Origin of the sequence: Paenibacillus sp. Soil766 (genome assembly GCF_001428105.1) — a bacterium.
Taxonomy (GTDB): domain Bacteria; phylum Bacillota; class Bacilli; order Paenibacillales; family NBRC-103111; genus Paenibacillus_E.
Genome location: NZ_LMSJ01000045.1, coordinates 173,015 through 288,357 on the forward strand (window position 1 = coordinate 173,015; position 115,343 = coordinate 288,357).

Annotated in this window: 102 protein-coding genes, 1 other RNA gene and 1 other annotated feature (2 of these 104 running past the window's edge); of the genes, 91 read left to right on the plus strand and 12 right to left on the minus strand. The window is 44.7% G+C overall.

Features of this window, described 5'->3' with window-relative positions; translation table 11 throughout:
* Positions 1 to 483, plus strand: the 3' portion of a protein-coding gene (gene deoC / locus ASG89_RS28120; RefSeq protein ID WP_056609763.1) for a deoxyribose-phosphate aldolase. It extends 198 nt beyond the left edge of the window; only the last 483 of its 681 coding nucleotides appear in the window; its start codon lies off the left edge, out of view; its stop codon occupies positions 481 to 483.
* On the opposite strand, the gene ASG89_RS28125 is transcribed toward deoC, so the two are convergent.
* Positions 446 to 1,477 (minus strand): Na/Pi cotransporter family protein, encoded by a 1,032-nt coding sequence (locus ASG89_RS28125; RefSeq protein ID WP_057314560.1) that lies wholly within the window; start codon positions 1,475 to 1,477, stop codon positions 446 to 448. The genes deoC and ASG89_RS28125 overlap by 38 nt on opposite strands.
* A gap of 119 nt (positions 1,478 to 1,596) precedes the next feature.
* Here ASG89_RS28125 and ASG89_RS28130 point away from each other — a divergent pair, with 119 nt between their 5' ends.
* The 6 genes from ASG89_RS28130 (at position 1,597) to ASG89_RS28155 (ending at position 17,754) form a co-directional block, all read left to right on the plus strand.
* Positions 1,597 to 2,970, plus strand: a complete 1,374-nt coding sequence (locus ASG89_RS28130) for a class I SAM-dependent rRNA methyltransferase (RefSeq protein WP_057314562.1) — start codon at positions 1,597 to 1,599, stop codon at positions 2,968 to 2,970.
* Positions 2,971 to 4,127: 1,157 nt separating this feature from the next.
* Complete coding sequence (addB, locus tag ASG89_RS28135; protein WP_057314564.1) at positions 4,128 to 7,658, plus strand: helicase-exonuclease AddAB subunit AddB; 3,531 nt, start codon at positions 4,128 to 4,130, stop codon at positions 7,656 to 7,658.
* Between the two features lie 21 nt (positions 7,659 to 7,679).
* Positions 7,680 to 11,633 (plus strand): helicase-exonuclease AddAB subunit AddA, encoded by a 3,954-nt coding sequence (gene addA / locus ASG89_RS28140; protein WP_057314566.1) that lies wholly within the window; start codon positions 7,680 to 7,682, stop codon positions 11,631 to 11,633.
* Positions 11,634 to 11,678: 45 nt separating this feature from the next.
* Positions 11,679 to 12,860: an exonuclease SbcCD subunit D gene (locus ASG89_RS28145; RefSeq protein WP_057314567.1), complete on the plus strand. Its 1,182-nt coding sequence runs from the start codon at positions 11,679 to 11,681 to the stop codon at positions 12,858 to 12,860.
* A 114-nt stretch (positions 12,861 to 12,974) separates the two neighbouring features.
* Entirely contained in the window at positions 12,975 to 16,457 is a 3,483-nt protein-coding gene (locus tag ASG89_RS28150) for an AAA family ATPase (RefSeq protein WP_057314568.1), read from the plus strand.
* Between the two features lie 193 nt (positions 16,458 to 16,650).
* On the plus strand, positions 16,651 to 17,754 hold the full coding sequence (locus tag ASG89_RS28155; RefSeq protein ID WP_235549960.1) for a S1 family peptidase: 1,104 nt from the start codon (positions 16,651 to 16,653) through the stop codon (positions 17,752 to 17,754).
* 151 nt (positions 17,755 to 17,905) lie between these two features.
* Here the strand turns inward: ASG89_RS28155 and ASG89_RS28160 are convergent, their stop codons facing one another.
* Entirely contained in the window at positions 17,906 to 19,162 is a 1,257-nt protein-coding gene (locus ASG89_RS28160; protein WP_082593661.1) for a CapA family protein, read from the minus strand.
* Between the two features lie 227 nt (positions 19,163 to 19,389).
* Here ASG89_RS28160 and ASG89_RS28165 point away from each other — a divergent pair, with 227 nt between their 5' ends.
* The gene (locus ASG89_RS28165) at positions 19,390 to 21,327 is read left to right on the plus strand and encodes a stalk domain-containing protein (protein WP_235549961.1); all 1,938 of its coding nucleotides are present in this window, start codon (positions 19,390 to 19,392) and stop codon (positions 21,325 to 21,327) included.
* A 128-nt stretch (positions 21,328 to 21,455) separates the two neighbouring features.
* On the opposite strand, the gene ASG89_RS28170 is transcribed toward ASG89_RS28165, so the two are convergent.
* A complete protein-coding gene (locus ASG89_RS28170; protein ID WP_057314573.1) occupies positions 21,456 to 23,378 on the minus strand; it encodes an FAD-dependent oxidoreductase in 1,923 nt (640 codons plus the stop codon).
* Between the two features lie 190 nt (positions 23,379 to 23,568).
* Between ASG89_RS28170 and rsgA the strand changes: the two genes are divergently transcribed.
* The 25 genes from rsgA (at position 23,569) to rnpB (ending at position 44,628) form a co-directional block, all read left to right on the plus strand.
* Complete coding sequence (gene rsgA / locus ASG89_RS28175) at positions 23,569 to 24,633, plus strand: ribosome small subunit-dependent GTPase A (RefSeq protein WP_057314575.1); 1,065 nt, start codon at positions 23,569 to 23,571, stop codon at positions 24,631 to 24,633.
* A 90-nt stretch (positions 24,634 to 24,723) separates the two neighbouring features.
* Complete coding sequence (locus ASG89_RS28180) at positions 24,724 to 25,074, plus strand: histidine triad nucleotide-binding protein (protein WP_057314577.1); 351 nt, start codon at positions 24,724 to 24,726, stop codon at positions 25,072 to 25,074.
* A gap of 114 nt (positions 25,075 to 25,188) precedes the next feature.
* Positions 25,189 to 25,362 carry a 30S ribosomal protein S21 gene (gene rpsU / locus ASG89_RS28185; RefSeq protein ID WP_028558020.1) on the plus strand — a complete coding sequence of 58 codons (174 nt, stop codon included), beginning with the start codon at positions 25,189 to 25,191 and terminating at the stop codon, positions 25,360 to 25,362.
* Between the two features lie 8 nt (positions 25,363 to 25,370).
* Positions 25,371 to 25,814 (plus strand): GatB/YqeY domain-containing protein, encoded by a 444-nt coding sequence (locus ASG89_RS28190; protein ID WP_057314579.1) that lies wholly within the window; start codon positions 25,371 to 25,373, stop codon positions 25,812 to 25,814.
* Between the two features lie 159 nt (positions 25,815 to 25,973).
* Positions 25,974 to 26,639 (plus strand): NfeD family protein, encoded by a 666-nt coding sequence (locus ASG89_RS28195; RefSeq protein ID WP_057314581.1) that lies wholly within the window; start codon positions 25,974 to 25,976, stop codon positions 26,637 to 26,639.
* A 14-nt stretch (positions 26,640 to 26,653) separates the two neighbouring features.
* Positions 26,654 to 27,643 carry a flotillin-like protein FloA gene (gene floA / locus ASG89_RS28200; protein WP_321166537.1) on the plus strand — a complete coding sequence of 330 codons (990 nt, stop codon included), beginning with the start codon at positions 26,654 to 26,656 and terminating at the stop codon, positions 27,641 to 27,643.
* 3 nt (positions 27,644 to 27,646) lie between these two features.
* The gene (locus tag ASG89_RS28205) at positions 27,647 to 28,135 is read left to right on the plus strand and encodes a hypothetical protein (RefSeq protein ID WP_157276846.1); all 489 of its coding nucleotides are present in this window, start codon (positions 27,647 to 27,649) and stop codon (positions 28,133 to 28,135) included.
* Between the two features lie 177 nt (positions 28,136 to 28,312).
* Positions 28,313 to 28,591, plus strand: a complete 279-nt coding sequence (gene yqfC / locus ASG89_RS28210) for a sporulation protein YqfC (protein WP_056609736.1) — start codon at positions 28,313 to 28,315, stop codon at positions 28,589 to 28,591.
* 37 nt (positions 28,592 to 28,628) lie between these two features.
* Positions 28,629 to 29,822, plus strand: a complete 1,194-nt coding sequence (yqfD, locus tag ASG89_RS28215) for a sporulation protein YqfD (RefSeq protein ID WP_057314584.1) — start codon at positions 28,629 to 28,631, stop codon at positions 29,820 to 29,822.
* A gap of 7 nt (positions 29,823 to 29,829) precedes the next feature.
* A complete protein-coding gene (locus ASG89_RS28220) occupies positions 29,830 to 30,795 on the plus strand; it encodes a PhoH family protein (RefSeq protein ID WP_057314586.1) in 966 nt (321 codons plus the stop codon).
* Positions 30,796 to 30,834: 39 nt separating this feature from the next.
* On the plus strand, positions 30,835 to 33,063 hold the full coding sequence (locus ASG89_RS28225; RefSeq protein ID WP_057314588.1) for an HD family phosphohydrolase: 2,229 nt from the start codon (positions 30,835 to 30,837) through the stop codon (positions 33,061 to 33,063).
* A gap of 19 nt (positions 33,064 to 33,082) precedes the next feature.
* Positions 33,083 to 33,622 (plus strand): rRNA maturation RNase YbeY, encoded by a 540-nt coding sequence (ybeY, locus tag ASG89_RS28230; protein WP_057314590.1) that lies wholly within the window; start codon positions 33,083 to 33,085, stop codon positions 33,620 to 33,622.
* Positions 33,622 to 34,326 carry a diacylglycerol kinase gene (locus tag ASG89_RS28235; protein ID WP_057314593.1) on the plus strand — a complete coding sequence of 235 codons (705 nt, stop codon included), beginning with the start codon at positions 33,622 to 33,624 and terminating at the stop codon, positions 34,324 to 34,326. Before ybeY ends, ASG89_RS28235 begins: the two co-directional genes overlap by 1 nt.
* Before the next feature lie 40 nt (positions 34,327 to 34,366).
* The gene (gene cdd, locus ASG89_RS28240; protein WP_057314594.1) at positions 34,367 to 34,780 is read left to right on the plus strand and encodes a cytidine deaminase; all 414 of its coding nucleotides are present in this window, start codon (positions 34,367 to 34,369) and stop codon (positions 34,778 to 34,780) included.
* A 6-nt stretch (positions 34,781 to 34,786) separates the two neighbouring features.
* Positions 34,787 to 35,686 (plus strand): GTPase Era, encoded by a 900-nt coding sequence (gene era / locus ASG89_RS28245; RefSeq protein ID WP_056609724.1) that lies wholly within the window; start codon positions 34,787 to 34,789, stop codon positions 35,684 to 35,686.
* A gap of 92 nt (positions 35,687 to 35,778) precedes the next feature.
* Positions 35,779 to 35,931, plus strand: coding sequence for a YqzL family protein (locus ASG89_RS35890; RefSeq protein ID WP_082593664.1), 153 nt, complete (start codon positions 35,779 to 35,781; stop codon positions 35,929 to 35,931).
* Between the two features lie 46 nt (positions 35,932 to 35,977).
* Positions 35,978 to 36,727 (plus strand): DNA repair protein RecO, encoded by a 750-nt coding sequence (gene recO, locus ASG89_RS28250; protein WP_057314596.1) that lies wholly within the window; start codon positions 35,978 to 35,980, stop codon positions 36,725 to 36,727.
* A 177-nt stretch (positions 36,728 to 36,904) separates the two neighbouring features.
* Positions 36,905 to 37,717: a pyruvate, water dikinase regulatory protein gene (locus ASG89_RS28255; protein ID WP_057314597.1), complete on the plus strand. Its 813-nt coding sequence runs from the start codon at positions 36,905 to 36,907 to the stop codon at positions 37,715 to 37,717.
* 91 nt (positions 37,718 to 37,808) lie between these two features.
* Positions 37,809 to 38,273: a YaiI/YqxD family protein gene (locus ASG89_RS28260; RefSeq protein WP_082593666.1), complete on the plus strand. Its 465-nt coding sequence runs from the start codon at positions 37,809 to 37,811 to the stop codon at positions 38,271 to 38,273.
* A 48-nt stretch (positions 38,274 to 38,321) separates the two neighbouring features.
* The gene (gene dnaG / locus ASG89_RS28265) at positions 38,322 to 40,169 is read left to right on the plus strand and encodes a DNA primase (RefSeq protein ID WP_057314599.1); all 1,848 of its coding nucleotides are present in this window, start codon (positions 38,322 to 38,324) and stop codon (positions 40,167 to 40,169) included.
* 37 nt (positions 40,170 to 40,206) lie between these two features.
* A complete protein-coding gene (gene rpoD, locus ASG89_RS28270; RefSeq protein WP_028558036.1) occupies positions 40,207 to 41,322 on the plus strand; it encodes an RNA polymerase sigma factor RpoD in 1,116 nt (371 codons plus the stop codon).
* Positions 41,323 to 41,532: 210 nt separating this feature from the next.
* On the plus strand, positions 41,533 to 42,273 hold the full coding sequence (locus ASG89_RS28275; protein ID WP_235549963.1) for a hypothetical protein: 741 nt from the start codon (positions 41,533 to 41,535) through the stop codon (positions 42,271 to 42,273).
* 3 nt (positions 42,274 to 42,276) lie between these two features.
* Complete coding sequence (locus ASG89_RS28280) at positions 42,277 to 43,041, plus strand: tRNA (adenine(22)-N(1))-methyltransferase (RefSeq protein ID WP_057314603.1); 765 nt, start codon at positions 42,277 to 42,279, stop codon at positions 43,039 to 43,041.
* On the plus strand, positions 43,017 to 44,126 hold the full coding sequence (locus tag ASG89_RS28285; protein WP_057314605.1) for a Nif3-like dinuclear metal center hexameric protein: 1,110 nt from the start codon (positions 43,017 to 43,019) through the stop codon (positions 44,124 to 44,126). The genes ASG89_RS28280 and ASG89_RS28285 overlap by 25 nt, the downstream gene beginning before the upstream one ends.
* A gap of 87 nt (positions 44,127 to 44,213) precedes the next feature.
* An RNA gene (rnpB, locus tag ASG89_RS29165) (RNase P RNA component class A) lies at positions 44,214 to 44,628 on the plus strand.
* 117 nt (positions 44,629 to 44,745) lie between these two features.
* Here rnpB and ASG89_RS28290 read toward each other — a convergent pair.
* Positions 44,746 to 46,665, minus strand: a complete 1,920-nt coding sequence (locus ASG89_RS28290) for a S8 family peptidase (RefSeq protein WP_057314607.1) — start codon at positions 46,663 to 46,665, stop codon at positions 44,746 to 44,748.
* Between the two features lie 177 nt (positions 46,666 to 46,842).
* Between ASG89_RS28290 and ASG89_RS28295 the strand changes: the two genes are divergently transcribed.
* From ASG89_RS28295 to ASG89_RS28335, 9 genes are all read left to right on the plus strand, one after another.
* Positions 46,843 to 47,343, plus strand: a complete 501-nt coding sequence (locus ASG89_RS28295; RefSeq protein ID WP_028558040.1) for a YpuI family protein — start codon at positions 46,843 to 46,845, stop codon at positions 47,341 to 47,343.
* A 73-nt stretch (positions 47,344 to 47,416) separates the two neighbouring features.
* A complete protein-coding gene (locus ASG89_RS28300) occupies positions 47,417 to 48,511 on the plus strand; it encodes a glycoside hydrolase family 15 protein (RefSeq protein ID WP_057314608.1) in 1,095 nt (364 codons plus the stop codon).
* A gap of 15 nt (positions 48,512 to 48,526) precedes the next feature.
* Positions 48,527 to 48,778 (plus strand): DUF1540 domain-containing protein, encoded by a 252-nt coding sequence (locus tag ASG89_RS28305; RefSeq protein WP_414813298.1) that lies wholly within the window; start codon positions 48,527 to 48,529, stop codon positions 48,776 to 48,778.
* A 22-nt stretch (positions 48,779 to 48,800) separates the two neighbouring features.
* Complete coding sequence (locus tag ASG89_RS28310) at positions 48,801 to 49,202, plus strand: hypothetical protein (protein ID WP_057314611.1); 402 nt, start codon at positions 48,801 to 48,803, stop codon at positions 49,200 to 49,202.
* 340 nt (positions 49,203 to 49,542) lie between these two features.
* Positions 49,543 to 50,835: a hemolysin family protein gene (locus ASG89_RS28315; protein ID WP_057314845.1), complete on the plus strand. Its 1,293-nt coding sequence runs from the start codon at positions 49,543 to 49,545 to the stop codon at positions 50,833 to 50,835.
* Between the two features lie 87 nt (positions 50,836 to 50,922).
* Positions 50,923 to 51,669, plus strand: coding sequence for a lytic transglycosylase domain-containing protein (locus ASG89_RS28320; protein WP_235549964.1), 747 nt, complete (start codon positions 50,923 to 50,925; stop codon positions 51,667 to 51,669).
* 165 nt (positions 51,670 to 51,834) lie between these two features.
* Entirely contained in the window at positions 51,835 to 53,013 is a 1,179-nt protein-coding gene (locus tag ASG89_RS28325) for a cysteine desulfurase family protein (protein ID WP_057314614.1), read from the plus strand.
* Positions 53,010 to 54,218: a tRNA uracil 4-sulfurtransferase ThiI gene (gene thiI / locus ASG89_RS28330; RefSeq protein ID WP_057314615.1), complete on the plus strand. Its 1,209-nt coding sequence runs from the start codon at positions 53,010 to 53,012 to the stop codon at positions 54,216 to 54,218. The genes ASG89_RS28325 and thiI overlap by 4 nt, the downstream gene beginning before the upstream one ends.
* Positions 54,219 to 54,290: 72 nt before the next feature.
* A complete protein-coding gene (locus ASG89_RS28335; protein ID WP_057314616.1) occupies positions 54,291 to 54,971 on the plus strand; it encodes a TerC family protein in 681 nt (226 codons plus the stop codon).
* A 23-nt stretch (positions 54,972 to 54,994) separates the two neighbouring features.
* Here ASG89_RS28335 and ASG89_RS28340 read toward each other — a convergent pair whose 3' ends face one another.
* Positions 54,995 to 56,221 carry an MFS transporter gene (locus tag ASG89_RS28340; RefSeq protein ID WP_063868190.1) on the minus strand — a complete coding sequence of 409 codons (1,227 nt, stop codon included), beginning with the start codon at positions 56,219 to 56,221 and terminating at the stop codon, positions 54,995 to 54,997.
* Positions 56,222 to 56,502: 281 nt separating this feature from the next.
* On the opposite strand from ASG89_RS28340, the gene ASG89_RS28345 reads away from it, so the two are divergent.
* The 6 genes from ASG89_RS28345 to ASG89_RS36790 all read left to right on the plus strand — a co-directional run bounded on the left by ASG89_RS28345 (position 56,503) and on the right by ASG89_RS36790 (position 60,396).
* The gene (locus ASG89_RS28345; RefSeq protein ID WP_235549965.1) at positions 56,503 to 56,901 is read left to right on the plus strand and encodes a hypothetical protein; all 399 of its coding nucleotides are present in this window, start codon (positions 56,503 to 56,505) and stop codon (positions 56,899 to 56,901) included.
* Between the two features lie 164 nt (positions 56,902 to 57,065).
* A complete protein-coding gene (gene typA, locus ASG89_RS28350) occupies positions 57,066 to 58,907 on the plus strand; it encodes a translational GTPase TypA (RefSeq protein WP_057314620.1) in 1,842 nt (613 codons plus the stop codon).
* Between the two features lie 146 nt (positions 58,908 to 59,053).
* A complete protein-coding gene (locus tag ASG89_RS28355) occupies positions 59,054 to 59,329 on the plus strand; it encodes a YlaH-like family protein (RefSeq protein ID WP_057314847.1) in 276 nt (91 codons plus the stop codon).
* Between the two features lie 21 nt (positions 59,330 to 59,350).
* Positions 59,351 to 59,788, plus strand: a complete 438-nt coding sequence (locus ASG89_RS28360; RefSeq protein WP_057314621.1) for a hypothetical protein — start codon at positions 59,351 to 59,353, stop codon at positions 59,786 to 59,788.
* Position 59,789: 1 nt separating this feature from the next.
* On the plus strand, positions 59,790 to 60,071 hold the full coding sequence (locus tag ASG89_RS28365) for a hypothetical protein (protein ID WP_057314622.1): 282 nt from the start codon (positions 59,790 to 59,792) through the stop codon (positions 60,069 to 60,071).
* 181 nt (positions 60,072 to 60,252) lie between these two features.
* Positions 60,253 to 60,396, plus strand: coding sequence for a hypothetical protein (locus ASG89_RS36790; protein WP_157276848.1), 144 nt, complete (start codon positions 60,253 to 60,255; stop codon positions 60,394 to 60,396).
* A gap of 40 nt (positions 60,397 to 60,436) precedes the next feature.
* On the opposite strand, the gene ASG89_RS28370 is transcribed toward ASG89_RS36790, so the two are convergent.
* Entirely contained in the window at positions 60,437 to 60,985 is a 549-nt protein-coding gene (locus tag ASG89_RS28370) for a YhcN/YlaJ family sporulation lipoprotein (RefSeq protein ID WP_057314623.1), read from the minus strand.
* Between the two features lie 113 nt (positions 60,986 to 61,098).
* Here ASG89_RS28370 and ASG89_RS28375 point away from each other — a divergent pair, with 113 nt between their 5' ends.
* Positions 61,099 to 62,430, plus strand: coding sequence for a PhoH family protein (locus tag ASG89_RS28375; protein ID WP_056609685.1), 1,332 nt, complete (start codon positions 61,099 to 61,101; stop codon positions 62,428 to 62,430).
* Positions 62,431 to 62,474: 44 nt separating this feature from the next.
* On the opposite strand, the gene ASG89_RS28380 is transcribed toward ASG89_RS28375, so the two are convergent.
* From ASG89_RS28380 to ASG89_RS28390, 3 genes are all read right to left on the minus strand, one after another.
* Positions 62,475 to 62,963 carry a hypothetical protein gene (locus ASG89_RS28380; protein ID WP_057314624.1) on the minus strand — a complete coding sequence of 163 codons (489 nt, stop codon included), beginning with the start codon at positions 62,961 to 62,963 and terminating at the stop codon, positions 62,475 to 62,477.
* A 41-nt stretch (positions 62,964 to 63,004) separates the two neighbouring features.
* A complete protein-coding gene (locus ASG89_RS28385) occupies positions 63,005 to 64,102 on the minus strand; it encodes a hypothetical protein (protein WP_057314626.1) in 1,098 nt (365 codons plus the stop codon).
* Positions 64,103 to 64,202: 100 nt separating this feature from the next.
* Positions 64,203 to 65,171 carry a hypothetical protein gene (locus tag ASG89_RS28390; RefSeq protein WP_057314627.1) on the minus strand — a complete coding sequence of 323 codons (969 nt, stop codon included), beginning with the start codon at positions 65,169 to 65,171 and terminating at the stop codon, positions 64,203 to 64,205.
* A 90-nt stretch (positions 65,172 to 65,261) separates the two neighbouring features.
* Between ASG89_RS28390 and ASG89_RS28395 the strand changes: the two genes are divergently transcribed.
* Positions 65,262 to 66,392: a class I SAM-dependent methyltransferase gene (locus tag ASG89_RS28395; RefSeq protein WP_057314629.1), complete on the plus strand. Its 1,131-nt coding sequence runs from the start codon at positions 65,262 to 65,264 to the stop codon at positions 66,390 to 66,392.
* 32 nt (positions 66,393 to 66,424) lie between these two features.
* On the opposite strand, the gene ASG89_RS28400 is transcribed toward ASG89_RS28395, so the two are convergent.
* The gene (locus ASG89_RS28400) at positions 66,425 to 66,655 is read right to left on the minus strand and encodes a DUF2626 domain-containing protein (RefSeq protein ID WP_028558057.1); all 231 of its coding nucleotides are present in this window, start codon (positions 66,653 to 66,655) and stop codon (positions 66,425 to 66,427) included.
* Between the two features lie 356 nt (positions 66,656 to 67,011).
* On the opposite strand from ASG89_RS28400, the gene ASG89_RS28405 reads away from it, so the two are divergent.
* From ASG89_RS28405 to ileS, 38 genes are all read left to right on the plus strand, one after another.
* Positions 67,012 to 67,665, plus strand: coding sequence for an RsfA family transcriptional regulator (locus ASG89_RS28405; protein WP_057314631.1), 654 nt, complete (start codon positions 67,012 to 67,014; stop codon positions 67,663 to 67,665).
* 101 nt (positions 67,666 to 67,766) lie between these two features.
* On the plus strand, positions 67,767 to 68,723 hold the full coding sequence (locus tag ASG89_RS28410; RefSeq protein ID WP_057314633.1) for a ketopantoate reductase family protein: 957 nt from the start codon (positions 67,767 to 67,769) through the stop codon (positions 68,721 to 68,723).
* 55 nt (positions 68,724 to 68,778) lie between these two features.
* Positions 68,779 to 69,138: a DUF3397 family protein gene (locus ASG89_RS28415; RefSeq protein ID WP_057314850.1), complete on the plus strand. Its 360-nt coding sequence runs from the start codon at positions 68,779 to 68,781 to the stop codon at positions 69,136 to 69,138.
* 388 nt (positions 69,139 to 69,526) lie between these two features.
* Positions 69,527 to 71,212: a peptide ABC transporter substrate-binding protein gene (locus ASG89_RS28420; protein ID WP_057314634.1), complete on the plus strand. Its 1,686-nt coding sequence runs from the start codon at positions 69,527 to 69,529 to the stop codon at positions 71,210 to 71,212.
* Between the two features lie 98 nt (positions 71,213 to 71,310).
* On the plus strand, positions 71,311 to 72,243 hold the full coding sequence (locus ASG89_RS28425) for an ABC transporter permease (RefSeq protein WP_057314635.1): 933 nt from the start codon (positions 71,311 to 71,313) through the stop codon (positions 72,241 to 72,243).
* A gap of 4 nt (positions 72,244 to 72,247) precedes the next feature.
* Positions 72,248 to 73,180 (plus strand): ABC transporter permease, encoded by a 933-nt coding sequence (locus tag ASG89_RS28430; RefSeq protein WP_057314637.1) that lies wholly within the window; start codon positions 72,248 to 72,250, stop codon positions 73,178 to 73,180.
* 13 nt (positions 73,181 to 73,193) lie between these two features.
* Positions 73,194 to 74,231: an ABC transporter ATP-binding protein gene (locus ASG89_RS28435; RefSeq protein WP_057314638.1), complete on the plus strand. Its 1,038-nt coding sequence runs from the start codon at positions 73,194 to 73,196 to the stop codon at positions 74,229 to 74,231.
* The gene (locus ASG89_RS28440) at positions 74,224 to 75,198 is read left to right on the plus strand and encodes an ABC transporter ATP-binding protein (protein ID WP_057314639.1); all 975 of its coding nucleotides are present in this window, start codon (positions 74,224 to 74,226) and stop codon (positions 75,196 to 75,198) included. Before ASG89_RS28435 ends, ASG89_RS28440 begins: the two co-directional genes overlap by 8 nt.
* Before the next feature lie 162 nt (positions 75,199 to 75,360).
* Positions 75,361 to 76,989 carry a bacillithiol biosynthesis cysteine-adding enzyme BshC gene (bshC, locus tag ASG89_RS28445; RefSeq protein ID WP_235549966.1) on the plus strand — a complete coding sequence of 543 codons (1,629 nt, stop codon included), beginning with the start codon at positions 75,361 to 75,363 and terminating at the stop codon, positions 76,987 to 76,989.
* Positions 76,990 to 77,000: 11 nt separating this feature from the next.
* Entirely contained in the window at positions 77,001 to 78,263 is a 1,263-nt protein-coding gene (locus tag ASG89_RS28450; RefSeq protein WP_057314643.1) for an adenosylhomocysteinase, read from the plus strand.
* Between the two features lie 579 nt (positions 78,264 to 78,842).
* Positions 78,843 to 79,925 carry a DUF4349 domain-containing protein gene (locus tag ASG89_RS28455; RefSeq protein ID WP_057314644.1) on the plus strand — a complete coding sequence of 361 codons (1,083 nt, stop codon included), beginning with the start codon at positions 78,843 to 78,845 and terminating at the stop codon, positions 79,923 to 79,925.
* 126 nt (positions 79,926 to 80,051) lie between these two features.
* On the plus strand, positions 80,052 to 80,489 hold the full coding sequence (mraZ, locus tag ASG89_RS28460) for a division/cell wall cluster transcriptional repressor MraZ (protein WP_056612672.1): 438 nt from the start codon (positions 80,052 to 80,054) through the stop codon (positions 80,487 to 80,489).
* A gap of 69 nt (positions 80,490 to 80,558) precedes the next feature.
* Positions 80,559 to 81,509: a 16S rRNA (cytosine(1402)-N(4))-methyltransferase RsmH gene (gene rsmH, locus ASG89_RS28465; protein ID WP_057314646.1), complete on the plus strand. Its 951-nt coding sequence runs from the start codon at positions 80,559 to 80,561 to the stop codon at positions 81,507 to 81,509.
* An 18-nt stretch (positions 81,510 to 81,527) separates the two neighbouring features.
* Complete coding sequence (locus ASG89_RS28470; protein WP_057314647.1) at positions 81,528 to 81,989, plus strand: septum formation initiator family protein; 462 nt, start codon at positions 81,528 to 81,530, stop codon at positions 81,987 to 81,989.
* An 84-nt stretch (positions 81,990 to 82,073) separates the two neighbouring features.
* Positions 82,074 to 84,299, plus strand: a complete 2,226-nt coding sequence (locus ASG89_RS28475; RefSeq protein ID WP_063868194.1) for a penicillin-binding transpeptidase domain-containing protein — start codon at positions 82,074 to 82,076, stop codon at positions 84,297 to 84,299.
* 86 nt (positions 84,300 to 84,385) lie between these two features.
* Positions 84,386 to 86,314, plus strand: coding sequence for a stage V sporulation protein D (locus tag ASG89_RS28480; RefSeq protein WP_057314648.1), 1,929 nt, complete (start codon positions 84,386 to 84,388; stop codon positions 86,312 to 86,314).
* Between the two features lie 112 nt (positions 86,315 to 86,426).
* On the plus strand, positions 86,427 to 87,917 hold the full coding sequence (locus ASG89_RS28485; RefSeq protein ID WP_057314650.1) for a UDP-N-acetylmuramoyl-L-alanyl-D-glutamate--2,6-diaminopimelate ligase: 1,491 nt from the start codon (positions 86,427 to 86,429) through the stop codon (positions 87,915 to 87,917).
* Entirely contained in the window at positions 87,914 to 89,296 is a 1,383-nt protein-coding gene (locus tag ASG89_RS28490) for a UDP-N-acetylmuramoyl-tripeptide--D-alanyl-D-alanine ligase (RefSeq protein ID WP_057314651.1), read from the plus strand. Before ASG89_RS28485 ends, ASG89_RS28490 begins: the two co-directional genes overlap by 4 nt.
* An 84-nt stretch (positions 89,297 to 89,380) precedes the next feature.
* Positions 89,381 to 90,316 (plus strand): phospho-N-acetylmuramoyl-pentapeptide-transferase, encoded by a 936-nt coding sequence (mraY, locus tag ASG89_RS28495; protein WP_057314852.1) that lies wholly within the window; start codon positions 89,381 to 89,383, stop codon positions 90,314 to 90,316.
* Between the two features lie 3 nt (positions 90,317 to 90,319).
* Positions 90,320 to 91,714 (plus strand): UDP-N-acetylmuramoyl-L-alanine--D-glutamate ligase, encoded by a 1,395-nt coding sequence (gene murD / locus ASG89_RS28500; RefSeq protein WP_057314653.1) that lies wholly within the window; start codon positions 90,320 to 90,322, stop codon positions 91,712 to 91,714.
* A 99-nt stretch (positions 91,715 to 91,813) separates the two neighbouring features.
* Positions 91,814 to 92,911 (plus strand): stage V sporulation protein E, encoded by a 1,098-nt coding sequence (spoVE, locus tag ASG89_RS28505; protein ID WP_057314654.1) that lies wholly within the window; start codon positions 91,814 to 91,816, stop codon positions 92,909 to 92,911.
* A 7-nt stretch (positions 92,912 to 92,918) separates the two neighbouring features.
* The gene (locus tag ASG89_RS28510) at positions 92,919 to 93,989 is read left to right on the plus strand and encodes an undecaprenyldiphospho-muramoylpentapeptide beta-N-acetylglucosaminyltransferase (RefSeq protein ID WP_057314655.1); all 1,071 of its coding nucleotides are present in this window, start codon (positions 92,919 to 92,921) and stop codon (positions 93,987 to 93,989) included.
* Between the two features lie 212 nt (positions 93,990 to 94,201).
* Entirely contained in the window at positions 94,202 to 95,107 is a 906-nt protein-coding gene (gene murB, locus ASG89_RS28515; protein WP_057314657.1) for a UDP-N-acetylmuramate dehydrogenase, read from the plus strand.
* Positions 95,108 to 95,122: 15 nt separating this feature from the next.
* Entirely contained in the window at positions 95,123 to 96,391 is a 1,269-nt protein-coding gene (gene murA / locus ASG89_RS28520) for a UDP-N-acetylglucosamine 1-carboxyvinyltransferase (RefSeq protein WP_057314658.1), read from the plus strand.
* A gap of 96 nt (positions 96,392 to 96,487) precedes the next feature.
* A complete protein-coding gene (locus ASG89_RS28525; protein WP_063868196.1) occupies positions 96,488 to 97,312 on the plus strand; it encodes an FtsQ-type POTRA domain-containing protein in 825 nt (274 codons plus the stop codon).
* 299 nt (positions 97,313 to 97,611) lie between these two features.
* A complete protein-coding gene (ftsA, locus tag ASG89_RS28530; protein WP_057314659.1) occupies positions 97,612 to 98,856 on the plus strand; it encodes a cell division protein FtsA in 1,245 nt (414 codons plus the stop codon).
* A gap of 31 nt (positions 98,857 to 98,887) precedes the next feature.
* Positions 98,888 to 100,012 carry a cell division protein FtsZ gene (gene ftsZ, locus ASG89_RS28535; protein WP_056612645.1) on the plus strand — a complete coding sequence of 375 codons (1,125 nt, stop codon included), beginning with the start codon at positions 98,888 to 98,890 and terminating at the stop codon, positions 100,010 to 100,012.
* Positions 100,013 to 100,245: 233 nt separating this feature from the next.
* Positions 100,246 to 101,169, plus strand: a complete 924-nt coding sequence (spoIIGA, locus tag ASG89_RS28540) for a sigma-E processing peptidase SpoIIGA (RefSeq protein WP_057314661.1) — start codon at positions 100,246 to 100,248, stop codon at positions 101,167 to 101,169.
* A gap of 149 nt (positions 101,170 to 101,318) precedes the next feature.
* Entirely contained in the window at positions 101,319 to 102,041 is a 723-nt protein-coding gene (sigE, locus tag ASG89_RS28545; protein ID WP_056612642.1) for an RNA polymerase sporulation sigma factor SigE, read from the plus strand.
* 160 nt (positions 102,042 to 102,201) lie between these two features.
* Complete coding sequence (sigG, locus tag ASG89_RS28550; protein ID WP_056612640.1) at positions 102,202 to 102,984, plus strand: RNA polymerase sporulation sigma factor SigG; 783 nt, start codon at positions 102,202 to 102,204, stop codon at positions 102,982 to 102,984.
* A gap of 141 nt (positions 102,985 to 103,125) precedes the next feature.
* Positions 103,126 to 103,425, plus strand: coding sequence for a YlmC/YmxH family sporulation protein (locus ASG89_RS28555; RefSeq protein ID WP_057314662.1), 300 nt, complete (start codon positions 103,126 to 103,128; stop codon positions 103,423 to 103,425).
* Between the two features lie 113 nt (positions 103,426 to 103,538).
* Entirely contained in the window at positions 103,539 to 104,399 is an 861-nt protein-coding gene (pgeF, locus tag ASG89_RS28560) for a peptidoglycan editing factor PgeF (RefSeq protein WP_057314665.1), read from the plus strand.
* 43 nt (positions 104,400 to 104,442) lie between these two features.
* Complete coding sequence (locus ASG89_RS28565; RefSeq protein ID WP_057314666.1) at positions 104,443 to 105,129, plus strand: YggS family pyridoxal phosphate-dependent enzyme; 687 nt, start codon at positions 104,443 to 104,445, stop codon at positions 105,127 to 105,129.
* Between the two features lie 54 nt (positions 105,130 to 105,183).
* Positions 105,184 to 105,606 carry a cell division protein SepF gene (locus ASG89_RS28570; RefSeq protein ID WP_056612633.1) on the plus strand — a complete coding sequence of 141 codons (423 nt, stop codon included), beginning with the start codon at positions 105,184 to 105,186 and terminating at the stop codon, positions 105,604 to 105,606.
* A gap of 40 nt (positions 105,607 to 105,646) precedes the next feature.
* Positions 105,647 to 105,919 (plus strand): YggT family protein, encoded by a 273-nt coding sequence (locus ASG89_RS28575; protein WP_157276850.1) that lies wholly within the window; start codon positions 105,647 to 105,649, stop codon positions 105,917 to 105,919.
* Positions 105,920 to 105,921: 2 nt separating this feature from the next.
* Complete coding sequence (locus tag ASG89_RS28580; RefSeq protein ID WP_057314667.1) at positions 105,922 to 106,704, plus strand: RNA-binding protein; 783 nt, start codon at positions 105,922 to 105,924, stop codon at positions 106,702 to 106,704.
* A gap of 151 nt (positions 106,705 to 106,855) precedes the next feature.
* The gene (locus tag ASG89_RS28585) at positions 106,856 to 107,332 is read left to right on the plus strand and encodes a DivIVA domain-containing protein (protein WP_057314668.1); all 477 of its coding nucleotides are present in this window, start codon (positions 106,856 to 106,858) and stop codon (positions 107,330 to 107,332) included.
* A 72-nt stretch (positions 107,333 to 107,404) separates the two neighbouring features.
* Positions 107,405 to 107,652, plus strand: a binding site (T-box leader).
* Positions 107,653 to 107,717: 65 nt separating this feature from the next.
* The gene (gene ileS / locus ASG89_RS28590) at positions 107,718 to 110,486 is read left to right on the plus strand and encodes an isoleucine--tRNA ligase (RefSeq protein ID WP_057314670.1); all 2,769 of its coding nucleotides are present in this window, start codon (positions 107,718 to 107,720) and stop codon (positions 110,484 to 110,486) included.
* A 70-nt stretch (positions 110,487 to 110,556) separates the two neighbouring features.
* Here the strand turns inward: ileS and ASG89_RS28595 are convergent, their stop codons facing one another.
* The gene (locus ASG89_RS28595) at positions 110,557 to 111,294 is read right to left on the minus strand and encodes a molecular chaperone DnaK (RefSeq protein WP_057314671.1); all 738 of its coding nucleotides are present in this window, start codon (positions 111,292 to 111,294) and stop codon (positions 110,557 to 110,559) included.
* Between the two features lie 139 nt (positions 111,295 to 111,433).
* Between ASG89_RS28595 and lspA the strand changes: the two genes are divergently transcribed.
* Genes lspA through ASG89_RS28610 form a run of 3 tightly spaced genes read left to right on the plus strand, consistent with a single transcriptional unit; the run spans position 111,434 to position 114,066 of the window.
* Complete coding sequence (gene lspA, locus ASG89_RS28600) at positions 111,434 to 111,952, plus strand: signal peptidase II (protein ID WP_057314853.1); 519 nt, start codon at positions 111,434 to 111,436, stop codon at positions 111,950 to 111,952.
* Entirely contained in the window at positions 111,927 to 112,877 is a 951-nt protein-coding gene (locus ASG89_RS28605; RefSeq protein ID WP_057314673.1) for an RluA family pseudouridine synthase, read from the plus strand. Before lspA ends, ASG89_RS28605 begins: the two co-directional genes overlap by 26 nt.
* Before the next feature lie 34 nt (positions 112,878 to 112,911).
* On the plus strand, positions 112,912 to 114,066 hold the full coding sequence (locus ASG89_RS28610; RefSeq protein WP_057314855.1) for an aminotransferase A: 1,155 nt from the start codon (positions 112,912 to 112,914) through the stop codon (positions 114,064 to 114,066).
* A 193-nt stretch (positions 114,067 to 114,259) separates the two neighbouring features.
* Here the strand turns inward: ASG89_RS28610 and ASG89_RS28615 are convergent, their stop codons facing one another.
* Positions 114,260 to 115,343: the 3' portion of an N-acetyldiaminopimelate deacetylase gene (locus ASG89_RS28615; protein ID WP_057314674.1), read on the minus strand. The gene runs 38 nt beyond the window's last position; only the last 1,084 of its 1,122 coding nucleotides appear in the window; the start codon falls outside the window, past its right edge — the gene reads right to left on this strand; it ends in the stop codon at positions 114,260 to 114,262.

Sequence of the window (115,343 nt, forward strand, 5' to 3'; positions counted from 1 at the left end):
GGCTTCCCACTTGGTGCGAGCTTGAGTGAAGTAAAAGCATTCGAAGCGGCTAAAGCTGTTGAAAACGGTGCTGCTGAAATCGATACCGTTTTACCGATTGGGTTGCTTTTGGAAGGGCAATTGGATGCAGTTCGTTCGGACATTAAGCAAGTCGTAGATGCGGTAAAAGGGAAAGCTATCGTCAAGGTAATCATGGAAACCGGGTTCCTGAATGATGAGCAAAAAGCAACAGCTTGCCGTCTTTCCGAAGAAGCGGGTGCTCATTTTGTGAAAACATCGACTGGCTTTGGCCCTGGTGGAGCGACGGTAGAAGATGTTCGTTTGATGCGTCAAAATGTGTCCAACACGATTGGCGTAAAAGCATCTGGCGGTGTTCGCGACGTTGAGACGGCGATAGCGATGATTGAAGCGGGAGCAACGAGATTAGGGACTAGTTCCGGTGTAGCTATTGTGAACGGAACTCAAGGCGCTTCCACATACTAAGATAGCAGAGAGGCAACGCAATAAGGGAACCTACAATGTTGAAAATGGTTTGAGACCTTGCGATTTGCGATGCTGCATCATTAGCTAATATTGTGGATAGTGTGACGAGCAAGTGGATGAACGGGTAAAAGAGGATGGCGCCTCCGACATTCAGCAGCACATGTGACCAGGCTACATATCGCCCGGCGCGTGAGCTGCTCATGCCGGCGATCAGTGCAGTGACACAGGTGCCGACATTGGCACCAATGGTAATGGCAACCCCGAGCTCGACGGGGATAGCCCCTGTGGCGGCCAGGCTCATCGCCATCGCAATGACGGCTGCGCTGCTATGCACGAGCGCGGTCACTGCAGCGCCTGCGAGGATGCCCCAGAGCAGGCTCGTCTGTGCCTGGTGCACGAACCAGGCGAAAAGACCGCGGGACTGCAGCGCAGGCCCGATGGTTTGCATGATCTCGATGCCGAGCAGCACGAGAGAGAAGCCAGCCGCCGCGAGCGAGCCGTAGCGGACGCTGCGCAGCCATTGGCGGCCGCCGACATGCGAGGCGGCCTGAGGTAGTGCCGCGCCTGCTTGCGCGGCGTGGGAGCGGGGGCCGCTTGCCTGAGGCAGCGGCCCGGCCAGCCAGCTCGCCAGCCAAACGCTGGCGCTGGCGATTAGAATCGGCACGCCGATGCCGCCCAAGCTGAGCCCGATCAGCTCGGTGGTGAGGCACGTGCCGATATTCGTGCCGAGAATCACGCCTAGTGTTCTCGGGAAGGACAGGATGCCAGCGCCGACGAGGCCGATGGCGATGACAGTGATGGCGGTGCTGCTCTGCAGCGCCGCGGTGAGCACGGTGCCGGTGATTAGGCCGCGCACTGGTGTTCGAGTAAACCGCTCCAGCCACAGCTGGAGGCGGGGGCCTGCCCAGGTTTGAAGCGAGGTTTCCATTAGCTTCATTCCGAGCAGAAATAAGATAAAGCCTGTAGCAACAGGCAATATAATAGCATGAATCATGAGAGGATCTCCTTTTCGTGAGCGTACGACGTTTTCAACCAATATATGTGACCGTAAAGACAAGCATGACAAGCCAGATGGTATAAGTGAACGGTTTCACGCAAAGGAAGGCTAAAACAATGGCAGCAGTAGTATTACATAAGAAACGCAAACCCCGCGTAGAGCAAGGACATCCGTGGGTGTATAAGAGTGAAATCGAGCGCACGGATGGAGACATTGTACCTGGACAGCTTGTATCCGTTCAGAATCACCTCGGCAAATATCTAGCAACGGGCTATTACAACGAATCTTCGCAGCTTACGGTACGTATTGTATCGTATAGCCAGATTGAGGCGATGACGACAGAGTTTTTCGTCGAAAGATTCACACGTTGTTTCCTACATCGCCAGCGCTTTGTGAAAGGAGCGCAGTCTTATCGTCTGGTATATGGAGAAGCTGATTTCCTGCCTGGACTTATTGTTGATAAATTCGAGAACACATTGGTTGTTCAGCTTTTGACCTTGGGCATGGACCTCTGCCGTGATCATATCGTTGAAGCTCTGGTACAAGTGATGAAACCAGTCGGGATTTATGAGCGAAGTGACGTATCCATTCGTGAACTGGAAGGTCTGAAGCAGACGAAGGGACTTCTGTATGGCGATTATGCGAAGCATGTTGATATTTTAGAAAATGGCCTTCGTATTCGCGTTGATATTGAGGAAGGTCAGAAGACAGGTTACTTCTTCGACCAACGTGAGAATCGCGCGGCAATCGCTCCATTGATGACTGGCTGGGGTCACCGCAGTGGCATCCATTTGACGGAAATTGAAGAGAATGGCGTAACGCAAATGCTCCCAGTGAACGCAAATGGTAAAGTAGTGACGTTTCCTCTGTGGGATGGCGCTTCAGTGCTGGAATGCTTCTCACATACGGGAAGCTTCACGCTTAACGCATGTCAATTCGGAGCCAAGAAAGTAACGTGCCTCGATATCTCCGAGCATGCGATTGAAAGTGCACGTACGAACGTTGCGTTGAATGGCTTCGAGGATCGCGTCGAATTCGTCGTGGCAGATGCCTTCGAGTACTTGCGTACGCAAGTGAAAGGCTTGGATGAGCGCAAGCTTCGCGCAGTTGCTGGTGCAGCGGGTCAAACTAAGATAGACACATCGAAACCTGTAGGCACGGGTGGGCGTACTTGGGACGTCGTCATTCTCGATCCGCCTGCCTTCGCCAAGACCAAAAGTGCGGTAGAAGGAGCTTGCCGCGGCTATAAAGACATCAATTTGCATGGAATGAAACTTGTGAATGAAGGTGGCTATCTCGTCACAGCAAGCTGTTCGTATCACATGCATCCTGAGCTGTTCCTTGAAACGATTCATGCAGCAGCAACCGATGCAGGTAAGCTGTTACGCCTAATTGAGTTCCGTGGGGCAGGGATGGATCACCCGCGTATTCTAGGTGTAGATGAAGGACATTATTTGAAGTTTGCGATTTTTGAAGTGCGCAGCAAATAAAATGATTTAAGTAAGCGAAGCCGGTTAATGTGGCTTTGCTTTTTTGTTGTGTTTGCGGGTGTTGGTGGAGGGGGCTAGGAGGCAGGAACCGGAAATGACTAACTCGTGTTAGGCCGACAGGTATCTCTGCAAGTCGAAAAAATCSAGTWGYRGRAGARAAWCGGAGTGGTTCCAGCTCTGCAAGTCGAAAAAATCGAGTTGCAGGAGTGAATTGGCGTGGTACCAGCTCTGTAAGTCGAAAAAATCGAGTTACGGGAGAGGATTGGCGTGATTCCAGCTCTGTAAGTCGAAATAATCGAGTTGCAGGAGAGAATCGGCGACATTCCAGCTCTKCAAGTCGAAAAAATCGAGTTACGGGTGAGGATCGGCGTGATTCCAGCTCTGTAAGTCGAAAAAATCGAGTTGCAGGAGAGAATCGGAGTGATTCCAGCTCTGTAAGTCGAAAAAATCGAGTTGCAGGAGAGAAACGGAGTGGTTCCAGCTCTGCAAGTCGAAAAAATCGAGTTGCAGGAGTGAATTGGCGTGGTACCTCTGTAAGTCGAAAAAATCGAGTTGCAGGAGAGAAACGGAGTGGTTCCAGCTCTGCAAGTCGAAAAAATCGAGTTGCAGGAGTGAATTGGCGTGGTATCAGCTCTGTAAGTCGAAAAAATCGAGTTGCAGGAGAGAAACGGAGTGGTTCCAGCTCTGCAAGTCGAAAAAATCGAGTTGTAGGAGTGAATTGGCGTGGTACCAGCTCTGTAAGTCGAAAAAATCGAGTTATGGGAGAGGATTGGCGTGATTCCAGCTCTGTAAGTCGAAAAAATCGAGTTACAGGAGAGAATCGGACTAGGGGTCTTTCTACAAATAATCTTCGATTTAGTTCGGAGTTGTCGGACTCATGCAACTATCGGCGTCACGAGAAAGTTGTATTGAGTTATGAAAGGAGTGTATTAGATAGTTTTCATAGCCTATTACTTTTTGTTTTTTGCTTTCCATGCTATACTGATAGAATGTACGTTCGTATATTGATTTTCGACTGAACTCCTTAGATCCCCTCATATCCCCCTCCATCATCTACCACGCCGACTCATCACTAGAATTATGATAGAATAGAGAGATAGAATACGAGAATTGCTTATGAAGCAAGCTTTCCGACGGAAAGTGTTAGGAGGCCTTGAATGTCCATTCGATTCGTTATTGGTAGAGCCGGAAGCGGCAAGAGTGAACGTTGTCTAACTGAAATGAAGCAACAGCTGGTATCGGCGCCTGAAGGCGATCCGTTGATTTTGCTTGTCCCTGAACAAGCTACATTTCAAGCTGAGCACGCGTTGGTTTCGGATCCAAGTATTCGCGGAATGATCCGCGCGCAAGTCTTAAGTTTCCACCGATTAGCATGGCGTGTTATGCAAGAAGAAGGCGGGACAGCGCGTCTGCCGATTGATGATACAGGCAAGAAATTGCTGTTAACGAGCATTTTACATAAATACAAGGATAAACTTCGACTCTTTGGTCATTCTGCTGAGCAAATGGGCTTTGTAGATCGATTGAATCAGCTTTTTACGGAAATGAAACGCTATTGCGTGACGGCTGAACAGCTAGAAACGCATGAAAATAAACGAGTAACTAACCTTGGTGAACATGGTTTGCTGAGGGACAAAATGCATGATATTCAACTGGTGTACCGCCAATTTGAGACCGAGCTTGCGAGGCAGTATTTGGACGGCGAAGATTACTTGACGCTGCTCGCAGAGCAAGTTCAGAACTCGGCTTATTTGCGTTCAGCATCAGTCTGGATTGATGGATTTCATGGCTTTACACCTCAGGAATTCAAGGTGCTTGGTGCATTATTTGCTGCTTGTAAGCAAGTGACGATTACGCTATGTCTGGATCGCGAACTCCAGACGGGGGATAGCCCGGATGAATTGGATTTATTTCACCCCACAGCTACGACGATGGTACGTTTGCAAGATATGATCTGGCAGCTTGGACTTGATGCGGCTGAAGTTCTTCATCTCGCTCCTGAGCGTTCGCCTCGATATGAGGATAGTCCTGCACTTGCCTATTTGGAGCAGAATTTTGACCGTCGAATCGGTGGCAGAGCGCCTAAATATAAGCCTTTACCTGGAGAGAAGATTGCCGATCAACTCGTTATTAGGGAAGCTGTTCATCGTCGTGCAGAAGTTGAGGGTGCAGTGCGTGACATGCTTCAGCTAGTTCGAGAACAGGGTGTGCGTTGGCGTGAAATGGCAATCATGGTGCGGAACATGGAAGGATATCAAGATCTGTTAAACATGGTATTAACAGATTATGAGATCCCACACTTTTTCGATCAGAAGCGTTCGGTGCTTCATCACCCGCTCGTGGAATTCATTCGCTCTGCGCTGGAAGTTATCCAGCATAATTGGCATTATGATGCCGTATTCCGTTGTATCAAAACGGATTTATTGCTGCCTACAAGTGCAACATCTCAAAGGACTGAGCTAGATAAATTAGAGAATTATGTGCTTGCATTTGGGATTCAAGGTTATAGATGGACGGATGGCAAGCCATGGACGTATAAATTTCGTGCCAATTTGGAGCAAGCAGAAGATGGGGTAAATGAACAATCCGCGGAGCTTCAAGCGCTAAATACGAGCAAATCGTGGGTCGTTGGTCCATTGCTAGCGTTATCCAATCGCCTTTCACAAGCACGTACCGTCAAAGCTCAAGTCGAAGCGGTTTATGAGTTATTGGTAACCATTCAAGCACCAGAGAAATTAGAAACCTGGACGCAGCAAGCAACACTTAATGGAATGCCAGAAAAGGCACGTGAGCACGGTCAAATGTGGAACAGTGTCATGGATATGCTTGATCAATTAGTGGAAACCATGGGAGATGATGAACTTTCCTTAGAGCTGTTTAACGGCCTGATTGAAACTGGCATGGAAAGCATGAAGCTGGGGTTAGTTCCACCATCGATGGATCAATTACTGATCGGAAGTATGGATCGAACTCGCTCAAGCGGGATTCGGTATGCGTATATTCTAGGTGTAAATGACGGGGTTATTCCTGCACAGATGGCTGAAAAAGGTGTGCTCACAGAAGCAGAACGCAGTGTTCTCATGGACTCCTTATTACCAATGGCGGATGGAAGCCGTCGGAAGCTGTTGGATGAGCAATTTATCGTCTACACATCGTTGACTGTACCAGGCAAGCGACTCTGGATGAGTTATCCGCTAGCAGATGAAGAAGGGAAATCATTGTTGCCTTCAGAGCTGATCAGACAGATGCGACAGCTGTTTCCAGGTACAGAAGAACCGCTGCTTCTTGCAGAACCTTCAGCGGAAGCCCCTGAAAGTGAGCAAGCTGCCTATCTGTCGCATCCAACACAAGCGATCTCTTATTTGGCGGTTCGTATGAAGCATTGGATGCTTGGTGGCCGAATGTCAGAACTATGGTGGGATGCATACAATTGGTACGCTGAACAACCCGCTTGGGGGATGAAATTACAATCGCTGGTACAGGCGTTGCAATATACGAACAAAGAGAAGGGGCTTTCCACCTCTACTAGTAAATTGTTATACGGGCAGCACTTACGTGCCAGCGTTTCACGAATGGAGAAGTATGTGGCTTGTCCGTTCTCGCATTTCATTTCTCATGGACTAAGGCTGCAAGAGCGTCGCGTCTATCGCCTAGATGCTCCGGATATCGGACAATTGTTCCACGCAGCATTGAATCAATTCGTTCAGAAGCTGCAGCAGGATCAGCTGGATTGGGGGTCACTTTCCGCCGAACAATGTATGGAGAGGTCTGCACAAGTTGTGGACGAGCTCGCACCGAGACTTCAAGGTGAAATTCTCTTGAGTTCAAGCCGCTATGCGTATATAGCTAGAAAACTAAAGCAAGTGGTTGGCAGGGCAACGGTTATTCTCGGCGAACATGCCAAGCATGGTCAATTTCAACCACTCGGGCTGGAAATTGATTTTGGACCTGGCAAGGATCTGCCATCGTTAACATTTGAATTGGAAAATGGCTGTACAATGGAGATTATCGGCCGAATCGACCGTGTGGATCGAGCGGATGGCGAGCAAGGTGTGCTTTTACGAGTGATTGACTATAAATCCAGTCAAACAGCCTTGCAACTTTCAGAAGTGTACTATGGATTATCCCTACAGATGTTGACTTACTTGGACGTTATCCTTACACATGCGGAGACATGGCTTGGTGCCCAAGCAAAACCTGCAGGTGTGCTTTATTTCCATGTGCATAATCCGATGTTGCAGCAGAAAAATGCGCTTGATTCGGCCTCCGTCGAGAAGGAGCTGCGTAAACGTTTCAAAATGAAGGGTTTAATTACAGCTGATGCTGAGGTGGCTGGATTGATGGATGATGAGCTCATCCACAGTTCGGGGCATTCACAACTTATTCCTGTTGCCCTAAAGAAAGATGGGAGTTTTTACTCAACTTCATCAGTAGCGACGGACGAGCAGTGGGATACGCTCCGGACCTATGTACGCAAACAAGTGAAACGAATTGGTACAAACATTACAGATGGTCATGTTGATATTGCTCCTTATCGGTTAGGGAAAAAATCAGCCTGCCAGCATTGCTCGTATACGGCGATTTGTCAAATAGACCCCCTATTCGAAGGGAATGAAATTCAAGTCTTTCGTCCACGTGCGAAGGATCAAGTATGGACGGAGTTGACTGCGCTGGTAGGCCAGTCGTGATCATAGAAAGGAGCGTGCAAGGTGACGCAACAGCAAGAATCTAAACCTATCGGAAGTACATGGACGGATGATCAATGGGATGCGATTACCCTCAAAGGTCAGAATATGTTGGTCGCGGCTGCTGCAGGCTCTGGTAAAACAGCCGTACTCGTAGAACGTATCATTCGACGGATCTCTAATGAGTGGGAACCAATCGATGTAGACCGATTACTCGTTGCTACCTTTACGAAGGCTGCAGCTTCCGAAATGAAGCATCGGATTCGAGAAGCACTTGAGAAAGAATTAATGAAACAACCTCATTCCCAGCATCTGCGAAAGCAGCTCGCACTAATGGGGAAAGCGTCCATTACTACGTTGCACTCCTTTTGTTTGGAAGTTGTACAACGGTATTTTAGTCTCATCAAATTAGACCCTGGCTTTCGGATAGCGAATGAAACAGAAGCTGATTTACTCCGTCAGGACTTGCTAGGCGAGATGCTTGAAGAATATTATGCCGCAAGTGATGAGAACAGTGCCTTCTGGAAATTGGTTGACTCATTCAGTGGCGAACGTAATGATAATGCGATTATGCAACTCATTCAAAAGCTATACGATGTATCTCGCAGTCATCCTTGGCCAGAGCATTGGTTAAGAGGAACAGCTTCCATGTTTGGGTCGCCAGCACATCAAGTGAATGTGGCTCAGTCAGCGGCGATAGTTGAAGAAGCTTTGCCTTATGTTGCTGCGGCATCAGCACCTGTGGATTATTCACTATGGGAGCAAAGTCTTATTGGTGATCTTTCCCTCGAATTAGAGGGGGCAGCAGACTTGTTAGGGCAAGCCATCCATATCGCAGAATCCCCGGGAGGGCCTGCTCCGTATTTAGATAATTTGCGCGACGATTTACTGCTCGTTCAGAATTTACTGGAAACAACGACATATCCCTGGTCTGTCTTATATCTTGGTTTTCAAACGGTCGAGTTCGGCAAGCTAAAAGCTTGCAAAGGCGATGATTATGATAAAGGGCTGCAAGAAGAAGTCAAAGAGCTGCGAAACAAGGCAAAGGATCAAATTAACAAATTAAAAGAAGAGTTGTTCGGCCGGACACCAGAGCAGTTTCATCAAGAAATTGCAGATATGGCTCCTTTACTACACGTTCTTGTCGATCTCATCGTTGATTTTGGCAGGCGCTATCAAGAGGCTAAAGCAGAGAAGGGTCTAATAGACTTTGCCGATTTGGAGCATTACTGCTTGCAAATTCTAAGTGCGCCTGGTTCCATGCCTGGTGAATTGTATCCTTCAGAAGCAGCGCAAGCATATCGGAAGCAATTTGCTGAAGTGCTCCTTGATGAATACCAGGATACGAATCGTGTCCAAGAAGCCATTGTTGAGCTGATTTCAACAGCAAAGCCCGGGAATCGGTTTATGGTTGGCGATGTGAAACAAAGTATTTATCGGTTTCGACTAGCAGAGCCAGGTCTATTTTTAGAAAAATACAAAGCGTATCGCTCCAACAAAGATGAAGTGACAGATCGTGAAATGAACGGTGGAAGAATTGACTTAGCGAGAAATTTCCGAAGTCGTCTTCAAGTTGTCGACGCGGTTAACTTTATTTTCAAACAAATGATGAATGAAACTGTCGGTGAAATTGCTTACGATGAGCGTGCAGAACTGGTATATGGAGCTGGATATCCGCCTTCGGTATCAGATTGTTCAGTTGAAATGCTGATTATAGACCGTGCGAAAGATGGAGCCGACAAAACAGAGACTCATATGGAAGAATCGGATGAAAATGGGGACGAAACAAACGTCGATGGCGCTGAAAGCGGAGCTGATCCTGCCTTGGAAGCGGAAGAGCTGGAAACCGCACAACTGGAAGCACGTACCATTGCTCGTCAAATTAGGGGCTTGTTAGGTGTTGAGAATCAAGAATCTTTTCAAGTGTTTGACAAAAGAACGGGCGGCAATCGTCCGGCAACCTACAGGGATATCGTGATTTTATTGCGAGCAACCCAAGCGTGGTCTCCCATTATAATCGACGAGCTGAAGAAACAGGGAATACCTGCTTATGCCGAGCTCAGTACTGGATATTTCTCGGCAACAGAAGTCGAGACGATGCTCTCCTTGTTGAAGGTTATCGACAATCCATATCAGGACGTACCACTGGCTGCTGTATTGCGATCACCTATAGTGGGGCTGACAGCTGAACATTTAGCACAAATTCGAGTTGCGGATAAATCTGTAGCTTTCTATGAGTCTGTACTGCGTACAGTCCAGCAAAAATCACTTGATGAGAATGACGAGTTGTCCATTAAATTGACAAAATTTCTTGAACAATTAGAACAATGGCGAAATGACGCCAGGCAGGGTTCTCTTGCTGACTTGATCTGGCGTATTTTTAGACAAACCGGCTATTATGATTTCGCTGGCGGTTTGCCTGGCGGCATGCAAAGACAAGCCAATTTAAGAGCGCTATATGATAGAGCTAGACAATACGAGAGTACATCGTTACGTGGATTATTCCGTTTTTTACGGTTTATTGAGCGGATGAAAGAAAGTGGAGGCGATCTTGGAACCGCGCGTGCGCTGGGTGAACAGGAAGACGTCGTACGAATTATGTCCATTCATAAGAGTAAAGGTTTGGAATTTCCAGTGGTATTCGTGGCTGGAATGGCGAAAATGTTTAATCAACGTGATTTGAATGAAGCATTCTTATTGCACAAAGAGCTTGGTTTTGGACCGCGATTTGTAGATACGACACTTCGTGTTAGTTATCCGACTTTACCTTCACTTGCCATAAAAAAGAGGCTGAAACTAGAACTTCTAGCTGAAGAAATGCGTGTCCTTTATGTAGCACTTACGAGAGCGCGCGAGAAATTGTACCTGCTGGGAACTGTGAAATCTCTCGATAAGCTTCTGCGAGGTTGGGGACGTCACCTATCCAGAGAGGCTTGGTACTTGCCTGACTTTGAGTTGGCTAAAGCGAAAAGCTATCTGGATTGGGTCGGACCGGCATTGCTTCGTCATCCTGATGCTGCTTTGTGGCGAGAAAGACTTGGCATTAGCGATGTGTCTTCTGATGTACGCTTGCTGCGTGATACCTCGCAATGGAAACTGTCTGTGATTACGCCTGAAAGCTTGCAGCAGATGGATGTACTTGAAAATACGACTTTTGAGCCAGAACGAGATCGTTTGATGGCGATTCAGCAACGAGAGGTTGTCTCTACTTCGGGAAAATGGAAAGATGCTTTAGGAGAGCGTCTATCCTGGCGATATGATTTCCCAGATGCACCTAAACATTTCGCCAAAACGACAGTTTCGGAGATGAAACGATTATCTGAGGTCAACCGAATTGCCGATGAGTTGGAGTCACCGACCTCTGTCGAAACTTCATCTATTCTGGGGCAAGCGTCAGTAACCAATAAATCAGCTGCTTCGATTTGGCGTAGACCGAGATTTATGGAAGAGAAGAAGCTAACGGCTGCAGAGAAAGGGACTGTTGTTCATGCTGTCATGCAAAATATGTCTCTATCGGAATTGCCTACAGAGGCAAGTATCCAATCGACACTCCAGGAGATGTTGGACAAACAAACAATGACGCAAGACCAGCGTGATGTGGTAGATATTCCTGTTATCCTGAAGTTTTTTGAGACGTCGGTTGGCAAACGAATGATCCAGTCACGTCATATACAGCGAGAGGTTCCCTTTAGCTATGGGCTCCCTGCGGATGAGGTTTATTCCGAGACGGATTCATCAACGCTTGGTGAGACGGTGCTCATTCAAGGGGTAATTGACTGTCTATTTGAAGATGAACTGGGACTCGTTCTAGTAGATTATAAAACAGATGCTGTTAGAGGAAGCACAGAATCAGAACTTCAGCTTCGGTATGAGAAGCAAATAGGGTTGTATGCACGAGCTGTAGAACATATCTGGAAACGTCCGATACACGGGAAGTTTCTCTATTTCTTTGATGGAGCTAAGTTGGTAGAAATGTAGTCATAGAAAATGAAAGCCGGCCTAGGGGTAGGAAGGAGATGTGACATGCGAATTTTGCACACAGCAGATTGGCATTTTGGGCGAGCCTTAGAAGGACGAAGCCGAATGGATGAGCAGATTGCTTTTATGGATGAACTCGTGCGCATCGTGGAAGATCAAGTCATTGATCTGGTGTTGATTGCAGGAGATATATATGACAGCGTGAATCCTCCTGCTGCAGCGGAGCAGTTGTTTTATGAGGGCATTGCCAGATTAGCGGATGGCGGGAAAAGACATGTGGTGATTATTTCAGGCAATCATGATCATCCGGATCGGCTTGCAGCTTCTGGCCCGTTAGCAGCAACACAAGGAATTACTTTAGTAGGTTTACCAATACAAGAAATTCAGTCGATTGGAATCGCACGTACAGGTGAACTTGCACGACTAATCACGTTGCCGTATCCATCGGAATCACGTTTGAAGGAGTTGTTGTCCGAGGTTGCGGAGGAAGAAGTGCTGCGCAGCAAATATTCGGAGCGGGTTGGGGCACTCATTCGTAAACAGGCAGTTTTCTTTGAAGCTAGCACAGTGAATTTAATTATGAGTCATTTGTATGTTCTAGGAGGGCATGAAACGGAATCTGAACGACCAATTCAGGTTGGCGGCGCTTATACGGTTGATACAACGGCTTTGACAGCGGGTGCGCAATACGTTGCGCTAGGTCACTTGCACCGCCCACAAAATGTGAAAGCCGCATCACCCATTCGATATAGTGGATCGCCGCTAGCCTACAGCTTCTCGGAAGCGGGTCAAGCCAAATCAGTTACGATACTTGATCTTGCCCCAGGGCAGGAAGCAGAACCAAAGGAGATTTTCTTGACCTCAGGTCGTCCACTGGTGAGCTGGAAGGCGAAAGAAGGCATTGGACAGGTTCATCAATGGTTAGATGAGCAACGCGATAGCACGGCATGGATTGATTTGGAGATTACGATGACATCTGCTATGTCCATAGAACAAATTCAATCGTTGCGTAAAGCGTATGAGGGATTCATTCACATTCGCCCCATTTATCCGGAAATGGAAGTTGTACGTTCGGCGATGCCGAGAGCTGCTTTTTCGATGGAAGAACATTTCACGCGCTTCTACGCACGCCAAACGGGAGGCGCACAACCTGAGCCTGCGTTAGTTCAATTATTTTTGGAGTTGCTGCAAGAGAAAGATCTTGGGGATACCACTGGCGGCGAGTAATTGAGCAGGGGCGTATGGATGGATAGAAACACGTGAGAAGATAGTAAACAAATTGTTTTCCCCAACAAATACTTGTGGATAACTTTGCGATGTGAAGGAAAGGAGGAAGGTCCAATGCGTCCAATTCAGTTACAAATGTCTGGATTGCAAAGCTATCGAGAGCTGCAAACGATTGATTTTAGCCAACTCGTAGATGCAGGTGTGTTTGGTATATTTGGTCCAACGGGCAGCGGGAAATCGTCGATCTTAGATGCGATAACACTATCCCTCTATGGCAAAGTAGAAAGGGCAAGCGGTGGCACGCAAGCGATTATGAATCATGCAGAACAAACGCTGTTCGTTTCTTTTACATTCGAACTGACTAACGCATCGAGCACAGCGCGCTACCGAGTCGAGCGGCAGTTCAAGCGCGGTGCTGAAATGTCCATCAATGGAACGATTTCACGTCTATTACATATACGCGATAACGAAACTATTGTGTTGGCGGATAAGGCAGGCGAAGTCAATCTCCAGGTCCAGAACATTCTCGGCCTGTCGATGCAGGATTTTACAAGAGCAGTCGTACTCCCGCAAGGGAAGTTTGCTGAGTTTCTGACTTTGACAGGTAAAGATCGTAGGCAAATGCTGCAAAGGCTTTTCCATCTTGAAACTTATGGAGATCAATTAAGTGCAAAGGTCAGCTCTAAAGTAAAGGAAACGGAGAGTAGTGTTAAGCAGCTTGCTGCCGAGCAGATGGGCTTGGGTGATGCGACCGCAACTGCTTTGGAGGAGGCGAATAGAAGACTTCTTGAAACGGAACAAGAAGCTGTTCGAAGTCGACTTCATTTGGAGCAGCAAGAGAAGGCATACGAAGAAAACAAACAAGTCTATCAATGGATAAAGGAATCGGAAGGTCTTGAACATGAGCAGCGGAAGCATCATGAACAGGAAGGGTTTATTGCAGAAAAAGAACAGATCCTGAAGCTGGCCGAACAAGCCGACCGGGTGATTCCGTTCTTGGATCAGCATCGATTAGCTGTTAAAGATGTGTCGTCAAGTCAAGAACTTCTTGAAACGGCAAGGTTATCCTTGGCGAACTGGGAAACTGATTTTCAGCAAGCAATGCTTGCTTTTGACAAAGCAGGGCAGGATTTAGTCGAGCAGGAAGGGCCCTTATTGCTGCGTCTAGATCAATTGGAACAAGCACTTGTGATTGGGCAGGAGCTTGAACAAGTGCAGTCGCAAATTCAAACGGCACAAACACAAGAAGCTGAAGTGAAAACAGCATTATTGCGTATACAAGCGGACATGTCTAAAGCGAATGAAACGAAACAAAAAGCGGTGGCCAAACAAACAGAACTGAAAGCTCAATTAAAACTAGTGGAGATGGATGCTGCGAAGCGGCAACAGCTGCAACATGCTGTACAGGAGAAAAAAGAAATACTTCTGCTTCAGTCTCAAGAGCTAGAAGCCCAACGAATTAAAGCTGATAAAGTGAATGCTTGTAAGACTGTGGAGCAGTCGAGAAATTTGATTTTGGCTAAACAGAGAGAGTTGTATTCCCGTCTTATTGGTTGGTTTGAAGCTAGTGCATCGAGTGAATGGCAATTAACGAAGCAGCAAAGCTTGCTTACAGATTTCTTGGCAGGCCTGCAAGGGTGGTTGGAGGAGCAAAGAAAGCAATTGAAGCATCAAGAACGTCATGCTTTGGCTGCTTTGTTGGCTGCAGAATTGGAAACAGGTGAATCATGTCCCGTGTGTGGTTCCTTAGAGCATCCTGCCCTGCATAAGGACAGTAAGAACGCAATGGATCTAGACGAGACAATAGTTTCTGAAAGCTTACTGCATCAAATCGAGCGTTTCCTGCAGCAAGCGAAAGAACGTCAATATCAAGGATTGCAGCTGATTCGAAGAGTGGCGGATCAATACAAGCAAGCAGCAGGACTGAGTTTCCCAGATGAAGTAATAAGTAAGCAGCAGGTTGAAGAGGCTGGACATCATCTAGCGCTGCATGAGGCTGCCGCAGGCCAAGAAATAGGTATTCAGGCAATTTCACCTAGCTCGCCTGTGTTCATGAGCTTGGAGGATTGGCAAAAGGCATGGGAGCGTGTGAATTCAGCTTCGCAAGCAGTTGTTTCTCAAGTGGAAGAATCTGAGAAGGATTATGAGGATTTACTTAAAGAGCATGTTCAATTGACACAACAAGATCTAGTCTTAGGGGCACAAGCGCAAGCGGCTGCTAGTTTGGTTGTAGAAGCTGAAGCTAGATTGAACAGCCTATCGGCTGCCATTCAAGATCAGGTTCGCCAGTGGCAAGAGCGATTCGTAGAGCTGATCTGGGATGTTGTTGAAGAGCAACTCCAACAATTTCTTGATAATGAGCGGATCGCCGATGAGCTTCGTGGACGCATTGAGAAAAGCATTCCATTCCTCGAGGAGCTTCTCGTCAATATCGAGAAGATGCAGGTTGCTGCGCAGGAGCAAGATCGTACGGCCTTGCAGCTCCATGAGCGACTGCAAGGGCTCGCGCTGCTCGCCGCCGATAAGTCGCGGCAGCTCGCGCTGCGCGCGCCTAGCGCGGCGGTGCCGCAGCTCATCGCGGAGGCGACATCCGCGCTAGCACAGCTGCGCCAGCTCGCGCAGATGACCAAGCTCGCGCACGCTGCTGCGCAGCGCGAGCAGTCCCTGGCGGCGCAGCGCTACAGCGCCGCCGCCGAAGCCGCTGCCGCCGCCGCGCGGCAGCTGGCGCAAACCGAGCGCGCGTTGGCCAGCGCGCTCGAGAAAGGCGGCTTCGCCTCGCGCGAAGCTGCAGAGGCAGCGGCGCTGGCGCCTGAGCAGCGCCGCCAATGGGCGCATCTCGCGGCGGAGCACCGCGAGCGCGAGCAGGCGCTGCGCGCCCAGCTGGCGCAGCTGGCAGCGAAGCTGCAGGGCCGCGTGCTGAGCGCGGCCGAGTGGGCGCAGTCGCAGGCGCAGCTGAGCGACGCGAAGGCTGGCGCCGAGGCCGCGCTGGAGGCGCGGGCCAAGGCTGCGCAGGGCGCCAGCGAGCTTGCTGCGCGGCACTTGCGCTGGTGCGAGCTCGAAGCGCAGCGTGCGGAGCAGGCGACGCTGCTGGAACGACTTGGCAAGCTGCAAGCCGTGCTGAAGGCCAATGCCTTCGTCGAGTACTTGGCCGAGGAGCAGTTAATGCAAGTAAGTCGCGCGGCATCCGAGCGACTTGGTGAGTTGACGCGTCGACGTTATGGGATTGAAGTCGACTCTGGCGGTGGTTTCGTCATTCGGGACGATGCGAATGGCGGGGTGAAGCGACCAGTTGGCACGCTATCTGGCGGGGAAACCTTCCTTACCTCGTTAGCATTAGCGTTAGCCTTGTCCGCTCAGATTCAGTTGAAAGGCGAATATCCGTTAGAGTTTTTCTTCCTCGATGAAGGTTTCGGCACACTGGACCAGGAGTTGCTGGATATGGTCATTGGTGCGCTAGAAAAGCTTCATACAGATCGACTAGCTGTTGGTGTCATCTCTCACGTTCCCGAGCTTCGGGCTCGACTCGTACGCAAATTAATTGTTCAACCCGCAGAGCCATCTGGTCGCGGGAGTCGTATTTCACTTGAAGAACTTTAAATAGGTTATTGAAAGGTTAAGTAGTTAAGCGACTTCGTGAAGAAGTTTTCATCTATCCCCCCCATAGAGGTTAATGACTTACTACTGGTCATTAGCCTTTTTTTATTTCCTGACTGCCCCTTAGGTAAAGGCATCAAGCCGAATCGTACAAGGTGGCATACACTGCACCAACTTGACGAAAAGGGGAATGTGCATGGCAACATTTCATGAGGCTCTGAAGCATAAGAATCGTCTCTCGCCTGTATTATTGAAAAGGGCAGAGGTTATGGGTGTAGGCGTTGGATACGCAGATCCCAAAAAACCAACCGCGGGAGCGAGTGTCATTGTGTACACCCATCAAAAAATCGTGCCATCGGGATTGAATAATCTGAAAAGCGTTGCCTCTAAATTAGGTTCGTCTGTTCCCGTGCGCTTTCTCTCAGCGGATTCGTTCAAAGCACATGTGTTAAAGGCTCCCAAACCCAAAGTGTACAAGGCAACTACTTTTCAAAGTAGGAATCGTCCAGTACCTGGCGGAGTGAGTATTGGCAAAACGAATCCTTTCTCCACGGGAACTGCAGGTTTAATTGTGATCAAGAATAATCAACTTTACATCCTAAGTAACAACCATGTGTTAATCAGAGATAATTCGGCAGCTTTCTCTGAAACGGTACAACCTGGCCCAGCAGATGGTGGAGCCTCAAGGACAGATCGTGTTGGAAGAGCGTATCAATTTGTCCCCTTACGTCCTGGTGAAGTTAATTTTCAGGATTCGTCAATTGCCCTTCCGACTTCAAACAGCCTATTAAACCCAAGGTATTTACGCAGCTCGTCGGGCAACTTAATTACAGTGCCAGGTCATCTTTTAAGCTATCCTGTTGGTCTTCAAGTGTTTAAATCTGGTCGTACTTCAGGTGCTGTTAGAGGAACCGTGGAGTCTAATAATGTGGATGTGCGTGTTTCTTATGGCGGCAGCTTAGGTACGCTGCTGTTTCGCAATCAGACTGTCATTGTAGGAAATTCAGGTCCAGTTTCACTTCCAGGTGATTCAGGCTCCGTCTGGCTCCGTTCTAGCGACCGCTTTGCAGTAGCACTCAATTTCGCAGGACCAGCGGATGGCTCTCGTTCTATTAGTAATCCGATTGGTGTAGTTATGTCATCTTATGGTGTGCGTACAGCTATTCCAGCTGCAGGTGGCACGTATAAGGCAGGTAAAGTGAAAGGAATCGCACCACGAGGTGACGCTTCTTATGTACAGCCACTGACGCAACAGCAACGGAAACGTACTAGAGCGATTTTGGTGAAATCACATAAGTAAATGGATGAATTGAGCTTCTGATAGCTAATTTTGTGCAAGCTGAATAAGCAATGGAATTACGATGAGGTTCCGCTTAAAACGAGATAATCAATATCCTTGTTTACAGCGTGAAAAACTTATGTAATTCCTTGTACATACTTCCAAATGACAATCACCTACTAGCAATCTCGATATCTGGCCGAACCGTCTGCCCCTCGAGCGTCACTCCATAAGAAATTGATTTCAAATAAGCCAATTGCTTATCTGCATAGGCTGTGCCTTTTGGAACGATCTGATTTTTTTCAATGTAAAAAGGTTGAAACGACATTTCGATTTGCTCTTCATCGAGCTTCAAATGGAGTAGTCCCGTGTCCGCTTTGGGACCCGTTACGTAGTCAGGGAATAGGAAATTACCGATCGAGTACGCAATAGGCTTGCCTTTGTAATACTCAAATCCTTGCAGCACGTGCACATGGCTCCCGATGATGGCATCTGCACCTGCATCTATCATTTGTTTGGCGAATTCGCGCTGCCAAGCCTCTGGGCGATTATTCATCTCTACCCCCCAATGGAGATAGATGAGAACATAATCGGCACCCTCGCGTTCCCGAGCGATCGCCTCGAACACAGGCTTTCGATCATATGCCTGAGCAATACCAGGCTTGTTCTTGCCTGCAAACCAATCACCTGTTGGGATGAACCGCGAGAAAGCAAGGAATTTCACTGTTTTACCCTTCAGATTCACGCTCTTTGCTTGGTAAGCCTCTTGTACATTCAGACCACCACCCACATAAAGCAGGCCAGCCTTATCTAAATGGGTAAGTGTGTCGAGAAAACCCTTCTGCAAGAAATCCATGGAATGATTATTGGCAACGGATACCATATCGAAACCAGCATTTTTCAGACCAGTAAGGGATTCAGGATTCGATTTGAAATTGTAGATCTGATTCGTATCCTTTTCGTTCTCCAGAGTTACTGCCGTTTCAAGATTGACGAAAGAGTAATCAGCTTGTTGGATTTCGGATTGAATATGTGAGAAGGGATAATCAGGGCCGTATCGATTAATCGCCTCTTTGACTGACCAATCGAACATCGCATCGCCAGCGTACAGAATATGCAAGGGTTCCAGCTTTTCTTGATTGCTTGGCGCTGGTTGTACATATACGACATTTGATGTAATGTCACCACTGATGGTGCTTAAATCAGATAGAGGTTTAGAACTAATCGCTTCATATGATCCTGTCACCTTCTCTGTGGGTAAAGACTCCGAAAAGCGTTGGTTGTTTAAATCCTGCGTAACCACAGTTGAACTTGATTCAATTGGAATAGATTTCATTCCATTGGACAAGGGGTTGAGGGAGGCTTCACACCCAATAAATAGCGAACTCATACTAACGGCCAACAGGATAGCTGCCCCTTTATTTTTCATGCCAAGCAAACCCTTTCACACTCATTTTTTCTATATTTTAACAATGGCTAATTGCAAAAGGGATCGAACCGTCGTGTTGAAATCATAAAATTTGAGTCAATTCTGTCTGATATGTAGGGGGATTATGTAATTTTTTTGAGTATTTTGCTACTTTCCGCGTCTCATAACGTATCAAGTAGAAGCGATTAATCTAGAACAACATGAAAGGGAGTCTGTATCATTTGAAAATGAATAAAAGATTAGGAATTCTATCACTGGCTGTTGGTATTCTTACAGCTGGTTTGGCGGGGTCTCCTGCACCAGCACGTGCGGATGTCATATGGGATCACTGGAAACAAGCAGATTCGTTTCAAGCATCTGGAAATTCCAAAGCTGCCGTACCCCATTGGATATATCTGGCTGACTACTATGCGAGTGCAGGGGACTGGGAGAATGCGGCTCTTTTCAGTGGCAAATTAGACAAGTATTTTGATGATATCGGTGATTATGATCAAGCGATTCGTTATTATGAGCAGGAAAATCAATATTGGGTGAATGCAGGCAAGGATTGGGGCGCAGTTAAATTGCAGCGTGCTGATCAAATTCGGACAACTGTTGAGTTGTATCGGGAAGAAAATACCGAGAGCATTGTTCAGGAGCGTTCGCAATCAGTCAACTCGCGTTTGGCTAAGTTTGAACCTGCATACGGGACATATTTAGGCATGTATTCCGAGCAGGATCCTAAAGTCGGTAATACATTTACCAAGATGCAATCCGTCTACGGCAAAAAGCATGCGATTTACTTAGCTTATGCGCACTGGGGACAAGGTTTTCCATCTACCTATGCGAAGCGCGCCAAAGACGCTGGCGGTGCCTTGCAAATCGCTTGGGAGCCAGATGATGGACTAGATCCAGTTACGGATGGAGCTTATTTACGGAGCTGGGCGAAAGAAGCGAAAGCTGCTGGAATTCCAATCTTTTTACGATTTGCAGGGGAAATGAATGGCGCTTGGGTGAAATGGCATGGGAATCCTGCGCAATATATTGCGAAGTTTAGAATGCTTCATGATGTGTTTGCGACAGACGCGCCTAACGTGGCTATGGTGTGGAGCCCGGGAGATGTACCGGCGAATGATATCGATCCTTACTATCCAGGTGATGCGTATGTGGACTGGGTTGGAGTCAGCTTATACATTGAGCCTTACGAAAATGGAGATCCTTCACTTCCTTCCATGCTTGCGACAAGCAACGTAGAAAGACTTACAAGATTGTACAACACCTATGCGGATCGGAAACCTTTGATGCTGAGTGAGACAGGTGTTCCGCATTATTCGCATTCGGCTGACGAAGATTACACGGAATGGGCGAAGTTAAATCTGCAACGTTTGTATGAAATTATGCCTTACAAATATCCGAGATTGAAGGCAATTACGTATTTTAATGTGGATCAGCAAATGAATAATGCGAAGAACGATTACTCGTTATCTACTTCTTCTGATATTCAAAGTTATTACAGTAAGCTGATTGCTAATCCCTATCTTCTTTCTGAAGTGAAGGATGCAGCAAAACCAGCGGACCGTGTAGGTTATGTGCCCATAAATGCCGACCATCAAGCATTTACGAAGCAAACGAGGATTATTCCTTTTATCAAAATACCTGAGGTATACATCGGTAAAGTGGAGTATCTCCTAAATGGTACAGTTATTGCTACCCAATCGAGTTTGCCGTACGGGCTAGATCTCAAAGCTGGCGAGGTGCCAGAAGGCTCCGTTTTGCAGCTCCGTATCTTCAATGAATCCGGTCAACAAGTGGCATTTCGTACGTTTGGCATTTCATCACAAGTTTCAGTGAATATCAATGGTACTGTACAGCAATTTGAACAAGCTCCTGTGATTGTCAATGGCTCGACCTTTACGCCACTTCGTGCCATTTTTGAAGCTATGGGAGCCAAAGTGGACTATGAAGCTTCAACACGATCAGTTACGGCGACCAAAGGCAGTACAACCGTGAAGCTGACACTTGATCAACGAACAGTCTATGTAAATGGCAAGCCGATGGAGTTGGAAGAACCAGCCAGACTCGTAAATGGCTACACACTTGCACCTGCTAGGTTCGTAGGTGAAACCTTTGGTGGTATTGTCAATTGGGATGGAGCATCTAGAACGGTGTCCATTACCACCAAATAAAGCAAAAAAGCTGTTTCAATTTCTGACAACACGTCAGATCTTGAACAGCTTTTTGTTTGTTAAAATATAGAATTAATATGTTTCACATAAGGACGGTGTAACCGTTAATTTTGGCTCTTTTAACGAGTTTATGCATGCTGTAGAGCTTGTTCCACTTCCTGTACGATAGATAATGCCACGCTGCGTGCACTCGAGAATGCGCGTTCTGCAAGCTCGCCTTTACCCGTACAGCCGTCTCCGCAGAAGTAGAAAGGAATATTTTCCACGCGAGTAGGCAAAAGTCGGTTGGTCGCAATGTTCTTCACACTGGAAACCATTGCTTTCTTCGAGACACGCTTAACTGCAGTGACATCACGCCAGCCTGGGTAATGCCTGTCGAATAGGGCTTCCATTTGAGAGGTTTTATTGTCCAAATAGGTTTTGCGTTCCTCGTCGTTATCGAACTTATCACTTAGGTAAGCGATACCTTGCAGCAATTGACCACCTTCTGGTACCAGGGTATGATCCGTGGCAGAAACATCGCTGATGAATAGTTTATTATCCATGTCACTGATATAACTAAATGGTCTAGCGACGACACGGCTTAATCCAATGTCATAAACCATAACTTCGGTTGCTGTGTTGGATTCGTATGGTGCTAAGAATGGTTCCCATGCAGAACCTTTGAGTAGTTTTACTACTTGTTGAACCGGCATTGCGAAGATTACTTTATCAAACGCCATTTCACGCGTTTTCGTTTTTAATACAAATTTGCGATCCTCATAACGAAGCCCATCGACACCTTCCTGTAAGGCAATTTCCCATTTCCCGGAAGTGGTCATCTTTTGTTTTAGCTGATTTGTGATAACAGCCCAGCTGCCCAAGACATAGTTAACTGGTTTACTAGACAAGAATAAGTTGTGATAATACTCGCTAATCACAGCACCGGACACGTTGCGAGCATCCTCAGGCGTAATGAAGAAGTTGGAGCAAACCAAATGCTCCCATAGCTCTTTAACATCTTCATCTGCGTTAGATTCGGCAAGATAATCGGCCAAGGTAGCATAATTTTTAATATTGTGAATATTAGCGATAATGGCCGCGATTTCGCCTACAAAGCGAACTTTTTGAATCGTGCTTAGCAGATCTGTTTTGAGGAGGTTAATGGCATCCAGCGGCGCGGTTGTAAGTTGATTATGCTTCGCGTAGACGACTTTGCGCTTATCTACTTGTTTAGAGGAGAAGGATAGCCCAAGTTCTCGCTCCATCGTAGTCAAGGTATGACGATCAATTCCGTAGATGGCGTGCGCGCCGTAGTTGAGCGTGAAGCCAGCTTTCTCATACGTAAATGCGCGCCCTCCTAACTGTGGACTACGCTCAAAAAGAATACCTTCTACGTGTGGATTTTCAGATAAATATGCGGCTGCTGTAAGTCCGGCAAGACCTCCGCCGATAATGGCTACTTTCATTCGCTTTTCCTCCTTGGGGACGGGTTCTACTTGCAACGATGCGTAAGGTTCTTCCGAACGAAGACCTATCCAAAGCCAGGCTAAGTTATTTTTCATCATGGAGAGTAAGTCGGCATCATCTTGATTGCACCATGTGAGAATTGTTCCGGTATACATGCATACAAGCAGTTCAATCTTTTTAGGCTCCGGGAGCCAGTGCATCAAGCTTTCGGTTAAGACTTTCAATTGCTGTAATTCTTCTAATTTCACCGTATCATTTTGTAAAGATAGTGCCTGCAAACTACGAATGAGTCTAGGTGACATTTGAATATTCGACGCTAAGTCTAGAAATAGTCGATTAATATGTCCTTCCAGCGATTGTACCTTCGAAGGAGGCTGTTTCACCCACTCCTGAATCAGATGAGTTTGTTTACTGTATAACGCTGAAATAATGGCATCCTTACTTTTGAAATAATGATAAAAGGTTCCTTTGGAGGTGCTAGTTGCTGCAATGATATCATCGACAGAAACATTTTCGTAGCCTTTCTCCATGAACATCGCTAGGGCGACTTCCATCATCACATCACGCTTTTTGCGAGTCGAGGCTCTCATGAATTGACTCATCCGCTCACTCCATTCAAACGATCCGTTTACACTTATTATATGCAAAAATAGACTAATAGTCTACAAGTGAATTGACCGGTGTCAAATTGGATCCGCGGATTAAATAATCTAAATCATTCTTTCCCGTGTGAGGCTTATCAGTTCGGTATATACTTCACATTAGATCAGCATGAGAGGATGAAAGATTGACTTGAATAAAGCAGATTTAGGATGGCATGTAAGTTTCGAAAAAGCATTTGAACCCTTTCTTAACGAAGAAGGATTTGTCGCAGGCCGCGTCTCCTTAGAACATAAACATATGTATCGCGTTCAGACGGAAGTTGGCGAAGTGCTAGCTGAAGTTTCTGGCAAAATGCGTCACCAAGCCCTACGGCGCGAGGATTATCCTGCGGTAGGGGATTGGGTAGTGATATCACTTCGAGAAAGTGAGCAGCGTGCTGTGATTCATGCCGTGCTTCCTCGTCGAAGTAAGTTTTCCCGCAAAGTGGCTGGTCAAGTCACGGAAGAACAAATTGTAGCAACTAATGTAGATACCGTCTTTCTGGTGAACGCTTTAAATCAAGATTTTAATGTTCGCCGAATTGAGCGCTACTTAGTCCTAGCTTGGGAGAGCGGTGCTAACCCAGTCATCGTATTAAGTAAGTCTGATCTTTGTGCGAACCCAGATGAGTTAGCAGCTGAAGTGGCTGCTGTTGCCATTGGCGTACCGATTCATATTATTAGCTCTGCCGAAAATCGAGGATTAGAGGAACTTGCTGCTTATATGACTCGCGGTCAGACGGTGGCGCTGCTGGGGTCGTCAGGGGTAGGGAAATCAACCTTGGTGAACCGTATTTATGGCAGAGATATTCTAAACACAGGGGATATTCGATCTGGGGATGACAAAGGAAAGCATACGACAACGCACCGCGAGCTGATTCTGCTGCCAGATGGCGGTATTCTAATCGATACCCCAGGGATGAGAGAACTGCAGCTTTGGAGCGCTTCGGAGGGTCTGAATACATCCTTCCAGGATATTGAGGAATTTGCGGAGCAATGCTTCTTTCAAGATTGCAAACACGAGAATGAACCGAAGTGTGCGGTGAAATCCGCGCTAGATTCGGGAGCTTTGTCCGCGGAGCGTTTTCAGAATTATGTGAAATTACAGAAGGAACTGGCTTATTTGGCTCGCAAAGAAGATAAAGGACTTCAAGCAGCGGAGAAAGCAAAATGGAAGAAGATCCATCAATCCCTCAAAAGCCAGCCTCATCGCTAATTCCGAGATTATTTGGATTGGATTTTTTGAACGCTTTCCGATAAACTTATAAGTAAGTAGGATAACAATATCGGAAGGACGAATGGATCAATGAGTGATTGTATTTTTTGTAAAATCATTGCTGGGGATCTTCCCTCTAAGAAAGTCTATGAAGATGATCAAATTCTAGCTTTTCATGATATTCAACCAGCAGCACCAATTCACGTCCTTATCATTCCGAAGAAACACTTTGCTTCTCTATCGGCAGGACAACCGGAAGACTGGGAAGTTGTGGGTCAAATGCAGCGTGTGGCTGCACAGATTGCTAGAGAGTTAGAAGTAGAAGAATCCGGTTATCGTGTGATCACGAACATTGGAGCAAACGCTGGTCAAATCGTTCACCATTTGCATTATCATTTGATGGCGGGAGCTAGATTGGCACCGCTTGGGGTCCATAACTAATCTTTCTAGTAGGAAAGATCAGTTTTGCGATTGACACCCTAATTACTATCACCTATAATGAGATTTGATGAACCGTTTTGTCTTAGATGGTCTGTTCGGAGGGAGGGAAAACTGTTGTCAGAAACTCGAGTTCGTAAGAACGAAACTATAGATGCTGCACTTCGTCGCTTTAAGCGTTCCATCGCTAAGGATGGCGTTCTTGCAGAAGTTAAGAAACGTAAGCATTATGACAAGCCTAGCGTTAAGCGTAAGCTTAAATCAGAGGCTGCTCGTAAAAGAAAGTTCTAGGAGGCAACATGAGCTTAAGCGATCGATTGAACGAAGATATGAAACAAGCGATGAAGAGTCAGGACAAGTTTAAGCTCTCTGTAATTCGAATGGTACGTTCTACGATTAAGAATTCTGAGATTGATCTGAAAAGACCCTTAGACGACAATGAAGTGCTTGATGTTCTAACTCGTGAGATCAAACAGCGTAAGGATTCCCTCCAAGAATTTACCAAGGCAGGTCGTGACGATCTAGCCGACAACCTGAGTGCGGAACTTGTTATTCTAGCTGAGTACATGCCGCAACAGCTTTCTGAGGAAGAAGTGAAAGCCATTGTACAGCAGACCATCCAGCAAATTGGTGCTTCTTCCAAAGCGGATATGGGCAAAGTGATGACGGCATTGATGCCTCAGGTTAAAGGACGCGCTGATGGTAAACTTATCAATCAGTTAGTTCAACAATTATTAGGTTAATACCAAATATGTTTCGTGAAGACCAAGTGGATGATTCCATTTGGTCTTTTTTCTACATAGCTGTGCTTTTCAATATTTCTACTAATTTCCGAAACAGTTCATAAGTTATTACGTACATACCTATTGAGAAGGAAGTTTGAAGGGAAGGAGTGAACGACGATGTTTCTTGATAATCTATCCGCGTTTCTGACTCACCCTGTGACAGGTACTGTATTATTGATGGTTGGGATAATTGGGATTGCCCTTGAACTGCTATTTTTCAGTAGTGGATTGCTGGCTTTGGCGGGGGTTGCTGGATTTGGTTTATATTTCTTAGGTTTTTATTTAGCTGGCTTTGCGAGTTTTGGCGATTTAGCCGTTTTGGGACTAGGTTTGGTTCTGTTGATTTTAGAATTGGTTGTGCCGAGTTTCGGTATTCTAAGTGTTCTAGGGGCAATTTGCCTATTTGGCGGCGTGATAATGGCTTCTTCAGATCCTAAGGAAGCTGGGTTTATGTTAATTATTGCCTTGCTAGTCGCTATTGTGGTAATCATTGCAGCTATTAGGACATTTAAACATCGCGGCGTTTGGAACCGTTTCATACTGAAGGAGCAGCTAACAACAAGCAAGGGCTTTACATCGAGCCCGGATCGATCTAATTTAGTTGGCTTGACCGGTGAGGCAATAACGCCGTTGCGACCTGCAGGTACGGCATTGATTGAAGGAGAACGTGTTGATGTAGTAACGCATGGTAGTTTTATTTCAGTTCATAAAGCAATTATCGTTGTGGAAGTTGAAGGTGTTCGTGTTGTAGTGAAAGAAGTGGATGACCAATTTAATAAGTAGGAGGAAACAAACAAATGACGATTGAACCTGGTTTATATTTGGTGCTGCTTGCAGCGATTATTATTATCGTGCTATCGATTTTGCTCAGTGTTGTTCCTGTCATGCTATGGATTTCCGCATTAGCTTCCGGTGTAAGAATTAGCATCATTACTTTGATTGCAATGAGACTCCGTCGGGTTACACCAAGTCGCATTGTGAATCCGATGATTAAAGCAACGAAAGCGGGTATTGATCTTAGTGTGAATCAATTGGAAAGTCACTACCTAGCAGGTGGTAATGTAGACCGTGTTGTGAACGCATTAATTGCTGCACATCGTGCCAAAATTCATTTGGAGTTTGAGCGCGCGGCAGCCATTGATTTGGCGGGGCGTGATGTGTTGTTAGCTGTTCAAATGAGTGTAAATCCACGCGTAATCGAAACACCGAATGTTTCAGCTGTAGCGAAAAACGGAATTGAGGTAAAGGTTATCGCGAGGGTTACGGTTCGTGCGAATATAGATCGACTCGTAGGCGGAGCTGGTGAAGAAACGATTATTGCTCGGGTCGGAGAGGGGATCGTAACAACCGTAGGTTCCAGCGAATCTCATAAAGATGTATTAGAAAATCCAGATATGATCTCTCGCACCGTCTTAGGCAAGGGCTTGGATGCTGGAACAGCCTTTGAAATTCTGTCGATTGATATTGCGGATGTCGATGTTGGTAAAAATATTGGCGCACATCTCCAAACAGAGCAAGCCGAAGCGGACAAACGAATTGCACAAGCGAAAGCTGAGGAACGCCGCGCAATGGCCGTTGCAGCTGAGCAGGAAATGAAAGCGCGTGTCGTTGAAATGCGTGCTAAGGTTGTTGAATCAGAGTCACAAGTCCCTCTTGCCATGGCTGAAGCGCTGCGAAATGGTCAATTAGGCGTCATGGATTATATGAATCTCAAAAATATTGAATCTGATACTCAAATGCGTTCCTCTTTAGGTAAAATAAACGATGGAAAAACTGAAAAAGAATAGGTATTGCGAGGTGATCAATTGGAGCAGCTTATCGAATTCTTGTTCAAGAACTGGTATTTGGTCATTATAGCGTTAACCTTCTTCTATCAAATACAAAGCAAGCGCAAGCGAGTTGAGCAGAACGCGTCAAGAAAAGGCATGCCGACTTTTGGGGATGGCCCTGGCGACGTTAGAAGGCCTGCAGAAGCGAAGGCGGTACAACCAAGTCAGAAGGTTCCTTCTGGTTCTTCGGAACGCGCACAAGACGAATTTAATCAGTCTGGTCTTGGTAAATCTAGTAAAGCTACTGCAACGCCTCAGAAGCAGAAGCCTTCACCTTTCACGACGCAAGCAGCGAAAAGTGGAGCGACAGTGAGTTCGCCTATTTATGCAGATGAGATCTCATCGGCTAGGCAATTTCCAGATCATCCGAATCGGGAGCAGGTTCTACAAGGTGTAGTTTGGGCAGAGATCTTAGGCCCGCCACGTGCCAAAAAGCCACATGGTAGATGATTAAATGTAAGCAGCACCCTTTTGCAAATGCGAAAGGGTGTTTTTTTTGTCCATTCAAAGAGGACAGCACAGTCGTTTATTCTGCATAAAAGCGGCTTCTGTCGCATAATTTGGTAGAAAGTCTATGCGCCTTTTCTGCATTCTCGATCTTCTAGTTAGAGGGGGTACTGCCCAGCTATGCGTCGCTTGACCCGCAAATGGAACCAGTTCACGGCCAAGATCCTTGATCTTCCCCAAGATGTTGTACAGGATTTGCCGCGAATCACGATGATCGGCAACGTACAGCTTTATGTTGAGAATCACCGGGGCGTACTGCATTTTTCCAGTGAAATTTTGAAGCTGGAGTTAGCGAAAGGAACGCTGGAAGTATGCGGCCAACAATTGGTCATTAGAGCGATTCTTTCAGAAGAGGTATTCATTGAAGGCATCATCGATCATGTGAAATATATGCCTTAATGTAGTGGTAGTGCGAATGAGAACTGGAGGTTGAGTCATGAAACAATCCCTATTCATTGCCCGTTTGCGTGGCTATGTACGCATTCAAATAAGAGGCAAGGACTGCGAAAGGTTGATTCGTCCCATGCTGGAGGGGGACTTCTCCATATGGGATATTCAAGCTGGAAAAGATGGGAAGCTGGAGCTGTACATCCTGATCAAGGATTTCTTCCGACTTCGGCCGCTTTTGAAACGGACAGGCTGCAGAATGCATGTGGTAGAGCGGTTTGGGCTGCCATTTTTTATGGATAAAATTGGACGAAGGAAAGTGTTGTTTGGCGGCATAGCTGCTTTCATCATTAGTCTCTACGTGCTCACATCATTGGTGTGGCAAGTGACAGTGGATGGTAATGACCGTATTGCATCATCTGACATTTTGCAGGCCGCAGCCAAGCAAGGTATACATAAGTTTCAGTGGAAATTTAGGTTGGACAAGACCGAGAATCTCTCTCGTGCTATTCAGCAGCAGTTGCCTAGTGCGGCGTGGGTTGGCGTCGAAATTCGAGGGACGCACATCACAATAAAGGTTGTTGAAGCAACAATCCCTTCAAAAGATATTTTGAAAAATCCGCGGAATATCGTAGCGTCCAAAAGCGCACTCGTAACGGAAATACAATCGGTAAAAGGTAAGCCGATGGTTAAACCGAATACCTATGTTCGCAAAGGGGCTGTTTTGATCTCAGGTACCATTGGCGACGAGCAAAATAGTCAAACAGTGGTCGCAGATGGTAAGATAAGAGGAGTGGTTTGGTATACCTCCCGAATCGAAGCTCCGCTTACGAAACAATATAAAGTCTTCACGGGTGAAACAGAACATCGAAGTTATCTCGTAGTAGGCTCAAGAGCGTTGCAGCTTACAGGTTATGGAAAGACGGAATTCGAACAATTCGAAACCTTGCCTGAACGTAAAACACTAGCTTGGCGCTCGTTTTCTATTCCTCTAGGTTGGCTGCATGAAAAGATTATGGAGGTAAATGTTGTTGAAGAGCCGGTGGAAGCGGCGAATGCGAAAAAAGTGGGTATCGAGCAAGCAAGAGCCAAATTGTTAGGGGCTGCAGGCGAGGATGCAAGGATCGTCGGAGAAAAAATTTTGCATGAAAAAACAGAGAATGGTAAAATTTATATAGACGTTCATTTTGAGGTCGAAGAGAATATTGCGGAAGAACAACCAATTGTGACACAAGGAGAATGAGGCCCTGTTGATAGAAAATGCGCAATCTGTAAAAATTACATTGAAAAATCCTACTGAAGGACTAGCTTTGTTTGGTCCGCAGGATAAATTCTTACATGTCATCGAACGGGAAATTGAAGCTCAAATCTTTACGCGCGAAGCCGAAATAACTATTCAAGGCAGGGCTGCGGAAGTGAACTCACTTCAGCAGCTCTTTGAAGTTCTATTGCAGTTGATCCGCAATAATTACACGGTTACTGAACGAGATGTGCTCTATGCTGTGGAGTTAGCGAAGCAAATGAAGGCAGAGCAATTGTTGGATTTATTCAAAGGTGAAATTACAACCACACATAAAGGAAAGCCGATTCGTGTCAAAACGATTGGGCAGAAGAAGTATGTAGACACGATTAAGAAGAAAGATATTGTCTTTGGGATTGGTCCAGCAGGAACAGGTAAGACGTATTTAGCCGTTGTTCTTGCAGTTACCCGATTGAAAGAAGGGGCTGTGAAACGCATTGTCCTCACACGTCCAGCTGTCGAAGCAGGAGAAAGTTTAGGCTTTCTGCCGGGGGACTTACAGGAAAAAGTTGACCCGTATTTACGCCCATTGTATGATGCTCTTAACGACGTCCTGGGGCCTGAGCAAGTTGCGAAGTCACTAGAGCGCGGACTCATCGAAATCGCTCCTTTAGCCTATATGAGAGGGCGTACGTTGGATGATTCATTTATCATTCTGGATGAGGCACAGAACACGACGCCAGAGCAAATGAAGATGTTCCTAACGAGGCTTGGTTTCGGTTCCAAAATGGTCATTACAGGTGATGTGACACAGATTGATTTGCCTAGAGGAAAGTCTTCAGGTTTGGTTGAAGCTTCACGCATTCTGAGTGGTATTGAAGAACTAGGCTTTATTCATTTTGATGAAGGTGACGTTGTACGTCATTCACTTGTTCAGAAAATCATTGTTGCCTATAATGCTGAAATGAATAAGTAACGAGGCTAGTTGGATAGATAGAGAGGAATGACCTCCGTAATGAAAAATGAAGTGCAAATGAAAGGCAAATTTCATTACCGGCTGAATGGTTGGAAATACAATACAGGTTTAAGGGTACTTATCTTTCTTATATTGGGATTGCTTTTCTATATCTCCCTCTATTCGAAATTAGTACCTCAGGTTTTTGATATTACATTAGGCATGAAGAGTGAAAAGACGATTTATGCCCCTGAGCAGATTGAGAATGCTGTCGCAACGGAGCAAGCCAAAGAAGATGCAGCCAAACGAGTTCAGCCTGTATATCAGATTCTAAATTTCAAAAATGAAGTCATTAGTGATGCTATTTTTGATAAATTATCTCAGATTAATGCAGATGAAGAAGTGAAGTTTGATGATAAGGTTAGCATCTACCGAAGAGTCATTCCACAGCTTATTAGTGATTTAACGAACGATGCCATTAAAACACTGCGGAATAGCGGGCAATATAACGATTCGTTATTGGAACAAATACAGCAAGGGATTAGCGATCAGAAATATCCCTTGCCGGAAGAGATTTACTTCAAGCTGCCGCGGTTAACTAAGGAAGACATTGCAGACATGCGTCCTGTAACCAGAGAGATCGTCATGAAATTGATGAATGACCAAATTCTTGATGCCCAGACGGCGAGGGCCAAGGTAGCTGAAGTTGTGAATACATCAACCTTGGCGAAGAATACGTCGCGGGAATTGGTTACCGAGATCGCTAGAGCGCTCATCACCCCGAATAAATTCTTTGATCAAAAAGGGACAGATGATGCCAAGGGACAAGCTCGGGGCAACATGAAACCTGTCTACATTAACAAGAATGATGTGCTAGTGAAGGCTGGAGACGTCATTACGGAAGAAATATATTCGAGATTGGATAAACTCAAGCTGCTCAAAGATAAAGCCAATCATTTGCCACAATTTGGTCTTGGGATTCTTTGTGCACTCTTGTCATTTGTGATCTTTATATTTGTCAGACAAAGTAACCTACAAGTCAAATACAATAATTCACAACTGGTCATGCTTGTTCTCATCTTTGTGATGAACATCGCTGGTATGAAAATCATTTCACTGCTCCAGAATTTTGATTATCCATTTATCGGGTATCTGGCTCCGACAGCACTTGGCAGCATCTTGATCGCTATATTGCTGGATGCTCCGCTTGCTTTTATTTCATCTGTTTTATTCTCGATAATTGCCAGTATTATTTTTAATGCAGAGCACGATGCGTTATTCGATTTTCGGTTTGGATTAGTTAGCTTAGTTATTTGTTTTAGCGGTGTGTTTACAATTCAGCGTGCAAGTCAACGTGCAACGATTTTGAAAGCGGGTTTAATGATCGCTTTTTTCTCCATGTTAACGATCACTGCGATGCTGTTGATGGAAGACCATTTTCAACAACGAGAAGCACTGATGTCCTTGTCTTTCGCTACGGCAGGGGGACTTGTAACGGTTGTTTTCGTCATCGGGTTGTTGCCGTTTTTTGAAGCTTCTTTCGGAATCTTGTCTCCCCTTAAGTTGGTAGAGCTATCAAATCCGAATCATCCACTGCTCCGCAAGCTGTTAACGGAAACACCAGGTACGTATCATCACAGTGTGATGGTAGGTAACCTTTCCGAAGCGGCAGCTGAATCCATTGGTGCAGACGGACTATTGTGCCGGGTAGGTTCGTATTATCATGATATTGGCAAAACCAAGCGGCCTAGTTATTTTATTGAAAATCAAACGAATATCGAGAATCCGCATGATCGAATAGATCCGAATCTTAGCAAGTCCATTATTATTGCGCATCCGCGCGATGGCGTTGAGATGTTGAAGGATTATAAAATGCCTAAACCGATCCGCGATATCGCTGAACAGCATCATGGGACAACACTGCTGCACTTTTTCTATCATAAGGCAAAGAAGCAAGGGGAAGAAGAGAATAGTGAGAAAGTGATACGTGAAGAAGACTTCCGTTATCCTGGTCCTAAAGCACAATCGAAAGAAGCGGCTATTGTAGGGATTGCAGATAGTGTAGAGGCAGCGGTACGTTCATTGCGTAACCCTACTCTCGAACAAATCGATTCCATGGTAACCAAAATAATTAAATCACGCTTGGACGATGGTCAATTCAACGAATGTGATCTCACATTGAAGGAACTTGATAAGATTGCTAAAACACTGAATGAAACCTTGTTAGGCATCTTCCATTCACGCATTGAATATCCAAGTGAATTAACCCCAAAGAAGCCAGGAGCATAAAGAAGGAGGGCTTATCCCTATGGCAAGTGTAGATTTAACATTAGCATGGAGCAGTGAGCAGGAAGAGAAAGAAATCTCTCCTGTGTTCATCGAAAAGCTTGAGGAGCTTCTCAAACTTGCAGGTGAGATCGAAGGCGTAACAGAAGGCGAGGTTGCCCTCACGTTTGTAGATGACGAGACGATTCAAGATTTGAACAAGCAGTACCGCAATTTAGACAAGCCTACAGACGTTCTATCCTTTGCAATGAGTGAATTTGGGGATGACGAGATTCAAATTAACTATGAAGATGATGGTGACGACACGGATGACGGAGAGCTTGAAGAAGGTGAAACCATTTCAGAAGCGTTCATTGAGCCACTTGGGGATATTATTATTTCCGTGCCACGTGCGATTGCACAAGCGGAAGAATATGGTCATTCCGTTGAACGTGAGTTAGGTTTCTTATTTGTCCATGGCTTCTTGCATCTAATTGGATATGATCACCAGAGTGAAGAAGAAGAGAAAGTGATGTTCGCTAAACAGGAGGACATTTTGCAGAAGGCAGGCTTGACACGCTAATGTCGGGCGGCTTCCGTAAATGGCGCAAAAGCTTTCGGTATGCCTATGAAGGAATCAAATATGCACTAGATACGCAGCGAAATATGAAGTTTCATTTTTTCGTTGCGTTTCTTGTGTTATTAGCAGCTCTTTTCATTCATTTATCCAAAACCGATATTTTGTTTATTTTGTTGGCTGTCACTCTCATGATTGTCACAGAATTAATTAATACGGCTGTCGAGAAAACGGTAGATCTAGCTATGCCGGACCGCCACCCGTTAGCCAAAATTGCGAAGGACGTCGCCGCGGCGTCCGTATTGGTGTCTGCGATGTTTGCAATCGTTGTCGGCCTAGTTGTTTTCTATGAGCCAATCGATCAATTGTTACGACATGCCAGACTCCAAGAATCACCGATGTCAGCGGGTTCGATATGGATTTTGATTGCATTAGTCATGCTTACAGTTGTCGTGATCGAAACTAGGTTTTCGGACAAAGGGAAACTAGTTAGACCCAGCTTATTAACAGCTATCGCTTTTGCGATTGCGACTGTCATATTGGTATTAGTCACCGAAACGATCGCCGCGTTACTTGGGTACACGCTGTCTATTATTATTCTTATTGTCTTATATGATAAGAAAACAAGGCCTTTCCCAGCACTCTTTTTGGGGGCAATGATTGGGATTGTGGTGACGCTCCTCGCTTTTTCCTGCTTAAACATGCTATAACTTAACTATTACTAATTACTAAATAAAAGGGTGGATGGCTATGAATCCGCAAGAACTCATTGAATTCGCTAAGGAAGCGATGAAGCGAGCCTATACGCCTTATTCCAACTTTCAGGTCGGTGCCGCGTTATTGGATGCCAATGGAGACGTGCATTTAGGGTGTAATGTCGAAAATGCTGCCTATGGACCGACAAACTGTGCCGAGCGAACTGCGTTATTCCGTGCAATTGCAGATGGGCATCCGAGGGGATCCTTTCAAGCGATCGCGGTAACTGGAGATACGGAAGGGCCGATTTCGCCATGTGGCGTATGTCGACAAGTATTAATTGAATTGTGCGAACCGGAAATGCCTGTTTATTTGAGTAATCTCAAAGGAGCTTTCGTTCAAACGACGGTGGCTGCCTTATTGCCAGGCGCTTTTACAACGAAAGATTTGCACACAAATGGAGGATAAGTAGAAGTGGCCAAAAAAGAATTTAAATCAGGTTTTGTCGCGATTATCGGACGCCCGAATGTCGGGAAATCAACATTAATGAACCAAATTATCGGACAAAAGATTGCAATCATGTCGGATAAGCCTCAAACCACTAGAAATAAGATCCATGGTGTGTATACATCGGATAATGGTCAAATTGTATTTCTAGACACACCAGGGATTCATAAGCCGACATCCAAATTGGGTGATTATATGAGTAAAGTTGCTCATGGAACACTCGGTGAAGTCGATGCTGTATTATTCTTAGTCGATGTAGCTGATGGTATTGGCGGGGGAGACCGTTATATTATTGAGCAACTGAAGCATATTGAAACACCAGTTATTCTCGTGCTAAATAAAATTGATCTTGTCCAACCGGAAGCGCTGCTTGCCATTATTACGAATTACAAAGACCTGTACAATTTCGCTGAAATCGTACCTGTATCTGCGTTAAAAGGGAACAATGTAACGACGCTGCTCGAGCAAATTATTCGCTATTTGCCGGAAGGACCACAATACTACCCTGCGGATCAAATTACAGATCACCCGGAGCAATTCGTTTGCGCGGAGCTTGTGCGTGAGAAAATTTTGCATATGACAAGGGAAGAGATTCCGCACTCAATTGCCGTTCAGATTGAAGATATGCGTGTTGAACCGAATGGGATCGTTCATATCTCCGCGGTCATTTTCGTGGAGCGCGAGTCGCAAAAAGGAATCGTCATCGGTAAACAAGGTGCATTGTTGAAGGAAATTGGGCGACAAGCCCGTCGAGATATTGAAACGCTACTAGGCTCCAAAACCTTCTTAGAATTATGGGTAAAAGTCAAGAAGGACTGGAGAAATCAAGACAGAGTCCTACGTGATCTTGGTTTCCGTCACGAGTAATTTTTTCCTAAGAGTACCAGTTTTTACATCGCATACAGAGGCGCCCAATGCACATCCTATGAACATCACGTTCGATGGGGAGGATGCTGAACATGAAAGATTTTTCGTGGACGTATTTTTCAAAGACCGGTGATGTGGACGCCTATCTGCTGTACAAACAAGTAACGGGAGAACCAGGTATGGATTCAGAAGTGCAAGAAGAAGATCAAAGTAACGAAGAGCCGCTTGATGGTCTGAATATGTGACAGCAAGATTTCATATATTCAGAGCGGCATTCATGGGGGAAGCTATTTGCTGCATAGCGTTCAAGGTATTGTCATTCGTAGCATGGACTACGGAGAAGGCAACAAAATTATTCGTTTATTCACCCCTGAGCTGGGGAAAGTCGGAGTTATGGCTCGCGGTGCGAAGAAACTGAAAAGCAAACATGGCGCCGTTACGCAGCTTTTTACGTACGGCGATTTTGTTTTTTTCAAACAACGAGGTCAGATGGGATCTCTTAACGGGGCCGAAATTATTGAGGCTCATCATGCGCTGCGTGAAGACTTACATAAATCGGCCTATGCTTCTTATTTAGCAGAGATGACTGATCGCATGCTGGGTGATGAAGAAGGTAATAACTACATATTCGAACAACTCAAGGCTGGATTAATGGCAATTGAAGAAAATAAGGACATGCAAATTGTCACCCATCTATATGAAATGAAAATGTTTGACTTAGCTGGTTATTTACCCATAACAGATGCCTGTGTAGCCTGTGGTGAAACAGCTGGAATTACGACATTCGGTCCGAATATGGGCGGTACGTTATGTAGTCGTTGTCGTTTTAAAGATGCCTCTGCGATTCCTATAGGTGAAGGAGCACATAAGCTATTAAGACTTTTTCCGAGAATGGATATGCGCAGACTAGGCTCCATTCAAGTGAAAGAAGAGACGAAAGAGCAGCTTAAGAAATGCATGCGTGCTTACATGGACGTTCATATCGGTGTACAGTGGAAATCACGAGGCTTTATTGAGCAAATGGAGAAATACAATATTTAATGAATTTGGGATTCAATTGACTTGTGTTTCTCCCTTTGATATGATGTGGTGGAAAACACCTCGCCCTTGTGCTGTCCGCATATCGGTGAGGTTTTTCTCATGCTGTCGTTCTGTTCTGATGTTCTTTACATACAAATGCTAGTGTAGGGTCTGTCCCTGCTGAAAGGGGTTAGAAAAATGGAACATCCGCAACCTACTCGTGTTTATGTTGTTTCGGATTCTGTCGGTGAAACAGGAGAATCTGTCGTTCGGGCAGCTGCTATGCAATTTCATCCAGTGCCTGTTGAAATAGTACGTGCTCCGTTTATTCACGATTTCGAGGGTATTGATAAAGTAATTAATGGGATACGAACGCATGGGGGAATCGTTGTATTTACGCTAGTTATCCCTGAGCTCCGGGATGATTTAATATCGAAAGCGAAACAATATGATATTCCGTATATCGATTTGCTTGGACCCGTTGTAACGACGCTAGGAAAGGCATTGCGGCAAGAACCGCGTAGACAGCCTGGGATGATTCATCCACTGGATGAAGACTACTTCAAGAAGGTGGAAGCCGTTGAATTTGCAGTTAAATATGATGATGGTCGAGATTTTAGCGGCATTCAAAAAGCCGATATCATTCTATTAGGTGTATCACGTACGTCTAAGACACCGTTATCTATGTATTTAGCGCACAAAAGATTGAAAGTGGCGAATGTGCCACTAGTACCGGAAATGCAGCCGCCTGCCGCTATTTATACGGTGCCCAAGGATAAGATTATTGGGCTGCGTATTGACCCTGATAAATTAAATGTGATTCGTCAGGAACGGCTACGTACACTTGGACTTGCAGAAAATGCAACCTACGCGAATGTAGAACGTATTAAAATAGAACTGGATTTTGCTGATAAAATTATGAGTAAAATCGGGTGTGTCATCTTTGATGTATCTAATCGTGCTGTTGAAGAAACAGCCAGTTTAATTATGGATCACATTGAACATATCTAGTAAGCTTTTATGTTCTGGCTTGCAGGATTTTTTGCAAGTCCATCGTATATAATAGTACGGTGAGATTTCTTCTGAAGGCAGGGGCTGACACTTGAGTGCAAGAAGTATTATCGTTGATGCCGATGCTTGTCCTGTAAAGTCTGAAATTGAACAGGCAGGTAGACAGTTTGGCGTACAAGTTGTTCTAGTTGCTTCATTCGATCATAAGATGAAGGAAAATCCAGGCGTGAAGGTAGTTCAAGTAGATCGTTCCGATCAATCTGTCGATTTATATATTGCCAATCAGATTCGGTCAGGTGATATTCTAGTAACACAAGACTTTGGACTCGCCGCGTTAGGTCTAGCGAAGGGTTCGATTTGTTTGACGAATCGGGGGCAGGAATATACCGATAGTTCGATTGATTATCTGTTGGAACGCCGCCATGCTTCCGCCAAAATGCGAAGAAATGGTAAGCATACGAAAGGGCCAAAACCCTTTACAGAGACGGATCGCAAAAATTTTCTACACGGTTTGACAAATCTTTTGAAAAATTTGCAGGAAATCGAAAACAAGTAGCGAATAGTAATTAGTCGGAAAAGCGACCTGAATTGTAGGTGGATTGAAATGAAGTACGGACGCATACCTGAAGAGGTCATTGAGGCTGTACTGAAGCGCCATGATATCGTTGATGTCATCGGCAGGCACGTACATTTAAGCAAACAAGGGCATTATATGAAGGGACTTTGTCCTTTCCACTCGGAGAAAAGTCCTTCGTTTACGGTTACACCAGAGAAACAGATTTATCGATGCTTTGGTTGCCAGGCAGGCGGAAACTTAATTCGTTTCATTATGGAAATTGAGGGCTTAAGCTTTGCTGAAGCGATCACGAAGCTTGCAGAAGACGCTGATATCCCAATAACTTGGGAAGAGGTATCTGACGAGCAGAATGAGCAGCAGCAAGAAAAAGCGACCCTATTGAAGGCTTATGAATTTGCAGCCAAATTCTATCATTATGTCGTGGGTAATACCGATCAAGGTAAAGCGGCAAAAGGCTATCTGACCTCTAGAGGAATCTCTGATAAGCTGATTGATACGTTCCAGATTGGTTATGCACCATTAATGTGGGACACGCTCGTTCAGCAATTGGACAAACGTGGATTTGATTTAGCTTTAATGGAAAAAGGCGGTTTGATTTCCGCCAAACATGAAGGTCATGGCTACGTGGACAAATTCCGTGAACGTATCATGTTCCCTATTTGCGACTCTACGGGCAAGGTCATCGCATTTGCTGGCAGAGCCATGGGGGATGCGCAACCCAAATATTTAAATAGTCCCGAATCCATCCTTTTTAATAAAAGCAGGACTTTGTACAATCTCCACCTTTCTCGGCCGAATATGCGTAAGCTGCAACAAGCCGTTATTTTCGAAGGGTATGTGGATTTGATCAAAGCGTGGGAAGCGGGCATTACCAATGGTGTTGCAACGATGGGCACAGCATTAACCAAAGAGCATGCAGCCTTACTGAACCGCAACGCGGATGAAATCGTCATTTGCTATGATGGCGATAATGCAGGACAATCTGCTGCTTACAAGAGCATTCCATTATTGGAAGACGCCGGAAGCAGAGTGACAGTTGCCATGCTGCCAGACGGCAAAGACCCCGATGATTATGTACGTCAATATGGGTTCGACCGATTCGCAAGGGAGATCATTGGAGCTTCAGTGCCATCGATGAAATATAAGCTCTTATATATCCGCAAAAATTTTAAATTGCATGAGGACGGTGACAGAGTACGTTATCTGCAATCCGCTGTAAAATTAGTAAGCCAGTTGAAATCAACTGTTGAACGCGAACATTATCTCAAACAGCTAGCTTCAGAGTTTCCGGATTCTTCCTATGAAGCCATGAAGTTAGATCTCCATGAAATCTTATTGCAATCGGAAAAAAACCGACCAGATGGGGATAATAAACCAATTCTGTGGAATAATGTTATGAATAATGGGAGACCAGCGGAACGAACAAAGAAAAAAACGTCGTCATTACTGCCTGCATATCATAATGCGGAACGTTTAATTTTGGCCGTAATGATGCATGATCGTGATGTTTGCGCGCACGTTGAAACACAATTGGGTGACCAGTTTAATGTTGAAGCTCACGCAGTCTTAGCTGCTTATTTATATGCTTACTACGCTCAGTATTTAGAGCCCGATGCAAGCCGATACATTGCCATGCTGCAAGACGAACAGCTGGAGAGCTTGGCTAGCTCCATCGTCATGATGGGAGCAGGCCATGGATTAAACGAACAAGTGATTGACGACTATATTCGCCAAATTCGCAAAGTTCCAATGCAAGAAGAAGTTGACCGCAAGAAAGAAGAACAAGCTCGCGCAGTACGCGAGGGAGACCATCTTAGAGCTGCACAAATTGCAATTGAAATTATTGCCCTAGAAAAACGGTTGAAGTCATCATAGCTAAACTGACATGACTAGGGAGGAGGGAGTCCGTACCATGGCGAATGATCAGCGTACAGAACTAGAGACAGAATTGACCCTGGACCAGGTGAAAGACCAACTTATAGAGCAGGGGAAGAAACGGTCCTCACTAACTTACAAGGATATCATGGAGAAATTAGCTCCCTTCGATCAGGATCCGGAGCAAATCGATGAGTTCTTTGAACAACTTTCCGAGCAAGGTATTGATGTGGGGAATGAATCGGATGAAGATTCGATGAATCCAGAAGAAAACGAGCGCGATGAATTTAACTTCGATGATGATCTGGCTTTGCCGCCGGGGATTAAAATTAATGATCCAGTTCGGATGTATTTGAAAGAAATTGGTCGTGTACCGCTTCTTTCTGCGGAAGACGAAGTGGGGCTGGCTAAACGTATTGAAAATGGGGATGAAGAAGCGAAGCGACGTTTGGCTGAAGCTAACCTTCGACTCGTTGTAAGTATCGCCAAACGTTATGTAGGCCGCGGCATGCTGTTCCTTGATTTGATTCAAGAAGGTAATATGGGTCTTATTAAGGCTGTGGAGAAGTTCGACCATACCAAAGGCTACAAATTCAGTACCTATGCGACCTGGTGGATTCGTCAAGCGATTACTCGCGCCATTGCCGATCAAGCGAGAACGATACGGATTCCGGTACATATGGTTGAAACGATTAACAAATTAATTCGTGTTTCTCGTCAATTGCTGCAAGAATTGGGGCGCGAACCTACGCCAGAAGAAATTGCTAAAGAGATGGACTTAAGCACAGATAAAGTTCGTGAAATCATGAAAATTGCACAAGAGCCTGTTTCTTTAGAAACACCGATCGGTGAAGAAGATGATTCACACTTAGGGGATTTTATCGAGGATCAAGAGGCGCTCGCGCCAGCGGATGCAGCTGCTTACGAGCTTCTGAAAGAACAGCTTGAAGACGTGCTGGATACGTTAACTGAGAGAGAAGAGAATGTACTTCGCTTGCGTTTCGGACTTGATGATGGACGTACAAGAACATTAGAAGAAGTTGGTAAAGTATTCGGCGTTACAAGGGAACGGATTCGTCAGATTGAAGCAAAAGCTTTGCGCAAATTAAGACATCCAAGCCGTAGTAAACGTTTGAAGGACTTTTTGGAATAAAATCGCTAGGAGTGGGCCCTGCCAAATTCGGCGGGGTTCTTTTTTTGCGGTTTTCCTTAAAATTTACTAATATCTGAGCATTGAATCACCGATAAAGTAGCTAGGAAGGTGAGCGAGTAGATGGATGCTGAGAGAAGAAAAGTGATAGTAAGAGAAATCGATCACTGGCGACGGAGCAAATTGCTTCCCGAGCATTATTGTGATTTTCTAATGAATTTGTATGTGGATGATATGACCCCTAAACCGGCTTCACTAATGGGTGTTTCGGCTACGGCTGTAACAAACAGTAATTGGAAAATATGGTTGTTCGCATTAGCGGTAATTGCCGCTCTTGCCTTATCTGCTCTTAATTTTAACTCTTTTGGATTGCCAATGCAAATTGGTATTTCCACACTTTTTGTCATCATTTGTTATGCAGTCGCATATAGACATTGGAGTCGTACGCCTATCATTGCTTATGTCTTGTGCGGCATAGCATCCATTGCTATGCTACTTTTGGGATTATATATGATGGATTTGTCGGGTATTCAGAAGTCAACTACATATATAGGATATTTGGCATTTTGCAGCTGTATTTGGTTATTTAATGGCTTGATTGGCCGAATGGCCATTTTCCAAATTTGTGGATGGCTAGGGCTTGTAGGGACGTATAGCTGGTTGTTGATGCAGAAGTTAGAACATCCTGCTTGGTTTTCTCTTGAGTTAAGCTGGGTACCTGTGAGTGTTGTTCTCATATGGATGGCTTGGCTTGCACATCATACGAATAAACAAGCGGCTGGCGTGCTCATGCTAGTAGGAGGCTTGGTTTGGTTCATTCCTGAGGCTATGACCTTCCTTGTAGATGTAGAAATGAGCTCGCGTCTCATTCAAATATCATTTACGGCCAAATTAGTTTCAGTAGGCGTAGCATTATTTTTGCTGCGAAAAAAATGGGTAGAGTGGGTAATGTAGCATATGGTTAAATTATCGAAAAGACTTCAAATGATTGCTGATCGCGTACCCATGGGTTCGAAAGTAGCCGACATCGGTTCAGATCATGCTTTGTTGCCAACCTATTTGGCACAGCAGGGGATTATTGCAGCCGCGGTTGCAGGGGAAGTAAACCCTGGACCTTTCGAGGCAGCACAAAGGCAAGTGCTAGAATGTGGTTTATCTAAGGTCATTCAAGTAAGATCTGGTGATGGGCTTGCGGTAATTGAAGCAGGTGAAGTGAATGTTATAACGATCGCTGGTATGGGCGGTAGCTTAATGGCGAGCATTTTGGAGGCTGGTAAATCGAAGCTTCTAGGTGTTCAGCATTTGATTTTACAGCCGAATGTAGGAGAAGATCATGTGCGCCGTTGGCTGCTCTACAATGGTTGGAAGTTGGAATCTGAGGCTATTCTTGAAGAAGATGGCAAAATCTATGAGATATTAACGGCGGTGACTGCTGATTCAGAGGAGCGCGGAGCTTTAGATGCGCTTTATGAGGAGCGACAACTTCCTGGTGGAGTTACCCTCTCGAAGGAACGCTTGCAACAAATGGGCCCTTATTTGATTAAAGAGGCTCCTGAGGTTTGGTTTATGAAGTGGGAGAGTGAGCTGAAGAAGCTAGCGATGATCGTAGACCAACTGAAGCTATCTACGGCTGAAGCATCCATTGCGAAGGCAGAGCAGGTTAGCCAAGAGATGCGTGAAATAAAGGAGGTACTCGCTTGCTTGCAAAAGGTCAAACCGTAATCCAACTGTTCGAACAGTTAGCGCCTAAGCATTATGCGATGGCCGATGATAAGATTGGCCTGCAGCTGGGTTCACTTCAGAAAGAGATCACGAAAGTGCTCGTTGCTCTTGATGTGACGGATGCTGTTGTTGATGAGGCGATTGAAGTCGGGGCGAACCTTCTTATCGCACATCATGCGATTATTTTCAGACCTTTGGCTCATCTTCAGACAGAAACACCAGCAGGTCGGTTATATGAAAAATTAATTAAGAATGATATTGCTGTATATATTGCCCACACGAACCTCGATGTGGCAGAAGGCGGCGTTAATGATCTGCTGTCGGAGCAACTAGGCTTAACGGAGATGACGCACTTGGAAGATGTGCATACGGAGAAGCTGCAGAAGCTTGTCGTCTTCGTACCGGAGACGCATCATCAAGTCGTGCTGGATGCCCTATTTAAGGCAGGAGCTGGCGGTATTGGCCAATATAGCTCCTGCAGCTTCAACATCCCCGGGACGGGGACGTTCCTGCCGCAGGAAGGGGCGACTCCGTTTATCGGGGAAGTCGGGAAGCTAGAACGCGTACAAGAAGTACGCGTAGAGACGATCGTAACCGCTAGCGTGCAGCGCAAAGCGGTTACGGCGATGCTGAAGGCCCACCCCTACGAGGAGGTGGCCTATGACCTCTACCCGATGGATCTGAAGGGTAGAGTGTTCGGTTTGGGCCGCGTGGGGAAGCTGCCCGCGGCGATGACGCTTCGCGAGCTCACGGAGCACGCGAAGGCTGTGTTCGACGTGCCGACGGTGCGCGTCGTCGGCGATCTGGCACGGCCCATCCGCAAGGTGGCCGTGTTGGGTGGCTCTGGCGGCCGCTACATGCGGCACGCCATGTTTGCCGGCGCCGATGTGCTGGTCACCGGCGACATCGACTACCACACCGCGCACGATGCGCTTGCGGCGGGACTCGCCCTCCTCGACGTTGGGCATAACGTCGAGAAGATCATGAAGCGCGGCGTTGCGGATTATCTCGCCGCGCAGCTGGCCAAGACAGATACGCAGGTGCTTGCATCTGCGGTTAACACAGAACCGTTTCAGTTCGTCTAAGCAAGCTCCGGTTGCTTTTGGAAAGTAAGGAAACGTTTCATGTGTTGTAATTCGAAGGCATTCCTAGTATACTAGCCTATGCAATGGAAAGTTTGACAGACAATCGCTGGCTATGGGTAAGCCATAGCGAGAGGAAAGTCCGGGCTTCATAAGGCAGGGTGCTGGATAACGTCCAGTCAACGCGAGTTGAAGGATAGGGCCACAGAAATGGACCGCCGATGGCTTGAAATATAGCACAGGCAAGGGTGGAACCGTGGTGTAAGAGACCACGAGGTTCTATGGTGACATAGATCCTGGTAAACCCCACTTGGAGCAAGACCTAGTGGAACGCAAGCTGCTTTCGAGGCGGCAGTCTTCGCCTGAGACGCGTTCGGGTTGGTCGCTTGAGCTGTGCAGCAATGTACAGCCTAGATAGATGATTGTCGCTTCAATAGTGGCAGGGGAGCAGACGCCCGTTATGACCACTGGAAGTACAGAACCCGGCTTACGGCAAACTTTCCACTCAGTCGGTTACCCGCAAAGCTTCGGCTTTGCGGGTATTTCATTTAATGGACATACAATAAAACCTTCAATCCCACCTATTGGGAATGAAGGTTTATTTTAGTTTGCTCTTACTGTTCTATTTCTCAAGCCCCAAACTACCGGCATACTTCTTCGGTACAAGATGTAATTGGCGCGCTAAATCTTGCGGCCAATAAGACAATGGAGCTGTATCCTGCTTCGCCATTTCAAGTGCTTTGACAACATCGATGACACCATATCCGAAGTATTTGTCATGTCCTTTGTCGCCTAGATCTTGAGCAGACTTTCTCATAATTTCATAGACATCGGTATTTTTCAAATTAGGATTAGCGGATCGAATTAACGCAGCGAGTGCTGTCACATGCGGACTAGCCATGGATGTACCTGATAGGGCAGCATACTGATTGTTGGGATACGTACTGGCAATGGTAACACCAGGAGCAGTTACATCAATATAATCGCCATAATTGGAGAAGGGTGCTTTCTCATTCTGTGAATCTATAGCGGCCACTGCAAATACCTCGGGGTAAGCTGCTGGATATCCAGGCTGTTCGGTATTATCATTTCCGCTAGCCGCGATGAGTGCGACGTCCTTATCGTAAGCATATTGAATAGCATCATGTAGAAATCCTGAATCTGCGTAATTGCCAAGACTGAGGTTCATAACCTTTGCACCGTGATCCGTTGCCCAAATAATCCCTTGAGCGACGGAGTAAGTACTGCCTGCACCTGTCTGATCCAGAACTTTAACGGGCAGCACTTTGTTAAACCAGGTCATCCCAGCAACACCTAGTTGATTATTGACAAGTGCTGAAATGACACCTGTTACATGTGTGCCATGACCAACATCATCTTGTGGATTATCATTGCCACTAATGACGTTGTAACCAGGCAGTAATTGTCCTTGCAAGTCTGGGTGTGCCATATCTACACCAGTATCAACAACAGCAACAATGACATTATTTGCGCCGCGATTTAGCTGCCAGCCTTGCAACGTTTCGATCAGTGGCAAGTTCCATTGATATCTTTGATATAAATTATCATTGGGCATGAAATTTGAAGAAACTGGTGTTTGATTGCTATCTGAATTGGTGTTGGAAGAGTTTGAATCTGTTCGTTCTTGATCATCATAGTAATCGTTGGTCATATATAGGAAGTGTGGTTCAACATACACAACATTCCATTTAGCAAAATAGGCGATTAATGACTTGGCGTCTCTATCACTCGTACGGAAAACGTACGTATAGCCTAATTTTTGTGCCGATGTTGCATGGATCTCTTTTTTAATTTGACTGAGTTGAGCTTCTGTTGGATCCATTTTGAAACGGACGACGACTTCATTCTGTTGATAGTGGCTAGTCCCTTGATTATCTTCGGGATGATCGACAATCTTCTCATTTAGCGTATTCGTTTCAACAGCTTTAACTTTCCAACGGTTCTCATTAGGATAAGGCTCAAGTCTTAAATTTTTCATTTGATGATCGGTTACTTGTGCAAGCACATCTTGATGAATAACCCCAATAAGTGAATCTTGACCATGGGTTGAAGGGGTTCCTTGGACGAAATAAACGTGATGTCCAGCACCAAATTTAGGTGACTGGTAAATCTTGCCCCCGTCAACGGTAGTTTTCGCTTCTTTCAAATAGGTTGCGGCCTGCTCTTTATAAGAAGGGGGAAGTTCTCCCGATTTGATGCCTTGCTCCCAAGTTTGACCGCGTTTGGACCATACAAGCACATCCATTTTCTCATGGTGATTTCGCATGTTTTTCAATACATTGGTTACAGGTTCACCGCCTTCAATCTGACCGAGCATGGTCGTGAAATCAATAGCGCATTGACTTCTGCAAAGTTCATCTGTCAGCTTCACGTCTTGTTCTAGCAGCGCAAGCTTGGACGTTGTTTCATACTTCGCACTATAGACCTCTGGACCTGGCTTGGTGCGATGCACAGGCTGCTGAGGAAAGAGGATAACCCCTAGTCCAAGAACAACCGCAATGGTGGAGAGATAACGCCACATGATCATGCCCTCCTTTTTTTTGTAGAAAAGACCAACTCATCAATAAAAACATAGTATCTACGAGTAGGGTTAGGCGAGGGGTTATCTTTTATGCATGGCAACTGGTGTTTTACATATACCACTTCGGGATAAATTATGGTAGGATAGAAGTAGCGCAATTATAGGAGGTCTTCTAACATGGCTGTTTTTAATGTGAAAAATGTTTGTGATTCTACACGTACGAAACTTAAAGAAACGACGGCCAAAATGGAACTGTTTCTTAATCAACATTCGCTATCACTGTTAAATGTGGAAAATGATCCGGCAATGGATGAATTTTACCGCGGGTATTTACAGGATACTCGTCATCTTCTCGTTTTTTGTGAAGTGGCTTATGAAAAATTGGGCGTTAGCTTAAGACGTCCTACTTTTAATGTTGATTTTTCGGAAAAAGTGCTCTATGAGGTATACCATACATGTGTTAATACCTTCTTCTATCCTAAGAACGAGTGCTACTCCGAAGATGGTCGTTACGCTTATACAGGACAAGATGCGATTCGTTTCCGCAAGAAACCATCACGTGAAGTACGTGATTTAACAATCGAATTGTCCAAGGTATTTGAAGAGCTTCGTGAAGATCTTGCTTACTATGAAACAGATTACATTACACAGCGCCGTATGCAAGGCGAAAAAGTTTAATCAATTACAAAGAAACCTACAAAGGGATGCGGCCACAACGCATCCCTTTTCATATAAAAGGGAGGGAAACGTCATGGAACTAAAACATTTAGTCAGCGTTAGCAAGGATATTATTAAGCTGAATCAACATCCTAGTGGAGGTTACGTGGCTTCTCCTCTTTTTTCAACTTATTCCTATAGTTGGCTGCGTGATGGCTCTTTTATTGCGAATGCTATGGATCGTGTTGGAGAATCGAAAAGTGCGGAACAATTCTACCGCTGGGTGCATCGTGTTCTGAATGACAAACGCCCGCGGCTTACAGAGTTAATGCGAAAACACGAGAATAAGGAGTGGATCGATCGTTCCGAATTTTTAGGGACAAGGTATCAGTTGGATGGACGCGATGATCATTCCGAATGGGGTCACTTCCAATTAGACGGTTATGGGGCTTGGATTTGGGGGCTAGTAGAACATATACGCTTGACGGGTCATCCTACACTTCTAGAAGAGTTAAGGGAAAGCATTGAGATAACATTAGATTATATCATGACATTCTGGCACTATCCGAATTTTGATTGCTGGGAGGAATATCCTGATTATGTCCATCCAGCGACGTTGGCTTGCTTATATGGAGGACTAAAGGCGCTAGGTGAACTAGAAGGACGTCCGGCCTTGATTGAGAAAGCTGATCTCATCAGACATTTTATACATACCCATGCTGTTCATGACGGGCGTTTCGTGAAGTCCATTCATTGTGTGAATGAAGTCTGGCAACCTGCGCTGTTCGGTGTAGACGCAAGCCTAATGTGGCTCGCCTTACCATTTGGTGTATGTGAACCAGGAGACCCGATTATGCTACGAACGGTGCAAGCAATTGAGGCTGATCTCAAGCATGGAGGGATACAGCGGTACATCGAGGATCGCTACTACGGTGGTGGTGAATGGCTCTTGTTGACTTCCTGGTACGGATGGCTTCAGTTTGAACTGGGGAACAGGGAGGAGGCACAGCGTTGCTTAGATTGGATAGCAAATAAGGCTGATGCGCTTGGCAGGTTCCCGGAACAAGTCGCTGATAACCTCCGCGAACCTTCCGAATATGCAGAGTGGATTGCCAGTCATGGCGATCCTGCTCTCCCGCTGCTATGGTCACATGCGATGTTCTTGGTCTTATCTGACAGACTGCAATAAGGATAGATCACTCCTGTGGCGGGCAAATTGTTACTGGGGGTGATGATGATGCCAGCAGTCAAATGCGCAGTATCCAATTGCGAGTACTGGACACAGGGAAATAACTGTCATGCAGACACGATTATGATTGAAATTGATCAGCACGCGAATGCCAGCTACAATGAAGAATTTGCTTCAGAGGAATCTTTTGATACTACTCATCATGATAATGCAACAAAAGCAGCCAATACGTGTTGCCACACGTTTAAAGCTGCGACCAAACATTAGGTATGTGTAACGCGGAGGTAGCATGAATAAAGAGGAACGTTCTTTAGACAATGCCACCAAGGAGCGATACCAGAAGAGTCAGCTTCGCATCGAAAGCGGACTTCATGCCCAAGAAGAATATGCAGCAGAGATTGCTGTACCTCAGGCTAGAATGAATCGCAGAGATGAGTCAACCTCGACCGTTTCTGATGAGGAAGTCGCTGAGCTCGTTGAAGCTGTAACACGCAATAAAGCAGTGGGATATGTTGCACTGTTTGTTGCTTTGGCCTCTTTATTTGTATGGCCAGTTTTGCTTGGGATTTCAGGTATTATACTCGGTGTTATTGCTTTTGTAATGGGAAATAAGAGCATTGGCTCTTGGTCCGTTGTCCTAGGTTTAATTGCCGTTGCCGCCTATTTTTTATTAATTCCATACTATTCCTAGCAAGGCGAGCAAGCTGAGAAATCGGCTTGCTTTTATTTATTTTTCTGAAGAAAAGGTGAAAAAGAGCTCAAGAATGCCATTATTCCAGTGTATAAGCGCAAGAAGGGCTCATTTTAATGTGTTTACGCCCATTTGCTCGTACTATTTGGCTTCAAGTGTCATATTCGCACCTTTGAATGATTACAGTATTATTATATAATGAGTAGTGATATTTAATCTAATTAAAATCGAAAATTAAGGGAGGTGTACCTACTCTCCTGGGTGCAGCTTTTGCACTTGTTAGGGGATAGGTAAGGTATTGGAAGATCCTTTGCCCGAAACGTTAATCAGTTTTCTGTTAATGTTTGGACTAGTGTTGTTAAACGGTTTTTTTGTCGCAGCAGAATTTGCAATGGTGAAAGTGCGTGGAAGTCGGATTGAATCGCTTGTCGGTGAAGGCCGGCGAAATGCGAAGTTTGCTCAAGGAATTATGAATAATCTTGATGCTTATCTTGGTGCGTGTCAATTAGGAATAACACTCACCTCATTAGGACTTGGTTACGTAGGTGAACCGACGTTCGCCAAAATTTTAGAGCCTTTATTCGCTCCGCTGGGACTACCAGACTCCGTTTTTCACACGATTACATTTATTATCGCTTTTTCTTTAATGACTACTCTTCATATCACGTTAGGTGAACAGTTTCCTAAAACGTATGCGATTCGTAAAGCGGAACAAATTACGCTGCTCTCTGCAGGACCCATGGTATTATTCTATAAAATGATGTACCCGTTCATTTGGACATTAAATGGCATTTCGAATTGGATGTTGCGCCGTGCTGGGATTGAGCCTACAACGGAACACGAATCTGCGCATACGGAGGACGAAATTCGAGTCCTGATGCAGGAAAGCCACAAAAACGGACTAATAGATAACACAGAGCTCACGCTTGTTGATAATATATTCGGATTTGCTGAGACGACAGCACGCGAAATTATGATTCCACGTACAGAAATGGAATGCTTATATGCAGGACTTTCTTATGCGGAGAACTTAGCTATCGCGATAAAAGAAATGCGAACACGTTACCCCGTGTGTGATCCGGATAAGGATAACATCATCGGTTTCGTTCACATTAAGGATTTGCTGAAGCCAGATGCCAACCTCAAAGGCATTAAGAAAATTATTCGACCGATTACCACAGTACCTGATTCCATCCATATCAGTGATCTACTGAAAATGATGCAGAAACGCAAGAGCCAGATGGCTTTGCTCATTGATGAATACGGCGGTACATCAGGTTTAGTGACGTTGGAAGACATTATGGAAGAGATTGTTGGTGAAATTCAAGATGAGTTTGATGAGGAGCGCCCAACGATCGAAATGAAAGATGAGCATACATTCTCCATTGATGGACTGTTGTTAATTGATGAAGTTAATGAATACTTCGGACTAGAGATCGAGTCGGATGATTACGATACGATCGGTGGTTGGATTTATTCCCAAACCGAAATTCCTCCTAGCCGAAATCAACAGGTAAGTTATAATGACGAGTTTATGTTTATCGTTGAAGAAACCGATCATTTGCGCATTTCACGTGTCACAGTGAGAAGATCATTGAATGACAATGAAATGCTGCAACAGAATATTTCTTGAAAGGCAAGAGGGGACAGTCACTAGACTGTCCTTTTTTTCTACCCTTTTAGAATAAAAGTATAGTCGTCAGGGCTCAAAACGTGTACAATGAATACATCGAAAATGAAAAAGCGAGGTCTGAGAATGAACAGCATCACGAATACCCAAGGAATTGACCCTAGAGTGTTGAAGGAGCTGCTTCAGCTTCAGACAATGAGTAAATTAAGTCTTTTCGCCGATAACCGCTCAACATCTAGCTCAGACGAAACCAATGATTTTAGTGAGCTTTTGAACACGTTGATGGGCCAAACTGTAGGTACAGAGACGGACGCGTTAGATGCCTCTGCACTAAATCAATCGTTAAGCGAGTTGCCAAGCGCATTAGGCGCTTTGAATAAATCATATACACCTTTGCAGTCCCTCTCTCAGTCAACGAATGCGGCGCAGTTTGAAGGACTCATTGGTCAAGCGAGCTTGAAATATGGCGTAGATACCTCCTTAGTTAAAGCGGTCATTCAGCAAGAATCTTCGTTTAACCATCAGGCAGTTTCATCCGCAGGTGCCAAAGGATTAATGCAGCTAATGGATGGAACAAGCAGCGGTTATGGGGTTACGAATCCATTTGATCCGAAGCAGAACATAGATGCTGGTACACATTTCCTAAGTGGATTGTTGAAGAAATACAATGGGAACGAAGGCGTTGCGCTTGCTGCTTACAATGCTGGGCCTGGCCGAGTCGATCGCTTAGGGATAAAGACAGATCAGGATTTGGCCATTAAGCTGCAGTTCTTGCCAAAAGAGACACAAGCTTATGTTTCGAAAGTGCTCGATCATCGTACTAAATTTGCTCAATAAATACGGTTCCAATGGGCTGGTTTTCGCATGTTCTATGCGGAGATCGGCTTTTCGCATTGTTGCCTATTTACTTGAGTTCTCATCGGATATAAGTTTTAATAGGAAAAAGCATCCTATGAAACAAGAACCAATTAGTTTAGAGGTATGAAGGGGAATCTGCAAATCATGCTTTATATGGATTACGCGGCAACGTCGCCGCTTTATGAAGAAGTCATAGCAACTATCGCGGAAGTGATGAAATCCCATTATGGAAATCCATCCTCGATTCATCGTCTTGGTGTAGAAGCAGAAAAGCTTCTGCAGAGCGCGAAGGAAGTCATAGCTTCCTCGCTTAAGGTATCAACGAGTGAAATCATTTGCACATCTGGCGGGACGGAGAGTAATAACTTAGCGATTAAAGGCGTAGCCTACAACTATATGCAACGAGGCAAGCATCTGATTACTACACAAATCGAGCATCCATCCGTTAAGGAAGTATTTGCAGGACTTGAACAAGAGGGCTTTCGTGTTACCTATTTGCCTGTCTCTAAGACTGGTAGAGTGCAGCTAGAGGATCTGCAAGCAGCAATTTGCGAGGATACGATCCTTGTTAGCATCATGTATGTGAATAATGAGATTGGTACGATCCAACCGATTCAAGAAATAGGTCAGTACCTCGCGGGTTTTCCGAAAATCATCTTTCATGTGGACGCCGTGCAGGGTATTGCTAAGCTTCCGCTAGAACCGAAGGCATGGGGAGTTGACCTCTGCAGTGCTTCTGCACACAAATTTCGAGGGCCTAAGGGTGCGGGGGTCTTGTATCGGAGAGCAGGCGTACAGCTCAAACCATTGCTTGCAGGCGGGGGACAAGAATTTGGTGTTCGATCTGGTACGGAGAACGTCCCTTTAATTGTAGGAATGGCCAAAGCGCTCCGAATCAGTATGGATAATCTCACATCCAAAATAGCTCGCAAGTACGCGCTGAGACAGCAATTGTTAGCAGGAATTGCTGCAATACCTGAACTGGCGATTACAGGTTCTGAGTTCGAGCAAGAGATGGTTCCTCATATTGTTCATTTTACTTTCGCAGGGATGAAGGCAGAGGTTGTTGTGCATGCTCTTGAGCAGAAAGGGATCTACATTTCGACGAGATCAGCCTGCGCATCAGGAGAATCAGAACCCAGTGAGGTCATGCTGGCATTGGGGTATCCGCGTGATTTGGCAGCGAGCGGCTTAAGAATTAGCTTTTCAGATGAACATCAAGCGCAAGATATAGCGCAGTTTCTGCGCTCATTACAAGAGGTGGTCAAGGAGCTTGCTCCCATGAGAAATCCATCAGTCATCCAAAGGGGGAAGCGAAAATGAAACCGGATTGTTTAATATTGCGCTTTGGCGAAATGATGCTAAAAGGTAAAAATCGCAAGCGATTTGAACAAAGTGTTATGATTCAAATTCGTAAAGTTTTAAGTTCTTTTCCTGATCTTAGGTATATTCCTGAGTTTGGACGCGTATATGTGGAGCTAGGGGGTGCCGCTTATGAACAGGCTACTGCTGCTTTACAACGTGTATTTGGACTTGCATCTTTTAGTCCAGCGTATCATGCGCCCTTAGCATTAGAGTCGATTCAAGAAACGGCACTGCGGATGATTCAGGCATTACCTCAACAACCTTCAACCTTTAAGGTAACAGTTCGCAGGGTTAACAAAACCTTTCCACATGACTCTCAACAGATGAATTATTTGGTTGGTGGTTATGTACTTCAAGCAATTCCGGGGTTACAGGTGGACGTTCGAAAGCCTGAGGTAGAATTGCGTGTAGAAATCCGAGAGGATAAGGTTCTTTTGTATGTAGAAGTCATTGAAGGAGTTGGGGGATTCCCGTCAGGAACGAGTGGCAAAGCGTTACTCATGTTGTCTGGAGGTATAGATAGTCCTGTTGCAGGCTGGTTAGCTATGCGAAAAGGTTTAACAATGGAGGCTATCCATTTCCATAGCTACCCTTATACGAGTGAACGGGCAAAGGATAAGGTCATTCAGCTTGCGAATCAGTTGGCAGGCTACACGGATTCCCTAAAGCTTCACATGGTGTCTTTTACGGAGGTGCAAACCTCCATTCATCGTGAGTATCAGGATAATCTGCTGGTCACGCTCATTAGGCGGGCTATGTACCGAATTGCAGAACGCATTGCTGTGCGTGAAGGACTCGGAGCCATAGTTACTGGCGAGAGCTTGGGGCAAGTTGCCAGTCAAACTCTGCCAAGTCTCAATGCCATTGGTCGTGTGGTCACCTTACCGCTCCTACAACCGTTGATGATGATGGACAAGCAAGAAATTATTGGTCTTGCTGAATCGATTGGGACTTTTCCTATTTCGATATTACCCTATGAAGATTGCTGCTCCTTATTTCTTCCACCATCACCAAGTACAAATCCTAATTTGACCTTGGTGGAGAAGCTGGAAGCTAGCATGGGTTTTCTAAATGAGCTAATTGACAAAGCGGTCTTAGAAACAGAAACTATTGAAATCGTACATGGACAATTGAAACAGGAAACTACCGCCCATTTATTCTAACTCCTCGATGCCGCTGTGATCGCATCCTTTCCAATCACTTGCTCTCCATGTTCGCCAGGAGGTCGTGAAGCAATGATTGATGCGCTACTTTTATTTCTGCAGATTATGTTAATCAATATCGTTCTGAGCGGTGATAATGCCGTTGTCATCGCATTAGCTAGCAAGAATCTTCCCCTCGAGCAGCGAAAACTTGCAATTTGGTGGGGGGCTTTCGGTGCAATTGCGCTGCGCTTAATATTGACACTTGTAGCTGTAAGTTTGCTTTCAATTCCGTTTATCCAAGCTGGTGGCTCTATCTTGCTCTTATGGATTGCGGTTAAGCTTCTTACGGATGAAGATGGGCATTCGAATGTCAAAGAAGCTGCAACACTTGGCAAAGCGATTTGGACCATTATCGTTGCAGATTTCGTCATGAGTTTAGATAATGTATTAGCTATTGCAGCTAAAGGTAACGGCAATAATACGGTCATAATTTTAGGTATTGGACTAAGTATCCCTATTATTATTTGGGGAAGTACACTCGTAATGAATTTGCTGCAGAAATACCCGATATTGGTATTTATCGGAGCGGGCATACTTGGTTATACAGCAGGGGAAATGTTTGTGAAAGATGAGAAGATGATTGATTGGCTGCTGCATGATTATGAGTTTTTACATGTTTGGATCCCCGTTATGGCGACCATCGTCGTAATTGCGGCAGGGGCTATCGCCAAAGGGGTACGTATGCTTCAATTAAAGACACGGAATGAATGAGTTATAAGCACGCTGACCATCGGTCAGTGTGCTGTTTTTTTTGGCCAAGTGTAAGCCCAGAAGGACCAGCCATAGATGAAGAGGAATAAAACGATTAATACAGTGGAATACCTGTACATCAAGGCATAACTGCCACTCCAGTTGGCGATGGCCCCTAGCGCCATAGCACCTAATCCAATGCCTAGATCGTTGGCTGAGAAGAAGGTTCCATTGGCTGCACCTCGCCGCTCAGGGGAAGAACGCTGAATCGTCCACGCCTGTAGAGCAGGTTGTATGGAACCAAAACCTACGCCATAACATAAGGCTGCAATAGCTAGGTTAGTATTAGAGTGTGCATAAGAAAGCAAAATCAGGCCTGTAATCGTAAATGCCGCGCCAGGGAGCAGAACCCACTCCGGCCCTTTGCGATCAAAGAGTACACCTGTGAGGGGACGTACGAGTAGAACCATACTGGCATTGCATAAGAAGAATAAACCAACATTAGGGATACCGGTTTCTAAGCCGAACAAGGTAATGAAGGTTACAATTCCTCCGTAACAAATTGCGCTGCATAGCAGCAGGGCAGAAGGGAGGAGTGCGCTTTGTTCCCATAAACGATCTACAAAGCGAGTTCGTTGGCGAGATTTCACGGGTGGAAGCGGCTTCGGATACGTAATGAAAAGCGAGCTAAACAAAGATAAAATCGCAAGGATGGTTGAGATTAAAAGCACATAAGAAAACCCAATGGACTGCATAACCCACAGGCCAGTTAATGGACCGACTGCCATAGCTAAGGTGTTGGATAGCCCATAATAGCCCATGCCCTCACCGCGGCGTTCAGGAGGGATGATATCTGCTATTATGGTTCCAAGCGATGTCGTTGACAACCCCCAGCCGATGCCATGAACAAAACGTGCGGCTAGAATAAGTGTAACTGCTGCGATATATGAATATCCAGCAATCGTGAGTGCGCAAATCGCTAACCCGACGAGAAGAACATGTTTTCTCCCTAGATGGTCTAATGCTCTACCCGCGAATGGTCGTGTCAGGAGCGAGGAAATGGTAAAGATCCCAATGACAAGTCCAACCTGTATGTTGTCTCCGCCTAATTGTGATAAATGAGTAGGTATCGTCGGGATCAGCATTTGAAAACTAAAAAACAGCAGTAAATTTGCAAGTGATGTGACTAGAAAGGCTTTGGTCCAAAGTGGTTTCCGCTGTGTCTTATTGCTTGTAATGGTTTGTCCCATGATACCTCCCCAGTTGTACATCAGAAGACCATTTGCCGAGGCTTATAGGGTTCTGTGCGAGCTTTAGTATACCCAGCCAAATGGATTCGAACGCAAAGAATGACACCGATAAACACCTAGCATTTTCATGTCATGTAAGCTAAAATATTTGTTGAAGGGTGTCGATTAATGAGTCGACTGATCCTACTCAACATATGTCCATTTAAGGGGGGATTCGTATCGCTAGAAATAGCTACTCCATTGGTATTTTATTTATTGGCTTGGCTGTTTTATTGTTGCTAGGCAAATTAGGAGTCTTCCATTTGTTGCTCTCCTTTTTTTGGCCGCTTATATTACTTGTGCCAGGGCTGCTCTTTCATTTATTGTATTTCAACCGTCGCTTGCCAGCTGGCGTTCTCGTTCCTGGCGGAATTTTAACCACATATGCCCTTATGTTTTTCTTTTGCAATTTATTTGGTTGGGGCTCAATGGCCTATATTTGGCCAGGCTTCATTCTAGGTCCTGCCATTGGCTTGTATGAACTTCACTTGTTTGATCGGGGGAGTAATCGCGGCATTTGGATCGCAGCTATGGTATTAGGGATCATTTCGGCAGCGCTTTTTGCCTTGACCTTACTAGTCAAACTAGGGATTTATGTAATCGCTTTGATCCTTGTTGTAGCAGGACTTTCCATGATTTTCCGGAAACGAAGATTATGGTGATCTCACCTCTTTCCAGTTAAAAGTTTTGATTTGTGTGCCTTTTTTCTTGCATAATGTCGAGAAACTGCGTATACTAAGTGTAAATGTCAAGCGTCGGCGCTTATGTCCGACGCTTGTTTTATGAACAGAGACGAAAATTATAGGGTAGAGAGGGTTTGACATTCATGCACGCAAGAGACAAGATTCGCAACATTGCCATTATCGCTCACGTTGACCACGGTAAAACAACACTCGTAGATAAATTGCTTCAACAATCCGGAACATTCCGCGATAACGAAGCTATTCAAGAAAGAGCAATGGATTCCAACGATCTAGAGAGAGAACGCGGTATTACCATTCTTGCAAAGAATACGGCGATTAACTATAAAGATTACTTGATTAACATTGTAGATACACCAGGGCATGCTGACTTCGGCGGAGAAGTTGAACGTATCATGAAAATGGTAGACGGCGTATTGTTGGTTGTTGATGCTTTCGAAGGCACAATGCCACAAACGAAATTCGTACTTCGTAAAGCACTTGAGAGCAATCTTTCTCCAGTTGTTGTTGTAAACAAAATTGACCGTCCGAACGCTCGTCCACAAGAAGTTGTTGACGAAGTTCTTGACTTGTTCATTGAACTTGGTGCTACTGACGAGCAACTTGATTTCCACGTTGTATATGCATCCGCATTGCAAGGAACTTCAAGCCTTGATCCAGAGAAACAAGATGATAACATGGAAGCTATTTACGAAACAGTCGTTCAGCACATTCCATCACCAACGGAAGATGTTGAACAACCATTGCAATTCCTTGTTACATTGATGGATTACAATGAGTACTTGGGTCGTATCGGTGTAGGCCGTGTGAACCGCGGTAAAATCCGTCAAGGTCAAACAGTTGCTGTTATGACACGTGAAGGTGGACAAAAGCAAGCTAGAATCGAGAAGCTTTTCGGTTTCTCAGGCTTGAAACGTATTGAAATTGAAGAAGCAGCTGCAGGGGATATCATTGCAATTGCAGGTATCAAAGATATTAACATTGGTGAAACGGTAGCTGATCCAGCGAACCCAGAAGCATTGCCAGTATTGAAAATCGATGAGCCAACTCTTCAAATGACATTTATCGTAAACAACTCGCCTTTCGCTGGTCGTGAAGGTAAATGGGTTACTTCCCGAAAAATCCGTGAGCGTTTATACAAAGAGCTTGAAACAGATGTTTCCTTGCGCGTTGAAGATACAGACAGCCCGGATGCATTCATTGTATCTGGCCGCGGTGAGCTTCACTTAGGTATCCTAATCGAGAACATGCGTCGTGAAGGCTTTGAATTGCAAGTTTCCAAACCAGAAGTTATCATTCGTCAAATCGACGGACAAAAAATGGAGCCGATTGAGCATTTGATCATCGACGTTCCAGAAGACAGTATGGGTTCCGTTATGGAGAGCTTAGGTTCTCGTAAAGCCGAAATGGTCAACATGATCAACAACGGCAGCGGTAACGTTCGTCTAGAGTTCAAGATCCCAGCACGCGGTTTGATCGGTTACAGAACGAACTTCCTAACGCTTACTCGCGGCTACGGAATTATGAACCATGCTTTTGACAGCTATGGTCCATACCAAGGAGCAGGCGTTGGCGGACGTCACGAAGGCGTACTCGTTTCCAGTGAATCCGGCGTATCTACACTATACGGAATTCTTTCTGTCGAAGATCGCGGTATCTTGTTCGTTCATCCGCAAACAGAAGTTTACGAAGGTATGGTTGTTGGTGAGCATACACGTGACAATGATATCATTGTTAACATTTGTAAAGAAAAAGCAGTAAACAACATCCGTTCCGCAAATAAAGAAGAAACAGTAAAAATGAAAACACCTCGCTCGTACTCTTTGGAGCAAGCTCTTGAGTACTTGAATGATGATGAGTATTGTGAAATTACACCGAAATCAGTTCGTATCCGTAAAAAGATTTTGAACAAGAGCGAGCGCGAGCGTGCTGAGAAGCACCGCAAAACAGCGGAAGCTAACGTTTAATTCACAAAGAATTCGAATAAAGGGAAATGTGGGCTTTCTAGCCGCATTTCCCTTTATTTTATTGTCGTTTTAAGGGATAATGAGGAATGACTTATCTTGAATGACTTAACCTATTAATGAAATGGAGTGTATGTTCGTTGACTGCCCTGAATGAATGGTTTGCCAATCACCTCTTGATCACGTATCTGTTAATCTTTGTTTTCATGTCTTATGTGTACAATAAAGTGTTTCGTACGCGCAAACTACCTGTACTCAAAACAGCCCTAATTTATGTGCTATTAGCACTCGGTTCTGTGATGCTCCTCGTATTCCAAATCGTTGGGTTGCCTATTGTACTTTGCTTGGCTGTGGCGATCTCTTTGATGTTCATGGTGAGAATCCGATATTTTATTGAAAAGAGAACCGGCAAAAGGCCGACCTAACAAGTAAGGAGTTCATGCTATATGACTAGATATTGGTTAACACCTATTCTTAGTTATTCGCCGCTCGTGTTGGGGGCTGAGCGCATGAGTTGTATGCCTGACGCAGAATTTGAATCGTTCCGTCAGCTTGCAGACAGGCAACATCCTCGCTTACTTCAGATGTTTAAAGCGAGCCTGCTGCTCAGTGATGAAGAAGAAATATGTGGTTCAGACCTCGTAGAACTAGATTTGACGCAAGCAGGTAACCTTGTATTTGATGGTGAGCCATTTCATCTTTCACACTGCGCAGAAGCCTTTCTGGACCGTTTATTGACTAGGCAGGAGTCGAAGGTGCTATTAATGGCAATGGATGAACAAAGGCAAGCTAGTAATAGGATGTATGACGTGTGGATCAAACAATGGTTGGATTGGTTAGATACTGGTTATGATATTGTTCTACTAAGAGAGGATGGACGATGAGATGAAGCTAGGGGATGCTTTTTTCAATTGGCTGCAAATGCATATTGTTTCTCAAGCTCGTCCTGAGGATGAAGCGGCGAAGGAAACGTTGGACTTTTTTGCACTTATTTTAGTTGAAGATCACGGAGTTAGTAATCTTGAAGTGCTGCCAATCGAAGATCCGATGAAAATATGGATTGGTTATGACCATGAAGGGGAATATCATAAGCATTGTTTCGATCGCGAGAGTGCTTCAAAGCTGTTGGATGATATTAACTCGAATCCCATATACAATAATCAATAGCGGTTAACGCTATGGACATCTAGGGACATAACTTTACCAATTCAACGTACACTAAAGTATATCTAAGGATTGCCCCATGGAATTGAAAATAGATACATAATGGTGGAACGCTTGGCACTCGCTATGCTATACTGTAAGTGTAAGGAGCGTTTTCAACCACCTAGTAGGAGGCGCAAACGATATGGCTGAACATCTAACAGCTGCACCGATGCAATGGAAAGATAGCGCCCGCACGATCAATTCAGCTGAATATGCGAAAGCTTGTGAGAGCCGAGATGCCCTTTTTTCACTCGGCCAAGTTTTTGATGCGATAAAAAAAGCCTAGATCTGCGTAAGCAGTCAGGCTTTTTGTCATCTTCAGCGATTTATCGGGCTGGAACCTGTGGGCTATCCCCATTAGGACCTGCGTTATCAATATCTGGATCATTGCGGATATCACGCGGCAGTTGTGGTATCACACGACCAACGATATCAGCCATTTGTTCTGCAAAGCCTGTGATCGGTCTTCCCGCTTGAATGTTATCCCGGATGTTGCGTAAGCGTTGATCTAAATCCATATCAGCTGTCACGATCGCATTTACACCATAAGGATCCTTCTTGAGTGCTTCGGCTACTGAATATTTAACGGTTCCGACTCGGGCTCGATCAAGCTCCTTCTTAATATTAATGCCGACGACAGCTGTATTGCCGAAGACGACGCAATGTGCGCTTTCAACCTGAGGGATACCCAATGCTAGGTTTTCCAAATGCGCTGCAACTGCCTTAGAATCTTTGATCTCTAGCTTTTGCGGAGCAATTTGTTGAACTTTTACTTGTTTTTGATTCGTATCTTGAGAGGGGGCACCACTTTTCGGCGCTTGACTGCAGCCTACCGCGAGGATCAGTATCAGTCCGCATACGTATATTAGTCTCACCAGAATCGTTCCCTTCTTTCCTTGAATCTCGCGTTTAGTTTGTCCTGTACAGTTAGGTTGTATGTATGAATATAACCAATGATCTAACGCCAAATCTGGGAGGGGACACACCAATGAAAAAAATTTACGTGTTAGATACCAATGTACTGCTTCAGGATCCCAATGCTTTATTCGCATTTGAAGATAATGAAGTAGTCATACCCGCCGTGGTGTTGGAAGAAATCGATTCTAAGAAACGAAATGCGGATGAAATCGGTCGCAATGCCAGACATGTCTCGAGATTACTAGACGGATTAAGAGCCAAAGGCAATTTATCTGATGGTATAACACTTGGACATGGCGGCAGCATTAAAGTGGAGCTTAACCATCGCAGCTTTGCGAAGCTGCAAGATACGTTTGCTGAATTAACGAACGATAATCGCATTCTAGCGGTTGCACTGAATTACCATTTGGAAGAGCAAGAAAATGATGTGGCAAGACCAGTCGTTATTGTTAGTAAAGATACGTTGGTCCGAATCAAGGCGGATGTACTGGGCATTCCGGCACAGGATTACTTAACGGATCGAATTGTGGCTCAAACCGATATGTATACCGGGTATATCACGCTCTTTGTTCATCCTTCGATCATTGATGAGTTCTATTCGTATCGCTTCTTGACCGTTACATCGCTTAACTTGAGCTATATGTTGCATCCGCACGAATTCGTAATCCTGCGCGATGAACTGGGCTCTTCCAAGTCCGCACTGCTCAAAGTTACACCAGATGCCAAAAAACTTGAGCCGCTTTACATGAGTAATGATCCCATTTGGGGAATTGCCGCGCGTAATGCGCAGCAGCGAATGGCTCTTGAGCTTCTGCTCAATGACGATATCCCGCTCGTCACCCTAACTGGGAAAGCGGGTACAGGAAAAACGCTGCTTACGTTAGCTGCGGGGCTGATGAAAATTGAGGATGATCGTAAATATAAGAAACTGTTAATTGCTCGTCCGGTCGTCCCGATGGGCAAGGATATCGGTTACCTGCCTGGTGAAAAAGATGAAAAGCTGCGCCCTTGGATGCAGCCGATCTATGATAATTTGGAATACTTATTCGATACCAAAAAACCAGGTGATATTGAAAAAATACTTGCCGGTCTAGGCAGTATTCAAGTAGAGGCGTTAACGTATATTCGCGGCCGTTCTATACCTGGGCAGTTTATTATTATCGACGAAGCGCAGAACCTCTCAAAACACGAAGTGAAAACGATTGTATCTCGTGTTGGTGAAGGTAGTAAAATCGTTCTCCTTGGTGATCCTGATCAAATTGACCATCCTTATCTAGATGCATCGAGCAATGGGCTTACGTATGTGGTAGAACGCTTTAAACAGGAAGGGATAAGCGGACATATCACATTAGAACGTGGCGAACGCTCACACCTTGCTCAATTGGCAGCAGATTTACTCTAAATAAAGAAAAGCCCACATCAGCCGATGTGGGCTTTTTGCTCGTTTTAGCGAAGAATTTCGATGCTGCAGCGATAAGCTTTAGCGATTCCTTGCATGAGCTCTTCGAGCTGACGATCAACGACATACACGTCGTGGTCGCCGTCTTTATACTGGGCGATGAGATGCTCTTCAACCTGAAGGGCTGCTTGATCAACCTCGACAGAGGGACTATTCGCAGTGAAGCGGAAAGGAATGACGATTTTATCATACAAATAGTTGTGTTCTGCACGACTAGTGAACCCGTAGTCACTGAACAAATCCGTCAATTCTGCATCCTCAGCTAGCAAGCGGAGCTCCATTACTGTGGTTTCAATGTTAAAATGGGCCATTACGTCAAGCGCAGCACGTTGCTGCTCTTCGTTACTGACAATCAACATTTCTTTATCGCGATCGAATAACTCGACTTTGCCGGCAAGTGCTTTGACGATTTGGGCATAGAAGCCAGGTATTTTTCCGTCGGGTAGATCCATCATTAGGCCAATTTTGAAATCCATTTTTGTTATTCCTCACTTTTCCATGCATGATCCCTATTAGTTTACAGAGATAATTTGAGTTTCACAACTGCCACACCTTTTTTGGTTTCGACACTGATTACATCGAGGTAGCTCACTACTTTTTTCGGTACAAATCCTAATGAAAATTCCTTCGTAAAGTCTGCGATGGTTGTATCTGGCAGCTTAAAGCTGTTAAATTCAAGATTATTTACAACAAAGCGGACTTCATTCAAGTTTTCTGTGTTCGTGAGAAGGATGAAGTTCCCTTGTATGGATATCTGCAACTCACCTTTTTTGCCTGTGGCGACCATAGCGCCATCTTTGAATTCAAAATTCAACGTTTTCAGAAGCTCGCTCTTTGAGTGAAGATACGTATTGAAATCTGTGTCTGTCAGATTGACAACTGGTGTTGTGGAGGTGACGCTAATATACTTATTGTCAGACATAAGAAATTGTGGCAGTTCACGGAAGGCCACAGATAAATTGTCTAGATAATCTCTCGCCAAAGGCAAGCCTTCTTGCTTCCATTGATCGTTCAAGCTCTTGATTTGGGTTGCAATGACCTGTGCTTGTGCACTGACAGCCAGTTGTTTGTCCAACTCTTCTTGGAGCTTAACGAGCCGTTCACGCTGTTGCAGGAAATTTTCTTTGGTTTTCTGCAGCTCAGTGCGAGAATTAGCTAGTTCCGTTTGTAACGTAGTGAGCTTCTGAAAGGAATCCATGAACTGTGCTAGTGAGCGATGGTCATTCGTGATGATCATCTGTAAGTATTCGAACATGCGTAAGACGTCAGTAAAGGAGTTTGCCGCGAAAAGAAGCATCCAGATTGAGTCTCGATCTCCTGTATAGTACGCTCGCAGCACCTTGCCAGCATGCTTGCGAGTTGCATCCACATTACCGCTTTGCTTTACGATATCTTGTTCATTTTGTTTAATTTGCTCACCGATTTTGGCATCCTGTTCGTTAAGACGAGCAACCTCTTTATCGATTTCGAAAATAGTGAGCCCTTTCTGGAGCAGTTCCTTGGCTTCGTCTTGAGACGGCTTAGTTTCTTCGGCCAATACGCCACCAGAAGGTAATGCGAGCTGTAGTAGCAAAACAATGGACAACAGCAAGGCTGTGAGTTTTTTAGAATTCATTGATGGTATTCTCCCCCTATGAATAGATTATCATATTTCTATTAAATGAAGCACAAAAAAATACTTACCTTTGGGGAAAGGTAAGTATTTAACTCCATGCCTATTTCTTGGCGGCTGGTGTTAAGAGTTTGAGAATATCATCAAAACTCTTCACTTTAGCAGGAATTTCCTTTGTCAGAGGTGCGCCTTGATTAATCGCATCAGTGGTTTGATGGAGGGTAATATGATTGTCGAGGACTTTACCAGCTAGCGTCACTGTAAATGTAATATCCAGCGTCTGATCACGAATAAAGCCTTGATCATCGATCGCGATCTTCATGCTGCTCGGTGCTTTGAGTGCTATTGCAGCCATCCCACTTTTCTTGAGTGCGTCTGCTTTGTCAGCAGTTAATAAGCCGTTAGTTTGCAAAGTACCAATAAACTCCGGTAATTTGGCTTGAAATTGGGTATTGATTTCTTTTGCATTTTTGGTAGTCAGATCAACTTGAATCGATTTAGCTGATGACCCGTCTGTAAGCTTAACTGGTTCTTTGGCTTGCTTAAACCACTTCGCATCTAGTCCATCGAAAATCAATTTCGTAAGAGCAGTAGAAACTTGAGGCGTATTTTTCAACGTGTCAGCGGTAAGAGGGCTAGCTGTTGTGACACTCATTTTTTGTAAATCAATTGCGTAAAACTCATCAGCTGTCTTATTTAAGGCTGGCATATTAAAATACAATTTGCTATCTTTAATGAGAATCGGTAGGTCGATGGGGGATGTTGATCCCTTTGGCGTTATTCGTAAGTCTGATTGATATTGGAGGGGTTCTACTTGGCTAATACCTTTCCATGTAATTGTGCTTTCTCTGATCAAAGATAACAAACCGTTGGTAAGAGGGTTGGCTGATTTCATCAAAGCATCACTGATCACGAGAGTTGTGCTGCCATCGAAAGTATAAGATTTCAATTCCGATTGTTTGTTTAGGGATTGCTGAAATGCTTCTTTAACTTGCGTGTTGTCTGTGCAAGCGGTCAACGAGACTAGGCCAATTGCCGTTATCGCTGTTAGGGTCATCCACTTCTTTGTCATGCGGGGCTGTCTCTCCTTCCATAATCCTTTATCATTATAAGGGTTTCCTATTCATTTGTCTGTAAGTAAAGAACTGGGGGTTTTACAATCGTGAATCAACTAGGGCCTACTAGTGTTGTCGCAGCGCTAAAGGAACGTATCTGCTCGACACTAGAACAAAGAATCTCCTTTCGAGACTATATGGAGATATGCTTATATCAGGATGTAGTCGGTTATTACCGGAAGGATCTAATAAAGATAGGTAAACAGGGTGATTTCTATACAAGCTCTTCCATCGGTACCGTAATGGGTGAAATGGTTGCCACTTTCCTATATAACCATCTGCGAGCTCAGTTCAATCTGTTTCCTCCTATTGAAATTGTTGAATGGGGGGGAGGCAATGGGCGAATGGCGCTCCAATTGCTTAATGAAATGAAGCGGGCTGCGCCAGATGTCTATGACATGTTGACGTATACACTTGTTGAATCCAGTGCCTATCACCGCCAGTTGCAACAAGATAGTCTTGTCGAACACGTGGAGCGAATTCGTTTCTTGGATGAAGCAGCTTGGTTAAATGAGCCTCCTTGCAACAATGTGTATGTGTTGGCCAATGAATTGCTGGATGCCTTCCCAATTCACCGCCTGCAATACAAAGATCAGACTTTTCATGAATCATATGTGATATGGCAGGAACAAGAGCCTTGTTGGCAAGAGAGTTGGTTACCTCTTCAACCTGGACGCATATTAGACTACCTCAATACATTAGAAGTTCAATGGCAAGAGGGTCAAATTAGTGAACTGAATCTAGAGGCAGTAGATTGGTATGTTCGACTTTCGAACCGGATGTTAAGTGGGTGCGTCATTACTATCGATTATGGAGATGTCGAGGAGGAGTTGTACGCCACTCATCGGCATCAGGGGACATTAATGTGCTACCGCAAGCACGAGGCGCATGATAATCCTTTTATCGATCCAGGTGAACAGGACATTACTGCGCATGTTAATTTCAGCTTATGCCAGGAGGCGGCGGTCTCCGCAGGATTTGAGTCTTTTGTGTTTCAGACGCAGCGTCAGTTTTTAGTGGAGCAGGGCATTTTGGAAAAACTGCAAAATCATTTCGATCCGAATCCATTTAGTGAAGTATCCAAAAGAAATCGTTCGATCCGACAATTGCTGATAAGCGATGGTATGAGTGAATTGTTTAAAGTGTTTATTGCCATTAAAAAAGGTGAACCGGCATAATTGCCGATTCACCTTTTTGTTCGTCATCTGCATTAGATGGACATTTTGAAAAATGACCAATACGTAAATCCGCTGAAGGAGATAATCATGTATCCCCAGAACAACAATATGTAAGTACGTTCAGACAAGCGCATATAGCCTAGAATTACGAATACGGCAGTTTGAAAAAAGAAAATCAGAGACATAGGTATCATATCGCCAGCTAAGCTCATTAGTGCGATAACAAGTGTCCAAAAACCTAGAACCCGAAACATGCGATCCATTCTCGTTACATCCCCCTCTCGTACCACGTTGCACAATAACTACAACACATTATACCGTTTGAACTAAGTGGTGTAAACCGTCAAACGGTGACGAAATTGAAAACATTTCATCATATAGACGTAGTATGTCTTTTTATACGAATCCCATGTATGAGGGTCAAAAAATTTGGCAATACCATTTAGTATCAAATAGATTCTATGAACTCTAGTACGGGCATAGAAATAGTAATAATGGCAACGAATCAATTGATACCTGACTGATTAATTGATTCTTCTTTATGATGTATCCGCGGGGTAGGAGAGAATTCGATCACGGATCGTAAAGCTCCCTATATTATGTTAGGAGGTTTGGCCTTATGTCGGCGATTAGACAAGATGCTTGGAGCGATGAAGACGACTTAATTTTAGCGGAGTTGACATTGCGTCATATCCGAGAAGGTAGTACACAATTATCTGCGTTTGAAGAAGTTGGTGAACGCATTGGACGAACCGCGGCTGCGTGTGGGTTCCGCTGGAACAGCTTTGTACGGAAGAAATATGAAGCAGCCATTCAAATTGCGAAAGCACAGCGCCAGAAACGGACGCAGCTGAAAAAGCATGCACCCGTTTCGATTTCCGGATCTTCTTCCATTGGTTTATTGGATAGTCCAGATGTTTCGGCTAGTAAGAATGAAGTGTTTACTGAAGAAACGCTATCTATTGATGCAGTCATTCGTTTCTTACGGCAATGGCGCAGTACCTATCAGGATATGAATCGTCATATCAAAACGTTGGAGAAAGAACTGCAGGACAAAGAGGATGAACTCGATAGACTTGGCAGAGAAAATAATAAGCTGAATAAACAAGTGAATGAAGTTGAAACCGATTATCGCGTCGTGAATGATGATTATAAAGCGCTAATTCAAATCATGGACCGTGCTAGGAAAATGGCCTTTCTCGTTGAGGAAGAAGAAGAAGAGAAACCGCGCTTCAAAATGGATGCAAATGGTAATTTAGAGAGAGTAGATTAATCTAAAATTACTTGGAATGAAAAGCTGCAAATCAAGGTGAGCCTTGGTCTGTGGCTTTTTTGCTGTATAATAGAGGATACATAGAAAAAGGTGGTAATTACATGCACATCATGATTATCGGAGCAGGCTCTCTAGGACTTCTATTTGCCGCTAAACTTGCCCCCATTAGTTCACAGGTAACACTAGTTACAAGAACTGAAGGACAAGCGAGAGAATTGGCGGAGCATGGAATACAATCATCCATTGGAACGGAGTCACAAGCAGCGAAGGTGGAGAAGTCGGTTGTATTTCGCAGCTTTTCCGAGGAGATTAGTGACGGTGTGGTTCCGTTTGCGCGTCAAGTCGATTATATCTTCCTTATGGTGAAGCAGACCGCAATATCACCAGAACTTATCAACTATATGAATAGCCAAATGACACGACATACCTATCTTATTTGCTTTCAGAATGGCGTTGGTCACGAACAGAAATTAGGTCAGGCTATCGGGTGGGATAAGCTATTATTTGCTGTAACAACGGAAGGTGCTAAGCGAATTGGCCCTACATCCGTCAGTCATACTGGTCATGGAATTACATATTTGGGGGAGATAGTCCCGAATAATTTTGCGGCCTCAAATAATCAGCATATTTCCATTGTGCATTTGTTGGAGTTAGCAGGATTTCAAGCGAAATTGTCGAAAAATATGGAAGTCAGAATTTGGAGTAAGTTGATCATCAATGTGGTTATTAACCCACTCACAGCTATTCTACGTGTGCCAAATGGTGAATTGCTTCGTTCGACATGGACCCTTTCACTCATGCAAGATCTATACCATGAAGCGCTTCTCTTGGCTGCTGCCAAAGGAGTTGAGCTTCCGGTTGATTTGTGGGTCACCATTCAGGCAGTATGCGAGACGACCAAAATGAATCATTCCTCTATGCTGCAAGATATCGAGGCATCGCGCCGTACGGAAGTTGATTATTTAAATGGCAGTTTAGTGAGAATGGGCAATGAAATGGGTCTTGAACTGCCAACCAATAACCTAGTGTATAGAATGATTAAAGCAATAGAAAATTAAGAGGTGAAACTTATTGCTGAATAGTTTCGTTAGTCTATTATCTACTTTATATGCCATGTTAGCTGTAGCGCCATTTATCACATTTGTTTTAGTGTGGTTCCTTATCTTTCTATTTCTGAAGGATAAGAAGATGACCACGAGGTTTACTATGGATGTCACCACTTTGTTTCTACTAGGATCCGTATCCTTAATGTGGAACAAACTTTTTCATACCCAATTTGGATTCTGGTTAATTGTCCTGATCTTATTAATTGCTTTTGGTATTACTGGGGGTTATCAAAATCATTTGAAAGGGGAAACTAATTTAATCAAAGTAGGCAGATTGGTATGGCGACTAAGCTTTGTAGGTTTGTCGGCATTATATATTCTGTTGTTTTGCATTCATATAGGTAAAAACTACCTTTTTTCAACATAGATTTCTTTTGCTTACCTAATTCTGGTTATTATGGGCAAAAAATAAGTGAATGTTTGTAATATTTATTTGAGATTTGTAGAAAATAACAAACAAAATCGTCTAGATTTTATTGACCGTTGGTTGTATAATTAGAAATCGTGAGAGTGAATTTTTTTACCAGTTATTTAGTCAGTGGTAAATTAATTGTGGACAAACTCATCGATTATGTTATAATTCCTTGCGTGGACTCTAGTAAATTTTTTTACCAGAGATTGAGGTTAGATTATATAACATAAAAGAAGCGGTTACATTGACCTTCGGGTTAAAGGTGCAAAGTTCATGTTAATAAAACTAACAAAGCACCTAGCCATAGATGTCTAGACATACATATTTTAAAGGAGGAGTTTATATGAAAACGACAAAATGGGTTTCTACAGCAGTAGCACTAACGCTCATGGGTAGCGTAGCAGTTGGTTGTGGTAAGAACGAGGAAACAACACCAACAACAACACCAGCTGGTGGAGCAACAGGAACAACAGCTCCTGCTTCCAACAAGCCGCAAGAAATTAAAATCAATTTCTCCGCTGAACCGCCTGTTATGGATAGCTCCAAGGCAACAGCAAATGCTGCTTTTACTTTCATTAGCGCATTTAACGAAGGTCTATATCGTACAGATAAAGATGGTAAAGCAACTCCTGGTCTTGCAAAAGATTTCCCTAAAATTTCTGCAGATGGTCTAACTTACACAATTGACATTCGTGACAATGCGAACTGGTCAGACGGTACGCCGGTTAAAGCACAAGATTTCGCTTATTCCTTCAAACGTACATTGGATCCAGCAACTAAAGGGCAATATAGCTTTGTAGTAGCGTGGATTAAAGGTGGAGAAGCTGTAACTAAAGCTAAAACTCCTGAAGAAGTTAAAAAAGCACAAGACGCTTTAGGCGTTAAAGTACTTGGCGACAAACAACTAGAAATCACACTTGAAAAACCAGTTGCATTCTTTACTTCAATGCTTGCATTCGGTACTTTCTTGCCACAACGCGAAGATTTCGTATCAAAAGCTGGCGACAAATATGGCGCAGAAGCGGATAAAGTCATCGGTGCAGGTCCATTCATTTTGAGCAAATGGGATCATGGCCAAACACTAGAGTTAGTTAAAAATGAAAAATATTGGGATGCTGCGAATGTGAAATTAACAAAAGCAACAGTCAATATCGTTAAAGACACAAATACAGGCCTTAACTTATATGAAACAGATGCGGCTGATTTGACTGAAATCAACCGTGATCAATTGACTTTGTACAAAGGTAAACCGGACAACCTGCCTAAACCAGAGTTGACGAATTCCTACTTGATGTACCAAGTGAAGAAACAACCAGCTCTTGCTAACAAAAAGATTCGTCAAGCGCTTGGTATGGCAATCGATCGTCAAGCTTACGTAGATACAGTTCTTGCTAACGGTTCTGTTGCTTCCACTGGTCTTGTTCCAGGTGGTACTTCTGACGGTGCTGGCGGTGAATTCCGTAAAACAGCTGGCGAAACACAACCGAAGTTCGATGCTGCTAAAGCAAAAACTTTGCTTGCTGAAGGTTTGAAAGAGCTTGGTCTAACAGCTCTTCCAAAAATGAAAGTGAACGCGGATGATACAGAAACTGCGAAAAAATCACTTGAGTTCATCCTTGCACAATGGAAACAAAACCTTGGTTACGTAGCTGAAGCGAACCCAGTTCCTCACGCATTGCGTATCGAGCTTTCCTCCAAAAAAGATTTCGATATCGTTCTTTCCCTATGGGGCGCAGATTACAACGATCCAATGACGTTCTTGGATATGTGGGTAACTGGCGGCGAGTTTGATGAAGGTGACTACAGCAACCCAGAGTACGATAAACTTGTGAAGTCCGCTCAAACAGAAACAGATACTACGAAACGTGCTAAAGCTTTGGTTGAAGCTGAGAAAATCCTTATGGACGATCAGGGTGTAGCTCCATTGTACTTCCGTACTCGTGCGTACCTGAAAAAAGCAACAATTTCCGGTTTGATTCTTCCGTCGTTTGGTCAAGAGTGGGAACTGAAATGGGCTACAGTAAAGTAATCTTTTTAAAGTAAATTAAGCAGAAGGGGCCGTTCGCACCTCGTGGGAGCGGCCTCTTCTAACTTTCTTGTCTTATATTTTAATAAAGGAGGAGCAATATGATTAAGTTCATTCTTCGCCGTTTCCTATATGCGCTTATTACGTTGTGGCTCATCGCAACATTTACCTTCGTTCTGATGAAAAACTTGCCAGGTAATCCACTAGGAGAAGGCGCTGAGAAGATTCCCAAAGCTACGAGAGATATGTTGATGAAGCAATATGGGCTAGATAAGCCATTGTGGGAACAGTATTTGACATTCATGAACAATATCATCCATGGCGATTTAGGAGCTTCCTTTCAATTCCCTGCTCACAAAGTAACGGATATTATCAAACAAGCTTTCCCTTCATCCTTAGAACTTGGATTAATTTCAATTGTAATTGCAATTGTTGTTGGTTTAACTTTAGGGATTATTGCAGCCTTGAAACATAATAAAGCTGGTGATTACACAGCAATGTTCATAGCGATTCTAGGAGTGTCCATTCCTTCTTTCGTGCTTGGGCCGATGCTTTCTTATTATGTTGGTGTAAAGTGGGGGATTCTACCTGCTGGTTTATGGAAAGGCCCTGAATACAAGGTATTACCAGCTATTGCTTTGTCCTTCGGTACAATTGCGATTTTGGCGCGGTTAATGCGTACGTCCATGTTAGACGTATTGAATCAAGATTATATTAAAACAGCGAAATCAAAAGGTTTGTCAACTGTCACAGTTGTAGTTAAGCATACAATTCGTAATGCGATATTGCCGGTTATTACGATTATCGGCCCAATATTTGTAAACGTCATCACAGGTACGTTAGTTGTTGAACAAATTTTTAGTGTACCAGGTTTGGGTAAACATTTTGTGTCATCTGTATATTCGAATGACTATACGATGATTTCTGGATTAACTATTTTTTACTCAGCAATTTTGATTGTCGTTATCTTTATTACAGACGTTGTATATGGCTTAGTGGACCCTAGAATTCGTCTTGGGAAAGGCGGGAAATAAATTCATGCAAACTCCAAATGAATCAACAGAGACTAGTTACAAGTTTGCTCCCGTTTCAAATAAATCTCTAACTGGTGAAGTCATTGTACGACCTTCACTTAATTATTGGCAGGACGCATGGAGACGACTTAAGAAAAATAGACTGGCTATGGCTGGCTTAATTATATTGGTAACTTTAATCGTACTTTCGATTATCGTGCCATTTGTTTCAAGCTACGATTATCAGACGCAAAATTTAAAACTTAAAAATGCGGTGCCAAGTAGTTCGCATTTCTTTGGAACGGATGACTTCGGTCGAGATGTTTGGACGCGTGTATGGTGGGGAACTCGAATCTCCCTGTTTATCGGTATTACAGCGGCTTTAATTGATTTAGTAGTTGGTGTTATTTACGGGGGGATTTCTGCGTATTACGGCGGGAAAGTTGATGAAGTGATGCAACGTTCCATTGAGATCGTCTACGCCATTCCATTCTTGTTGATTGCTATTCTATTGATTATGGTTATTGGCTCAGGGGTTTCTTCTATTATTATCGCCTACAGTATTACAGGGTGGGTACCGATGGCACGGCTTGTTCGTGGACAAATGCTTACGCTCAAAGAACAAGAGTTCGTATTAGCATCGCGTACACTGGGAGCTTCTCCCATGAGAATAATTATGCGTAGTTTAATCCCGAATGCCCTTGGTATAATCATTGTACAGATCACTTTCGTAGTGCCATCTGCGATTTTTACAGAAGCATTCTTAAGTTTTATTGGTCTTGGTGTAAAGCCGCCGCTGGCATCGCTAGGTAACTTGCTGTCAGACGGTGCTAACTATATTCGGTTATATCCGCATCGCCTTATTTTCCCGACGATCGTGTTCAGCTTAATCTTATTGAGCTTCAATCTACTCGGCGATGGGCTTCGTGATGCGCTAGATCCAAAAATGCGCAAGTAAGAAGGGGTGAATAATGATGAGCACCAAAGACAATTTACTAGAAGTGAAAGATTTGAGAGTTTCATTCCAGACTTATGCGGGTGAAGTTCAAGCTGTTCGCGGCGTATCTTTTTCTTTGAAAAAAGGTGAAGTGTTGGCGATTGTAGGTGAATCCGGCTGCGGTAAATCCGTAACGGCACAAACGCTCATGCGTTTAATTCCTACTCCGCCTAGTTATATAAAAAGCGGTTCTATCATGTTTGACGGCAAAGTGGATATTACGAAGCTTTCCAACAGACAGATGGAGAAAATTCGTGGCTCAGAAATGGGTATGATTTTCCAAGATCCAATGACATCATTGAATCCGACGATGAAAATCGGTGATCAAATCACCGAAGGTTTGATCAAACACGAAGGTTTGAGTAAAAGCGCTGCAAGAGAAAGAGCGATTGAAATTCTTAAATTGGTTGGAATCAACTCGCCAGAAGGTCGTATTCATCAATATCCGCATGAGCTCTCAGGAGGAATGCGTCAACGTGTCATGATCGCGATTGCTCTTGCGTGTTCGCCTAAGCTGCTGATTGCAGATGAGCCGACAACAGCGCTAGACGTTACAATTCAGGCGCAAATTATTGATTTGATGAAGAAGATCTCTGTGGAAACGGACTCATCCATTATCTTGATTACCCATGATCTTGGTGTTGTTGCTGACATGGCAGGGCGCGTTGTCGTTATGTATGCAGGGAAAATTATTGAACAAGGCACCGTAGATGAAATATTCTATGAGCCGCAACATCCTTATACATGGGGTTTGCTTCGTTCAGTGCCGCGGTTGGATACGAACACAAATGAAGAGCTTGTACCGATTCCAGGTACACCGCCAGATTTGTTCGCACCACCGAAAGGGTGTGCTTTCGCAGCTAGATGTCCGTACGCGATGAATCACTGTCTGGAAGAAGATCCAGCACATTCTGTGTTGTCTGAAACACATTCTGCAGCTTGCTGGTTGCTTCACCCGGATGCACCGAAGGTTGAACGTCCTGTAGGAGTGGGAGGTAATAGGCATGTCTAAGACGTTGGCTAAGTCTGAGCAACCGATTTTGCAAATTCGCAATATGAAAAAGCATTTCAATCTTGGAAACGGCAAGATTTTGAAAGCCGTAGACAATTTTTCGATAGAAATTAAACGTGGTGAAACGTTTGGTCTTGTTGGGGAGTCCGGTTGTGGGAAATCCACAGCTGGAAGAACGATAATTAAGCTCTATGACGCGACGGAAGGCGAAGTTATTTTCGATGGCGAAGATGTTCATAAGCTGAGTGGGAAAAAGCTGAAGGATTTCAATCGGAATATGCAAATGGTATTCCAAGACCCTTACGCATCCCTAAACCCGCGTATGACTGTGGGGAATATCATTGCTGAAGGTATTGATATTCACGGTTTATACAAAGGTGCGAAACGCAAAGAACGAGTCATGGAACTGCTTCGTGCTGTGGGCTTGAATGATGAACATGCTAGCCGTTTCCCGCATGAATTCTCCGGTGGTCAACGTCAACGTATCGGGATTGCCCGCGCTCTAGCGATTGAACCGAAGTTCATTATCGCCGATGAGCCGATTTCCGCATTGGACGTTTCCGTTCAAGCGCAAGTCGTGAATCTTTTCAAAAGATTACAAAAAGAAATGGGCTTAACTTACTTGTTTATCGCGCATGATTTAGCGATGGTTAAGCATATCTCTGACCGTATCGGGGTTATGTATTTAGGAAGCCTCGTTGAGGTAACAACATCTGACGCGCTATACGCGAAGCCGCTGCATCCTTATACACAGTCCTTGCTTTCTGCGATTCCGATCCCGGATCCAGAAATTGAACGTACACGCGAACGTATCATTCTTCAAGGCGACGTACCGAGCCCGCTCAACCCGCCGAGTGGTTGTCCGTTTCGTACGCGTTGTCCGCAAGCGATGGCGAAGTGTGCAGATTCCATGCCGCCTAGTAAAGAAGTGGAACCGAATCACTTTGTTGCTTGTCATTTATATTAATAAGCTTAGCCGTCCCGAGTGGGGCGGCTTTTCGCCTTCCACCTCATGCCGTATAATTGTAATTAGAAAAAATACAGTTTTGACGATTTCAGGGCTTCCGTGTACAATCAAAGGATAGTTGTTTTAATTGGTATGAAGAGGAGACACTAGTCGCATATGCAAATGGATACTTTTCATTGGAAGAAAAATCAGACATTGGCGGAAGATTATATAACGGGAAAAGGCAAGGCGAAGTCGTTGTTCCCTTATCATTTTGCAAACGTGGAAGATTGGCAAGGCCGGGTCAATTGGCTGGATGGTGCTATGGATGCCCCGCATGTCGAGCGTGAGCGGCTTGTAGAGGTGTTGGAAGCTTATAATCGTCGTGTAGGGAATACGGGGGCTGTTTTAGAGAATGTCGCGGCATTAGGCGATAAGCAAACTCTTGCGGTCGTTGGCGGTCAACAAGCTGGCTTATTTGGCGGGCAGTTAATGATCCTGTATAAAGCCATTACAATTATTCAATTGGCACGCGAATGGCGTAATAAACTGCAACGTGCAGTTGTTCCGGTTTTCTGGATTGCAGGTGAGGATCACGACTTCGACGAAGTGAACCACGTCCACGTTCTCTCCAATACGCAGCAGATTGAAAAGTTGAAGGTGGAGCATCCTACCGGTGTAAGAACGTCCGTAAGTCGCTTGCCACTGTCTTCTGAAGCGTGGGAAGAGGCATTGAATAAGTTGGATCAATCGTTAATGGATACGGAATTCAAAGCGTCCTTGTTAGATAAAATGCGCTCAGCTGCAGAAGATGGAGCTACGCTTTCAGATGCTTTTGCTCGGTGGATGGCGATGCTGTTTGGTGAATATGGGCTTGTGCTGATCGATGCGGATGAGCCTTCAGTCCGTGCATTGGAGTCATCCATGTTCAAGGAAATGATAGAGCAGAATGAGTTATTCACTGCATCCTTAATGCGCAGTCAAGCCGAAGTTAGTCAAGCGGGTTATGGGATTCAAGCGGAAATTCATGAGGATGGAGCTAATCTCTTTGTTTTCGTTGAGGGTGCGAGACTGCTGCTCCATCGCGAGGGTGAGCATTTTACGGATAAGAAAAAAATGGTTAGTTTCACGAAGGCTGATCTTCGTGATAAAGCGATGACGACACCTGAACAGTTGAGTAATAATGTCATGTCTCGACCGCTTATGCAGGAATATTTATTTCCTGTTCTAGCGACAGTGCTAGGTCCGGGGGAAATTGCTTACTGGGCGTTAACGAAGCAAGCCTTCGAGCATTTCCATTTGCGTATGCCGATTGTGGTGCCGCGCTTGGAGTTTACCTTGATTGAGGGCACGATAAAGAAACAGATGGACAAATACGAGCTCACGTTGACAGATGTTTTAGAACACTTTGATGAGAAGAAACAAGCTTGGTTGGATGCCCAAGATACGCTTCAGCTTAATGAACGATTTGAAGCGGTTAAGGAGTCTTTCCTCAGTACCTATGCACCGCTTGTTGAGTCTCTAAGTGGAATTAATCCCGGTGTCAAAAAACTTGGAGATACCAATCTGGCTAAAATCGTGGAACAAATCGAATATTTGCATCAAAAAGCAAGTGAAGCCTCACATACACAATTCGATGCAGCGATCCGACAGTTGGACCGTGTACGACTAACTATTTTTCCGTTAGCAAAGCCCCAAGAAAGAGTGTATAATGGGTGTGCTTATCTTAATCGTTATGGGAATGTTTGGCTGCATACATTACTTGAAACGCCGATACCCGTTGACGGCATGCATCGTATCTATTATTTGTAGGAGGAACGAAGATGACAACTGCAACAAACAGTATTGTAACTGACATGGCATTAGCGCCAGATGGTCACCTGAAAATTGATTGGGTTCAGGCACATATGCCTGTTTTGAATCGAATTCGTGAGCAATTTGAGAAAGAACAACCTTTCAAAGGTTTAAAAGTAACAATCTCCTTGCATTTGGAAGCTAAAACAGCTTACTTAGCGAAGGTTGTTAAAGCTGGTGGAGCTGAAGTTACGATCACAGGTAGCAACCCGCTATCTACGCAAGATGATGTATGTGCAGCGCTTGTTGAAGATGGAATCACTGTATTTGCCAAATACAATCCGAGTTCAGAAGAATACAAAGAGCTTCTTATTAAATCATTGGAATCCAAACCTGATCTTATTATTGATGACGGTGGCGACTTAGTCTCGCTTCTTCATTCCGAGCGCAAAGATTTAGCGGTAAATGTGCGCGGTGGTGCGGAAGAAACAACAACAGGTATTCTTCGCTTGAAAGCGATGGAAAAAGAAGGGAAGCTTGCTTTCCCGATGGTTGCTGTTAATGATGCCTACTGTAAATACTTGTTTGATAACCGTTACGGTACAGGTCAATCCGTGTGGGATGGTATCAACCGTACAACAAACTTGGTAGTTGCAGGTAAAACTGTCGTTGTCGTTGGTTATGGCTGGTGTGGTAAAGGTGTGGCTATGCGTGCTAAAGGCTTAGGTGCTAACGTAATCGTAACTGAAATCGATGCGATTAAAGGCGTAGAGGCGTATATGGACGGTTTCGCTGTAATGCCGATGATCGAAGCTGCGAAATTGGGCGATTTCTTCGTTACTGTTACTGGTAACCGTGATGTTATCCGTGGGGAACACTACAAAGTGATGAAAGATGGCGCAATTCTTTCGAACGCGGGTCACTTTGATGTTGAAGTGAACAAACCTGAACTTGAGGCTCTTTCATCCTCCAAGCGTACGGTTCGACGTAATATCGAAGAGTACCAACTAACTGATGGTCGCAAAGTGTACATCTTAGCTGAAGGTCGTTTAGTTAACCTTGCTGCTGGGGATGGTCATCCGGCTGAAATCATGGATATGACTTTTGCGCTTCAAGCGATGTCCTTGAAACATGTGAATGATTCTTACCAAACGTTAGGGAATACTGTTGTTAATGTTCCTTATGTACTGGATGAGCAAGTTGCTCGCTTCAAGCTTGAGTCACTAGGTACGAGTGTTGATGCTCTGTCTGATGAGCAAAAAGCTTACCTAGACAGCTGGGATGAGCACTAAGATATAAATGTGTAATGGAGATGCCCTTTGGTCCACTGATGTGGATTTGAGGGTATTTTTGTTTGGGTTTGTTGATGGTGGAGGTAAGTTGCGGGTGAGGAGTCTAGTGCGAATAAATGGATTTTGTGTAGCTAATTTAGTGAAAATCGGCTAGTTAATAGCATTAACCGGATTTTCTGCAGGTAATTTCAGGGATTTTCGTCAAACTGAGCAATGTGAGGATAATTAACTACATAAAATACATGTAAATCAAAAATTCAATGAAATTCAGCTAAAATAACTGTATTTTTCCAGCTAATTCCTAAAAGTCCCCGGCTCATACACCCCACTAGCTCCACGAATCCTAGCAACCCCAGCAAGCCCTAAAACCCCCGATAATATCTACCCCCAAGAGCCTGCAATACCGCACTCTACAGCCTCGTGACCGCTCAGTGTCACACTAAAATTTGTACCATTCCATCCAAACCAAACTCCTTATCACTTTTAATTGCAATCCACGTTGTTTCCATGCAACTTTCGTATTCGTTATTCCGTTTGAAGGGTGTATAACCTATAAATGGAAATTGGGGGCGTGTTGAAATGAGGATAAGTACAAAAGCAAGCTTAGCACTTATGATCGTCATGTGTATGTTGGTGTTGGGGTTGTTGGCAGGATGTAGTTCCTCCTCCAAGAGCGAACAATCCGCATCCATGGCAGATTCAAAAAGTGATATGAACAGCGTGCGAACCTCCGGTGCGACAGCTGATCAATTTGCCAGCAAAGATGTAAGCGCAAGTAATGCAGCTCCAGCAGCTAAGGCGAAGGAATCTACGTCGATAGCTCCTACATCGGATGATAAGTCGACTACGCCGAATGTTGTGATGCCTGCAAGCGGAAACGATCAAGAAGCTGGTTTTAACCGAAAACTTATTTATCGGGCTAATCTTGTGATGCCAGTTGAAGATTATAGTAAAGCCCAAACCCAGCTGCGGGATTTGGTAGCTTTAAGTGGAGCGTACATTTTGCAGTTCTCGGAGAATGCGAATACGGGTGAAAAAGGCGGGACGTATACGATTAAAGTCGCAGCAAATGGATTCGTATCCATGCTAGACGGCCTAGAGAAGATAAGTCCATCGCTCCAACGGAATGTTCAGGGGCAGGATGTAACGGAAGAGTACGTGGATCTTAGCTCTCGTCTGACGGCCAAGCAGCTTGTAGAGAGCAGGTTGCTAAGCTTTATGGAGAAAGCATCGAAGACCGATGATTTATTGGCATTTTCTAATGAGCTTGCTAAGGTGCAAGAGGCGATTGAGCAAATCAAAGGCAGAATGCGTTACTTGGATCAAAATGTTTCGTATTCTACCATCGAGTTAAGAATGTATCAACAAACCGGTAAAAAACCGTTACTTTCTGACCCGAATGAACTAACTTTAGCGGAGCGCGTTGAAAAAGCATGGGGCTCTAGCCTGAATGTTCTGGTCGCAGTTATGCAAGGTGTCCTCGTTTTCCTTGCTGCCGCGGTGCCTGTTTTGGTGATTTTATTGCTTATAGCTATCCCAATCTGGGTATACAGGCGTAAGAGGAATTCGCAATTAAAGGCTTTGCGATTACAGCTGAGAGAGCAAAATACATCTGAACATACACTTGAAGATGCCGAACAAGGAACAAAAGGCACAGAATAGACCTAAAAAACGAAATAAATTTAATTAATCCTGCTAACTAAGCAGGATTTCTTTTATTTTTAGCGAATATTGATTCAAATGTGGTGAAAAGTGGTACAAAGTGGAGGAAAAGGGGGACTTGATGCTATGTTTATGGGTGAATATCAACATAGCATTGACGAGAAAGGCCGAATGATCATTCCGGCTAAATTTCGTGAAGCCCTTGGCGAAGCTTTTGTCATCACACGTGGTTTGGATCAATGCTTATTTGTATACCCGCAATCTGAATGGTTAATTCTCGAACAGAAGCTGAAAGCATTGCCATTAATGAAGTCAGATGCACGTGCCTTTACCCGGTTTTTCTTCTCTGGTGCAACAGAGTGTGAGCTCGACAAGCAAGGTAGAGCTAACATTCCAAGTAATCTCGTCGACCATGCCAAATTAGAAAAAGATTGTGTCGTTATCGGCGTTTCTAATCGTGTGGAGATTTGGAGTAAGCAAGTTTGGGAAAGCTATGCCAATGAGTCTGAACAGTCATTCAATGAAATAGCAGAGAAGCTGGTCGATTTTAATTTTGATTTATAGAAATTTTGAGTTTAAGAATATGCTTACGAAGTCAGTTTTGCCAAGGCAAAACTTTTAGGAGGACAACGAGTGTTTCATCATGTGACTGTACTTAAAGAAGAATCTGTAGAAGGTTTACATATAAAACCAGATGGCGTTTACGTGGATTGTACGATGGGAGGCGCGGGACATAGTGCGCTAATCGCATCCAAATTAGGTCCAGAAGGACTGCTTATTGCTCTTGATCAAGATGATGTAGCCTTAGCCAATGCGCAAACGGTGCTTGCACCTTACTTAGATCGCGTGGCCATTATCAAAAGTAACTTCAGAGAAATTGAACTAGTGCTACGCGGTGTACCCAAAGCTATGAAGGATGGCAAACCCCAGGTTGATGGCATTTTGTTCGATCTAGGTGTATCTTCTCCGCAGTTAGATGATGGCGATCGTGGATTCAGCTACAACCATGATGCTGAGCTCGACATGAGAATGGATCGGGATACGCTGCTTACCGCCAAAACGATCGTAAATGAATGGCCTGCTGACAAAATTGCTAAAGTGTTATTCGAATATGGGGAAGAAAAGTTCTCGAGACGGATTGCTAGTGTCATTGTAGAAGCAAGAGAAAAGAAAACGATTGAAACAACTGGCGAACTCGTGGAATTGATTAAAGAGGGGATCCCAGCTGCCGCAAGACGGACCGGGGGACACCCGGCCAAACGCAGTTTCCAAGCCTTACGAATTGCAGTGAATGACGAGCTAGGCGCGTTTGAAGAAGCGCTTCAGCAATCACTTAACTGTTTGGCGCCTCAAGGACGAATCGCGGTCATAACGTTCCACTCCTTGGAGGATCGCATCTGTAAACAATTTTTCGTGAAAAATGTGGAGAAATGTACGTGCCCGCCAGCTTTTCCAATGTGTGTTTGTGAGAAGGTTGGAGATTTGAAGCTCGTTACACGTAAACCAATTCTACCTAGTGAACATGAATTAGAAGTCAATCAAAGAGCCAGATCGGCAAAATTAAGAATAGCAGAAAAGCTTTGACCAAGGGAGGAATAAGTGATGTCATCATATATTCAAGGCAATTTAGCACTTGATCCGAAACGTAAACCGAATTCTGGGCAGCGTGTGAAGATAAAAGAAACAACCAAGGTTGTATATCGCAACTCCTCATTGCCAGCGCAAGAGAAAATGCTTTACCTATTCACAGTTGTACTCTGTGTTATTGTTGCTGGAGTAATCATTTGGCGGTTCGCTGCGATCTATCAGATGAATGCGAATATTTTGAAAATGCAAGGTGAAATCCGTGAAATTCAAGCGCAAAACAGTGCGCTCAAGCAAGAAGTTGAGAAGTTGCAAAGTCCAGATCGTTTAAAAGAGGAAGCAGTACGCCTCGGGTTTAATTTACAAGATGTGAAGCAAAGCAATGTCGTTGCTCAATCAACAACATCTACAAAGGCGAAATCGAATACATCGACAGCTACAACGAGTGGCAAAAGTACGAAAACAACGTCTAAACCGTAACGGGCAGGTACTCATATGACTAAAAAAATTAAGTTACGATCTTTGCTACTTGGAGGGTTTTTTACCCTTCTTTTTGTTGTCCTCATGGTTAAAGTCTATTGGATTCAAGTGGTAGAAGCATCCTGGTTGCTAGAGAAGGCAGAGAAGAGATGGGAAACGGATAAAGTGCTGGCCCCCTTACGCGGATCGATCTTGGATCGTAATGATAAGGTGCTTGCCATAGAAGCAACAGCCTATACGATAGCTCTAAATCCGAAAGTAATCGATGCTTTGCACATTGCCGAGGATGTGACCCAAGGGTTGGCCGATATTTTGAAAGAATCCGAAGCCTCTCGTTCTGAACTAGTAAATAAGATTCGCGAAAGAGCAACGAAGAAAAATCTGGATGGTACCGACTTCGCTGCCAATGTAGAAATACGTAACGAGGGTTGGAAGATTGAGAAAGAAAAGGCGGATCAAGTCCGCGCGCTCATCGCGAATATTCAATTGAAACTGGGTACCAAAAAGCCCGTAGGGATTTCGATCCTAGAAGATGAAAAGCGATACTATCCAGGTGAATCTTTGGCGAGTCATATACTAGGGTATACGAACAAAGAAGGTGAAGCAGCACTTGGCCTTGAGCTGCAATTAAACGACACCCTCAAGGGTACTCCAGGAATGCTAAGCTATGAAAAGGATGGCAAAGGCGTAGAACTTCCCGACGCCAAAGTCAACTATAAACCTGCGGAAGACGGAAACAATGTTAGACTTACGATCGACAAAAACATACAGTTCTATTTAGAGAGCGCTCTAGCAAAAGTCAATGACAAATGGCATCCGAAAGGCTTAACAGCGATCGCGGTTGATCCGAAAACGATGGAAATATTAGGAATGGCGAACACGCCTACTTTTAATCCGAATACGTATTGGAATTTTAATAGTCAAAATGATTTTAGGAATGGCGCAGTGGCTTCGCGCTATGAACCTGGTTCTACCTTTAAGCTAGTTACTCTTGCAGGAGCTGTGGAAGAGGGCTTGTTTAATCCGACAGAAACCTATCAATCGGGTGCAATTAAAGTCTCAGACCGTATTCTCCATGACCATAATCTCGTTGGGTGGGGAAAAATTACCTTCTTAGAAGGTCTGAAGAGGTCTAGTAACGTTGCTTTTGTAAAGCTAGGAATCGAAAAGTTAACGCAGAATAAACTACGTGATTATATTCTTAAGTTTGGTTTTGATCAAAAAACGAATATTGATATGCCTGGTGAAGTTAAAGGGCTTATTGACATGAAGTACCCATCTGAGTTCGCAACGGCAACTTACGGACAAGGGAAAGTCGTTGTGACGGCTATCCAACAAACGGCCGCTTATGCAGCCATTGCGAATGGTGGTAAATTGATGTGGCCGCACATTGTGAAGGACATCCTTGACCCCAAAACAGGGAAGGTAATCACAGCGTATGAACCTCAAGTGATCAGACAAGTTGTAAGTCCACAAACGGCGACGCAAGTGAGTGAATATTTAGAGCAAGTCGTATCTGATCAAGAAGTAGGGACTGGTAAACTTGCCTATATGGAAGATTATCGAATAGCAGCAAAAACAGGGACTGCGAATATCGTACTTCCTGGTGAAAAAACGTACTCACCCGATACGTGGGTAATCTCATTTATTGGCTATGCGCCAGTTGAGGATCCACGGATTCTAATTACACTTATCGCAGATCAGCCTGATCTTGGCGGAAACTATCATTTAGGCGGGCAAGTCTTAGCGCCTGCTTTCAAAGAAATCGTAGGCGAGTCTTTACAGTACATGGGGGTTGCCTCAAGTAAGAAACCGAAAACAATCACCAAAGAAGCGAATCGTCTAAATGTACCGAACTTGTTAGATGTTACATCGACAAGCGCGAAAGGGACTGCCAAAGATATTGGCCTATCACTTGAAGTTTTTGGTAAAGGTGAGACGGTGGTTGATCAGTTTCCCAAGGCTGGCACTCAAATTTTATCAACGCAGCATATTTACGTTGCCATGCAACCCGTTGAGGAAATGCCGCTTCCGAATCTAGTTGGTAAATCCCTACGTGATGCCGTTGAGACTTGTTCCTTCTTCAAAATTGATTGTCAAACTACAGGGGAAGGGTATGTGTCAGAGCAATCCGCTGCAGGTGAAGGACGTGGCGTAACACTGCAACTCAAGCCGTTAAGTGATAAATCAGACACAGCAAGCGGAGCTACTCCTGTTGCAACACCAACGAATGCAGCGACGCCATCATCAACGCCTAATGCCAAGACAGAGACACAACGAACGACAGCAACAGCAAATAAGCAACGTTAGTGAACAGCTTGTTCTAACCCCTGGTTGTCCCGAATAGTCATGTTAGGAATGAACATGACATTAGTGGGAAGGGAGACTGAACGTTCATGCGGGCTTCTAACGTTACCGTTCGTCGCAGATTGTTTACGGCGTTAATTATTGGAACTGTCATCTTTACTGCACTTATCATCCGCTTAGCTTATGTCCAGCTTGTGATTGGACAAGATCTAGCGAAGAAGGCTAATGACAGTTGGCGTAGAGAAATTGATTTTGCACCCAAACGAGGCGAAATTCAAGACCGTAATGGCTTGACGCTTACGTATAGTATGAGTACTCCTACGCTTGTGGCGATTCCTATACAAATTAAAGATGCTCACGCCACAGCAGCTAAATTGGCACAAGTGTTGGACGGCAATGAAGATGACATTTACAAGCAAATTACCAAGAAGGCAATGCAAAACTATATAAAGCCATCGGGCCGTAAAATTACGATTGAGAAGGCGAAGGAGGTTCGTGAACTGCAACTGCCCGGCATCGTGGTAGCTGAGGATAATAAACGCTATTATCCGTATGGTTCGCTTGCTGCTCATATTCTTGGTTTCGCGGGGATTGATAAAGGACTAACAGGGATTGAGTCTAAGTACAACTCCCAACTGACAGGCCTGGCAGGGAATATTGCCTATATGACAGATGCGGCAGGCCGGACATTACCTGGTACAACGGATACGTACACCCCGCCTAAAGATGGGTTGAATGTGAAACTGACCATCGACAGCCATCTGCAATCGGTGATGGAACGTTCGTTAGATCAAGCAATGGTGCAATATCAAGCGCAGAATGTCATTGCCATCATGATGGATCCGAATACTGGCGAGATCTTGTCAATGGGCAGCCGACCGACGTATGATCCAGCCAAATATATGGAGTCGCCGGCTGAAACGTACAATCGGAATTTACCGATTTGGAAAACGTATGAGCCAGGTTCTACATTTAAGATTATTACCCTTGCCGCAGCGCTGGAAGAAAAGAAAGTAGATCTAAAGAATGAGCAGTTCTTTGATCCAGGCGCTATTGAAGTTGGAGGAGCAAGGCTGCGTTGTTGGAAACGCGGTGGGCATGGCAGCGAAACGATGCTGCAGGTTGTTCAGAACTCATGCAACCCGGGGTTCGTTGTGATGGGGCAACGGTTAGGGAAAGAGAAATTATTTGATTATATTTCCCGATTTGGTTTTGGTAAAAAGACAGGTATTGATCTTGGCGGTGAAGAGAATGGGATTATGTTCAAACCATCGCAAGTAGGTCCTGTGGAGTTGGCCACAACCGCGTTCGGTCAAGGGGTTTCCGTAACACCAATCCAGCAAATTACTGCGGTCTCAGCAGCGATCAATGGCGGCAAGCTATTTAAGCCTTATGTTGCCAAATCATTTTCCAATCCGGATACGGGTGAAGTTGTCGATGTTGTTGAGCCAGAGTTAGTCCGAAATGTCATTTCGGAGGATACGTCCAGACAAGTTCGTGAAGCGCTGGAGAGCGTTGTCGCGAAGGGGACGGGGCGCAATGCATTTATTGACGGCTATCGTGTTGGCGGAAAAACAGGAACAGCCCAGAAGGTTATCAATGGACGTTATTCACCTGATGAGCATATCGTGTCATTCATTGGCTTTGCGCCTGCGGATAATCCGAAAATTGTTGTCTATGCGGCAGTAGATGATCCGAAAGGGATTCAATTCGGGGGTCTGATTGCAGCTCCTTTAGTCAGAGATATCATGGCGGATGCACTGCGTTACATGAAGGTTGAACCGGACAAGAATCAACTGGATAAAGATTATCGCTATGGTGAAATTCCAGTTGTTGAAGTGCCGGACTTGGTTGGAGCGTCAGTTGATGATATATTAGAAGACCTGAACATGAATTTTAAGCTGGCCAAATCCGGGAATGGGAAGTATGTCATCTCTCAAGCCCCTAAAGCAGGCTCACGTGTGGATCAGGGTTCTACGATTCGTATCTTCTTATCCAATGTAGATCCTGAAAAGTAACCATCATAGACAAAAAAACAAAAAAAGATTTATCAATAAGACATGTTTAGCTTTTCTACCTGCATAAAATTGTCCATAATAGATAGAGAATTCAAGGAAGAGAGGGTTGCTTATGAAACTGCAGGAGCTTGCTTCCGCACTGCTCATTACCCACATTCATGGCGATAAAGACACGGAAATCACGGGAATTGAGGCAGACTCTCGTAAAATAAAGCCGGGTGATTTGTTTTTTTGTATCCCTGGATTAACCGTTGATGGTCACGATTACGCCCCTAAAGCGATTGCGCTTGGGGCTTCTGCGCTTGTTACGGAGAGAGTGCTGGACCTACCAGTCACTCAACTCGTTGTAAAAGATGCCAGGTATGCCATGGCAGCTCTTTCTGCGCATTTTTTCGGGTACCCAAGTAAAGAACTTAAAATTATCGGAATTACCGGAACGAATGGGAAAACGACATCTACGTATTTGCTGGAAAAAATCATCGCAGATCAAGGCTTTGTCACCGGGTTAATGGGCAATATTCATATTAAAATTGGTGATACCTATATAGAAAATAAAGCCACAAATACCCAGGAATCCATGGAGCTTCAACGGATCCTTCGAACTATGGCGGATTCTGGCGTTCAGTATTGCGTCATGGAGGTTACGTCGAGCGGCTTAGATATGGGACGGGTGAAGGGCATCAATTTCCGTTCAAGCATTTTTACGAATCTTACACAAGATCATTTGAATGAACATAAAACCATGGAAGCGTATGCTGCTGCGAAAAGCTTATTATTTTCCAGACTTGGGAATGGCTTTTCGGCTGATCCGGAAAGCAGGCAGTATGCGATTCTCAACGTGGATGATGAAGCGTCAAGCATGATGCAGAAGGTAACCGCTGCACAAGTTATTAGCTACGGCATAGAACGTGAATGCGATGTGCGCGCTACAGACATTCGTATGTCCGCCAAAGGAACTGAATTTCAAGTGAAATCCTTTGCTGGCGAAGCATTTTTCCGTATGCAACTAGTCGGTAAATTCAATGTGTATAATGCACTTGGAGCCATTGCGGCGGCATTAGCAGAAGGATTTGCACTGGAAGCGATTCGTGATAGTCTGGAGCGTATAGCACTCGTAGAAGGTAGAATGGAAGTCGTGAACGAGGGGCAAGACTATTTGGTTTTAGTTGACTATGCGCATACGCCGGATGGTTTAGAGAATGCCCTCTCCACGGTAAGTGAGTTTGCCGAAGGAAAAATCATTACCGTATTTGGTTGTGGCGGTGATCGCGACAAAACGAAGCGTCCCATCATGGGGAAAGTGGCTGCACACTATAGCGACCTTCTTTATGTAACGTCTGATAATCCGCGCACAGAAGATCCAGATGCGATATTGGCAGATATTGAGCCGGGGCTCAAAGAAGTTAATTACCCAGATAATCAATATATTTTACTGGCTGATCGTAAAAAAGCGATACAAAAGGCTATTGAAGGGGCAGGCCCTAAAGATGTAATATTGATAGCGGGAAAAGGCCACGAAACGTATCAGGATATCATGGGTGTCAAGCATGATTTCGACGATCGGTTGGTGGCTAAGGCTGCGATAAGGGGGAGAACACAGTGATTCAGCGTACATTAGGTCAAATAGCTACGATGCTCCATAGTGAAGTGTCCAGTGTTCATGGTGACATTTTGATTAAAGGAGTCTCTACAGATACACGTTCGATTCAAGCTGGCAGTCTGTTTATCCCGCTTATCGGAGACAATTTTGATGGACACCAGTATGTAGAAGATGCTTATCAGAAAGGGGCTGCGGCTGTTCTCTGGCAAGAGGATCATGGTTCGGTTCCAAGCGGTATCCCCTACATTCAAGTCGAGGATACACTCGCAGCACTTCAGGGTTTGGCCAAAGCTTACCGCCAAGAGCTTCCTGTTCGCATCATTGGAATTACCGGAAGTAACGGCAAGACAACAACCAAAGATTTGGTAGCAGCTGTGCTAGGCAGCTCATATGAGGTTCATAAAACGAAGGGCAACCTGAATAACCATATTGGATTACCTCTTACACTTCTGCTTCTTGAAGAAACGACGCAATTTGCAGTCGTCGAAATGGGCATGAGCGGACGCGGCGAAATTGCGCTGTTATCCGAGATTGCTGAACCAGATGCTGCCATTATCACTATGATCGGTGAGTCGCATATGCTTCAGCTGGGCTCAAGGGATGAGATTGCACGGGCAAAAGCGGAAATCGTAACAGGCATGCCTGCGCATAGCTTGATCATTTATAACGGGGATGAGCCGTTGATTGAACAAGCACTAGGCGAGCTGGATTTGCCGAAGGGCCTCCAACGCATTCGCTTCGGGCATGGCCAAGATAATGATCGATTCCCGACTGGTATTCGCATGGATGCAGACGGGGCTTATTTCACCATTAATTCCCCAGGCTACGCGGAATTGTTCATTCCCTTGCTTGGCACGCATAACGTCGTGAACACGCTCGCGGCCATTGCCGTCGGCGAGACCTTCGGCGTCACGCCAAGTGCCGTTGCAGCGGGGCTTCGCGCGCTGCAGATGACAAGCATGCGCATCGAGAAGCTCACGGCAGCCTCTGGGCTGACCGTGCTTAACGATGCGTACAACGCCAGCCCCGCCTCGATGCGGGCGGCGATTGCCTTGACCGAGCAGCTGAGCGGCTTCGGTCGGAAGTTCCTCGTGCTCGGCGACATGCTGGAGCTTGGCGAGCACGAAGAGCAGTTCCATCGCGGCATTGGCTCGATGCTGTCTCCGGAACGTGTAGACTACGTCTTCACGTTCGGTCGTCTCGGCCGCTTCATCGCGGATGAAGCGGCGAAGCAGTTTCCGCAGGCGCAGGTGCGTGCCTACGACGACAAGGCGCAGCTCGCGGAGGAGCTTGCAGCGCTCGCCAGCGCTGAGGATCTCGTGCTCGTGAAAGGATCACGCGGGATGCGGCTTGAGAAGGTTGTCCAACTCTTACTAGCCTAATTAGCGTAATAGTATGCCATATTTGAAATAGAGTAACGGAAATGAGCAGGGGGAACCAACGTGGAAAACGCAGTATTATTAACAATGGGTGTAGCATTTGTGCTTGCGCTAATCATGGGGCCATTATGTATACCTATTTTGCGACGCATGAAATTTGGTCAGCAAATTCGTGAGGATGGTCCGCAGGGTCATCTCAAAAAACAAGGTACACCAACGATGGGCGGCGTCATTATTTTACTCGCGCTTTCCTTGGCTACACTTCGTTTTGCTGACAAAAATACAGATTTACTCATTTTATTATTAGCTTCCTTAGGTTATGGACTTGTTGGTTTCCTTGATGACTATATCAAAATTATTTTTAAACGTTCATTGGGACTTACAGCCAAGCAAAAGCTTTTTGGTCAATTATTGATTGCAGCCATTGTCTGTTATTTACTCGTTATGCAAGGACATAGCACAGATATTTATGTACCGTTCGTTTCGTATCATATGAATGCGGGTTGGTTGTATTTTCCGTTAATGGCTATTTTGATGCTAGGCGCTTCGAATGCGGTTAACTTTACGGATGGCTTGGACGGCTTGTTAGCGGGGACAAGTGCAATTGCATTTGGAGCTTACACCATTATTGCCATGAATAATACACAGCCAGAAGCAGCGATCTTCTCAGCGGCTATGGTTGGCGCGGTACTCGGATTTCTTGTCTTCAATGCGCATCCGGCTAAAGTATTCATGGGTGACACTGGTTCTTTGGGAATCGGTGGTGGACTAGTCGCCGTTGCCATCTTAACGAAATCAGAACTTCTTCTCGCGATTATTGGCGGAGTTTTCTTAATTGAAATTCTATCTGTTGTCATCCAAGTTGTTTCTTTCAAAACAAGAAAAAAACGCGTATTCAAAATGAGTCCGATTCATCATCACTTTGAGTTGGTGGGATGGTCCGAGTGGCGAGTCGTAATTACTTTCTGGGCTGTAGGTTTAGTGCTTGCTGTGCTCGGATTATATATGAATGAGGTGTTGTAGAACATGAAGCATCCGCGGGATTATCGTGGACTCGAAGTGATCGTACTTGGCTTGGCTCGCAGCGGTGTCGCTGCAGCTAAGCTTTTTCATCAAAAAGGAGCTATCGTCACTGTCAATGACAAAAAGGAACGAAGTGCGTGCCCTGAAGCCGACGAACTTACGGCTCTGGGTATTTCTGTTGTATGCGGGTTTCATCCGGACTCCCTCGTGCATGAGGGGGTTGCACTTGTAGTGAAAAATCCTGGCATTCCGTATTCTATTGATCCGATTCGGAAGGCGGAAGCGCTAGGTATTGAGGTTGTGACAGAGGTAGAGGTCGCTTATCAATTCTGTGAAGCGCCTATTATTGGGATCACTGGCTCTAATGGGAAAACGACGACAACAACGCTGATTGGCTTGATGCTGGATGTTGCAGGTTTGAAGCCAGTTGTCGCTGGAAACATAGGCCGAGCGTTAACGGAAGCTACGCCGGAGGTGACGGCTGAGAATTGGATGGTAGTTGAATTAAGCTCATTCCAACTAAAAGGTACAACATCATTCCGGCCAAACATTGGCTTACTTCTAAATCTATATGAAACGCATTTGGATTATCATGGCTCCATGGACGATTATATCGCCTCTAAAGCCAAAATTTTTGAGAATCAAACAGAGGCAGATACAGCCATTTTGAATTGGGATGACGAAGTATGTCGAAGTCTCATGCCGAGTTTGAAGGCGAAACAATTTCATTTCTCACTTGTCGAAAAACTTGCATATGGCGTCTATTTGGATGCGGAGACGGACTGTCTTGTGTATGCGAATGGGCGGAATCAGGTGGAGTCCATTATGCCAGCTTCTGATATGGGCATTCCGGGGAGCTTTAACGTTGCAAATGCATTGGCAGCCGCTGCGGCGGCCATCACAGCTGGCGTCGCATTGCCTGCGATTGCTGATGTGTTAAGAAGCTTCCAAGGCGTAGAACACCGTCTAGAGCTTGTAAGAGAGCTAGATGGTGTAAGCTTCTATAATAACTCGAAAGCAACGAATGCTGCCGCTTCCATAATGACCATTGAAGCTTTCGATCAACCTGTTATCTTGATAGCTGGCGGCTTGGATCGGGGTTCGAATTACATGGAACTGTTACCAACTTTTCGTGAGCGCATCAAAGGGATTGTGACTTTAGGGCAAACCAAAGAGAAAATCAAGCATATTGCCGAGTTGGCAGGGATTAGTAAGGTACAAACCGTCGATACTGCTAAGGATGCAGCGGACGCGGTTTCTCAAGCCGTGCAGCTTGCCTGGCGAATGAGTGAGGAAGGAGACATCGTGCTTCTATCACCTGCTTGTGCAAGTTGGGATATGTTTCCATCCTATGAGGACAGGGGACGCATGTTTAAGGAGTCCGTGCATAACCTTTAAGTAGGGCTTATCCACTTTGTTGGACTAGATCTTGAACAGACTCCTGTCTGTCAGCTAGCCATTAAAAGGGAGCCCACAACTGACAAAGAGGTGTCTGTAATGGGTAAAGCACGCTCCGCTCCTGACATTTGGATTATTATTCCGACCTTGCTGCTTTTGACAATCGGCGTTATTATGGTCTACAGCGCTAGTAGTGTACTTGCGTTTCGTGAGTTTGGTGATTCTTTTTATTATCTAAAAAGACAACTCATTTTCGCCGTACTAGGTATTGTAGCGATGTTCTTCACGATGAATGTTGATTATTTGGTATGGAAACGATTTGCTAAGTTGGCTTTGTTTGTGTGCTTTGGTATGTTGGTCATCGTTTTGATTCCTGGTATTGGCGTCGTTCGTGGCGGGGCCAGAAGTTGGCTGGGTATCGGAGCTTTTGGGATTCAACCTTCTGAATTTATGAAAATAGGGATGATTCTCTTTCTTTCCAAAATGCTATCCGAAAATCAATCCAAGATTACACTACTAACCAAAGGGTTGATGCCGCCTCTAGGTATTATGGGATTGGCATTCGGTCTGATCATGCTGCAGCCTGACTTGGGAACAGGGGTCGTACTTGTTGGTGCGTCGCTCTTAATCATTTACACGGCTGGCGCGAGGTTGCTTCATCTTTCCTATCTAGGTATGATAGGGGTTGCTGGTTTTGTTGGGCTCGTTATTGCCGCTCCATATCGTCTTAAACGGATAACAGCCTTTCTCGACCCGTGGCAGGATCCACTTGGCGCTGGTTATCAATCTATTCAATCTTTGTATGCGATTGGACCAGGCGGACTAGTGGGGCTAGGACTCGGAATGAGCCGGCAAAAGTATAGTTACTTACCAGAGCCGCAAACTGATTTTATTTTTTCTATCATCGCTGAAGAACTTGGTTTCATCGGAGGCACGTTGGTTCTGCTGCTCTTCACCATCTTAGTGTGGCGGGGGATGCGTGCGGCTATTACGGCACCAGATACATTTGCCAGCTTAATTGCAGTAGGCATTATCGGCATGATTGCCGTTCAAGTTATTATTAACATTGGCGTTGTTATTGGGATGTTTCCGGTAACAGGCATTACGCTGCCTTTCATAAGTGCAGGGGGGTCTTCACTGACACTCATGCTGACATCTGTCGGTATCCTGCTTAATATATCCCGCTATTCGAGGTGACAGGGGAATGAAGACAATTGTATTTACCGGAGGAGGCTCCGCTGGCCATGTTACCCCTAATTTAGCGCTGATGCATAAGCTTGCGCAGCAAGGTTGGGATGTCAAATACATAGGCTCAGCTACTGGTATTGAAAAAGAGATCATTGATCGAGAAGGGGTTCCCTTTTATCCGATTTCTTCAGGGAAATTGCGAAGATATTTTGATATCAAAAACATAAAAGATCCATTCAAAGTCATGAAAGGTGTTTATGAATCGTATCGGTTACTTAAACGTTTGAAGCCCGCCATTGTCTTTTCGAAAGGCGGGTTCGTTTCCGTTCCTGTCGTTCTTGGGAGCCGTATGAACAATATTCCTGTTATTATCCATGAATCTGATATGACGCCAGGACTGGCGAATAAAATTTCGATCCCATTTGCAACGAAAGTTTGTGTTACATTTCCTGAATCCCTTTCGCATATTAAAGGCGGAAAGTCTGTTCTTACGGGCTTACCGATCCGTGAACATATTAGCAGTGGCAAAGCTTCGCGAGCGCTTCAACTATGTGATTTCCATTCTCAGAAGCCTGTAATATTAGTCATGGGTGGTAGTTTAGGGTCGCAGGTACTTAATCAAGCAATACGCGCGAACTTAAATCGATTAACCCAGCAATTTCAAATTGTGCATCTGTGTGGCAAAGGAAATGTATCTGATGAACATCTTCATACCCGTGGATATAAGCAATTTGAGTACTTGAACGAAGAGCTTCCTGATGTGCTGGCGATGACGGACCTCGTCATCTCACGAGCAGGTGCAACATCTATCTTTGAGTTTCTAGGTTTAGAGAAACCCATGCTGTTGATCCCACTATCCCGTCTAGCCAGTCGGGGAGATCAGATTCTGAATGCAGCATCCTTTCAGAAGGCAGGTTATGCCGATGTGATTCAGGAAGAAGATTTAACCGCTGAAGGACTTGGTGATCATGTTGAAGCGCTCTACAAGAACCGTGAGACGTATAAAGCAGCGATGCAATCACGTAATGAGAATGATGCCGTAGCTGCGATCGTGAAATTGATTGAAGCGCATAGTAATTCGTTGTGATTTTGTTAAAGCGTATAGGCGATTGTCACACTCTAACCGATTTTACATAAACTACACTATAACCGTGACAGACACCTAAGGCTTCATAAGTGAACAAGGAACGAAGAACGGCCGACTTCGCTCAATTCCTTATGAATGAAATGTCAGAACTTGTATGTCTTTAATCTTACATTTCTACATTTCGCCCTACGTTCTGTGAAGGAGGTTTTCCCATGCAGAAGTTAATAGCCGACTTAAAGGCATCAAATATTGGCGAGATAAGAACGAATGAACGACTAGCTCCATACACCACTTGGAAAATCGGCGGTCCGGCTGATTGCTTGATTATTCCTCACTCCAAAGAGCAGGTAGCTGCATCCATCAAGTTTCTCCATGAGCGTGGCGTGCCTTGGACCGTAATCGGCAGGGGCTCCAATTTGCTTGTCGGAGACAAAGGGATTCGAGGCGTCGTGATTAAGCTAGGCCAGGCGCTAGATACCCTTCGTTTTGAAGGCGCGATGGTCTACGCAGGAGGTTCCTATTCGTTCATTAAATTGTCCGTACTCGCAGCCAAAGAAGGTTTGACCGGTCTGGAGTTTGCTTCAGGAATCCCCGGTTCTGTGGGAGGCGCCGTCTACATGAATGCAGGGGCTCACGGGTCCGATGTGTCACGCATACTCAAGCAGGCTGAAGTCATCCTGGATACAGGGGAATTGGTCGTCATGCAGACAGAAGATTTACAATATGCGTATCGACATTCTATCTTGCACACATTGCCCGGCATTGTAACAGAGGCTGTCTTTGAATTACAAGTTGGAGACCGCAACGAAATTGCAGGGGCTATGGCCGCTTACCGAGATCGTCGACTGCGTACACAACCATTGCAATTAGCTTGCGCAGGTAGTGTATTCCGCAACCCCGAAGGCGGCTTCGCAGCGAAGTTAATCGAAGAAGCAGGCTTGAAAGGCAAACGTGTCGGTGGAGCAGAGATCTCTATGCTTCACGCCAATTTCATTGTTAACACAGGAGAAGCTACAGCCGAGGACGTTCTTACTCTTATCAACGAAGTACAGCAGATCGTAGAGCAAATGTACGGTATTAAGCTAGTACCTGAGGTTCTGGTAATGGGTGAGAGGTAAATCGGAGGTGGAATTTTGGAGAAGCTCGTTATCGAAGGTGGAAGACCTCTTACGGGAGCCATCCAGATACACGGCGCTAAAAACGCCGCATTACCCATATTAGCTGCGTGCTTACTTGCTAGCGGTACGCATACTTTACACAATGTTCCTAATCTGCTCGATATCGACACCATGCTTCATATTCTTCGTTCACTTGGTTGTCGAGCCGAGCAGCAAGGAGATACTGTAACCATTACAACATCCACAGTTCATTCCTCCCACATCCCCGAAGAATTGATGGGCCAGATGCGCTCTTCCATCTTTCTCATGGGTCCGCTACTCGCTAGATTCGGCAGTGTCACTGTATATCAACCTGGTGGCTGTGCGATCGGCGAACGTAAAATCGATTTGCACCTCAAAGGTTTGCAGGCTCTTGGAGCCGAGATTGAAGAATTTGCCAATAGAATCGTCTGTTCTGCCGAAACTTTGCAAGGTAATGAGATTTTCTTGGACTTTCCAAGCGTCGGAGCGACCGAGAATATTATGATGGCTGCTGTGAGAGCGGAAGGGACGACAACGATTTATAATGCTGCACGCGAGCCAGAGATACAGGATTTGCAAAATTTCTTAAACGCGATGGGCGCTGATATAATCGGAGCAGGAACGGATACGATCACGATTCGCGGCGTTAGTGCGTTGTCTCCTTGCACATATCGGATTATTCCAGATCGTATTGTTGCAGGGACCTTTTTAGTTGCAGCGGCGGCTACCAGAGGTAATATTACTTTGGAAAAAGTAAACCCTGCTCATTTAACCTCGGTTATCCATGTGCTTAAGCGTGCAGGTGTTCAAATCATCGCAGACGGTGATATAATACATGTAAGCTGCAAGGCAAGACCCAAGGCAGTTGAACGTATCGTGACGTCGCCTCATCCTTCATTCCCAACAGATTTACAATCACAAGTCATGGTACTTTTATCTCTAGCAGATGGACTAAGTGTGATGAAAGAAACGATATTTGAAGGTAGATTTAAGCACGTGGATGAATTGTCCCGGATGGGGGCAGATATTCGCGTCGATATGAGTTCAGCCTTTATCCGTGGTGTGCCAAGGTTGTATGGTGCTACGGTTGAAGCGACTGATTTACGGGCTGGTGCCGCTCTTGTAATCGCCGGTCTGGCTGCCCATGGCACAACGATCGTTGAGCAGATTCATCACATCGATAGAGGTTATGATAGGATTGAACATATGCTAGTCAGACTTGGGGCTTCCGTGCGTCGACAAGCTCCGGTTCCCAGTGAGTAATTTCTTGTGTGGCTATCGCGTATCCCTTCCTGTATGCAGGAGGGGATTCGCGATATTCACTTCAATCGTCATTATAATAATTAGGTGGTGCCCCTCTTGTCCGAAGATAACAAAGTACCAACGCTGCCTGTACCTCAGCCGCGTACGCGTACGAATCGGAAGCTGCTCTCTTTTTTAATTATTTTTTTCCTAACAGTATTAGTCATCTTGTTTTTCCAATCTTCGCTAAGTCGGATAAGTCGGATTGATATTGAGGGAAATGTGCTATTAGCCTCGGATACAATTGGACAAGCTAGTCAAGTTGCAGTGGGAGATCGTTTTTTTGCAGTAAGCTCTAAGACAATTGGACAGCGGATTTCTGGGATGCCCATGATTAAGAGTGCTACGGTGAAGAAGATGTTTCCAGGTGTCATTCACATTCAAGTCGAAGAATACCCTAAGGTAGCATTCCAAATTGATCCTAACGGCAAAAAGCAAGCTGTGCTCGCAGATGGTAATGTTATCGAACTGCCAATTGGCAGCAGTATCCCGCTCGATATGCCAATCTTAACGGGGTGGACGGATACGGATCCGAATAAAGCGGCATTATGTAAAATACTTGGTGAAATCCCGCAGAGTGCGTTGTCCGACGTTTCAGAAATTAAACCGGATCCTTCGGAATCGTACCCTGACAAAATTAAGATCTACACACGGTCGCAATTCGAAATCCAAACAACCATCGCCTATCTGCCAGATCGAATAGATAACTTGCCGGGTTATATCGCTGGTTTAGCAGAGGACCATATCTCGGATGGAGTTATCACGATGCTCGAGGTTGAATATCACACACCATTTGCAACAAGCGGGGATTCCAAAACAGATTCCAAAACAGAACCTAAGATCACCCCGAAACCTACGCCGAAATCAACACCAAAACAATAACAACAGTCATAGTGCGGAGGAACTTTCAAAAAATCGTTGCAGATACTACTCAATCTCTGAAAAAAATGTTAAAATTAGTTTTATGGTTAAATAGGCTCTATCTGCATACTCTATTTTTTCTTGTATTTACTAGACGAAGTTGTTTGCATTTTACAACATGGAAAAGAGAAGTTGAAGTTGGGTTTTAAATGCAAAAAAAATGTAGAAAAAAGAGGGAATATGGCGGTTGTGTGGAATACGTATAGGAGCATTTGTGAAGAATTTGCAATTTTACCTAAGTTACAGGAGGTGCCAGGGGCTTGAGCAACAATGATATCATTGTTAGTTTAGACATCGGTACATCCAAAGTTCGAGCTATTATTGGGGAAGTTGTTAACGGAACCATTAATATAATAGGAGTGGGATCTGCCGAGTCAGAGGGTATTCGTAAAGGCGCAATCGTTGACATTGATCAAACGGTACATTCAATTCGAAGTGCAATTGATCATGCTGAACGAATGGTCGGTATACAAATTTCCGAGGTTTACGTTGGGATTTCAGGAAATCATATTTCTCTTCTATCAAGTCACGGCGTTGTTGCTGTTTCAAATGATGACCGAGAAATCGGTGAAGAAGATATTGATCGCGTCATTCAAGCGGCTAGGGTCATCGCATTACCTCCCGAACGTGAAATAGTTGGAGTTGTACCTAAGCAATATTTGGTTGATGGGCAAGAAGGTATTAATGATCCACGCGGTATGATCGGTGTTCGTTTGGAAGTAGAAGCGACGATTATTACTGGAGCGAAAACGGGCATACATAATTTAATGCGTGTTGTGGAAAAATCCGAATTGAAGGTTGCAGGACTTATTTTAATGTCGCTTGCATCTGGTAATTTGGCTCTTTCCAAAGATGAGAAGGCTGTAGGGACCGTTCTAGTTGATATTGGTGCTGGCGCAACGACAATCGCTATCTTCGACGAGGGTAATTTAGTTGCAACGTCAACGATTCAGATTGGCGGAGAATTTATCAGCAATGATATCTCTATTGGCTTACACACGCAGTTGGAAATTGCTGAGAAGATCAAATTGAAATATGGCTGTGCATCCGTTGAAGATTCCGCGCCTGATCAAGTGTTTAAAGTGACGAGAATGGGCAGCAATGTTGAAAAAGAGTTCTCTCAAGTTGATCTTGCAAATATCGTTGAGCCTCGTGTCGAAGAGATTTTCCAATTAATTCGTGCCGAAGTTCATCGTTTGGGATTTGGAAATCTTGCAGGTGGGTATGTACTAACGGGTGGAACGGTTTGTATCCCAGGTATTCTGGCGATTGCACAATCCGAACTAGCTACATCTGTACGCATTGCAGTGCCTGATTTCATTGGGGTACGTGATCCTTCCTACACAAGTGGTGTTGGTATTATTCAATTCGTCTCCAAATACTTGAAGAATCGTAATTCAGGCGTCACCAAGAAACTGGCTGCTAAGACTACCAAAAAATCCTCCGATAGTCAGAAGCCAGGTTTGGTTGATCGAGTTAAAAATTTCTTCAGTGAATTTATTTAGTGAAACGTTAAGTTAGGGGGATATGGCTCATATGTTTGAATTTGATATGGATTTAGACCAACTGGCTCAAATTAAAGTCATTGGTGTTGGTGGCGGCGGTAGTAACGCAGTGAATCGCATGATTGAAAATGGTGTTAAAGGTGTAGAATTTATTACTGTGAATACGGATGCACAGGCGCTTCATTTGGCCAAATCCGTTCATAAATTGCAAATTGGCGATAAATTGACCCGTGGTCTAGGCGCAGGTGCAAATCCTGAAGTCGGGAAGAAAGCAGCAGAAGAGTCAAGGGAGACGATTCTGAATACACTTCGCGGCGCTGATATGGTGTTCGTAACGGCAGGTATGGGCGGCGGTACAGGTACAGGAGCTGCTCCAGTCATTGCGGAAATCGCAAAAGAGGTAGGCGCACTTACAGTTGGTGTAGTGACGCGACCGTTTACTTTCGAAGGACGTAAGCGCTCCTTACAAGCAGAGCAAGGGATTGCTGCATTGAAAGAGAAAGTAGATACACTTATTATTATCCCGAATGATCGCCTACTTGAGATTGTTGACAAGAAGACTCCGATGCTTGAAGCATTCCGCGAAGCAGATAATGTACTTCGTCAAGGTGTTCAAGGGATCTCAGATTTGATCGCAGTACCAGGACTTATCAATTTGGACTTTGCAGATGTCAAAACGATTATGACTGAACGCGGTTCCGCCCTTATGGGGATCGGGGTAGCTACAGGTGAGAATCGTGCGGCAGAAGCGGCGAAAAAAGCGATCTCAAGTCCTTTGTTGGAAACATCAATTGAAGGCGCACGTGGTGTTTTGATGAATATCACAGGCGGTATGAACCTTAGCTTGTACGAAGTGAATGAAGCTGCTGATATCGTGGCATCTGCTTCTGACATTGAGGTGAATATGATCTTCGGTGCTGTTATTGATGAGAAGTTAAAAGATGAAATCTTAGTTACTGTTATTGCAACTGGTTTCGAACATAAAGCAGCTCCTATTCATCAATCTATCAAACGTCCGGTTTCGCCAGGACAACCAGAGACAGCAGCACCTGACAATCGCTTAAATAATCTTAAACCATTTGGTGCGCAACCATCTAATGATCAATTAGATATTCCGACTTTCTTACGAAATCGCGGACGCAATACTGACAAATAATTACATAATAATTGTCTAGAGACCGAAGCCCTATTTGATGTAGGAGCTTCGGTTTTTTGTTGTTCTGTAAGCTTTTATCCTGTGGACGGGACCGCGTTAACTGACAAAAAAAGTAACTTCCTACTAGCATGTTTAGACAGACTTTGAACTTGGAATCCAATATACTGATTTAGAAGCGGAAAGTTTCGTCACGAAATTGCTAGATAGTGCCCTTCTTGGAGGTGAGGCATGGCATGGTCGTCTATGCGGATCTCATTTTCCTGTTGAACTTTCTGGTGGATGCAGCCATACTTCTGGTCACTGCAAAAACGCGGAAAATAGCGTTCAAATGGTGGAGAATTGTACTTTCTGCAGCATTAGGGGCTTCGTATGTCGTTATGATGTTTTTACCAGTACCAATTATCTTTTTTACATTTTCTGTGAAATGTATGTTCTGTACAGGTATGATTATTACCGCTTTTGGTTACGGTTCCTTACAAAATTTATTTCGGAATATGGGAACTTTTTTACTCATCAATTTTGCTGTTGCTGGTGGGATGTTCGGCATCCATTATGTGCTCGCCTCTTCCTCTGACGTTATGAAGGGAATTATATTTACGCAATCTGGCGTCGCTGAATTTCAAATTCAAATTGGTAGCATCTTGTTTGTGGTCCTTTTGCTGCTTCCTCTCATCTGGTGGTTTAGAACGGTGTTCCAAAGCAGTAAGCAGCGTGAGGTTATGACGACTTATTTGGCAGAGGTTACGATTTACGTTGGTGATTTCAGCGCCACCTGCAAAGGCTTGATCGATACTGGTAACCAACTGTATGATCCATTGACTCGAACACCAGTTATGGTTATGGAAGTATCGGAATGGGGAGATGTTCTGCCTGAGCTATGGCTGCAAAGGATACGATCATCTGATGTGGATCAAATCATCAGCGGCATAGGTGTAGAGGAGTTTATTTGGCAGGACCGTTTGCGACTCGTACCTTACCGTGGAGTCAACCGGAATACACAATTTATGCTGGCTATTAAACCCGATAAGGTGGTGATCATTCATAATGAATCGCAATTGGAGGCAACGAAAGTGCTCATAGGGCTCGACGGGGGGAAGTTGTGCAGCGACGGTTCCTATCAAGCCATTATTCATCCTGCTTTGATTCAAGCTGGTTAATGCTACAAGATATGTTGCTAGAACATGAGACATGAGAGCTTCAACGGCAGTACATGGTTTATTTTTACAAAGTCAGTTTTCCATTGGAAAACGCAGCTTAGCTTACGATGAAAGTTTTGCTATGGCAAAACTCTTAGGAGGAAACTAACATGTTCTTGAAGTGGAAACTGCTTGTTCAACTAACGTATTATCGCATTTTGATGTTGCTAGGACTCAAAGGTGAGGAAATCTATTACATAGGTGGTAGTGAAGCATTGCCACCGCCGCTTACTCGTGAAGAAGAAGAATACTTATTGGAAAAATTACCATCCGGGGATGCGGCTATTCGAGCTATGTTGATTGAACGCAACCTGAGATTGGTTGTCTATATAGCGAGGAAATTCGAAAATACGGGCATTAACATCGAGGATTTGGTTTCGATTGGAGCAATCGGTCTCATTAAAGCAGTAAATACATTTGACCCCGAGAAGAAGATTAAGCTTGCAACCTACGCATCACGTTGTATCGAGAATGAGATTCTGATGTATTTACGCAGAAATAGTAAAATTCGAACAGAAGTATCGTTTGATGAACCGTTGAATATTGATTGGGATGGTAATGAGCTTCTATTGTCTGATGTGTTAGGCACAGAGAATGATACCATTTACCGGAATATCGAAGAACAAGTTGATCGGAAGCTTCTACATAAAGCACTTGATAAGCTTAGTGAACGTGAACGTATTATCATGGAGCTGCGCTTCGGGTTACAGGATGGAGAAGAAAAGACGCAGAAAGACGTTGCAGATCTGTTAGGTATTTCGCAATCGTATATCTCCAGATTGGAAAAACGGATCATAAAACGGCTTCGCAAAGAGTTTAACAAGATGGTCTGAAAATTTTTTTTGGCAGTAAATGTCGAAATTGTCCAGCAGTCACGGGAGGGAGCGAGTCAGTACCCTTTTGTCAAGTGGCCGAGCAAGGGATGTGGCAGGAATAAATCGACCGCTCACGGGGATAATTAACAGTAATGTTTCTCCTTGGGAGGTAATCACGGTGACCCGAAATAAAGTTGAGATATGTGGAGTTGACACCGCCAAACTGCCTGTGCTGACCAATGCAGAGATGCGTGAGTTGTTCACTGACCTGCAAACAAAACAGGAACGAACTGCAAGAGAGAAATTGGTCAATGGCAATTTAAGGTTGGTACTGAGTGTGATTCAACGGTTCAACAATCGTGGAGAGTATGTGGACGATCTCTTCCAAGTTGGCTGTATTGGTTTGATGAAAGCCATTGATAACTTTGATTTAAGTCAAAATGTCAAATTCTCGACCTATGCTGTACCGATGATTATAGGTGAGATACGCCGCTACTTACGAGATAATAACCCGATTCGCGTTTCTCGTTCCTTGAGAGATATTGCTTACAAAGCATTGCAAGTAAGAGACAGTCTAACGAATCAAAACTCACGCGAGCCTTCTATTTATGAAATTTCTGAAGCCTTGAATGTACCCAAAGAAGATGTCGTGTTCGCTCTTGATGCCATTCAAGATCCTGTATCCTTATTTGAACCCATTTATCATGATGGCGGCGATCCGATTTATGTCATGGATCAAATAAGCGATGAGCGCAATAAAGACATGTCATGGATCGAGGGTATCGCATTGCGCGAAGCCATGCATAAGTTGAATGCTAGAGAGAAGATGATCTTATCCATGCGCTTCTTTGAAGGGAAGACCCAGATGGAAGTGGCTGATGAGATTGGCATTTCTCAAGCGCAGGTGTCCAGGTTGGAGAAATCAGCTATTTGTCAGATGCAGAAACATGTGAAATCCTAAGTGCAATTAACAAAGACTGGAACGGCTCGGGTAGACAAGCCGTGAAGGTCTTTTTTTGTGGTTCAGGACATTTTGCCCATTAGACACATATACTAATAAAAAACAGTACAAATTCTAATGAGATATGTGGTGATAGGCCTCATGAAAATATCTGATTTCCAGACGAAGGACGTTATTAATATTGTGGACGGTAAGAAGCTTGGACAAATCAGCGATTTGGAGCTTGACCTGCGCCAAGGACGAATCGAATCCATCGTTGTTCCAAATCAGAGTCGATTTTTTGGACTGTTCGGAACAGGGACTGATGTGATCATACCTTGGAAGCATATCGTAAAAATTGGTGCTGACGTTGTGCTTGTTAAGCTAGAAGACGTTCGGCCATACCGGCAATCGGACGACACCGAAGGGGTATATGAGTTTAATCGTCAATTTCGAAATTGACGATTGACACACGGGGACGCTGTATCTGCTGCATAAACAGCTGATCAGACATCGTGTGTCTTTTTATTTTGTGCTAAAGTAGATTAATACATATTGGGATGGAGGGATTTGTAGTGGAACCATTTGTCGTGCAACCATCATTACAATCAAATGAGGATCATCCGGTCCTTTTACCAATAGCCTCGTGGATGTCATTATTTCCTGAGATTACTGCTGGCTTCAGTACACGTTTAGGCGGAGTAAGTCAAGCGCCATTCTCAACACTAAATCTTGGTTTGCACGTGAATGATAACCAGGATGATGTTGTGCGTAATCGAGAGCTCGTTGCTGATGCTGTAGGGCAGTCATTTGCTTCTTTTACCTATGCGGAGCAGGTGCATGGGAAAGACATTGCTATTGTCAGTCTGAATGAGCAAGGCATGGGGCGTGATTGCAGAGAAAAAGCGCTTCAAGCGAAGGATGGATTTATAACTAATGAGCAAGGCATCGTACTTTGTGCGCAATTTGCGGATTGTGTACCCTTATATTTCTATGATCCCGTAAAGCGAGCAGTGGGTCTAGCCCATGCCGGTTGGAAAGGCACTGTGTTAAACATTTCCATGGCTACAATATCCTTAATGACACATACTTTTGGTAGCCGACCATCTGATATCCGAGCAGCTATAGGACCTTCAATTGGAGTCTGTTGCTATGAGGTTGATCAGACGGTAGCATCGCGCGTTAGGTTGGTTATTGAGGAAACGCAGATAACATCTGAGGAACAAAAAGCCATTATCACTGATAAAGGTAACGAGAAGTATATGTTGAATTTACAATTATTAAATCAGAAATTAATCGAGCAAGCAGGAATTTTGTCGTCCCATATCGAAGTAACTCAGTTATGTACGAGTTGCCGAACTGACCTCTTCTTTTCACATCGAAAGGAAGGGGGTTCCACAGGGCGAATGATCGCTTGGATCGGTCTTCGCCCCTAAGGAACTGGAAATGGCAATGTGTTTGAATTGAGGTGTAGAGAGAATGAGTGTATTGGAACGTAAACAAGAGGTTGAAGCTCGAATAGCAACTGTATGTCGGGAGTCAGGCCGTAAAGAAAATGACATTAAGATCATCGCAGTAACCAAATATGTATCTTTAGAAACGACAGAACAAGTATTGAACACGGGTCTACAGCATATTGGAGAAAATCGTTGGCAAGATGTAAAGCCAAAGTGGGAAGCTCTGCATGAGCGAGGAACATGGCATTTTCTAGGGCATTTGCAGACGAATAAAGTGAAGGATGTTATCGGCAAATTCGCTTATATTCACTCACTGGATCGGATGTCGCTTGCGAAAGAGTTGGACAAACAAGCTGCGGCATTGGGGATAGAAGTCAATTGTTTCCTACAAGTGAATATTTCCGGTGAAGCAACAAAATATGGCGTATCGCCACAAGAGTTCTTCCAATTTGCAGAGGAAGTAAGTAAGCTTGCTCATATCCGCGTTTGCGGATTGATGACGATGGCTCCTTATGAGTTAGAATCCGAAGAAACAAGACCCGTTTTTCGAGGGCTACGCGAGCTTCGGGATCAATTGAATGAACGGAAGTTGTTTCCTTATGGTGTGACTGAGCTATCTATGGGGATGTCAGGCGACTTCGACGTGGCCATTCAAGAAGGTGCAACCTGGGTTCGCTTAGGTACTGTTTTGGTAGGTAAAGAGGGCTAAAGGGCATTAGGAATTTAATTCCTATGTGTATGATTTCGATAGGAGGGAATCGCTATGGGTGTGTATAACCGATTTATGAACTTTCTGGGACTTCAGGAAGAGGAAGAAATTGTAGAGCGTGAACGTATTGTAGAAGCAACAGAAGAACCTGAAACCAATCCATACGAATTACGTAATAAAAATAAGGCGAATGTCGTCAGTATTCATTCACAGAAGAATTCACGCGTTGTCCTTAGTGAACCCCGCACTTATGAGGAAACTCAGGACATTGCAGACCATCTACGCGCTCGTAGAGCGGTTGTCGTTAATTTGCAACGAGTTCGCGGCGATCAAGCTATCCGAATCGTAGATTTCTTGAGTGGTACGGTTTACGCATTGAATGGGTCTATCTCTAAGCTTGGACCGAATATTTTTCTCTGTACACCAGACTCAGTAGATATTCATGGTCATATCTCTGAGATGATGGGCGAGGAATAGACGCATATCCCCAAACACATAGACAGAGGTGGGAAACAACGTGGATAACGTTTACTCTTTTTTAAGCATTTTGACAGAAATTTATTATTTCATGATTATTGGTTATTTGATCTTATCTTGGTTTCCAAACGCGCGTGGCAGTTTTGTCGGTGGACTGCTCTCGAAGCTGGTTGAACCGTATTTGGCTCCATTCCGCAAAATCATACCTAGTATCGGTTTCATTGACCTCTCGCCAATCGTGGCATTGATCGCTTTGAAATTTGTCGTTATGGGTATCTTTGCTGTTCTAGATTTCATCGTGGGGATTTTCTAGTCTTGACGAAAGATATCTATGGGCATTTTCACCAAGACGAGCATCATTTTGTTGATAAAGCCTGGGATTGGGTAGAGCGAGCTGCGCTGCAGCATGCTGTGAAGTTAACCGATTTCCTCGATCCCAGACAAGCTTTTATTCTGAATTCACTCGTCAACCGACACCCGGATGTACATTGCCGACTGGATGGCGGCTATGAAGCAGCAGAGCGTAAGCGTGCAATTATTGCTCCTGACTACCGCAGCTTGGATAGTGAAGACATGGCAATGGCTGTGTTAGCAGTATCCTCGGGAGATGGCAAATTTCTTACGTTAGAACACGGAGATTACATGGGCGCCATTCTTGGACTCGGCATGAAGCGAGACAAGGTTGGCGATATTCATGTTATAGAGGGTGGTTGCCATTGCTTGGTCACCCAGGATGCAGCCGACTATTTGCATTTGAATTTGTCACAAGTACATAGAGTGCATGTCCAAACGGAATTGCTCTCTTTAGATAAGCTGGAAGTAGCGCAAGTGCAATTAGATGAGCTTCAACTATCCGTTGCCTCCATGCGTATGGACGGAATTGTAAGCGATGTATTTCGGCTTAGCCGAGCCAAAGTATTGATTCCAATCCAGGCAGGTCGTTGCCGCGTCAATTGGAAGTTGGAAGAAGATCCAAGTAAGCCGCTGAAAGAAGGCGATATGATCTCTTTGCAGGGCTTTGGTAGATTTAAAGTGCTTGAAGTGGAAGGCGTATCGAAAAAAGGTCGAATTCGTGTGAAGATTGGCAAGTTTGCATGATCGTGGATAAATTATCCACGAACTATGCAGGAATTGCTAACTTTCTGTCGAACTGAACTGTATAGACATGGGTATAGGCTAGCTTTGAGTCAAGCTCAGCTTATACTTACGAAGTCAGTTTTGCTGCGCAAAACGCTAAGGAGGGGCACTGATGCCATTAACACCGCTAGATATACATAATAAGGAGTTTTCACGTTCGTTTCGTGGTTATGATGAGGATCAAGTGAATGAATTCCTAGATCAAGTCATCAAGGATTATGAAGCGCTTATCCGTGAGAATAAGGATTTGCAGAATCAATCATTTGCCTTGCAGGAGCGTTTGGATCACTTCACGCATATTGAAGAGTCGCTGAGCAAAACAATCATCGTGGCTCAAGAGGCTGCGGATGAAGTCAGAAGCAATTCGAAGAAAGAAGCGCAGTTAATTCTGAAAGAAGCGGAGAAAAATGCAGATCGGATTATTAACGAATCATTGACGCGCTCTCGCAAAGTAGCTCTTGAGATCGAAGAACTCAAGAAACAAGCTTCCATTTATCGTACGCGCTTTCGGACGTTACTTGAAGCACAGCTTGAATTATTGAACACAGAAGGCTGGCAAAGTATGCAGTTTGAACATAAAGAAGAGTAGGTATGGAGCAGTAGACAGGTATCATATTGACTATGCCTGCCAGATTGGGTATACTCCTGTTAAAAGTATCGCAATAAAGCTATGACTGGAACGAGTAGGGCGTTATGAGCAGTGTCAGCGAATTAGGGTTGTGGTGTGAGCCTAATCTCTGCAGCGTACCGAATATCCCCCAGGAGCGTCTCTTGAAATGAGTAGGGAGAAACGGGTCATGCCGTTACACATGATCGAGTGAAGAAGCTCTGTTCGCCCCGCCTTTAGGCGTGTGTTCATGATGCTTTTTAACGAGGGTGGTACCGCGAGTTGAGTTTCTCGTCCCTTTTGGGATGAGAGGCTTTTTTTGTTTTTTTAGACCAGGATAGATTGAATCAAGAGTGGAGTGGTAAAGATGGATTATGGAAAAACATTAAACCTATTACAAACAGAATTCCCGATGAGAGGTAATTTACCTCAAGCGGAACCGAAGATGCAAGAACATTGGGAAGCCGAAGACATTTATGCCAAAGTGCAAGAAAGCCGTAAGGGCAGAACGAAGTTCATTCTACACGATGGGCCTCCATATGCGAATGGAGATATTCATATCGGCCACGCACTAAACAAAGTGCTCAAGGATATAATCGTACGATTCAAAACATTGCAAGGTTTCGACGCGCCTTATGTTCCAGGATGGGATACACACGGCTTGCCGATTGAGCAAGTGATCACGAACAGCGGGAAAGTCGATCGTAAGAAAATGACGATTCCGGAGTTCCGTGAATATTGCAAAGAATACGCATTGCAATCCGTTGAGAAGCAGAAGAGTCAATTCCAACGTCTTGGTATCCGCGGAGATTGGAAAAACCCGTATATCACGCTGCAACCAGGCTACGAAGCTGGGCAAATCCGTGTTTTCGGTACAATGGTACAGAAGGGCTTCGTTTATAAAGGATTGAAGCCTGTTTACTGGTCTCCATCGTCTGAGAGTGCTTTGGCTGAAGCAGAAATCGAGTACAAAGAGAAAACATCAACATCCATTTACGTGGCGTTCCCAGTAAAAGATGGCAAAGGTAAGCTGCCAGAAGATGCTGCCATTGTCATTTGGACAACGACAGCTTGGACATTACCTGCGAACTTAGGTATTTCCTTACACCCTGAATTCGAGTATGCGGTTGTTCAAGCGAATGGGAAGAAATATGTGCTTGCACAAGGTCTACTTGCAACAGCGGCGAAAGAAATCGGCTGGAGCGAGTACGAAGTACTATCGACGGTTAAAGGAAGTGAGTTGGAGTTTGTTACGTGCCAACATCCTTTCTACGATCGTGAATCGCTTGTCATGGTTGGCGAGCACGTGACATTAGAAGCGGGTACAGGTTGTGTTCACACAGCTCCTGGACACGGGGAAGATGACTTCGCTATTGGTCAAAGATATAACATCGGCGTGTTGTGTCCTGTAGACGATCAAGGACATTTTACAGCTGAAGCACCAGGTTATGAAGGCTTATTCTATGAAAAAGGCGGCAAGCTGATCATTGAGAAGCTGAAAGAGTCCGGTCTTTTGTTGAAAGCTGCTGACATTCAGCATCAATACGCACATGACTGGCGTACGAAGAAGCCTGTTATTTATCGGGCAACCGAGCAATGGTTCGCTTCGATTGATAAGTTCAGACAAGAGATGCTGGATGAAATTAAGCAAGTGAAATGGACGCCAGAGTGGGGCGAAGTTCGTCTTCACAACATGATCGCTGATCGTGGTGACTGGTGTATTTCCAGACAGCGGGCATGGGGTGTTCCGATTCCGATTTTCTACTGTCGCAGCTGTAACGAGCCGCTTGTCAACGAACAAACGATTGAGCATGTTGCCCAGTTATTTGAACAAGATGGTTCCCAAGCTTGGTTTACCAAGGAAGAAAAAGATCTGCTTCCACATGGCACAACCTGTTCTAAATGTGGTCATGGCGAGTTCCGTAAAGAAACAGATATCATGGACGTATGGTTTGATTCCGGTTCCAGTCATGTTGCTGTACTCGAGTCGCGTCCAGAGCTTCAATGGCCTGCTGATCTGTATCTAGAAGGTTCCGACCAATACCGTGGTTGGTTCAATTCTTCCCTGATTACAGGTGTTGCTACAAGAGAAAAATCGCCATATAAAGGCATTCTGAGTCATGGCTTCACACTGGATGGCGAAGGGCGAAAAATGTCCAAATCCATTGGTAACACGATTGACCCGAATGTGGTTTGCGGCAAATTAGGCGCAGATATTCTTCGTCTATGGGTTTCTTCCGTAGATTATCAATCCGATCATCGGATTTCGGACAATATTTTGAACCAGACGACTGAGGTTTATCGTAAAATTCGTAACACGATGCGTTTCCTACTTGGGAATTTGAGTGAGTTCAATCCGGCTACTGATCGTGTTGCTTATGCGAGTTTATCCGAGCTTGATCGCTATGCGTTGATTCGTTTGAATCGGATGATCGAGAAAGTTATTAAAGCTTATGAAGCTTACGAATTCCATGTCGTGTATCAAACGATTCACCACTTCTGTGCAGTGGAAATGAGCTCCTTCTATTTGGATATCATTAAGGATCGTCTCTATGCGAATGCGGCTGAAGATCCAGCACGTAAAGCGTCACAAACCGTGCTCTATGCGGCTTTAACAACCATTACGAAATTGATCGCTCCGATTCTTCCACATACTGCGGATGAGGTATGGAAGTACATTCCTGGGATTGAACTAAGCTCGGTACAACTTGCTGAATTACCGGAAGTAGAAACAAGTGTATACAATGAGCAATTGGAAAATAAATGGAATTCCTTCTTGGAAGTGCGTGATGACGTGCTGAAGGCGCTAGAAGAAGCGCGTAAGGAGAAGGTCATTGGTAATTCCTTAGGGGCAGCAGTGAATTTATATCCAAATGAAGCGATGTTTGCTCTGTTAACACAATTCGAGCAATTGGATCAGTTGTTCATTGTATCGGCTGTTAACCTCCACCCAGTAGGTACTGCCGTACCAGAAGGTGCTCTTCAGTCCAAAGATGTTGCCATTGCTATCGCTGTTGCAGATGGTGAGAAATGTGAACGTTGTTGGATAGTGACGCCAGAGGTTGGGCACAGTAAAGAGCATCCAACACTCTGTGTCAGATGCAATGATGTTGTAACTGCTCATTATCACGAGTAGAGGAACCAAACGAGCTTGCGCTAAGTGCGAAGCTCGTTTGTCCTGTTTTTTATCAAGGTAATGCTTATTGTTATTCTTCGTCTAAATCGGCAGCTCTATCGGGTTCAAGAAATGGATCGCCTTCATCACTGTGCATATACTCGTTATAAGCTTTACTTCTTACAATGGTAACATGTTCACCATAGAGATCAGTAGCTACAAAGCTTTCGAAAGACTCTACATAACCTTCCAACTCATCGGCTTCGATGTACATGTCATTGTAACTTTCCACTTGGTTGCTTTCAGCGAAAGCTGGTGTGTTAGAAGTTCCCCAGCTTTCAACGATTTGCCAGGCATCTTCACCGTCGAATTCTGTTTCGTTGTTTTTCTCATCAAAGCTCGTTCTTCCGAATGGTGGGTAAAGAACCTGCTCTTCAACAGGGCGTCGGAACGATTGGTCAGGGTCAGGCACGTGTTCAATGCTGTATAAAGTTGTAGGAATGGCTTGTAGGCGTTCAAATGGTATGGGTTGATGGCTAAAAACACAAACGCCATAATCTCCACTTTCTATACGGGCAAGTGCTTCATTGACTTGTTGCAAATGCATCTCTGCGTGTTCATTAAGCGAAATATCTTTCGCACGTTCAAAAACTTCGGAACCGATATCACCGGGATGATTGTCATACATGGAGAGCTCGCCAATGGAATCTGAGAATGAATTAGCGAGACCAAATTGATCATTCGAAGCGAAATGCTTTTCAAGTGAAACCTTTTCCTCCAACAGTTGTACATATAAGGTTTGTAATTGCTCGTCGGTTAAATGGCTCATAGGTAAAACAGCTCCCTTCCAACAGCTCATTCATACCGTTTATGATGCCGATAGTCCGCTTTTTTTAGTGAGGTAATTCCTTGAAATATAGGAATGTACAAGCTTTTCACAATGTAGGAGGTACAATTATATGAAATATTTGAAATATTACCTGTATGCACTTCTTGCATTCATTTTAGATCAAGTTACGAAATGGATCATTGTCAAAAAGGTTCCGTTAGGTGAAGAACGCCCTGTTATTGGCGATTTCTTCATGATTACATCGCATCGCAATCGTGGTGCGGCCTTTGGCATTTTGCAAAATCAACGCTGGTTCTTCATCATTGTAACGATTCTCGTGCTGGCCGGTATTATTTGGTACATGCAGAAGACGATTCGTGAAGGTAAGGTGTTGTTACCGTTCGCCTTGTGTTTACTTTTTGGAGGAGCCTTCGGTAATTTCGTTGACCGTGCCTTATTCGCAGAAGTTGTGGATTTCTTCCAGTTTACATTCGATTTTAACTTTTTCGGCAAAGAAGTCGATTATATTTTCCCGATTTTCAATGTAGCGGATTCTTGCATCGTTGTTGGGGTTATCCTGATCTTTATCGAGTCGATTCTAGCCTCACGAAATGAGAAAAAAGGAGCAACACATGAACACAAACCAGACCTCACCTGAGTCCGTGTCCCAAGAGGCAATAGAGTGGACAGTAGAAAATCAATTTGAGGGCGAACGGATTGATAAATGGATTACTGAAGCGTTGGAAGAAGATATTTCGCGAACACTTGTCCAACAATGGGTCAAAGATGGTCACGTTAAGGTGAATGGGAAAGCAGTAAAGCCCAATTATAAATTGTCCTTACAAGATGTGATTGCGTTAGTCATTCCAGAGCCTCAAGGCGTGGAGTTACTGGCTGAAAACATTCCTCTGAATGTCGTGTATGAGGATAGTGATGTGATCGTCATCAACAAACAGCGCGGACTCGTTGTTCATCCTGCGCCTGGACATTACTCGGGTACTTTAGTGAATGCGTTAATGTTCCACTGCAAGGACTTATCCGGCATTAATGGCGAGCTTCGTCCAGGGATTGTACACCGGATTGACAAGGACACTTCAGGCTTAATTATGTCAGCCAAAAATGATAAGGCTCACGCTAGCCTTGCCGAGCAATTAAAGGCACATACCGTTAACCGCAAGTACATTGCCTTGGTACACGGACATATTCAACATGATCAAGGAACAATCGATGCGCCGATCGGACGCGATTCTCATGATCGTAAGATGTATACCGTCACGGAGAAAAACAGCAAAACGGCAGTAACGCACTTCATCGTTATCGGACGATTTGGTGATTTTACTTTGGTAGAGCTAAAGCTGGAAACGGGACGTACGCACCAAATTCGCGTGCATATGAAATTCATTGGGCATCCGCTAGTTGGAGATCCGATGTATGGGAAGAGCAAAGGCATGTTGATGGAAGGTCAAGCCTTGCACGCGGCTATTCTAGGCTTTACACATCCACGCACAGGGGAATGGATGCAGTTTGAAGCGCCAATTCCTCCTGATATGGAGAACCTAATATCAACGATACGGACAACGTAGTTCTTGTTCAATGGAGAGAGGAGAGCTGCTCATGTTGGAGCATTTGATTAACACACAAGTAAAAGATATTCAAATATCAGGTATTCGTAAAATTTCGAATCTTGTCAGTACGATTCCTGGCGCTTTGACACTTACGATAGGGCAGCCTGATTTCCCGACGCCGCGGCATATTATCGAAGCTGGACAAAGAGCTTTAGATCAGAACAAAACAGTTTACACGCAAAATCCTGGTTTAATCGAGCTTAGAGAAGCTGTGTCTAACTTCGTGAAGGTCAAGTATGGCCAAGAGTATCGCGGGGCGGATGAGATTATCGTCACAGCAGGTGCAAGCCAAGCGGTGGATATCACGTTGCGCACGATTTTGACACCAGGTGCTGAAGTCATTATTCCAGCACCGATTTATCCTGGATATGAGCCATTAATTCGCTTAGCAGGTGGCGTTCCTGTCTATGTGGATACAAGAGAGAATGGCTTGAAATTAACAGCTGAGCTGTTGGCTCCTTACCTGACAGAGAAAACACGTTGTGTCATTCTATGTTACCCGTCAAATCCGACAGGACAGGTGCTTACGGAGAAGGAGATTGCTGATTTGGCCGAATTATTGGCAGATCAGGAACTATTCATTTTATCTGATGAAATCTATAGTGAGTTGGTATACGGGGTACAACATCACTCCATTGCTACTGTTGGTAAGTTGCGTGAAAAGACAATTGTCATTAATGGCTTGTCCAAATCACATGCGATGACAGGCTGGCGTGTAGGCTTCACTCTAGCTCCTGCGTACCTTACAGCACACATGGTGAAGGTTCACCAGTATAACGTAACCTGCGCAAGCTCAGTGAGTCAGTATGCCGCCTTGGAGGCGTTGACGGTAGGGATTGACGATGCACTTCCGATGCGTGAAGCTTATGTAGCCCGCAGAGACTATGTCTACAATCGTTTGATTGCAATGGGGATTGAGCTAGATAAGCCGGATGGTGCGTTCTATTTGTTCCCGTCTATTGCGAAGTTTGGCTTATCCTCGCAAGAATTTGCGATGAGGCTGTTGCATGAAGAGCATGTTGCCGTCGTACCAGGTGATGCCTTTACTTCCTACGGGGAAGGCTATATAAGAATTTCATACGCTTATGCACAAGATGTTTTGGAGGAATCGTTGGATCGACTACAGCGGTTTGTAGGCAAGTTGTAGAAAGGGACCATCGCTGGTTGCAGCGGTGGTTTTTTTTATGACCGCCTAATCAACAACCAAACCACTGCCGCGGACCACTCGATTATAGGAGAAGTGCAGATCTGTACTGGTTGAATGTTAATAAACATTCAACATATAAAAAGCCTCCCAATCAACCCTATGCAGCTTAGGTTGATCGAGAGGCTTATTCATTTTAGCTAGACTTAAACCCCAGGTAAGCCGTAATCGTATCGATGGCAACATCAATGGCACGTTCATCGGGATCAAGCTTGGCATTATGCAGGCCGTGAGGTGTATCCACACCTAACCAGAACATAAAGCCAGGGATTTTCTCCAAGAAGTAACCAAAGTCTTCGCCGGTCATGGCTTCTGTACACTCGAAAAACGTAACATTATCACGGCCACGCAGCCAGTCCATGAATTCCACAGTTAAAGCTGGATCATTATACACTTGGCGATAATTCGAGCCCCAGTCAATTGTGACTTGGCATTCGAAGGAAGCTTCGATACCCGCGGCAACCGCTTCGATGCGTCCTTTGATCTTGTTCATGGAAGTCGCAGATAATGTGCGAATCGTACCCTCTAAGCGAGCTTTCTCCGCGATAATATTCTGCTTCGTTCCAGCTTCCATTTTGCCAATCGTAATCACAGCGGAATCCAGTGGATTCACGTTCCGGGATACGATGGTTTGAAGCTGCCCAACCATCTGCGTTGCCGCGATGATCATATCATTCGCTTGATGCGGGTAAGCTGCATGACCGCCTTTACCGAGGAGATCAATGAACAACTCAGATGTGTTGGCAAACAAGATTTCAGGTCGGACAGCGATGGTACCGACCGGATATTCTGGCGCAATATGCAGCGCAACCATCTGGTCAGGCATCCAATCTTGCAATTCCTCTGCAGCAAGCATCGGTAATGCGCCGCCAGGGCCTTCTTCAGCGGGTTGAAACAACACGACAAGATCATCCTGCATCGGAGTCGTTACAAAGTGGGTCACAACCCCCATCCCAATAGACATATGAAAATCATGCCCGCATGCATGCATATAGCCTTCATGCTTAGAAGGGAATGGCAATGTCGTCTCTTCAGCGATCGGAAGCCCGTCCATATCTGCGCGATATCCAAAGCGCTTGCTTGGGTTTAAGCCTTTGATATAGACAAGAATGCCCGTACGCCATGTGCGGATTGTTAACCGATCCTGCGGCAGCTTGGCCAACTGCTCAAGAAGAAGCTGTTGCGTTTTGAACTCTTGGAATCCCGGCTCCGGGATTTGA

Bases quoted from the DNA above. Each gene is read 5' to 3' on its own strand.
- ASG89_RS28125 (WP_057314560.1), bottom strand. From the start codon at position 1,477: ATGATTCATGCTATTATATTGCCTGTTGCTACAGGCTTTATCTTATTT.
- ASG89_RS28130 (WP_057314562.1), top strand. From the start codon at position 1,597: ATGGCAGCAGTAGTATTACATAAGAAACGCAAACCCCGCGTAGAGCAA.
- addB (WP_057314564.1), top strand. From the start codon at position 4,128: ATGTCCATTCGATTCGTTATTGGTAGAGCCGGAAGCGGCAAGAGTGAA.
- ASG89_RS28145 (WP_057314567.1), top strand. From the start codon at position 11,679: ATGCGAATTTTGCACACAGCAGATTGGCATTTTGGGCGAGCCTTAGAA.
- ASG89_RS28150 (WP_057314568.1), top strand. From the start codon at position 12,975: ATGCGTCCAATTCAGTTACAAATGTCTGGATTGCAAAGCTATCGAGAG.
- ASG89_RS28155 (WP_235549960.1), top strand. From the start codon at position 16,651: ATGGCAACATTTCATGAGGCTCTGAAGCATAAGAATCGTCTCTCGCCT.
- ASG89_RS28160 (WP_082593661.1), bottom strand. From the start codon at position 19,162: ATGAAAAATAAAGGGGCAGCTATCCTGTTGGCCGTTAGTATGAGTTCG.
- ASG89_RS28165 (WP_235549961.1), top strand. From the start codon at position 19,390: ATGAATAAAAGATTAGGAATTCTATCACTGGCTGTTGGTATTCTTACA.
- ASG89_RS28170 (WP_057314573.1), bottom strand. From the start codon at position 23,378: ATGAGTCAATTCATGAGAGCCTCGACTCGCAAAAAGCGTGATGTGATG.
- ASG89_RS28180 (WP_057314577.1), top strand. From the start codon at position 24,724: ATGAGTGATTGTATTTTTTGTAAAATCATTGCTGGGGATCTTCCCTCT.
- ASG89_RS28190 (WP_057314579.1), top strand. From the start codon at position 25,371: ATGAGCTTAAGCGATCGATTGAACGAAGATATGAAACAAGCGATGAAG.
- ASG89_RS28195 (WP_057314581.1), top strand. From the start codon at position 25,974: ATGTTTCTTGATAATCTATCCGCGTTTCTGACTCACCCTGTGACAGGT.
- floA (WP_321166537.1), top strand. From the start codon at position 26,654: ATGACGATTGAACCTGGTTTATATTTGGTGCTGCTTGCAGCGATTATT.
- yqfC (WP_056609736.1), top strand. From the start codon at position 28,313: ATGCGTCGCTTGACCCGCAAATGGAACCAGTTCACGGCCAAGATCCTT.
- yqfD (WP_057314584.1), top strand. From the start codon at position 28,629: ATGAAACAATCCCTATTCATTGCCCGTTTGCGTGGCTATGTACGCATT.
- ASG89_RS28225 (WP_057314588.1), top strand. From the start codon at position 30,835: ATGAAAAATGAAGTGCAAATGAAAGGCAAATTTCATTACCGGCTGAAT.
- ybeY (WP_057314590.1), top strand. From the start codon at position 33,083: ATGGCAAGTGTAGATTTAACATTAGCATGGAGCAGTGAGCAGGAAGAG.
- ASG89_RS28235 (WP_057314593.1), top strand. From the start codon at position 33,622: ATGTCGGGCGGCTTCCGTAAATGGCGCAAAAGCTTTCGGTATGCCTAT.
- cdd (WP_057314594.1), top strand. From the start codon at position 34,367: ATGAATCCGCAAGAACTCATTGAATTCGCTAAGGAAGCGATGAAGCGA.
- ASG89_RS35890 (WP_082593664.1), top strand. From the start codon at position 35,779: ATGAAAGATTTTTCGTGGACGTATTTTTCAAAGACCGGTGATGTGGAC.
- ASG89_RS28255 (WP_057314597.1), top strand. From the start codon at position 36,905: ATGGAACATCCGCAACCTACTCGTGTTTATGTTGTTTCGGATTCTGTC.
- dnaG (WP_057314599.1), top strand. From the start codon at position 38,322: ATGAAGTACGGACGCATACCTGAAGAGGTCATTGAGGCTGTACTGAAG.
- rpoD (WP_028558036.1), top strand. From the start codon at position 40,207: ATGGCGAATGATCAGCGTACAGAACTAGAGACAGAATTGACCCTGGAC.
- ASG89_RS28275 (WP_235549963.1), top strand. From the start codon at position 41,533: ATGAATTTGTATGTGGATGATATGACCCCTAAACCGGCTTCACTAATG.
- ASG89_RS28280 (WP_057314603.1), top strand. From the start codon at position 42,277: ATGGTTAAATTATCGAAAAGACTTCAAATGATTGCTGATCGCGTACCC.
- ASG89_RS28290 (WP_057314607.1), bottom strand. From the start codon at position 46,665: ATGTGGCGTTATCTCTCCACCATTGCGGTTGTTCTTGGACTAGGGGTT.
- ASG89_RS28295 (WP_028558040.1), top strand. From the start codon at position 46,843: ATGGCTGTTTTTAATGTGAAAAATGTTTGTGATTCTACACGTACGAAA.
- ASG89_RS28300 (WP_057314608.1), top strand. From the start codon at position 47,417: ATGGAACTAAAACATTTAGTCAGCGTTAGCAAGGATATTATTAAGCTG.
- ASG89_RS28310 (WP_057314611.1), top strand. From the start codon at position 48,801: ATGAATAAAGAGGAACGTTCTTTAGACAATGCCACCAAGGAGCGATAC.
- ASG89_RS28315 (WP_057314845.1), top strand. From the start codon at position 49,543: ATGTTTGGACTAGTGTTGTTAAACGGTTTTTTTGTCGCAGCAGAATTT.
- ASG89_RS28320 (WP_235549964.1), top strand. From the start codon at position 50,923: ATGAATACATCGAAAATGAAAAAGCGAGGTCTGAGAATGAACAGCATC.
- ASG89_RS28325 (WP_057314614.1), top strand. From the start codon at position 51,835: ATGCTTTATATGGATTACGCGGCAACGTCGCCGCTTTATGAAGAAGTC.
- thiI (WP_057314615.1), top strand. From the start codon at position 53,010: ATGAAACCGGATTGTTTAATATTGCGCTTTGGCGAAATGATGCTAAAA.
- ASG89_RS28335 (WP_057314616.1), top strand. From the start codon at position 54,291: ATGATTGATGCGCTACTTTTATTTCTGCAGATTATGTTAATCAATATC.
- ASG89_RS28340 (WP_063868190.1), bottom strand. From the start codon at position 56,221: ATGTACAACTGGGGAGGTATCATGGGACAAACCATTACAAGCAATAAG.
- typA (WP_057314620.1), top strand. From the start codon at position 57,066: ATGCACGCAAGAGACAAGATTCGCAACATTGCCATTATCGCTCACGTT.
- ASG89_RS28360 (WP_057314621.1), top strand. From the start codon at position 59,351: ATGACTAGATATTGGTTAACACCTATTCTTAGTTATTCGCCGCTCGTG.
- ASG89_RS28365 (WP_057314622.1), top strand. From the start codon at position 59,790: ATGAAGCTAGGGGATGCTTTTTTCAATTGGCTGCAAATGCATATTGTT.
- ASG89_RS36790 (WP_157276848.1), top strand. From the start codon at position 60,253: ATGGCTGAACATCTAACAGCTGCACCGATGCAATGGAAAGATAGCGCC.
- ASG89_RS28375 (WP_056609685.1), top strand. From the start codon at position 61,099: ATGAAAAAAATTTACGTGTTAGATACCAATGTACTGCTTCAGGATCCC.
- ASG89_RS28380 (WP_057314624.1), bottom strand. From the start codon at position 62,963: ATGGATTTCAAAATTGGCCTAATGATGGATCTACCCGACGGAAAAATA.
- ASG89_RS28385 (WP_057314626.1), bottom strand. From the start codon at position 64,102: ATGAATTCTAAAAAACTCACAGCCTTGCTGTTGTCCATTGTTTTGCTA.
- ASG89_RS28390 (WP_057314627.1), bottom strand. From the start codon at position 65,171: ATGACAAAGAAGTGGATGACCCTAACAGCGATAACGGCAATTGGCCTA.
- ASG89_RS28400 (WP_028558057.1), bottom strand. From the start codon at position 66,655: ATGGATCGCATGTTTCGGGTTCTAGGTTTTTGGACACTTGTTATCGCA.
- ASG89_RS28405 (WP_057314631.1), top strand. From the start codon at position 67,012: ATGTCGGCGATTAGACAAGATGCTTGGAGCGATGAAGACGACTTAATT.
- ASG89_RS28410 (WP_057314633.1), top strand. From the start codon at position 67,767: ATGCACATCATGATTATCGGAGCAGGCTCTCTAGGACTTCTATTTGCC.
- ASG89_RS28415 (WP_057314850.1), top strand. From the start codon at position 68,779: ATGTTAGCTGTAGCGCCATTTATCACATTTGTTTTAGTGTGGTTCCTT.
- ASG89_RS28420 (WP_057314634.1), top strand. From the start codon at position 69,527: ATGAAAACGACAAAATGGGTTTCTACAGCAGTAGCACTAACGCTCATG.
- ASG89_RS28425 (WP_057314635.1), top strand. From the start codon at position 71,311: ATGATTAAGTTCATTCTTCGCCGTTTCCTATATGCGCTTATTACGTTG.
- ASG89_RS28430 (WP_057314637.1), top strand. From the start codon at position 72,248: ATGCAAACTCCAAATGAATCAACAGAGACTAGTTACAAGTTTGCTCCC.
- ASG89_RS28435 (WP_057314638.1), top strand. From the start codon at position 73,194: ATGATGAGCACCAAAGACAATTTACTAGAAGTGAAAGATTTGAGAGTT.
- ASG89_RS28440 (WP_057314639.1), top strand. From the start codon at position 74,224: ATGTCTAAGACGTTGGCTAAGTCTGAGCAACCGATTTTGCAAATTCGC.
- bshC (WP_235549966.1), top strand. From the start codon at position 75,361: ATGGATACTTTTCATTGGAAGAAAAATCAGACATTGGCGGAAGATTAT.
- ASG89_RS28450 (WP_057314643.1), top strand. From the start codon at position 77,001: ATGACAACTGCAACAAACAGTATTGTAACTGACATGGCATTAGCGCCA.
- ASG89_RS28455 (WP_057314644.1), top strand. From the start codon at position 78,843: ATGAGGATAAGTACAAAAGCAAGCTTAGCACTTATGATCGTCATGTGT.
- mraZ (WP_056612672.1), top strand. From the start codon at position 80,052: ATGTTTATGGGTGAATATCAACATAGCATTGACGAGAAAGGCCGAATG.
- ASG89_RS28470 (WP_057314647.1), top strand. From the start codon at position 81,528: ATGTCATCATATATTCAAGGCAATTTAGCACTTGATCCGAAACGTAAA.
- ASG89_RS28475 (WP_063868194.1), top strand. From the start codon at position 82,074: ATGGTTAAAGTCTATTGGATTCAAGTGGTAGAAGCATCCTGGTTGCTA.
- ASG89_RS28480 (WP_057314648.1), top strand. From the start codon at position 84,386: ATGCGGGCTTCTAACGTTACCGTTCGTCGCAGATTGTTTACGGCGTTA.
- ASG89_RS28485 (WP_057314650.1), top strand. From the start codon at position 86,427: ATGAAACTGCAGGAGCTTGCTTCCGCACTGCTCATTACCCACATTCAT.
- mraY (WP_057314852.1), top strand. From the start codon at position 89,381: ATGGGTGTAGCATTTGTGCTTGCGCTAATCATGGGGCCATTATGTATA.
- murD (WP_057314653.1), top strand. From the start codon at position 90,320: ATGAAGCATCCGCGGGATTATCGTGGACTCGAAGTGATCGTACTTGGC.
- spoVE (WP_057314654.1), top strand. From the start codon at position 91,814: ATGGGTAAAGCACGCTCCGCTCCTGACATTTGGATTATTATTCCGACC.
- ASG89_RS28510 (WP_057314655.1), top strand. From the start codon at position 92,919: ATGAAGACAATTGTATTTACCGGAGGAGGCTCCGCTGGCCATGTTACC.
- murB (WP_057314657.1), top strand. From the start codon at position 94,202: ATGCAGAAGTTAATAGCCGACTTAAAGGCATCAAATATTGGCGAGATA.
- ftsZ (WP_056612645.1), top strand. From the start codon at position 98,888: ATGTTTGAATTTGATATGGATTTAGACCAACTGGCTCAAATTAAAGTC.
- spoIIGA (WP_057314661.1), top strand. From the start codon at position 100,246: ATGGTCGTCTATGCGGATCTCATTTTCCTGTTGAACTTTCTGGTGGAT.
- sigE (WP_056612642.1), top strand. From the start codon at position 101,319: ATGTTCTTGAAGTGGAAACTGCTTGTTCAACTAACGTATTATCGCATT.
- ASG89_RS28555 (WP_057314662.1), top strand. From the start codon at position 103,126: ATGAAAATATCTGATTTCCAGACGAAGGACGTTATTAATATTGTGGAC.
- ASG89_RS28565 (WP_057314666.1), top strand. From the start codon at position 104,443: ATGAGTGTATTGGAACGTAAACAAGAGGTTGAAGCTCGAATAGCAACT.
- ASG89_RS28570 (WP_056612633.1), top strand. From the start codon at position 105,184: ATGGGTGTGTATAACCGATTTATGAACTTTCTGGGACTTCAGGAAGAG.
- ASG89_RS28585 (WP_057314668.1), top strand. From the start codon at position 106,856: ATGCCATTAACACCGCTAGATATACATAATAAGGAGTTTTCACGTTCG.
- ileS (WP_057314670.1), top strand. From the start codon at position 107,718: ATGGATTATGGAAAAACATTAAACCTATTACAAACAGAATTCCCGATG.
- ASG89_RS28595 (WP_057314671.1), bottom strand. From the start codon at position 111,294: ATGAGCCATTTAACCGACGAGCAATTACAAACCTTATATGTACAACTG.
- ASG89_RS28605 (WP_057314673.1), top strand. From the start codon at position 111,927: ATGAACACAAACCAGACCTCACCTGAGTCCGTGTCCCAAGAGGCAATA.